The sequence below is a fragment of the Paenarthrobacter sp. NPDC092416 genome, from assembly GCF_044755025.1.
Classification (GTDB): domain Bacteria; phylum Actinomycetota; class Actinomycetes; order Actinomycetales; family Micrococcaceae; genus Arthrobacter.
Genome location: NZ_JBIVQG010000013.1, coordinates 1 through 96,035, shown reverse-complemented (window position 1 = coordinate 96,035; position 96,035 = coordinate 1). Strand labels below are relative to the sequence as shown.

The window sequence follows — 96,035 nt, the reverse complement described above, 5'->3', positions numbered from 1 at the left end:
GGTCTTCGGGATCCGATGGAAGGCATCGGCAAGCAGCTGGCCAGCAGCCTGACGATGAGCGGGATCGTCAACTACAAGAGCCCGCTGCTGGACATGAAGGTACCCAGCGCCCTGGCTGGTTTCAGCGGGCAGCTGTCGAAGGGTCTTCGGGATCCGATGGAAGGCATCGGCAAGCAGCTGGCCAGCAGCCTGACGATGAGCGGGATCGTCAACTACAAGAGCCCGCTGCTGGACATGAACGTGACAGGAAAATTCTCCGGCCTCAGCAGGTCATGGCTAGACGAATTTGAGAAGGATGGCACGGAGGGTTTCGTGGCTTCCCTGCGAGAAGACCTTGCTGTTGACCCAGCGCTTGCCTTAGAAATAGATGAAATTTTTGAACGCCTGGGGGCGCCTGAAGATTTACTCGATGAGACGGCAGAATTTCTCAACCTCACGATGCCTTTTGGGCACGATTCGGCTGTTCGAACAGGACTTCAGATCGTGGCGGTAACCAGTCTCTTTGCGATACTGTTGATGATTTTTCTCAGTAACCCTTTCCTCGGTGCTGTTCTCTCCGCTGTTGGAACACCGAACGTAGCGGTCTCTTGGAAAGCTACGGGCAAGGCCTACGACCGGCTGTACGGCCTCGAGGCCAAGCCAAAGCCCGGGGCAAAAAGCAGCAAGGGAGGAAAACCTGGTCTCCTCGCCAACGGGCGCGGGCGCAAACGCTCCGGCCGCTGGTAAGGGGCTCGATGCACCCTTTCGGCTGCCAAGATCAGGATTCCGACTTCATTTTTGTTCGCTCTTGTGCTGACTTCCGTAGCCGTCCGTCTGGCTCTGCAGTTGCCCACATACGCACAAATCGCAGGTAAGACGCTGGTGTCGGTGGCTTCGGAAGACTGGGGCCCCCAATGGTGGAAACGCGCCGAAGCAATCAGCCGCCTCGAAGCGCTTTGGAGCACCTCGGACACCTCCGCCTGGATGGCGCCACCGGCATGAGCTCTGGTGGCGCGACCACGCAGACCACCACATGAACTTCCTGCTCAGCTGATGGGCCGTTCAGGGGGTGCAGCCTCCAGGCCCACCGGGTGGATGGTCGGTTTCGGATAGTTACTGCTTCCGTCCCAGTGCATTTGAAAAGGTGAACCGTCCGCAGAGGAAAGCGTTGATATTACGCGCCGGCCGTCCGTTACCTGGTCCACGTCCACTCCGAAGTGATGAGCCAAAGAAGGCGCCAACCCAACCAATTCCGGGTCAAAATTTGGCGAGGTTGAGCCGTTTGGCATCAATATCGCAGTTGTCTGTTTTTCCCCCTGGACGAGTACGAAGCGTCTGGTATGGAAAAAGGCCATGGAGAGGTAGCCAGCAACAACAGCTGCCTCTTTGAACTGCAGGGGATGAAGTTCAAGCTGTTGTGCTGCGACAAGATGCTGTACCTCGAGGTCGGTTTCTAAATGTCCCCAATCCTGGAGACTGGCGATCACGGCGATATCCCCGGACCTTATGGCGAGAAAGGGGATCTCATTGGAATCAACGTAATCGAAGTTCAGATGCGGTTCCGCCTCGGAGACTTGGCACTTCAGAACGAAGATGGACCATGGGTTTTCCCCTGCACTTCCGACCCACGCAGCAGTCCCACGGACGTTCTGCATCAGGAAGTGATGCATGGCGAAGCGACCCAGATCTTCATCACGGACGATTGTGGGTCCGTCGGCGTCCTTTCGGTCCAAGAGACTCGATCGTTCCTTAACCAACAAGCCATAGAAGATCTTGGCCAGCCAAAGGAAGAGCACGCGGCGGTCCATGGCTTTAACTCCATCGAAGCCGAGTTCAAATGCCGCCCTTACCGTGCTTTCCATCTGCGAAAGATGGGTTCCGTTACACTCAAGGCAGCTCGGGATCGTCAACTGACGATACGGAATGTACGTGCCGTTCTGGAGTGTCACGGTCTCGTTGATCAGGCCATGTCTCTTAAGCAGCCACTTCGGAAAGACATGTTCTTTGGTGCGGTTCGAGTCATTCAACGCACTCAAACACAGAAAGCAAGCGTCCTCCGAGTAACTCCAATCGGAGCTTTCTGTTCCTAGAAATCCCGCTTCCGTCTCCATGCCTTACTCCTAGCCTTTGAAGTTTTGAGTGACCTTATCAACAGAGACCCGACGCGCACCCAAGGCCTCCCGTTCAGACTCCAACAACGGGGCCACCGACCCTCGGTAGGCTGTCTCCCTTGATACTCATCCCAGGTGGGAACGCCTATCGAATGCAGGCGGTGGTCCACATGAAATGCCGTCCGCCCCGTCACTGCTCGCGGTCAGGTTCCTGAGCGTCCCAGCGCTTCCGGGCTCCTTGCCGGGTGACTCCGTATGCTCTGCCGATTTTGTCCCAAGAAAGGCCTTCAGCCCTCGCGGCGGCCACGGCCTCATCAAGCTGGGCTTCGACCGTCTTTATTTGCTCACCCAGGGTCTGGATGGTGTGGAGATGGAGGTCCGGGGCGATGTGGGAATGCCATTGAGCCAGGAAAAGCGGTTCAAGGTCGTCGCGGTCGCTGACGTAGCTGGGGTCATCGCTGGAGGGGGCCCCAGCATAGATGAGATAGCGGGTGAGGTCTTCCTCGACGGGGTCCCAGACGCGGGTCCACAGCGGGTCCAGAACGACGTGCTTCTTGAACGGTTCGCAGCTGCAGGCAACTCTCCAACCGACCACCTGGGATGGCGGCCGCCAGGCCTGGCTGTCCGGGTCGTCGTTTTCCCCAATAACCTTGCCATCCGGTGACATCAGGCTGATTTCCATGTGCTTGCCGCCGGCCCCGAACATGCCGTCGGCGAACACGCAGACAACATAGCCCTCGTGTCCGCTGCCCTCGGTGAACCAGCCCATCGTTGCTTCCCTCCATCGGCCTCCGGTTGCTACAGTCATCAGTATGCCTGATAGCAACCATGGTTGCCAAGGTATTCAACATAGGCAACTTTACTTGTCATAATCACGGTTATCGGCTTCAAACTAACGGGAGTAGAGGAAGCTGCAAGAACTCCCGGCTCATAACAAATCCGACGATTCCGCTGATCAATTCGCCTTTGGAGCCGCGAATCTTCGCTTAGGTTGAGTCTGGGTGGCTTACGGTCTCCGCTGCCCGGATATTCCGGTTGAGCCTAGACAGCAACAACCCAGATCGCTTCCGATGCCGCGGCCCCGAGGTCGATGTTCTGTTCCTTGCCGCTGAGTCGGATCGTAGTGAGGTCCGCGAATCGTCGATGCTCCTGAATGGACAACTGTGTATCCGGCGTAAGGCCCAGTTCGGTGAAGTAGCGCAGCAGTTCAGGGTCAGCATCGGAAATACGAGTCACCGTAACGGTGCTGCCTGCCGCCGCGGCTGAGAGTTGGGTTCCGACTGGCTGGCACTGCTGCCCCTCAGGAGAGGGTATCGGGTCGCCGTGCGGATCACGGGTGGGATGGCCCAGGCGTTGGTCAATGCGCTCGATGAGCTTGTCCGATACGGCATGTTCCAGGATTTCGGCCTCCTCGTGGACCTCGTCCCACCCGTAGCCGAGAGATTGCACGAGGAAGGTCTCCAGGAGACGATGCCGCCGGACCATGGAGACGGCGTGTTTACGACCCTCAGCGGTTAGTTCGATGCTGCCGTACGGTGCGTGGGTGACCAGGTTCTGCGCGGCCAGTTTCTTGATTCCGTCCGAAACCGTGGGGGGCCGAACCCCCAGACGCCCGGCTATGGAGCTGACGGTAATGGGTGTTGCGGACCATTCCGTGGCGGTCCAGATCAGTTTCAAATAGTCCTGGGCTGAGGTGGACAGATCGGTTACGAGCATTGCTTCATACTACTTTGCCCGCCTCAGAAATGTTAGGCTTAACGAACAATTTTGTTTTCAATGTTGAATTCCAAGGAGTCGGCGTGCCGAAATTTAGTCTCGAGAAGCTGCTTAGCCGGCGGGCGATGATCTACGGCGCCGCAGCCCTCGCCGCAGTGCCGGTACTAGCGCCAGTTGAGGCGCAGGCCAACGGCACGGGACCGCACTCCGGTCACGGCACACCTGCCCAGGACACGCCCCCACGAGCATCCACCGGCAGTCCTGCCGCGACCACGACGCCCTCAGCTGACGCCAGCTCCATGAGCCATGCCGGACACGCTGGCTTCGCTGGCGGATCCGTCCCGGTCGACCGGGCCGGGATCGACCCCACGGCGATCCTGCGGGACTTCGACAGGGGAAAGACCAGCACGCTGCCGGACGGGCGGACGCTGCGGGAGTGGGACATCGTAGCCGTTGACAAGGACTTCGAAATTGCCCCCGGAGTGACCTTTCCGGGATGGAGCTACAACGGACGGATCCCCGGACCCACGCTCTGGGCGCGGGAAGGAGACCTGCTGCGCATCCACTTCACCAACGCCGGCGCGCACCCGCACACCATGCACTTCCACGGCGTCCACCGCGCAGAAATGGACGGCACGCCCGGCATCGGCGCCGGCTCCATCGCGCCCGGCCAGTCTTTTACCTACGAATTCGACGCCACACCGTTCGGAACCCACCTCTACCACTGCCACCAGTCACCGCTGGCACCACACATCGCCAAAGGGCTCTACGGCGGATTCATCATCGAACCCAAAGAGGGCCGGCCGGCGGCCGATGACGAGATGGTCATGGTCATGAACGGCTACAACACCGATGGGGGGGACGACAACGAGTTCTACTCCGTCAACGGTCTGCCCTTCCATTTCATGGACTACCCCGTGCAGGTCAAGCAAAACGCGCTGGTGCGAATCCACCTGATCAACGTTCTTGAATACGACCCCATCAATTCCTTCCACGTGCACGGCAACTTCTTCCACTACTACCCCACCGGGACAATGCTCACCCCGAGCGAATTCACCGACACCATTTCCCAGGTGCAGGGCCAACGCGGCATCGTGGAAATGCGGTTCCCCTACCCCGGCAAATTCATGTTCCACGCCCACAAGACCGAGTTCGCCGAACTCGGCTGGATGGGCTTCTTCGAGGTGACCCCGGCATGAGCATTGAAGAAAAGACCCCGACGACAACGCCACCCACCCTGGCCGGGGGCAGACGCCCGTCGGCACCCGCCTGGTTGCTCGGACTCGGACCGTTGGTCCTGATCGCCGTCCTGATGGCCGTGTTCGCCGTCCTGAACGGACCAGGTTTGGCGAAGCTGTCAGAAGGCATCCCGCCCAAGGAAGAGATCGCCGTCGAAGACGTCCGTTTCCTGCCCGGCCAGATCCAGATCACAGCCCGCAACGAAGGCCCGGACCCGGTCACCATCGCCCAAGTGAACGTCTCGGACTATTACGCGGCCTTCACCCAGACCCGCGAAACCATGGCCCCGCTCGAAACCACGACGCTGAACATCAGCTACCACTGGGTGGATGGGGACCCTTACGAGATAGCTCTCGTTACGTCCATCGGCGGCAAAATCCCCATCACCGTCGACGCAGCAGCCCTCAGCCCTGAACGCGGCACGTCGTTCTTCGGACTGATGACCCTGCTTGGTGTTTACGTCGGCGTCATTCCCGTTGCCCTGGGCATGCTGTGGATGCCGTTTATCCGCCGCTCATCAGCCTCCTGGATCAAGCTCCTGCTCGGTATCACGGTAGGGCTCCTCGCATTCCTGGCCATCGACGCCACCCTTGAAGGCATGGAACTCGTCGCCACAAGCGGCGCCTTCGGCGGACCCCTCGTGGTGTTCCTCGGCGCCCTCGTCGCATATCTGGTCCTTGAAGGCACCGACGCCTGGATGCGCCGACACCAGGACCTCAGCAGCACCGGACAACCGACCGCCCTGCCACCACATCGGCTGGCCCTGCTCATCGCCATCGGCATCGGTCTGCACAACCTCGGCGAAGGATTGGCCATCGGCTCCGCGTATGCCGTAGGATCCCTGGCACTCGGAGCCACGCTGATTGTCGGCTTCGCCATCCACAACACCACCGAAGGCCTCGCCATCGTCACACCGCTGGCCAAGGAACCCGCACGCCTGGGCCGCCTCGCGGTTCTGGGCCTGGTCGCCGGAGCACCCGCCATAGCCGGCGCCCTCATCGGAGCCACCGTCAACCAGCCCGCCCTCTCGGCCTTCCTCCTGGGGCTTGGAGCAGGCGCCGTCGCCCAAGTCGCCCTCAAGATCCTGCCAATGATGAAGGACCACACAGGCAAGGTACTCACTCCGCTGGCCAGCGCCGGCATCATACTCGGCCTCGGCATCATGTTCACCACGGGGCTGCTCGTCCAGGCCTAACGGCAACCGCTAGGCTTCTCGAGCAAAAGTACATAGTTGCGTGGATACATCGACGAATGTAATCATGAAGCATGGAAACCCTCACGCATGCCCCGGTGCTCGCGCGGTTTGGCTACGCGGTATCGGATCCCACCAGGGCCAGGATCCTCCTGGCACTCTCCGAAGCCCCGGGCTACCCGTCAGACCTCGCCGACTCGCTGTCTGTATCGCGGCAGAGCATGTCCAACCACCTGACCTGCCTTCGCGGTTGCGGCCTGGTGGTAGCAGTCCCGGACGGACGTCGGATGCGCTACGAGCTTGCCGATGCCAGGCTGGGCCATGCCATTACTGACCTTCTGGGCGTCGTCTTGGCTGTGGACCCTACCTGCTGCGCTCCAGGCGGAGGAGTGCCCGGCCCGCCCCTTTCCGGCACGCTCGAAACCGACCCTGGCCGGCCGGCCGTGGCTTCGCACTGGAGGAACGGCTAGGTCATGACCGACTATGAACTACGCGTCATTGAGGGCTGCCCGAACACTGTCCCGGCGCTGACTCTGTTTCGACGCGTCCTGGAAGCTGCGGGGCTACCAGTGAAACGTCTACGTGTCCGTGTCGTCACCTCCGAACGCGATGCGCAGGAACTGGGCTTTCAGGGCTCCCCATCGTTCCTTGCCGCCGGAGATGACTTGTTTCCGGCGGTCGCAGTTCCCGCTGTGAGCTGCCGCGTATACCCTTCCGCTGGGAAAATGGCAGGACTGCCGGCTTTTGGGTCTTTGCTGGCAGCTGTGCGCGGGACAGGTCAGGAGGCATGAGAGCCCAGGAAACCAAGGTGCTGCTCCCGACGCGTGCCGCGATGGCACTGGCGGTCGCTTCTCTGGCGTTGGGCGACTTGTTGGTCAAGTCCATCGTTGTGATCACCATGGCCGATGGCCGAGTCCTGGACTACGGGGTTATGAATCTCCGGCTCGCCTATAACACCGGTGTCGCGTTCGGCCTCGGTGCAGCCTTGTCCCCATGGATTGTCGTGGCCGCGACGGCCGTGATCGTGACTGCGCTGGCTGTTTACCTGTACCGGGCGACTCCCGGGTTCAGCCGTATGTCCCGGGCCGGAGCGGTCCTCCTGCTCGGCGGTGCCGTCGGCAACCTGGTGGACCGGATGGACGGGGCAGGGGTCGTTGACTACCTGCACACCGGATGGTTCCCGACCTTCAACCTTGCCGACATCTTCGTCACTGGTGGAGTCGGCCTGCTGGTGCTCGGATCCATGCGCGCCCCTGCCCGGGCTTCGGAAGAAGGTTCCTGACCGGTGGACATAGGTGAGTACTTTGCTTCGACGGTGACCTCCGGCGCGCTGGTCCTGGCACTGCCCTTGGCGGCCGTGGCAGGCTTGGTGTCCTTCCTCTCGCCCTGCATTCTTCCGTTGGTTCCCGGCTACCTGGGCTTCGTTTCCGGGCTGACGGACCCGACCCAACCGCGGAACAGGCGCCGCGTCCTGGCCGGCGTTGCACTGTTTATTTTAGGCTTCGGTGCCGTATTCACCCTGTACGGGGCGGCTTTCGGAGCCATCGGGTCATGGCTGATCCGTTGGCAGGACCCCCTCATGAGGGGGCTGGGGATCGTGGTCATCCTCATGGGGCTGGTGCTGCTCGGACGGTTTTCCTGGCTCCAACAAACCCGGAAATTCCAGCTCCCCGGCCGCAACGGGCTTACCGGTGCCCCGCTGCTCGGAATCGTCTTCGGCCTGGGCTGGACACCCTGCATGGGGCCGACGCTCAGCGCCGTCCTCAGCCTGAGCGTCACCGCCGGAAGCGCCTGGCGCGGGGCCCTGCTGGCTTTTGTCTATTGTCTTGGCCTGGGCATCCCTTTCGTCCTCGTGGCCCTTGGCCTGAACTGGGTCTCAAAGGTCCTGAGCGTGGTGCGCAGGCACATCAGAGCTGTGAACATCGGCGGCGCCGTCATGCTCATCATCCTCGGCGTCCTGATGGTGTCCGGCCTGTGGGTGCAATGGATCTACCAACTGCAAAACCTCGCCGGAACGTTCCTGATGCCCGTCTAGGCACGTCCGCCCCGGAATTCTGATACGAACAGCAAGGACAACGCAATGAGCAGTCAACCACAAGCGCGCCGGGGACCCCGCCGCCGCACCATCCTGGGCCTGGGCGGGGCCCTCTTGGCCCTCGCCGGCTGCGCGAGCCAGGACGATCTGGCCGAGCAAGCCAAAGCCGGAGACGACAAGAACTACATCGCCGGGGACGGGTCCGTGAACGAATACCCACCCGAGTCACGTGGTGCTCGGGTCTCCCTGGAAGGCCAACTCTTCAACGGCGATAAAATCTCTGCCCAGGACTGGGCCGGCAAGGTCGTGGTCCTCAACTTCTGGTATGCAGCCTGCGCACCCTGCCGGGTCGAGGCGCCGGATCTGGCCGCCCTCCACACCGAATTCAAAGACAAGGGCGTGCTGTTCTACGGGGTCAACGTCCGCGACGACGCCGCCACCTCAGAAGCCTTCGAACGGACCTTCAACGTGCAGTACCCCAGCTTGGATGACAGCGATGGCGGCATCCTTCTCGCCATGACCGAGTACGTCCCGCCACGCGCGGTCCCCACCACCCTCGTGCTCGACACCGAAGGCCGCGTCAGTGCCCGAGTCCTCGGGGTCTCCCAAAAAGGAACGCTGAAGGCACTGATCACCTCCGCCGCGGCCGGATCCTGAACTAAGCCCCGCCGTGAATCCAACCCCAAGGAATCCCTCCCCATGACCAGCACCACACCACCCGCAGGGACCACGAAACCTGCCGCCTCCACCGCACAGCCGCAGTCCCCCCGTTTGACCCGTGACAAGCCTCTTGGCTGGCTCCTGCTCATCACCGGGGTTATCGGCTGGCTGGCCTCCGGCGCCTTGGTACTGGAGAAACTCGAAGTACTCAAAGACCCCGGCTACCAAACCGTCTGCGACATCAATCCGTGGATTTCCTGCGGGCAGGTCATGCAGACCTGGCAGAGCTCGGTCTTCGGCTTTCCCAACATGTTCATCGGGATCGTGGCGTTCGCTGTCATCATCACCACCGGCATGGCGCTGCTCTCCGGAGCCACCTTCGCGCCCTGGTACTGGGCAGGGCTCCAGGCCGGGGTCACCCTTGGTTTTGCCTTTGTCGTGTGGCTGTGGTCCCAGGCCCTGTACTCGATCCACATCCTCTGCCCCTTCTGCATGATCGTCTGGGCCGCAATGATTCCCCTGTTCGTCTGGGTCACGGCCAGGAACCTCAGCCACGGAATCATCAAGATACCCGCTCGGGCCGCTCGCATCGTGGCCGAGTCCGGCTGGATCATCACTGCCTTGCTGTACGTGGCCGTGACCGCGACCATCTTCTTCGCCTTCCTTCACGTGTTCATTGGCACCTCCGGTTTCTAGAAAGGGCCCCCGGAGCGCGGCCTAAGTCCGGCAGCCGCAAGGATGGCTCGCTCCGCGGGCGGCCCGATGTGCAGGGCGGGGAACCTCTGACGTGCACCAGAACCGCCTTAACGGGCCCCGCCCCAAACCTTCATCGCCCCGCCAATCGAGGAATGCCCATGGCCCAGAACCAGCCAAAGCCCAGGACCGCCAACCGGACCGTGAGGGAGCGGGAATCCTGACCGGGCTGCGCGACCTCATCGACAACATCGCCAACACTTCCCCGGCCCGGTTGGCCTTCAGTGCTTTCGTGTTGGTGATTCTGCTCTTTACCGGCCTGCTATCCCTGCCTGCGTCCTCTGCCACCGGTGAGCAAACACCCCTCCATCAGGCCATGTTCACGGCCGTTTCCAGCGTCTGCGTCACCGGCCTGACTGTGGTGTCCACCGCCACTCACTGGTCCTTCTTCGGGCAGATCGTCATCCTGGTGGGCATCTTCGTCGGGGGTTTGGGCACGCTGACGCTCGCGTCCCTGTTGGCACTGATGGTCAGCAAGCGGCTGGGAGTGCGTGGCAAGCTCATCGCCCAGGAAGCCATGAACAACGCGGGCAGGTTCGGTGAGGTTGGTGCGCTGCTGCGGATCGTGATCGTGACATCAGTTGTGATCGAAGCGGCGCTGGCCCTCGCCCTGATCCCCCGATTCCTGGTCCTGGGCGAGCCGTTCTGGCAAGCCGTGTGGCACGGCGTCTTCTATTCCATCTCAGCGTTCAACAACGCAGGGTTCACGCCGCACTCCGATGGCATCGTCCCGTACGAGACCGACCTGTGGATCCTGGTTCCGCTGATGCTGGGTGTGTTCCTGGGCAGCCTGGGCTTTCCCGTGGTGATGGTGCTCCAGCAGAACGGGCTGAACTGGAAGAAGTGGAACCTCCATACCAAGCTCACCATCCAGGTCTCCTTCATCCTGCTCGCGGCAGGCACGGTCCTCTGGGGGCTGATGGAGTGGGACAACGTGCGGACCATCGGCAACTTGGGTGCTGGCGAGAAAGTCGTCCATTCGATCTTCGCCTCCGTCATGACCCGCTCCGGCGGGTTCAACCTGGTGGACCAGAACCAGATGGAATCCACCACGATGCTCCTGACGGACGCGCTGATGTTCGCGGGCGGGGGCTCGGCGTCCACGGCAGGCGGCATCAAGGTGACCACCATTGCCGTGATGTTCCTGGCCATCGTGGCCGAAGCCCGCGGCGATGCCGACGTGAAGGTCTATGGCCGCACCATCCCCCAGGGCACCATGCGGGTGGCCATCTCGGTGATCGTCGCTGGCGCCACGCTCGTGTCCGTCGCCGCCTTCCTGCTCCTGCAGATCAGCGGGGCCTCCCTGGACCGGGTATTGTTCGAAACCATCTCGGCCTTCGCCACCGTGGGACTGAGCACCAACCTCAGTGCCGAACTGCCGCCATCCGGGGTGTATGTGCTATCGGCGCTGATGTTTGCCGGCCGTGTCGGCACCGTGACCCTGGCCGCTGCGCTGGCCCTGCGCCAGCGCAGCCAGCTGTACCACTATCCCGAAGAGCGACCGATCATCGGTTAGCCGCGCGCCCTTCGATCGACAAGATGCGCCTCTTCGAGGTGAGGTGTGGCGCCTCCGTGATCACATCCAGCCTTGCGGGTTCACGGTCTGACCGTTCAGGAGCACCTCGAAGTGCAGGTGGCAGCCGGTGGAGGCTCCGGTGGTCCCGGCCGCGGCAAGCCGCTGGCCGGCGGCCACGGTCGCCCCGACAGAGGTTTCGATGGACGCCAAATGGTTATAGGTACTCTTCAAGCCGTTGCCGTGGTCCACGACAATCCTGTTTCCTCCGCCATAGGCCGACCAGCCGGCCTCCACGACCTTTCCAGCGCCGGCGGAGAACACCGCTGTCTGGCACGCTGCCACGAGGTCAAGACCGGTATGCAGTTCCCCGGAGCCGCTGATCGGGCTGGAGCGGATACCGAACGGCGAAGTGACCGACATGCTGGCCAGCGGTGCGCCGAGCCGGGCGGAGGAAGCAGCGGGTGCAGCAGCGGCCGGTGCGGCAGCGACAGCCTTCGGAGCTGCCGCGGCGGCAACCTGGGTCTTGGCCGGCACGGGCAACGGTGCCTGCTCGGTGGTGACAGCCGGCCGTTCATAGCTGATGGATGCTCCGGCAGAGGCCTGAACCGGTGCAATGGAAGCTTTTGTCGCTGCGGCTTGCACGGCCGGACCGGTGCCGGTGGGGGCCGGTCCGGCATGGGCTGCGGTGAGTGCGGCGGTCAACATCGCGGCGACGCTCAGCGTGGCGGCTGCCGTGACCTGTTTGCGCCGACTCCCGCCCGACCCGGCAGCTGGCACACCCCGGTGCTGCGGCTTAGCCCGGGAAGTTGTCGGGGCGGACGTGCGGGGGAAGGGGCCGGAGGTTGGTTTTCGGCGCCGGCCATGGGGGGATGAGGAAGTCAAAGGGGGATCCTTTCGGTCGCCTGCGAAGTTAGCTGTCGGGTTCGGGCCAAGGAAAATGCCCGGCCGCGCCCCCGGCGGCCATCTGACCACCGACATTGCGGCTTCACCCCAAGGCAGACTGGCTGCCGATTCTGGGTCCTCCACCCCCGCCGTGAAAAGTGATAGTCGTTTGATGCCGCCGGCGGGGCTGAGCGTGCGGCATCAAGGGTTTTAGTACAGAAAAACCTGAACCAATAGTAGCCGCAAAGCGTGATCGTTACAATTTCGTGACACGGCGCGCGCGGCCTCGGGCGCTGGTTCCCTGCCCGGGGGTGCTTTCCTCAGCCCAGCCCTACAACATATGGGCGTGTCTTCAGATAAGCAGCTAATGGCATCAACGCACTCCACCTCCGGATGGTTCCGGCCCCGGGGCCGTGCCGCCCCCGGATCCCTTATGTCGCGGCCGGGCTCAGCTTCAGCATCGTGGTGTTTCCTCGCCAACACGCGCTTCTTTCTGCGCTACCGGATGGACCCGGACACCCAACCGTGCACACTCGGTGACCCCATCGCCGCGATGCCAGTGTCGTCCTGCCATGACCGGGGTGTCAGAGTCCCATGGAGTCCAGAAGAGCGTCTTCTTCTTCGGACCCGGAGCGTTTACGCCGGGATGGCGCCCGGGCCTCCTGAACGGCTTCAGCCGGGTCCGCCATGTCGTCCGGCATGTTGCGTTCCTCGCGCCCGATCCGGGCCTGTTGCCGTGCCATGTATCCGAAGCCGACGAATGCCAGGATCCCGAAGGTGATCCACTGCAGGGCGTAGGAGAGGTTCGACCCTTCCTTCACGGCCGGTGCGGCGAGCTGCTGGGGGGTAATGACCGGCTGTGGGGACTCCGAGGACATCACCCCGTAGCTGCCCGTCATGAGCGGGTAGTCCAGTTGCTTGCCGTAGTTGGACAGGTCGATGCTGGCCAGCTGGCCCTCTGGCGCGTCACGGCCAAGATCGGGCTCGGACGGTTTGATCCTGATGACCGCCGTAACCTCCCCGGTTGGCGGGGCGGGCACGGCGTCGGGGTATCCGGGCCGGTCGTTGCCGATCGGCAGCCATCCCCTGTTAATCGCGATCGTCTCACCGGAGCTCAACCGGAACGGGACCAGCACTTCGTATCCGGCGGCGGAATTGTTGGGCCGGTTCCTGACGATTCTCTGGTCCTGCGCTAGGTAGCGGCCCGTCACGGATACGGTAGTCCACTTCGCATCAGGGTCGGCGACAGCGAAGTAGGGCCGGGCGTCATTGAACGGCACGGGGGATTTGTCGTAGTTCTCCTGGACCCTGCGGATCTCGGTCACGGCCTGATTCCGGCGATCCATCTGCCAGTTCCCCAGTCCAATGCACGCGGCGGCGAACACTGCCGCCGCCATCAGGAAACCGGCCCAACGCCAGGACAGCAGGAACCTATACGCCACGGGAGTCCTCCTGGAGCTGCCACTGCCCTACCAGCAGTGCGCGGACAGCCGTCGCCTCGGCGGACAGACGGTGATCCTCGCCGCGGGCCAGAAGACCGTATTCGACCATCGTCCGCCCGTCGTTGTGGGTTCCGGCACGAACCCAGACCCTGCGGCGATTCACGTAAAGCGAGGCAAGCAGGCCCGCGACGGCCATCAACGAGAAGACCAGGACGCCGGTCTGTCCAGGGGTGCTGCGGATGTCCACGCCGATGTAGCGTTTGAGGCCATCGAAGCTGATGCTTCCCTTGCCCTCGGGCAGCGTGTACGTGCCACCGGGAGCCAGGGTGATGCCCTTGGCCGGAAGTTCCCTCCCGTTGAGCTGGGTCAATCCCTTCACATCCAGGTTGTAGACATTCTGCGGCACGCCGGTGTCCAGGCCCAGATCGCCGTAGTAGGAGTTCAGGTTCAGTTGGGGGTTCAGCGGGTCCGGGTCGAAGCTGTAGGCGACCCCTTCATCATTTTTGATGGCGGAGGGCAGAAAGAATCCCACGAAACCCAGTTGCGCCGGGCGTGCATCCGGGACCTTGATGACAACCGTTGAGGTGTAGACCCCGTCGTTCGGGATGGACACGACCGGGCCACTGAATGCCGTGTCGCCGTTGCCGTCCCGCACAGTGATGACCGGGGCGTAGCCGTTGCCGACCAAGAAGACGCCCACCTCGCCGAAGTAGACAGGGTCATTGACCTTCAGCGTGCGGGGTTCCTGGGCTGCGTCGGGTGCATCCCGGGTTCTCAGCTGGGCGGTGAAATCGATGGGTTGGCCGAACTGTCTGGTGGACTCCCTGTCGAACCGGACTGCGAACGTGTCCAAGGTGATCGTGAACGGCTCCAGCCAGGAGGACTGGAAGTTGGTTCCCGGTGCGAAGTTGTCGTAGCCGACGAGCGTGTTGACGAAGGTATCGCCTTCTATCAGGATCTTCTGACCCCGGAACCCGAACAGCCCGCCGATGGCCAAACAGATCAGCACGCCGATCAGCGAGGTGTGGAACACCAGGTTCCCGGCCTCCTTCAGGAAGCCGCGCTCAGCACCCAGGGACGGCAAAGCTTCTTCCTGGTCCCTGACCTGGACACGGTAGCCGCGCTTCTTCAGCGCAGCGGCCGCATCCGCGATGGCGGCCGCTGCGGGGACCCCGGCGTCCGCAGGCAGCTCCAGGGTTCCGTACTCCGGGAGCCGGGAGAGCCGCTTCGGGGTACGCGGGGGGTGCGATCGCATGGCTCTGTAATGGGCTCGGGCCCTCGGAACGACGCAGCCGATCAGGGAGATGAACAGCAGGATGTAGATGGCTGAGAACCAGGCCGAGGAGTAGACGTCGAAAAGCTGCAGTGCATCCAGGAGTGGTCCATAGTCGGGGCGGTTCTTGATGTACTGAGTGACGAGCGAGGGGTTGGCCGGACGTTGTGGGAAGAGTGATCCCGGCACCGCGGCGATGGCCAACAACAGCAGCAGGAACAGAGCCGTGCGCATGCTGGTCAACTGGGTCCAGGCCCAGCGCAGCATGCCAAAGGCTCCCAGCGGCGGCGGGGTGGGGTGGGTTTTCTTTTCGGTGCGGGCAGGCGCCGCGGAGCCATCGGTGGTCATCGGCGGCGCACCGGACGGTTGGCCAGCTGGCGCAGGTATTCGTTGTAGGCGTCCAGATCCGGGTCGCCCGCCACGGCCGCGTTCTTGTCCGCCTTGACCCATCCGCGGGCCTCGTCCCGTTGCCACCGCACGAGGATGAACATCAGCAGCAGCACCCCTGGCAGTTCCCCGTAAGACCAGGCAAGGCCGCCGGCCAGGCCCTGGTCCTGCATCGGGTCCACCTTCCAGCTTTCCGGCGGTGCGGCGAAGAACTTGACCATGGGGGCTGTGGCCATCATGATCACAACCCCAAAAAAGGCGTGCAAGGGCATCTCAGCGAAGATGTCCAGCATCCGGCCGAAATGTGTTTGCCTGGTCGGCAGCGGGTCCGCGGAAATCAGTGGCACCGTGAACAGGATCCCGGCTGCAAGGAACAACAGTTCCAGGCCGACGTGCCCGTACCAGGTGGGCAGCAGCAGGTCCGCGAGCCCGGAGAAGTAGACGCCGTAGAAGCTGAGCAGGAACAGCGGCACCATGAAGGCCGGGTGGATGGCCAGCCGGCCCCAGCGGGAGCGCAGACCCCAGAGGGCAAACTTCAGAACCGGCCGGCCGACCCGGCCGTGCGGGATTGCCCGCAGCAGCAAGGTCCCAGGGGATCCGATGACCAGTAGCGGCGGGACGGCCATCATCAAGGTCAGTTGCTGGAACATGAAGATGGAGAACATCCGCAGTCCGTACCCTTCGATGCCGGCTCCCATGACGACGATGATCGCCAGGCAACCGAACAAAAAGGATGCAGTGCGGACCGGGGACCAGTGCCGGCCCTGCCGCCAGAGGCGGATGGCACCGGCCAGGTAGAAAAGAGCTGCCAGCAGCGTCAAGGCCGGGATCAGCGGAACAGGCTGCAGGTTCGGGGCGAGGTACTCACCCAGCGACGGCGGCAGCGAGGGAAGCCAGACCGGGCCCTCGACTCCTGGGTCGCCCATGTCAGTACCGCCGTCCGGACGAGACGGTGACGCCAAGGGCTTGCGCTAGTTGTTGCTGACCATTGCCAGCCGGTCCTGTCCGGCGTGTCCGACGTGTGTGAGACCCAGATCCAGCAGCATGCGCACGTGGGAGTCGGCCAGTGAGTAATAGGCCATCCTGCCGGCGCGACGGACCTGCACCACGCGGGGGCCGCGCAGCAGCCGCAGCGCATGGGAGACGCCGGATTCGCTCAACCCCGTGGTTGCGGCCAGATCGCACACGCACATCTCCCCTTCGAGCAGGGCGATGAGGATCCTTACCCGTCCCGGGTCCGAGAGCAGCCCGAAGATCACCGCGAGATCCGTCACGTCCGACTCGGCGGGCATCCGGGACCTGACCGCTTCTACCTTCTCGGCGTCGACCAAACGGATGGCGCATTCGCTGCCCGGCTGGCCGGGCGGTGTCGGCAGTGCCTGTGCTGTTCCGGTCATTCATCAAGACTACCTTTACTTGCTAATGCGTCGCATTTGCCTTGTGGCGTGCCGGGTGGGGCCGCGGGAGAGCCCGTCGTGGCTCGGATGGCATCCACCGATTAACGTCTGAACAACTCTACAGATAATCTTGAATGGCGCTGGAATGCACCGGCGCTGCCTGCTCCGAAACCTTGGAGGAGCCAGGTCCGGACCTGCGTTAAGGAACCATTGTGGCTTTGAAAGCCCCCGCTGCCGGCGGCAGCACGGCAGTATCGCCGAAACTGCGCTGGTTCGCCGTGGCCGGCGTGATCGCCGTGGTTGTCGTGCTGGTGGCGACGGCGTATGGGAGAGGAACCCTGCCCGCCGAGACCCGCGATCCCGGCGCTTTGGTCCGGTGGGGCTATGGTGTCGCCCAGACCCTGCAGAACATAGCGGCCGCAGCCACCATCGGTGCGCTGGTTTTTGCGGCGTTCATCGTGCCGCCGGTCCTGAAGGGCCGCAAGAATGCGGGCCGGGCCGGGTACGGGGTGACGGCGGCGCAAATCGCTGCCGCCGACGAGCATCCGGCGTTCAGCCGGATCATGGTGCTGGCCTCGGTGGCGAGCCTGACGTGGACCCTTTCGGCCCTGGCAGTATTGGTGTTCAGCTTCTCCGACATCGCCGGCGTGCCCGTCTCGGGCAGCCCCGAATTCGCGGCGCAATTGACCTCCTATATCACGGAGCTTCCCAACGGGGCGGCCTGGCTGTGGGTCGTTATCATTTCCTCGGTCGTTGCCACCCTGACCTTCGGTGTCCGATCCAGCGCGGGCCTGGGTGCCACCGCGTTGCTGGCCTTGTCAGGACTGGTGCCGGTGATGCTGATCGGCCATGCGGCCGGTGGCAGCGACCACGAACAGGCCATCAACTCCCTGGGCCTGCACCTGGTTGGGGTGTGCCTGTGGTTCGGCGGTCTCATTGCTTTGGGCGTTGCCGGGACAGCCCTGGGCAAAGACACCGCGGCGGTCCTCGGGAGGTTCTCCACTCTGGCCGGTTTCGCTTTTGTCCTCGTGGTGGCCTCGGGCATCATCAATGCCACGATCCGCATCGAGTTTCCCGCGGGGCTGGCCTCTCCCTATGGCGTCCTGCTGATGGCAAAAACCGTGGCCGCCATTGCCTTGGGAGCGATCGGATTCCTGCACCGGAAGCGACTGATTCCGGCGTTGAGCGCGAAATCCGGGAACGGGCAGGCCACCGGGCTGCTGTGGCGGTTCATCGTGGTCGAGCTGCTGATCATGGGCGCCGTCAGCGGCCTCGCCGCAGCGCTGAGCCGCACCCCGACACCAACCGGGGAGGACATCCGTCCCGCCCTGACCCCCGCCGAGGTCCTCACCGGCTACCTCCTGCCACCGGAACTAACCCCCGAACGCTGGTTCACGGTGTGGCGCCCGGACTGGCTCTGGATCGCCCTCGCCCTCTTCGCCGCCTACCTGTACCTGCGGGCGGCGCAGACGCTGCGCCGCCGCGGTGACAGCTGGCCGTGGATACGCAGTGTGGCATGGCTTGTTGGGTTGGCGGCGCTGGTGTTTTTCACCTCAGGCGGACCGGCGGTGTACGGGCGGATACTTTTCAGTGCACACATGCTGGATCACATGGCGTTGACCATGGTCGTACCGGTGTTTCTCGTTCTCGGAGCCCCGGTAACGCTGGCGCTCAGGGCGCTCAAGCCGCGGACCGACGGTTCCCGCGGACCACGCGAGTGGATCATGGTCCTGGTTCATTCGCGGGTGGCCGCGATCGTGACGCATCCCCTCTTCGTTGCCGCCAATTTCGCCGGTTCCATCGTCTTGTTCTACTACTCCGATGCGTTCGGCTTTGCCCTCAGGGAGCACGCCGGGCACGAACTCATGACGGTCCATTTCGTGATCACCGGTTACCTGTTCGTCCTGTCAATGATCGGTACCGACCCCATCCCGCGCCGGGCACCCTATCCGCTGCGGCTGCTGCTGCTTCTAGCCACTATGGCCTTCCACGCCTTCTTTGGTGTCACCCTGATGGGCTCGACCACCCTGATCCAGCCCGAGTGGTTCACCGAACTGGGCCGTGAGTGGGGTGCACCGCCGTTGGAGGACCAGCAAATGGCCGGCGCCATCACCTGGGGTATCGGCGAGGTCCCGACCTTGCTGATCGCCATCGGCGTGGCCGTCATGTGGTCACGCTCCGACGCCCGCGAAATGCGACGCAGCGACAGGGCGGCCGCGCGCACCAACGACGCGGACCTGGACGCCTACAACGCCATGCTCGCCCGCCTTGAGGAACGCGACACAAGGGGCCGCGGTGGCCAGGCCTAGACCGGACAGTCCCGCACCCTCATCAAGTTCAGCATATTCTGAATCCACACATTTCTGTATCATTACTGGTATGCGCATACTTTCCACGATTGACGTCCTGGCCAGGTTCGGTAAAGCCCTCGCAGACCCCACCCGGGCCGCGATCCTGCTGCAGCTCAAAGACGGCCCGGCGTTCCCGTCGGATCTGGCCGACAGCATTGGCGTCAGCCGGCAGATCCTCTCCAACCACCTGGCATGCCTGCGCGACTGCGGGCTGGTCGCCGCGGAGCCGGTCGGACGGCGTGTCCGCTACGAACTCTCCGACGCCAAATTGGCGCACGCACTGGAGGATCTGCTCGGCACCATCCTGACAGTCGATACAATCTGCGGCTGCGCCGAACCCGAATGCGTCCAGGACGATACTGCAGGCCTCCTGGTCTCTCCCGACACGCTGGACGTCCGGTCATGAGTGGTCACGAGCACGACCACGCCGCCGCGGCAACGGCCCGCCGCGGCAAACTCATCACCGTCTTTGCCATCACCTTCACGGTCATGATTGCAGAGATCATCGGCTCCGTATTGACCGGCAGTCTGGCGCTGCTGGCAGATGCCGGCCACATGTTCACCGACTCGGCAGGCCTGCTGATTGCGCTCATCGCCGCATCATTGGCGTTGAAGCCAGCCACGCTGACGCGCACCTGGGGTTACAAGCGTGCCGAAATCATCGCCGCCGCCGGACAAGCGGCCCTGCTGCTCGCGGTCGGCGGCTTCGTCATCGTTGAAGGCATCCGCCGGTTCTTCGAGCCCCCGGAAATTGGGGAGTCCACGATGCTTTGGTTCGGCATCATCGGGCTGGCCGGCAACGCGATCGGCCTCCTGATCCTCGCTTCCGGACGGAACCACAACTTCAACATGAAGGCGGCCTTCCTGGAGGTGCTCAACGACGCCCTCGGGTCCGTGGCCGTCATCGCGGCAGCCATCATTATCGCCCTGACCGGCTGGCTTCAGGCAGATGCCCTCGTGTCGTTGCTCATCGGCGTCCTGATCATCCCGCGCACACTTAAACTGCTCCGTGACACCGTGAACGTGCTCATGGAATCCACCCCCAAGGGATTGGACCTGGCCAAGGTGCGCGAGCACATCCTGGCGCTGCCCCACGTCATCGACGTCCACGACCTCCACGCCACCCTGGTGGCCTCCGGAACGCCGGTCCTCTCCGCTCACGTCACCGTGGAGGACAACTGCATGACCGACGGGCATGCCGCCACGATCCTGGCAGATCTGCAGGGCTGCGTGGCCCAGCACTTCGACATCAGCGTCGAACACTCCACCTTCCAAATAGAGCCAGCCGCCCACCGCGACCAGGAAAGCATCCACCACTGATGAGCAAAACCAAAACCTCTCCCCCACCCGTGGACACCGCGAAGAAGGCCCGGGTCTTCATTTGGGTCCTGCTGGCCGTCCTCGTCGCCGTTGGCGTGATCTGGTACACGGTCTTTACGCTGAACAAGCCAGCCCCCGCGGCCCCGACGCCGGTCGCGGAAGCCCAACTGGTCCGCGAAGACAGCCACCGCGTCACCTCCCCGGCCACCGAAAAAGCCCAGCTCGTTGAATTCCTGGACTTCGAATGCGAAGCATGCCTTGCCGCTCAACCCGTGGTCGAGGAACTGAAGAAGGAATTCGGGGACCGGATCACCTTCGTCAACCGCTACTTCCCGTTGCCTGCGCACCGTAATTCAGCCACCGCCGCTCTTGCCGTCGAAGCCGCAGCCCAGCAGGGCAAATACGAACAAATGTATGCCAAAATGTTCGAAACCCAGCCGCAATGGGGCGAGAAGACCGAATCTCAGGCGCCACTGTTCCGCACGTTCGCTGAAGAACTCGGTCTGGACCTGACCGCGTACGACGCGGCAGTGGCCGATGACAAGACCAAGGAACGGATCAAGAAGGACATCGCAGATGGCACCGCCCTGGGCGTCAAGGGCACGCCGACGTTCTTCCTGAACGGGAAAATGCTCACCCTTGAGACCAAGGAGCAATTCCGTCAACTGCTCGCGGACGCCGCCAAATAACAGGCTGTCCCGGGACAGATACTTCGCCGTGGGCGTTGCCCGCCCCCATCCTTCTACGTAACGTAAAAGGAACCCCTCTCTTGAAAGGAACGGTGTGCGATGAGTGCTGTGCGTGCACCGTTCCGCATTCCGCGGGCCGCGGCTGTTGCGGCCGCCGTCCTGGCCCTGGCCGCAACGGCACACTTGCTGGCCGGAGGTGAACTGCCTGCTTTCCCGGTCATGACAGCGCTGACAGCCGTTGTCGGCCTTTCGGCGATCATGCTGGCCGGCAGAAAGATGACGGCCCCCCTTCTGGCCGTATATCTGGGAGCATCCCAGGCTGCACTGCACCTGGCGTTCTCAGCCTTGGCAGGCGCGGGAACGCCCAACCCCGGTTTGGCCCACCACCCTGGGATGGCAGCCGGCCCGGGCGCCGGTGTCGGGGTTGTCCCTCATGAGCATCTCAGCGCGGACAGCAGCCCCGGAATGCTCGGAATGCATGTGGTCGCAATCCTCGCCACCGCTCTTCTGATGGCGCGGGGCGAGTCGGCTTTGTGGGCCTTGGCCGCCTGGCTGCGGCCCCTGTTGGGCCTGCTCAAACCAACCGAACTCCGGGCATATCCCTGCATGCCGGTCACTGCCATGGAGACCATCCATCTGCGAAGGAACGGGCTTGCACGGCCACCGGCCCGGGGGCCGCCCCGGAACGTTTCCGCCGCCACGACACTCCAGGCATTGGCTTAGGGTGCCACCGGCGCGCACCGAGCACATTGAACCTTTCTCAACGAGCAGAATCGCAGAATTCACCATGAATCCCCTCAACAACAAGCGGCGCGTCCGCATCCGCCTGGCGCTTGCCGCGGCCATCCTCATCCCGGCCTTCGCGGCGGGGCCGGCAATGGCCCACGACGCCCTGGAATCCACGGTCCCGGCCAAGGACGCCACCGTCACCACAGCCCCGGGTGCCGTTTCCCTGACGCTCTCGGAACCGCCCATGGATGCCACGCAGCTCAATCTCAGCGTCATCACCGTGACCGATGAGACGGGCAAGACACTCAGTGACGGCAAGGTTACCGTGGACGGCCCGACCATCTCCACGGCCATAGCCGGTGGGAGCAACGGGGTGTACAAGGTCCTCTGGCGGACGGTTTCCTCCGATGGGCATCCCATCGAAGGCAACTATGCCTTCACCGTCCAGGACCCCGCCCAAGCCGTCACTGCTACGCCATCTGCGACGCCAACCCCGGCCGCGAGCACTGCTTCCAGCGCTGCCGCACCGGCTGCACAAACGGCGCCGGAGCAAATTAAACCCAACGATGACAACGCACCCATCGCCGTCGGAATCGCGGCCGCGATCCTGGCTGTCGCAGCCGCTGTCTTCTTCCTTGCACGCAAGCGCAGAGACAAGACCTCGGGAGCGTAGCAGAACCGGCAAACCAGCGAGCATTCCGCCTCGCCCGTCGGCTCCGGGGTAGCGTGCCCGGAGCCGACGGGCCCGGATGCGCTACCGTGCCGCGGCAACGGAGCGTCGATCGGACAGCAAACGTGAGGTCCAACCCGCGATGGTGCCGAAAACCATGACGGCCAAGGCCGCCATACCAAGATAGAACAGCACCGTCGGAAGGCTGGACGGTGACGACGAACCGTCCACAGCAGCCATGATGCTCAGCCAGTAGGCCACGGTTGCGATTACCCACAGCGCACCGGCCGCCGTTGTCAGCCAGGACCAGCGCGAAAACCAGGACTGGCCCCGCCGGTAAGAGAGGGCAATGGCGACAGCCACGACACCGGCCGCAGCAATCAGCTGAAGGCCAAAGAGGTATGGGCCAGCAACCAGCCCCACCGGAATGCAAAGGCCGCCGATGAGCACGAGACGACGGGCGCCCAGCGGCATCTTGGCGGCATCCGCGGGATTCACCGATTGGCTTGTGTCGGGGTTTGAAAGCATTGGTTCGGGGGCTCCTTGAAGAGTGGGTACTGCGGGATCATTTCGTAATAGCGGCGGGACCGGCCGTGCACAGAAAGCCGTGCACCAAGACAGGGGCAGGCCGGGCGCCCCGCCTTGATGTTCCGCAGTACCTGGATCATCATCAATGACGGCTGAGGCGACAGTCGGCAGCACCATCAGACGACCACCACGGGGCTCTTGGTGCGCGCTATCACATTCGGGCCAAGACCATTGGTACGAAGAAGCCTCACAACTGCCGTGGGAATATCAGAGACTGATTCTAGCAACAGCTTATGAACATATGTTCATACGCGCGGGATTGCCGGCCACCCGGCTCCGCACTGATAGCACTGCCTATGGGTTGGTCTTGGCGTTTGCCGAACGATATGGAATCGGGCCCGGCCGGATCACCATCGCCCAGCCCCGGAGGAAGTGGCCAGAGCGCCTAGTCCTCCGGTCGTGGCCTCGGGGAAAGGACGGTCCCGAGGATCATGACTGCTACGCCGGTGGTGACGAATACATCGGCGAGGTTGAAGGTGGGGAACCAACCGCTGTGCAGGTAGTCCACCACCCCCTGCCCGTCCAGCCGGTCGATGAAGTTTCCGGTGGCTCCTCCAAGCAACAGGGCCGCACCTGTCCGGGAGAGCAGGGACATGCCGGGCGCTGCGGCGAGCAGGAACCAGAGCAGGGCGGCCAGGATCACCCCCGTGCCGGCGATGACGGCCCAGGCTGGCAGGCCCGCGCCCATGCTGAAAGCGACACCGCGGTTGTAGACCAGCCGGATGTTAATCGGCCCGACGTCATTGGTTGCACCCGCAGAGAGAACGGCCTCGGCCACGGCCTTGACGATAAGATCCGCGGCCGCCAGGGCGGCCGCAACAACAACCAGCAGGACCCGGATCCGCCGCGAGGTCCGGTTCGCGGGGCCCGGCGTGGCCTTGGCTGTTGATGTGGGTTCGACACTCATGATGCTGGTTCCAAAGCCGGGACCGGCTGGGCAGTCTTGAGCACGGTTCTGCGGCTGATCCGTCCCGCCCTGACGCCGTTGGCGATCACGACGATTTCGGCCAGTTCATGGATCAGGACCACCGCGGCCAGACCGAGCGCACCGACCAGCGCCAGCGGGATGAGCACAGTGATCAGCAGCAGGGACAGCCCGACGTTTTGGAGCATGATGGACCGGGTGCGGCGGGCGTGACCGAGGACCTGGGGCAGGTGGTTCAGGTCCTCACCCATCAGGGCGATATCGGCGGTCTCGATCGCGACGTCGGTGCCCATGGCACCCATGGCAATGCCGGTGTCGGCGGTCGCCAGCGCGGGTGCGTCGTTGACACCGTCGCCGACCATCGCGGTCGGGGCACGGCCTTGGAGGGTACGGATGATGTCCGCCTTGTCTTCGGGGCGCAGGTCGGCGTGGACCTCGGTGATGCCTGCTTCCTTGCCCAAGGCGTTGGCGGTGATCGTGTTATCACCGGTGAGCATGGCGGTGGTGTAACCGGAGGCAGTGAGGCGGGCGATGACCTCCCGGGCCTCGGGGCGCAGCTCGTCGCGGACCGCGATGGCGCCGATGACCTGTCCGTCGTCTTCGATCAGAACGGCGGTTGCGCCGGCCTGTTGCATTCGCCGCACTTCGTCGGCCAAGGGTTCGGCGTCGATCCAGCCCGGCCTGCCGAGACGCACCGTCCTGCCTTCAAACAGGCCTGTCAGGCCTGCGCCGGGGACGGCGTCGACATCGGTGACCGGTGCCCGGTCCACGGCCGCGGCGAGGATGGCTCGGGCGAGCGGGTGTTCACTGCGGGCCTCCAGACCGGCCGCGAGAGAAAGAACCTGCTCTTTGGTGGACGTTCCGGTGGTGGCAACGTCGATCACGGCTGGCTTGTTGCGGGTCAGGGTTCCGGTCTTGTCCAATGCGATGGTGCGGATCTTGCCGAGGGTTTCCAATGCTCCGCCGCCCTTGATGAGTACGCCCATGCGGCTGGCCGCTCCGACGGATGCGACAACGGTGACGGGCACGGAGATGGCCAGGGCGCAGGGTGAGGCGGCAACAAGCACAACCAGGGCGCGTTCGAACCACAGCAGCGGTTCCCCGACGATGAAGCCGAAACCGATGATCAGGGCAGCGGCGATCAGAATACCTGGAACGAGTTTGCTGGCGATGGAGTCAGCCAGTCGCTGGCCCGGGCCCTTGCGGGACTGCTCGGCTTCGACGATGTGCACGATCCTGGCGAGTGAGTTGTTCTCGGCGGTGCTGGTCACTTCGACCTCAAGCGGGCCGGTACCGTTGATCGACCCGGCCCAGACCTCGCTGCCCGGGCCAACCTCAACGGGCACGGACTCGCCGGTCAGCGCTGAAGTGTCTACGGAAGTGCGCCCGGTCAGGATCCTGCCGTCGGTGGCCAGGCGTTCCCCGGGCCGGACGACCATTCGGTCCCCAAGGACCAGAGCCGCAGGATCGACCGTGACCTCTTCGCCGTTGTGTATGACGGTCGCTTCGGCGGGTACCAGGTCCAGCAGTGCCCGCAGGCCGCGGCGGGTTTTCGCCAGCGAGTATTCCTCCAGGCCTTCGGAGATGGCATAGAGGAAGGCCAACATGGCCGCTTCCTCGTACTGGCCCAGCGCGACCGCACCGGCCGCGGCAATCGTCATCAAAGTGCCGACGCCGATTTTGCCCTTAAGCAGGCGGCGGAGGGTGGACGGAACGAACGTCCATGCGGCAACCAGCAGTGCGGCGATCTCCAGAGGAAGTGTCAGCCACTGCGGTGCGCCGGCCAGGGACGCGATCCACGCCGCAAGGAGCAGGGCACCGGAAACGGCGGCCGCGCGGACCTCCCGGACCTGCCAGAATCCTACGGCCTCCTCGGTTTCCTCGGTCTCGCCTGTCCCGGGCTTTTCGTCGCTGCAACCGCAGGCGTCACTCATCGGGCCACCTCCGTCGTCTGCACTGTGCCGGTGCTGCCAATGCCATAGTTCGGGCAGAGACTGACCGCGTTGCCGGTAGCTGCCAGCAGGACCTCCGCCTGGGCGAGCATGTCCATCAGCTCCGGACGCGAGAGCGAGTAATAGACGCTGCGGCCCTGCATACGACCCTCCACCAGACCACAGTCACGCAAGCACGCCACATGGGCAGAGACCGTGGATTGGGCCAGGCCCAGCTCCCCGGTCAGGTCACCCACCCTCACCTCTCCCCCGGCCATCCGCTTCACGATGCTCAAGCGGGTCGGATCACTGAGAGAATGGAACAGGGCCGCCGCGGGGTCCAGCGGGGCGCATGGATCAGGCGAGAATGCATCATCAATCGTCATACAACGATGATAGCGTCAACTTTGGATGTCATCGACCTTGGGTGTTCGAACGAGCCTTGCTCCGGAAGCCAGTCCAAGTGCCTTTGCCCTGATGCAATAGCGGCGAAGTGCTGGCTGTCGTTGGCCTGGAGCCGGGGACCCGTGAGGCTGACGGAGCGGGGAACTCCAGCCCTGGTAGGCGGGAAGCCTTGCCGTGTGCACGCCGGCCCCCTACACTCCTGCCAAGGGTTACTTGATGATGTGCTTCGACCTCTTGGTCTACAAGGTCGATAGTGGATCCGGTCTGGTTCTTCTTCATGACCACCCAAAGGACAAGGACCCGGGAGTTTCTAACTGAAGATTCTTGGTTTGACCCTGGCTGGGGAGCGGCAAGCAGGGACCGTGCGGCAAGCACGGATCCATACTCGCAACAGGCGTACCACTCCCAGGAGTTCCGATGCCCGGTCATTCAGCCACCCGGCCGCAGTCACCCTTGAAGGGATTCATCACGCCCTTGGTGATTGCCGTGATGGCAGCCCTGCTGCCCCTTACCGCCCCGACAGCCCTCGCTGCGGGACCCTGCGAGCCCGTAGTGAACCCTGTTGTCTGTGAAAACTCCAAGCCCGGAAGTCCGCCATCGGAGTGGGACATTTCCGGCCCCGGTGACGACAGCATCCAAGGTTTCTCCACCGAGATCAGCGTCAATGCGGGCCAGCCCATTCGCTTTAAGATCGATACCAGCGCGTCCAGCTACACCATCGCGATCTACCGGACCGGCTGGTATGGCGGTAACGGTGCCCGGAAGATCGCTGACGTGACGCCGTCCGCGTTCCGGCAGAACCAGCCGCAGTGCCTCAATGACCTCACCACGGGGTTGTATGACTGCGGCACGTGGGCGGTGTCCGCAACGTGGCAGGTTCCCGCCTCCGCGGTCTCAGGTATCTACATCGCCCTGCTGACCCGGCCCGATACCGGCGGGCAAAGCCACATCACCTTCATCGTCCGCTCCGACGGCAGCCGTTCCGACGTTGTTTTCCAAACCTCCGATCCCTCCTGGCAGGCCTACAACTCCTACGGTGGCTCGGACTTCTACCAAGGGCCCAACGGACGCGCCTACAAGGTCAGCTACAACCGCCCGGTAGCAACCCGCGGCGGTCCCGGCGGCCGGGACTTCTACTTCTCCAACGAGTACCCGATGGTGCGTTTCCTGGAACAAAACGGCTACGATGTCAGCTATATCAGCGGGCTCGATACCGACGGCAACGGTGCTCAACTGTTGAACCACAAGGTCTTCCTTTCCGTCGGGCACGACGAGTACTGGTCCGGCCCCCAACGGGCCAACATCACCGCCGCCCGTGACGCGGGCGTGAACCTGCAGTTCCTCTCCGGCAACGAGGGGTATTGGCGCACCCGCTTCGAACCCTCCCCGGTGGATGGTGGTGTGGGACGGACGCTGACCTCCTACAAGGAAACCTGGGCCAACGAAAAAATCGACCCCAGTCCCCAATGGACCGGAACCTGGCGGGACCCGCGGTTCGCGGCCCAGACCAATGGCGGCGGATTGCCCGAAAACGCGCTGACCGGAACCATTTACATGTCCAACTACTCCGACCTGCCGGTGACCGTCAATTCGGAGGAAGGCAAAACCAGGCTCTGGCGGAACACCTCCCTGTCCTCGTTGTCGCCCGGATCCTCCGCGGCGTTGGCGCCCCACACGGTGGGATACGAGTCCGACGAGGACCTTGACAACGGATTCCGCCCACCGGGTTTGGTGCGCCTGTCCACCACCGTCGGGGACGTGCCCCAGTATCTTCAGGATTTCGGAAACACCGTCCTGCCCGGCACGACAACCCACCACTTGACCCTTTACCGTGCCCCCAGCGGTGCCTTGGTGTTCTCCGCCGGCAGCGTCCAGTGGACCTGGGGCCTGGACGAAGTGCATGACGGCGACGGCGCACCGGCCGATCCGCGGATGCGGCAGGCCCAGGTCAACCTCTTGGCCGATATGGGGGCCCAGCCCGCCACCCGCGCTGCCGGGCTGATCGCTGCCGTCCCAAGCACCGACCGGGCCGCGCCCATCGCGGCCATTACTGCCCCGGCCAACGGCGCCACTGTGCCGCATGGCACCAGCGTCATCGTGACCGGAACCGCCGCCGACACCGGCGGGGTGGTGGCCGGTGTCGAGGTTTCCACCGACGGCGGCAGCACATGGCACCCGGCCGTGGGCAAGCAAAACTGGACCTACACCTATATCCAGAAGGGCTTCGAGACCGCCACCATCCAAGCCAGGGCCATTGATGACAGCGCCAACATCGGCGCAGCCGCCAGCAGGAACCTGCTCCTGAGCGGACCCTACAGCGTCTTCGGCCAAACCGTTCCGACAGTGCAGGATTCCGGTGACGGCGGCAGCTACGAAATGGGCGTGCGCTTCACCCCCACCGTGGACGGTTTTATCACCGGGGTGCGCTTCTACAAGAGCGCCGCCAACACCGGTACGCACACCGGGTCCCTGTGGAGCTCCACCGGAGAGCGTCTTGCCACGGCGACGTTCACCAACGAGACCACCTCCGGATGGCAGTCCGTGCTGTTCAGCCAAGCCGTCCCGGTGGCGGCAGGCCAGAAGTACACGGTGTCCTACTGGGCGCCCAACGGCCGATACTCCATCCAGAATTTCCAATGGGCTAGCTTTGGGTCCTCCGACGCGCCGTTGAAGGTGGCCGGGGGTTTCGGGGCCGAGCCTGCCGGTGTCTATGCCACCTCCTCCGCGTTCCCGACCTCGAGCTATAACGGCGGCAACTACTTCGCCGATGCCCTGTTCAGCACGGTGGACAGCAGCCCCATGACGGTAACCGGGCACACACCGTTCCCGTCCTCGTCCAGCGTCTCCGTGGACACCAAGGTCAGTGCCGTGTTCTCCAAGCCCGTCACTGCCTCCAGCGTCCAGCTGACGCTTCAGTCCCCCGACGGCCCGGTGGCCGGTACGACGGCGTACGACCCCGCCACGCGGCGGGCGACCTTTACACCAACAAGCGCACTGGCGTTCAGCACCCAGTACACGGCCACCCTCGCCGGGGCGGACACCTTGGGCGGTCCGGTCACAGCCGGTGGAACCTGGTCGTTCGCGACCGCGGCGACACTGCCGGTTCCCGGGTCCTGCCCGTGCAGCCTCTTTGACGACTCCGTCACCCCGGGCATTGCTGAGATTCGGGACGGCGTCCCATTGACGCTGGGCGTCCGGTTCTCCAGCGTTTCAGCCGGGGAAGTCGTGGGCATGCGTTTCTACAAGTCGACCGGCAACACGGGCACCCACAACGGCGCCCTGTACACGGCCGCCGGACAGCAGCTGGCAACTGTCGCGTTCACCAATGAGAGCGCCTCCGGATGGCAGACGGCGATGTTTAGCCAACCAATCCAGATGGCCGCAAACACGGACTACATCGTGGCCTACAAGTCACTGACCGGCACCTACTCAGCCACTACCAACGGGTTCGGATCCGGCATGAGCGTCGGACCACTGCGAACAACTTCGGACGCCGGCGCGTACACGTACAGCGGAGACTTCCCGGGGTCACGTTCGAACGCCAGCTACCTCGTGGACGTCATCGTCAGGGTTCCACCGCCGGCTTTCACTCCAACAGGGCAGTCCCCGCTTCCCGGGGCGTCCAGCGTTGCACTGGACAGCCAGATCAGTGCCGTACTGTCCGAACCGGCCGAAGCCTCCAGCGTGAACCTGACGGTAAAAGACGCAGGCGGAACCATCGCGGCCGGATCCACCAGCTACGATACCCAAACCCGGAAGGTCACGTTCACTCCCACCGGGCCGCTTGCGGCCGGGACGTCCTACACGGCCACCGTCACGGCAACCGCGGTATCCCGGCAACCACTGAGCGACGCTACTTGGACCTTCAGCACCGTCCCTGTCCCCAGGACACCGGGGACATGCCCGTGCACCCTGTACCAGGACACCGTGGCGCCGGGCACGCCCGACGCCAACGACGGCGTGCCGCTGTCCCTGGGCGTCCGGTTCGCCAGCGACACTGCAGGGGAGATCACCGGCGTTCGGTTCTACAAGGCCGCCGGCAACACCGGGACACATACCGGCTCGGTGTATACGGCCGGCGGGCAGCTCCTGGCCTCCGTCACCTTCACCAATGAGTCCAGTTCCGGCTGGCAAACAGCAACGTTCAACCAGCCGGTGAACATCAACGCCAACACCGAGTATGTGGTGGCCTACAAGTCCCCGGGCGGCCACTACTCCTACACGGCTGGCGGATTCGGAAACGGGTTCACCAGCGGGCCGCTGCGGACAGCACCCGATTCCGGGGCGTTCGCCTACAACAATGACTTCCCCAACTCACCCTCCACGGCAAGTTACCTTGTGGACCTGGTGTTCATGGCTGCGGTGCCGCCGCTGACGATAACTGACCGGTCCCCTGCGCCCGACGCCACGGGCGTGCCCGTCAACGTCAAACCAACGCTCACACTCTCGTCCGCCATCAAGCCAGGTGCCTCGTTCGCGCTGGCGGCGAACGAGGCACCCCTTGCCGGCAGCACTGCCTTGTCCACCGACGGCCGCGCCCTAACCTTCACCCCGGGAGCTCCTCTGCCGGGCAACACAGCGATCTCCGTCAGCGTCAGCAACATCGAATCCCAGCAGGGCCAGAGGCTGCCGACCACCACCTGGCAGTTCGCCACTACCGACCCTGATGCCCAGCAATCATCCATCTTCGGTGAGCTTCAACCGCAGACAGCATCCTCCGATGACGCGTCATCTGTTGAGCTGGGAACGGCGTTCACGGTCTCCGAGGCCGGCCATGTCACTGGCATCCGGTTCTACAAGGGAACCGGAAATACCGGAACCCATGTGGGTTCCTTCTGGAACGCTGCTGGTACGCGGCTGGCTCAGGTGACGTTCTCGAACGAAACAGCAACTGGCTGGCAAACCGCGATGCTGTCCTCCCCTGTAGCCGTAGCTCCGGGGGAAACGTACGTCGTGTCCTATCTGGCGCCCAACGGCCGCTACGCCTACACTCCTGCGTTCTTCGCCCAAACCTGGGTCAGTGGGGTGTTCACCGCCGCCGGCCCTGACAACGGCCGCTATCTGTACGGTACCGGCGGTGCGGCGCCAACGAACTCATGGAACTCCACGAACTACTTCGTCGATGTCCTCTACTCGGCCACCACCACGCCAGCGCAGGCGGCGCCCGCACCGACGCCCACGCCTACACCGACCGCAACGCCGGCCCCATCCGGAACAGCGACAGCGAGCCCCTCACCAAGTCCTGCCCCCAGTCCGTCACCCAGCCCCTCGCCGAGTCCGACAGGGTCCGGCCGGCTGCTATGCGGATTACTGGGAACCTGCTGACGTGTGGGGCGCTCTTTAAGGCTGCTGACGTCCGTCCGCTCCCCGGGTTCTTGGGCCGGACGTCAGCGGACCACGCTGGGCGACCACGCGTGTTCGATGAAGAGGCTCGGCTGGGACGCGGGATCGGTCGGCAGTTTCCAAATGTTGCTGTCACCTTCGGTGTCCTCGTCAGCCAGGCCGTAGAGCAGGTTTTGATTATCCAACCATTCGATCTGGTCATCGACGCTGCGCTTTTCCGGGAGCACCGTGTCCGCGCCGGTCGCCAGGTCAAGAAGGGCGACGTTCCAGTGAGCGGTCAGCGGACCGCCAACATTCTTCTTGTACGCGATCCGGGTGCCGTCGGGCGATATGGAGGGGCACTCGACGTTGTCCCGAACGGCTGTCAGGGTCTTATCTGTCAGGCTTCCCCGGACGAGCCAGATACGCCCAGACGAGGCTGCGGTGGCATAGAAGATATCGCTCTGGTCTGGTGCGAAAGTGACGCCCCAGATGTTCCGGTCGCTGGCCAGCAGGCGTTCTCCGTTCACGATGAGGGCGAAGTCTTCGAGGTTTCCCGTGCCGCCGCCGGGCACAGTGATTTCGGTTGCTGTGGAAAACCCGGCTTGCGTGTATGAGTGCCCCGAGACGAACACCGTGGTGGCGATCATGGGACCGTCCGGACTGATGCGTGTCCTGCTCGGAATGCCAGGGACAGGCCACGCCCGCTCCTGCTGCCAGTCACGGTTCAGGACTGACGCTTCGTACGTAGTCACCAACCCACGGTTGGACTTTAGACAGACCACCATGGCGGAGGTGCCATAGACACGTTCGCACGCCTGATCACTGACAGCACGTGTGCCACCCGGAGCCGACAGCGGTACCGTGGCTGCATTGCCATACCCCTGCCCGGCGGCTGTGTTCCTGAACAGGACGAAAGGAACCTCGGGGAGAGATCGGCCTGCGGTGACCCCCACGGATGAGGCGGCCGTGCGGCTCTCCTCAAAGCGCTGGTACGCTCCCACCGCGTAGATCGAGGCTCCGGCAAGAACCAGCACAGTTACGGTCAGGAGAATTCCCCACCGCAACCTCCCGCCTGCAGTGGTGCCGGTTCCTGCGTTCGTGCTATTCATGGAGGCGTTTGACGTAATCAGCCATTCCTGGCACGGTGAACGCCACAACACCCAGGGCGGGTGCGTAGATGATCCCCTTGTCGATCAACGATGCGCGGGTCATGGTCATGGAGCTTTGCTTCTTTTTCGCCCGGTCAGCGAGGTCAGCTGTGCTGGATCCGTCATCACCGTCGATGGCCATCAGGCGCAGGAAGTCTTTCTCAGCTTTCGAGGCGCGTTTCCAGCGTGAGGGGAAGAACCCTTGGTCCAGCTGTGCGCGGCCGATTTCCACCGCGATTTTGGCGTCGTCGAAGGTTACGGTTTTCTCCGGGGCTGTTTCCCATGCGGCGTATCCGTATTCCTGCAGGAAGTATGGGTACGCCCCCGATGCGCTCAGGAGGAGGTCTTTGGCTTCGGGTACGAATGACGCCCCATAGCGTTGGGCCGGGGCGACCAGGGCCGCCTCGGCGGCCTCCCTCGACAACGCTCCGATGCTGCGGTAATTGAAGATCCTCTCTGCGTAGGAGCGCGCTTCACTCAGTACCGAGGGCAAGTTGGGCAGTCCCGCCCCGGCAATGTAGAAAGGCCATTCGCGTTGGCCGGCCAGATGCTGGGCACTGAGGAGGGCAGCGATGAGTCCGTCGTCCAGATCCTGCATTTCATCGATGACGAAAATCAGGCCCGATCGCTTCTCCGCCAGTGCCAAGCAGAGGTCCTCAATCAGTTCTTCCAGGTCCACTTCAATCGATCCGGAGTCAGCGCGACCGTGATTGAGGTTCACACCGATATCGATCCCGGTCACGCCCAATTTCGCTGAAAAGGATGCGATGCTGCCAAGCGCCGCCAAGAGTCGTTCCCCTGCGCCGCGGCGGTTCAGCTTCCGCCCGGCCTGCAGCAGGTTCCGGGCGAGCTTGGCCCGTACAGCCTCGGGACCTCCCTCGGCATCCCTGCCTTCGAGGAAGACGACCATGAACTCCGCATGTTCGGCCTGACGCCGAAACTCGTTCAACAGAACCGTTTTGCCCACCCCACGCAGCCCGTGCAGAACGATCCCCCGGTCAGGCCTTCGCTGACGGGTCTTGGCCAACAGCAGGTCGAAGGCATCGATCTCGCTCTGGCGCCCGACCAGCTCGAAAGGCCGTCGGCCCGAACCGGGCGAGTAAGGATTCAAAGCGCTTTCCATATCAAGAACTATAAAGGGGTATCCAATATTTTGGATACCCCTTTATAGTCACGGATACTTTGAGATGAGCGTCATTGGTTATATTCGAAGAGCCTAGCCAGTCCGACGTTCAGGTGCTGTTCTTTCAATTGCCAGGAACCTAGCCCGTGGCCAGACCGCCAATAGCCTGCACTTTGCCGTCGCGAAGACGGTGGGTTTGATGCAGATTTGCCAGCTGCTTCGGGTCGCTGAGCAAGTCATCGGGTACGTCCACAATCTGACTGGTTTGTCCTTCAAGGGGCAGCAGCTCGTGCCAGAGCGCTGGTCCCTCTCCGTCAGAGGACTCCACCGGGCCCGGCGCCGGACCAATGGCGATAATCACGCCGCGCTCGTCGCTGATGACCGTACATTCCATGGTGGCCCCTTAGCGCAATGCTGTAATGAGGAGGCGATAGCTGCTGCCATACGAGGCTTCTGCCCGCAGATCAGCAAAGTAGGTGAGCCGATCGCGACTTTGGCTGAATCCGTTACTGAGGGTCGTCACCCCGCCGGTCGAGACCACGATTGAAGGTGGCATCGCGACAGCCAGGATGGCAGGACCAAACGCGCGATCTTCCCACCAGAACGAGTGGCGGACGGTCTGCCCCGGAGCAATGTAATTGCTCAGAATCCCGCCCGGTGGAAGAAACCATTGATTCATAGCGCAACCCCCTGGACTGAGCCCTGTCATGTGGAACGGGAGGAACAATAGTTAGACCTTGGCACTGTGCGCTGCAGCTGGCAAGACCCAGACGCTCATCCCCCGGCCATGTACGGACTACTTCGTGCCGGTCTCCATGTTCTGGCGTCCGTTCTTGGCGATGCCAAGGACGGCATCGAAGGCCACGAAAATGAGCAGGCTGATGCCCAGCAAGGGAAGAATGAAAACCCTGCCCGGTCGGTCCCGGGCAGGGTTTCCCTTTGTCTTCAGGCGCTGGTGGCGTCCTGTACTTCGCCGACGAGTTCTTCGATGATGTCTTCAAGGAACAGCACGCCCGTGGTGTTGCCCTCCGCATCGAAGACCCGGGCGACGTGGGAGCCACTGCGGCGCATCGCGGCCAGGGCGTCTTCAAGGTCGCTGCCGCTGAATGCTGAGGCGAGGCGGCGGATCCTCTTGGTCGGAACGGACGTGGTGAACTTATCCCCGGATGTCAGATCCATGACGTCCTTGAGGTGCAGATACCCGGAAGGGGCGCCGTCGTCATCGGTGAGGATGTAGCGGGAGTAGCCGTGTTCTGCCACCGCGCGCTGGATGTCAGCCGGTGTCGCGGACGCGGGCAGCAGCACCATCTCGTCGATGGGCACCTCCACGTCGGCAACCTTTTTGGCGGTGAACTCGAATGCCGCGGTGAGAGTGCCGGTGGTGTCGCTGAGCATGCCGTCACGTGTTGATTGCTCCACGATATTGGCTACTTCATCCAGGGTGTATGCGCTGGTTGCTTCGTCCTTCGGCGTCACCTTGCAGAGGCGGAGGATGGAGTTGGCGATCCCGTTCAGCGTCCAGATCACTGGCCTGACCATTTTGGAGACCAGCACCAGAGGCGGTGCAAGGATCAGGGCAGCACGGGTTGGAACGGAGAACGAGATGTTCTTCGGGACCATTTCGCCGAGAACCACGTGCAGGAACGTCACCAGCAGCAACGCCATCACGAAGGCAATGATGCCGACTGCCTCGCCGGAGAGCGAAGTCAGGCCCAGCGGGATCTCAAGCAGGTGGTGGATGGCTGGTTCGGAGACGTTGAGAATCACCAGGGAACATACGGTGATGCCCAGCTGGCTGGTCGCCAGCATAAGTGTTGCGTGTTCCATAGCCCACAGTGTGGTCTTCGCAGCCTTGCTGCCGGCCTCGGCCTTGGGTTCAATCTGTGACCGGCGGGCGGAGATGACGGCAAACTCGGCGCCGACGAAGAAGGCGTTGACGACCAGCAGCACGATGAGCCAGATGATGCCGGGAAGGTATTCACTCATGGGTTAGCTCCTGCGTGAGGTTGTCGACGATGCGATCGTGGGCGCTCTTGGGAGCTTCCCCGGTCTCATCCGGTGTGAAGCGCAACCGCTCCACGTGGGTGCCGACGACGCGTTCAACGCGCAAGCTTCCCCCGCTAACAGCCACCTCGTCCCCAAGTTCAGGGATGCGGTCCAGTTGGTCGGTGACAAAGCCGGCAAGGGTGTCGTATTCCTCGCCGTCCGGAACAATGACGCCGGTCCGGTCCAGCAGTTCGTCCGGCCGTAGGGAAGCATCGAAGGTGATGGACCGTCCGGTTCTGACCACGCCTACGCGTGCCCGGTCGTGTTCGTCCTCGAGCTCGCCGACGATTTCTTCCACCAGGTCCTCGAGGGTGACGATTCCGGCCGTTCCTCCGTGTTCGTCCGAGACGATGGCCACTTGCAGGCCCTGTTTGCGCAGCAGCGGGAGCAGGGTGTCAACGCCCACGGACTCTGGAACACGCAGCGGTTTGGACATGAGGACGGAAGCCGTGATGGCGTTGCGGTCTGCCAGAGCAACAGCGAAGGCCTGCTTCACGTGCAGCACACCCAGAACGTCGTCGCGGTCTTCACCGATGACCGGGAAGCGGGAGTAGCCAGTGGCCGTTGCAAGGCTCAGTATGTCGTCTGCCGTCTCACCGCCGTGCACTGCGGCCATCCTGACCCGCGGCGTCATGACATCGGCCGCTGAGTGTTCCGCGAAGCGCAGCGTGCGGTGGAGCAGGACCGCATGGTCAAGATCCAGCGAACCTTCCAAAGCTGAGCGGCGGACCAGAGAGCTGAGCTCCTCAGCACTGCGTGCCCCGGAGAGCTCTTCCTTGGGCTCAATGCCAAAAGAGCGAATGATTTGGTTCGCAGTGTTGTTGAACAGCAGGATCACCGGCTTGAACACGGCAGTGAACATCGTCTGGAACGGGACCACGACCTTGGCAGTTGCCAACGGCAACGCCAGTGCAAAGTTCTTGGGTACGAGCTCGCCGATAACCATCGAGAATACCGTCGCCAGGAAAATGCCTGCCACCGCCCCGATACCCGGCACGATGGCTTCCGGTAGGCCTATGGAGAGAAGCGGGCCCCTGAGCATACTGCTGATGGCAGGTTCAAACGTGTAACCGGTCAACAGCGTGGTTAGTGTAATGCCGAGCTGGGCACCTGAGAGGTGCGTTGACGTTATTTTCAGCGCCTTGATGGTGGGTGCGAGGCGTTTCTCACCACGGCTTTGCCGGGCCTCAAGGTCGCTGCGGTCAAGATTAACCAGAGCGAACTCTGAAGCTACGAAGAATCCGGTACCGACCGTCAGGACAAGGCCGACACCCAACATGATCCATTCATACATTCGGGCGCCCCTCTCCCTTGGTGACCGGAGAACCGGTCAAAAGATCGAGGGGCCTGGGCATATGTGAAGGAGGGTCATCCATAGTGCAATCAATTCTACCGGGTGCCTAATGACGACTTATCCGGTAGGTTGCGGCTTTGCAGCGAGCCTTATCGCAGCTCGTATCGCCATCGATGCATCACCGATAACGTTCCGCTGCTTTGGGGATTCAGAGGGCTGGGTGAAAATCTCAGGCTGACGATCGTGGGCGCAACGCAACCCATAGGGCACATCTGCGGCATATATAGGCAGGTTCTGCGCCGAGGGCGTGGAGCTTCTCCCGTTTCAGAGAGCGGCCACAGCAGGAGCACCGAAGTTCCAAATCAGATGCCATGAAGACTCCTTACCTCAAATAATTGGTCGGGATTCCGGAGAGCCATCGGGGTGCGGTAGCTCCTGCACGCCAGATCACCGTTAGGACTCCCCGCCCGGGGCAGATCCCAGTTCCGTCGGCTGCAGACTTGGCAACGGGCATGATCCCATCGTGTCATCTCGGCTTGGTCAGTCGCGAGAAGCGGACCGCGCCGATCCGGGGCGCGGATGTATCTTTCCAGCCACGGGATCAAGCGTTTGTACTCGAACGGCGTTCGAGCAGAAGGGTTGCATTCCATGGGCAGCCGGCAGAGCCGGCGTCGGCATGTTGATCGCTTATGGATTAGAGGCCCGGCTCAGAACTCCATTCAGCTTTCGGCCAGCAGCATGCCCGGGAGGACGTCGCAGAGCCAGACCATGATCTGGTCGTGGCTCCAACCGCGCTCGTCTGCGAGTTGGTGGTATGTGCTGTCACCATACACAGTCATGAACGCATCGGTGAGCTGATCGATGGGCCAGTTGGCCCGGAGCGGGCCCTTGCCTGACAGTATCTCCAGGACCTGCCTGAACCCTTCCCGGCGAAGGTTCTCATGATCATCGTGCGTTTGGCGCACTTCGTCGTCGGTCAAGGCAGCCGCGCGAAGAACCTCCGAAATGGCCGACGCGCGCGCAAAGAGGGGGCCGGCGCCCCGAATGAAAATCCGCAAAGCCTCAGCAGCGTCCTCCTCCTCCTCCATCGCTGTCCACCACGGTTGGGACTGCGGCGGGCGGGGATCCTCCTCGCCCAGGACCGCAGCGTCAATGACGGCGCTGATGAGTTCGGCCTTGGTATGGAAGACGAAGTACACGGTCTGCGGAGCCACTCCCGCGCGGGCGGCGATGCCGGCCATGGTCGCCCCAGCGAATCCTCGGGTAATGAATTCCTGGTGCGCTGCCACAACGAGCTTGCGTCTCGTGGCATCCGCCCTCTTCCTGCGGATGCTCTTGACGCGTACTGTGTCCGGGTCCATATTTAGAGTATCTCACTAGAGCATGACCCTAGCGAGAGTCACCACAAGGACCGTGTCATGACTACGCAGAACCGCAACCACCACCTCACCAACCGAACCGCAGGCTTGGGCTGTTTTTCTGCCGGACTTCTGGGGGCAGCCTTAAGCGTCTACAAGGTCTTCGTAAATCCGTCGGTCCCTGAAACTCAGTGGAGCTATCCGTTTGATCGTGCCTCGTTCACAGTCGTCCAGGTGTGGTTTGCCCTTCAGCATGCAGCCCTTTTGCCAGGCCTGAGAGCACTTCATGCGACGGGAGCGCCAGGTAACGGCGGCCCGGCACGCATTGGACATCCTGTCGCCGTCATCTCCATGGCAGGATTCGCAGTGACGGAACTTGCCGCCATCGCCGCAGCTGCCGAACCCACGGACTCGCCGATCGCGCTTCTCCTCGGCGCAGCTTATGGCGTCTTCAGCCTCCTTCTCGGTGCCGCCCTTATGGTGACGGGCGTTGCCGTTATTCGGGAAAAATTCTGGCAGGGCTGGAAGCGCTGGATTCCACTCTCGCTGGGTATCTGGCTCTATGTGCTCGTGCTTCCCGCGTTGGCTTGGTCATTCGTCGGCGCTGGATTCGCAATAGCCAGCTGGATGCTGCTCTTCGCGGCTCTTGGTTGGGTGCTGATGAGGGATGACGGGGAACCCCTGCCGAGGAGAACAAACTTTCAACGCGGCAGGCGGCCATTCCCCATGGCGCGCGCCCTCCGCCACAAGAGCCAGTAAGGATCCATGAACATGCATTTCTTTGGCAAACCAGCGGTAACTCTTGTTGCACTGGGCACGACGGGCGGGATCGCCTGGGCCGCAGGTTTCCGTGGCTACATGGTAGAGCTCGCCGGTCCGGCGTCCACTGTTGATTGGTGGGGGACATTCGGCGGACTCATCCTCCCCGGCGCGGCTGCGGGCGGACTCCTGGGCTGGGCGGAAGCCCTCCGACGAACCGGCGGACGGCAACATTGGCGCTGGCTCGCAGTGGCGCCATTAGCGTTAGCCGTGGCTCCGATGCTTCTGCCTGGAGCAGTTCCCGCCCTTCTTACCCAAGGTCTGGGCGGAGGAGCTATCGCCGTGGCGCTGATAGCAATGGGTGGAGGCTACGCTGTATCGCGCCGCGGCCCCCTATGGGGCAGGCTGGCCTGTGGCCTCGCCAGCGCAGTCGCCCTGGCGGCCCTCGCGCTGGCAGGGCCTGCAATCACCGGCCCGGTGCTGGCTCTGACAGAGCCTCGCGGCGCTTGGGTGGCCATTTTAGTAGTGTCGTTCGTGACTGTACTGGCATTCGCCTCGTCGATCCCGCACCGGCCGGTGGTGACAGCCACGGGCCCGCTCGTGCCGTTCCAATCGCCGGAACGTGCAAGCCATGGAGTGCGAACGCCCCTGAGAAAGGCAGCCTCATGAAACGACTCCAACTGGAAACGTGGACCGAACTGCAGGCGCCGGCCGCAAAGGTTTTCAACTTCGTTTCAGACCAAACAAATGCGCCCCGATGGCAAAGCGGAATCGATGAGATACGGCGCATCACCCCGGGCCCTGTCGGAGTTGGAACAGAACATGAGTTGGTGCGGCGATTCGCAGGAATGAGGGTCGTCGCCCGTAACCGGTTCATCGAATATGACGCTGGCCGCTTCGTCGCATTCGAAATTCCATCGGGCAAAATGACCGGGGTCGCCAGCTATCTTGTGAAACCAATAGGTCCCGACACCTGTCGACTCGTCAGCACCGTGGACTTCAAGGTGGCCGGCCTGGCCCGGTACGCCGTACCGCTTCTGACAGGCATCTTCAAACGGGCCGACAAAAAGGCACTGGCCACCCTCAAGGCACTGATGGAACACTCCTGAGCCGTTGAGCGGCCCGCCTCAGCCGTCAGCCCCTCGACGAGTTGCCTGCCACCATATACTCCGATCATGACAATCACACGCCCTGACCGAGGCAGGCACGCCCAGCCGTCCGTCCTTGAGCAGCGCGGGGTCGTGCTGTGAGCGGCGGTCTCGTTGCCCTGTTGGACGACGTCGCAGCCCTGGCCCGCATAGCGGCTGCCTCCGTGGATGACATCGCAGCAGGAGCCGCCAAGGCCGGAGCCAAAGCTGCCGGCGTGGTAATCGACGACGCCGCTGTCACTCCGCAGTACGTCTCCGGGGCAGACCCGTCCCGCGAACTGCCGATGATCAAGCGGATCTTCTGGGGCTCGCTCCGAAACAAACTCGTGATCATCCTCCCCGCGCTGCTTCTCGTCAGCGCCTTCATCCCGGGGTTCATTCCGTTCATCCTCATGCTGGGCGGTACGTACCTCTGCTATGAGGGCGCCGAAAAGGTTTGGCACAAGCTCCGCGGCCATTCCGCGACCGAGAAGGCGCCGGCCGTCCAACGTGGACCCGAAGCGGAGGCCAAGGTGACCAAGGGCGCTATCACCACCGACTTCATCCTGTCCTGCGAGATTATGGTCATCGCCATGAACGAGGTAGCCGATGAGTCTTTATGGGTCCGGGCGCTCATCTTGGTTGTTGTAGCGTTTGCAATCACGATCATCGTGTACGGTGCCGTTGCACTCATCGTCAAGATGGACGACATCGGCCTGCACCTGACCACTAAAGACTCCGCGGGCTCCCAGCGTTTCGGCCAGCTGCTTGTGAAGGGGATGCCCGCCGTGCTGGCCGCGATCACCCTCATCGGGACGATCGCTATGCTGTGGGTCGGTGGTCACATCATGCTCCAGGGCGCATACGACCTCGGCTGGCACGCGCCGTATGACTTAGTCCATGTCCTCGAGACACCCTTCGCCGGGATCCCAGTCGTGGGCGGCTTCCTTGCCTGGCTTGTAAACACGCTATCCTCTGCCATTCTCGGAGCCGCTTGGGGGCTGTTCATCATGGTCATCGTGCATCCGCTGCTAAAGGTGCTGCCATTTGCCAATAAGAAAGACGGGCACGACGAAGGGGACGTGCGCGCCGCAATCGCCGGCCACCGGCCGACGAAACGAAACGACGATCCCGCCACTTAGGCGGCCGGAGCAGCAGGCGTTGCGATGTGGATGGCTCCGTGGCTGGGGCAGGGCATCAGGACTGTGCCGTTCACCGGCCACAGGTTCAATGGCGCTTAGCTGGACAGTTGATCCACGGTGACCATCACCGTTTGCCAGCCCGAGGCTGTCCGTGGGTCATTCTGGCGATGCGGCTTCTGTGTCTGATGATCCGGAAGTCGGCGGTTTCGTGGATCCTGAGGTTGGAGTGGCCTCGGGAAAGATGCTGGATTGAATGGTGCAGATCTCGGCGCGTTCGGTGGAGTCGATGAGGCTTTCACGAGTGCTTTGCCCAGACCGAGTCCACGGGCCTCTGCAGCGACGTACACGGAGTGCTCCACGACGCCGGCGTAGACCGGCCTTGGCCGGATACGGCCGAAACGGCAGCCCACCTAACAACCCCGTGCTCGGCCGCTTCGGCAACAAGCCGGTGCAACTCGAGCCGGGATGCGTCGAAGGATTTTCCCAGTCGGGGGTACTGCGCCTGGTCCAGGACGACATCAAGACCCGCGTCCGACAGCTTTACGCGGAACTCACAACAAACTAACCCTCTTAGGGGCTTCACCCCCGGCTCTCCCTGAACCAACCCTCACAGACAGAAAGTGGCGCCTGCACCCCTTCCCGTCAACTCGGAAGGGGCCACAGCCATCGTATCGGGACCAGATAAAACCATCTGCCCGGGGCCAAAATACTTGACACAACTAGTCCCAAAAGGCTTGACACAATCAGGCTGACACATGGGTGCTTATCGGCGTTTGGCTTTCTCGCCGGCACACGCATGTCACGAACGAGTACCGTCCTTGGGCCTTATCCGGCCGGTTAGTCGTCGAGCTCCCTACGGAGGCTTTTGAAGACTGCGTCCCGTTCCTGCTCGGACATCTGCATCAGAGGAACATCCTGCAGCGCCTCAACAGCAACCTCGCTGTCATCTTGCTGCTGGTCTTCGAGCAGGTCGAAGATCGCCTCGTCGGCCAGGACCATGAAGTCACCGTTGAGTCGGCGGAATCCCAGTTCACCCCAATATTTGGCGAGGGCCCGGGATTCCCTGCGGTGCTCGAGAGATCCCTCCTCCATTCCGTCCCGCAAGCCTGGTGCCGCACGCAGAGCCACGACTCCCGTGCTACGACCCACTGCCCGGAGTATGGCTTTGAGGACTTGCTGTCCGACCCGATGCCCACGGAAGGGTGGCTGAACAGCCAACCACGACAAGATCAACAAATCCCCGTCGATGACCGGTTCCCCATCGATGCTGAGGTCCTCGTGATCGGAGCCGGCTGCGATGAACGCCTCGGCGAACTGGCATAGTTCGGCACTGTGGGCGTCCATGGTGTCGAAGAAATTGACGTCCCCGACGTTGGGAATCACGTAGACGCTGGCTTCGGCCACGGCGATCTCGCCTTGGGCGTCCGCGTGAACGGTGCCGCCGTCCAGTTCCAAAATCTGGTCGCTAACGTAGGCGCGCGCGGTCCATAGTTGTGGGTAGTCCTCGGGCCGGTCCCAGGAGTCCGCTTTGGCTGCGTAGTCCAATGCGTAAGTTATCCTCATCCACTCCAGGGCGTCGGTGACCGCTTCCTGGGGCAGCCCCGCGTCTTCGGGTGCTTTGCCGCGGGCGTGCTCAGTGCCGGCCATGATGTTCCTTGCTCGCCCGTTGCGGGCGCTTCGCGTGCTCTTGGATATGCCGCTTTTAACGTACCGGACGCTGCTGTGGGGACGAGACGTCCGGCCTTATTCGGCTTCGGGAGTCATACGTTGCACGGGCGCGCGAGTTGGGCTTCTGGCGGCAGTGAGGATTATTCCTCGTTGCCTTGGTCTTCGCCGGGTTCGGCCCAGTCGAGGGCTGCGACAAGGTGTCCTTCGTTGGGCAGGGCATGTTTTTCGGCGGCTGGGAGTTTGTCGTAGGTGTAGGCGGCCACTGCCATGGGTGAGGTGGAGCGGCCGAGGCTGTATCGGACGCTGCGGTCGTTTTTGGTGCCGCAGATCAGGATGCCGACGGTTTCGTTGTGAAAGTCGCGCCGGAGGACGTCATCGACCAGGGCGACGTAAAAATTGAGCTGGCCGGCCCAAGCCGGCCGGAAGCGGCCGGTCTTCAGTTCGATGACCACGTACCGGAGCTGTTCGATGTGGAAGAAGAGCAGGTCGATGTAGTAGTCATCTCCATCGACGTCGAAGTGGACTTGCCGACCGACGAAAGAGAATCCAGGCCCGAGTTCCTGCAAGGTTTCGGTGATCCGGTTGGTCAGTGCGTTTTCGAGATCCCGTTCGGCGACTTCACCGGAGAGGCCGAGGAATTCGAAGTTGTAGGGGTCTTTGGCCATCTGCTGTGCCAGCTCCGAGTCAGGGGACGCGAGCTGGCGGGTGAAGTTCGAAGGTGCTGTGCCGGTGCGCTCCATCGAGCGGTTCATCATCATGTTCAGCAGGACGTTCCGCGACCATCCGTACTCTACAGCCGCGGCGGCGTACCAGTTGCGTTCGTCGGCGGTGGTGGCTTTGTCGAGGATGGTGCGGATGTGACCCCACGGCAAATGTGCCACAGCTTGTGGCACATTTGCTCCGCCGTCCCAGGCACGCACCATCGCGGTCATGTACTGCAGGTTCCGGGCAGAGAGCCCCTTCATATCGGGAAAGGCCGTTCGGAGGTCGGAGGCAAGCCGGTTCAGGACGCCACTGCCCCAGCCCTGTGTTTCCTGCCGGGCGAGGATGTCACTGCCCAGAGACCAGTAGAGCTCGATCAGTAAGGTGTTAACGGTCCGCTGCGCCTGCGTCCTGGCGCCGTGGACCCGGTTCTTCAGGGACTCCAGCAGCTGGTCGTAGCCCGTCGGGAGGTCAATTTCTGAAGACATCATGGCTCCACCCTATCGATCGGCAAATGTGCCACAGCCTGTGGCACTATTGGGAGTTTCCTCTCATTTGAGGTGCCTGGATCTTTGTCGGCAGTCTGGCTCTGATGCGGACCGGGTTCACGGCTGGAAGGCTCGGACATCGGGGACCCAGCCTGATGGTGCTTTCTTGGGCTCCAGGTGTTCGGGGTCGCGGTGTTTTTGCATGTCGCATTTGCAGAACGGACCCCGCTGGTCCAGCAGAACGCTCATGTGGTGATCGGTATGGTCTTTCCCCAAGACACTGATTCCGGTGGCGCTATCGAGTCTGAGGTGTTAGGTGCCAGGGATCTTGATAGAGGCGATCCCCGGAAGGTGCGCGATCCATTCGTACAGCTGCCAGACTTGCCCGCAATCAAGTCAACCTACAGGCGCGGACCGCGGGGACCCTGTTCCGGCCCCCTGCCCGGACCTGGCTGGTCCCGGCGACGGCGTTCTTCGGCGGCTTTGGCTTCGGCTTGTTCTTGCCGGAGTTTCTCAACAGCGGACGGGGCGGAGGTTCTGGGCTGTGCCGCGCGTCGTGCCGCCAGCTTCTTAGCGAAGTCCTTCTCTGTCGTCCTCGGTTGCTTCTTTTCCTGTTCTCGCCGTGCTTTGAGCTGGTCCAGGGCTTCCTGGACGGCTTCCGGGCTGCGGGCCTCGGAGTCGCCGCCGTGGCGTTCTGCCCGGTTTTGGCGGATCTTGCGGGCGAGTTCGGCCAGCCGTTCGGCGCGTTCCTGTGCCGGGCTCAGCTGCGCTTGCTCACCGCGTGCCTGCTGCAGGTGGTCCACGACTTCCTCGGCCGGTGTCGGGGTCTCCTTCACGACGGCTTCGACGTGCGCGGCTTCGGCCATGAGTGAAGCGTCGGCGGCGGACAGTGGCTCCTTGTGCGTTTGCGCCGTGTGCTTGTGCATGGCGGTGACGCGTGCGGTCAGTTCCAACCCGAGACCCTTTTCTTGGTGGTCCTTGGGTACGGGGGATGTTTCGCTGGCCGGGATCCTGTACATGTCACGGTAGGAGGAGATTTCCACGGCGAGGGTCCGCCATTGCTCCTGCCGTGCGGTGTCGGACGGCACCGGGCCGAGGGCAGCTGCCCAGCTCGGAGGCTCAGCCGCGAGCTGCGCACCAAGGCGACTGACTTCGGTGGCCATGATTTCCCGGCGCTCGAGGAGTTCCTTCCGCCACAAGGCCGGGGTGTCGTCGTGGGTTGCGACGTCGGCCGGTGCCATCCATGCCGGCAACCGGTCAGCCGCTGGTGGCGTTCCGACGGATGCGGGCAGTTGCCGGCGCAGTTCGATTTCGGCACGGATCCTGCGGTGGACCTGTGCGGCTGCTTCGATCTTGGGGGCGTTTTCGTCCCGGCGGTAGTTGCTTACCGGGCCGCGTTCGTAGGCTTCATCGGCCCGGGCTTCGGGGTGTATCTGTTCGCGGAGCGATTGTTCCTTGTGCAGTGATGATGTCAGCCACTGGTTTTTACGCGTCGCCGCGGGATCGTTGACCGTCGTGTCCGTACGTCCCTGCTGCTGCGCTGCGTGGATCCGCGCTGCCAGGTCGTCGTCGCTGAGGTGGCCGTGCAGGCGTCGCTGCCACGGCGTTTCTTTCCGTTCGGCGGTCCAGTTGCGGGCAAGGTTCTTCCGGTCCGGGGTCTTCACATCTGGTGTGCGGGCTGCTTCGGCTTTGGCGCGCATCAGCTCACCGGTGGCCCTGCGGTCCAGCCGTTCAAGTGCCTCATCGGTCATTGATTCCAGCGGCCGGCGGCCGGGATCGGCTGCGCGTGAGCGCCACCGGTCAAGGCGGTCCTCAACCCGCCACGCCAGAACAGCCGCGGGATCCGCGGATGCGCCGAAGTCTTCCTCGTTAAGGCTGTCCCTAAGGAGGTGGACGAGGTTGAATCCTTCGTTCTCGGCCGCGCGCAGGTGCGTGGCGACTGCTCCCCAGGCGGTGGATTTCGTGAAAGTCCCTGCGACGCCTTCGCCGAGTTCACGGCGGGCGATGTTTGCCATGCGCAGCTCGTTGGCTTGGGCATCGATGTCCCGGTACTGCTCGGACATTTGCGGCAGAGAGCGCGCCTGGGCGCGGGCGGCGTCCATCTGTTCGTGCGCGGTGAGGTTGCCGTCATGGTTGGCGGCCACTGCCGTCAGGACGTCCTCCATGGTTTCTCCCTCGCCCACGATGCCGTAGAGCTTGTTGGAGTAGCGGCCGCGGGACGCGGCGACGTAGGCCAGGGCGCGGGACAGTCCCGAGCTGATCAGGGCGTGGACGGTGTCGCACGTGACGCCCTGGGTGCGGTGGATGGTTGCCGCGTATCCGAGCATCGTGTTGCCGCGCACGTACTCAGCGGGAAGAGTGATGGTTCCTTGGTGTCCGTGGTGCCGGACGGTCAAGGATCCATCCTCGTGGGCACTGAGAACATTCCAGACGTCGTTGTTCTTGACGAAGTCCTTGCCCCTGTTGGTGGAGAGCCTGCGGTTGTTCTCACGGGTGACGATGATGTCCCCTGCGCGGGCGGTCAGGCCGTCCCGGAGCATGGCTGCAGGGGTGGTGGAGTCCAGTTCTCCGGTGGCGATCCGGTAGGCCTGGGCGCGGGCGTTCAGTTCGGTGACGGTGGCATTGTCGAAGGCCATCATGATGGCGTGGTGGCCGGCGTTGGTGTCTTTCTGCCATGCCTCGAAGACCTGGGAGGTCATGGTTTCGGCGTCGCCGCCGACGACGCGGCGGTTCTCCCGGTAGAAGGTCCACGGGTCATCAACGCCGTTAAGGGATGGTTCGCGCAGGGCTAGGGTGGCTTCCGCTTCTGCCTCGTTCGGGGTGCCGTCCGCGTTCCGGAACCGGTGCAGGTCTTCCAGGTGAACAGCACCGACGGTGTTCTTCAAAAGCCGCAGCGCGCCACCGGAGCCTACGGCGGAGAGCTGCTGGTCATCCCCGAGTGCGCGCACGACCGCGCCGTGCTGTTCGGCGATGGTCACGGCTGAGGCGAACAGTTCAGTGCCGACCATCCCGGCCTCATCGATGATGATGACGTCCCCCGGTCGCGGGGTGGTTTTCTCGTCCGCCGCCCCTGTTTTGTGGGCGAGGACGAAGGAGTCAATGGTGGTCGCTGTGGCTCCCAGTTCAGTGCCCATCACAGCCGCGGCCACGGCAGTAGGCGCGAGTCCGAACACCCGACCGCCGGCTTCCCGGATGGTGTCAGCTGCAAGTTTCAAGGCTGTTGTTTTGCCTGCACCGGCCGGCCCTACACCGACCAGCAGCAGGCGGTCGCTGCACGCGAACTCCTGGGCCATGCGCAGCTGCCCGGCGTCGAATGTCTTCTCTTGCAGGGCCAACGCCGCATCGAATGAATCGACCGTCGCTGCCGGGATGACAACGCTTTGCGCGGCTGTCAGGAGCCGGTCTTCGCTGTGGAGGATCCCGGCTGAGGTGTAGAGGGTGGAGTGTGGTTTGCCGTACTTGGATCCGCCGTTGGACAGGCGCAAGGCCTCAATGTCAGGGGCGGGTGTTTCGGGGGTGATGCGGAGGGAGAACTGATCTGTCGCACGCGCGGTGACCTGTTCAAGAAGCGCCTGCGGGATGGGCATTTCCCCGAGCCTGGAACCCAGTCGCCTGGTTGCTTCGGCCCTGATGTGGTGCTCTCCCCAGACCCCACGGCTGCGTTCGAGCCGTTCAATGACACCTTGTGCTTCGACGGCCGGGTCGAGCTCATCGGCGTGGGCGACCATCCATGAGGGCCGGTCCTTTTCGGACTGTTCGCGTGCATCATGGCGATGCTTGCGTGCTTGTTCGACAGCGGCCGGGCCGGTGGCAACGCCGGGCAGAGCGCCTAGTTCGGTCGTCCACTCTTCCACCAGTGCGGAGAGCTGTCTGGCTTCCTTCTTGGCCGGTCGGGTGTCCAGTGTTGCCTGTTGGGCCAGGGAAATCAGCTGCTTCTTGTTGGGTGCGTAGCCGTGCTTCTCAGTGAACTCTTTTGTCAGTTCATCAATGACAGGTTTGATGCCTTCCCGTCGTGAGGAGGCAGCTTCGATGGCGGCTACATCGACGCCGGCGATCTCGGTGACGGGGCGGTCGCCGTTGACTTTGCGTTCGGTCAGGCCGACGCCCAGGCGTGCACAGATCTTCTCCATGACCACCCTGTTGTACATCTCCGAGGCGGCCACATTGAATTGGTACAGCAGCCGCCCGTCGAGGCTGGACCATTTGCCATCGGCACCGAGGACCTTGTTGGACACCACGATGTGATCGTGCAGTTGCGGATCCCCGGTGCGGGAGTCGTAGTGGCGGAACTTGGTGTAAATCAGGCCGCCATCGACGTCCTCTTGGCGGACGCCGTTGCGGCCGCGTCGAGTAAACGTTGCTTCCTTTTCGAGGTACTCCATGGTCTCTTCGATGGCCTCGTTATGTGCGGCCTCGATCTGTTTGCGGGCGTCGGCACCGCCGATGGCCCACAGAACAGAGGCTGATTTCGCGGGGGCGAAAACAAGGTCGTATCCGGCAACTGTCTGTGCTGCGGGTTTGGTCTGGGCGGTGATGAACTTACCCAGCTCTTCCTTGTCAGCAGGGTTTCGGCCGTTGAGTTCACGGAAGTACTGGGCGCCCTCTTTCGTGCGGATCCGGCGACGGTTATCCGCGTCCGGCTCGCGATGGTTCAGGCGCTGGTAGTCACCGGTGGCACGGTTGATGCGCGCCTGCAGTTCGTTGTCTTTCTGATTCGCTTGTCGGTACTTCTGACCCAAAGCGACATCTGATGTGGGGTCATCGGCAAGCATTTTCTCCGCGTTGGGATGTAATCCCAGTCCGAACAAGGCCGCCATTTGTGTCTCGGTGACGTCACCTGAAACACCCAAATGCTGCACGCCGGACCCGCCCCACTGGCCGGGAGGGTTGCCGTCCACCGTGTAGTAATCACCCAGCTCACGGCCCTTGACACGCAGCTCATCACCGCTGGCGACCTCACGTGTGTAGTACGTGTATCCGTCGCCGGCACTGAGCTTGTGCACGGTCATCACGACACCCAGCATACCCGCGAAACGGCCCCACCTATCGATGATGCATGAGGTGTGACAGATATTGGTCGTTTTTGATTTTTGGAATCGGCTGATGGGAGCTTGCGAGCGGGGATCGATGGAAGAGATCGAAAACGGGTAAGATCGGGCCATCAAGGTTTTGATGCGGTTCTGCACATGAGAATGGGCGGTGGGTAACACGCTTTTCCGTTATCCACGGTTCGTTCGATTGTGTTGAACCGCGGCCAGGCTTATCCCCTGGTGGTCAGCGGAGAGACTGCCCTTATCTCGGAGCTGTCCACGTGTGGACAAGCCTGGCATGGCCAGCCCGAGCGTCAGCGAGGACCGTTATGGCGCGCGGCGCGTGCCTGGCCACCCGTACCGGTGCTAGCCGTTAGGTTTGTGTGAAGGACTACCTGGGGGAGGGACCCACATCATGGCAACACCACGCAAGTCAGCGCAGCAGCAGGCTGCCCGCGAGAAGGCACTGGCCAAGGCCAAGGAACTGACAGAACGGCACGAGAAGTTGATTGAGCTGGCAGCGGATTTCTTCCAGCGTCAGGAACAAGCCGAGCTCGTCCGTGCCGATGCCAGGAAGAAGGCCGATGTTCTCCTGGCGAAAGCCGAAGAGGACGCGCAGGATGCAGTCCGCGGTGCCGCGATGACAGTTCGTGCCATGCTCGATTCGGGCGAACCGAAGTCCGGCGTGTCGGCGCGTCTGGGACTCAGCGCCGCTGAGTTGAAGCGGCTGCTGGACCTCCTCAGTGAGGACGAAAAGAAGGCATCCACGGAGAGCAACAGTCCAGCAGCACCGGAAGCGGCTGACCGTGAGAGCCATGACGCCGCTGCCTGAGGGCGGATAGCTGATGATAGGGTGATGCCCCCGGCCGGCAGGCCGGGGGCATCACCGGTTTTAGAAGAGCGTTGGGGCGTCAGGATCGACGCCGGCCAGCAGTGCCCGCACCCGGTCCTCCCTATCCCAGCCATGTTCGCGGACTTCGTCCCGCAGTGTCTTGGACCGTTCTGCGAACTGTCGGCGGGCCAGCCCGCGCCATCGGAATCCTGAACCGTTCGTGTCACGTCCCTTGGCTTGACGATCGAGCATGTTGACTCTGGCATCGCCCACACTCAGATGCGTATCTGCCGTCGTGGTCGCGCGGACGCACAGCGGGATATCGCAGTGGTGCATCAGCGGCCCGAATCCGTCCAGGTCGACGCCGTATGCCAGATGAAAGGCGAAGCGATGCGGACGGACGGCCTGCGTTCGTCCGTTGCTGTTGAGAGTGAACCGGCCGTACCCGTCATCGGCAACAGCTCGAACCCAAAGCCAGCAGTCGTTCTCCCGCGGTCCTTTAATGACTTTGGACCAGAAACGGTCCTGGTCGCGAGTCATGGGCGTGCCTGGTTCACCAGCGGCGCCAGCGGCGTTCGAGCCGGTTAGCGGCGACGAAGAAGGCAACCATGAACACCGCCGGCGGCACTGCCTGGAGCAGACTCTGACCGAGCCAGGCCACCACGGCCGTGATCAACGCAATGACCCCGGCTGCCTTGCAGAGGAAGATCAGGATCCCTTGGCCGGCGGCCACCGGGTGCGTGAGTGCGTAGATGATCCAGCCGCCCAGGGCGACAACTGCGAATGTTGCGACGAAGATCAGAACGACGGCCATGATGTTTCCCTAACAAGTCGCTGGCGTGTTTCCGGTGATCTCAGCAGGCCCATCTGCCCACCCCATTCTTTCTGGCCTCGTCGGCAGCCGTAGTGAAGTCCTTGCTGTACGCGAAGGACTTCCCGTATCCGGTCGCCTCGGCGTGGCCTTGCTCCACGATGGACCTGTTGACCAGGGCACCGTCCGTCGTCCAGACGTAGGCAAGAAGCCGGTCGTACTGATCGCGGACCCCTTGGCCGGGGTCCGCTGCCAGGAACACTTGGTTCCCGTCCAGGAGTGCGTGCAGGAATGCCGACGCTTCGGGCCCGCCGCATTCGACCGGTGCGTTCTCTTTGACGCTCTCCGGGGCGTTGATCCCCACGAGCCTGACGCGGGTGCTGGTGCCGTTGCAGCTGATCCGGATGGTGTCCCCATCGACAACTTTCTCCACCTGGTACGGTCCGCTGGTCCCGGCCGGAAGTGCCGGCGGCCGCGCCGCCGTACCCGTAGCGTCGCAGGGGACTTCCTGCAGCGGTGCCGGGCCGCCGGCAGGAACAACCTGTGGTCCGCCCTGGGCCGTGCACCCAGTCAGGGAAAGAACGGTCACGACGGCCCGGAACAGTAGCCGGCACTTGGAGCGGGGGTCGTTCATGGGTGGTCCTCCTTCGCTGCCGTTTCGGCTCTGGTGCGTCGTCCTGGGCGGAGCTTACCGGCTTCCACTCCGGGCCATTTTTGTCCGTTGTTGTACTTGCGCTGCAGCCGACGCAGTTCCCGGTGGGCGGCTGCTTCAACGAAGTCCGTGATGGACGCATAGCCTTCGAGCTTCCCGACGGTTTGGACGGCTGCGCGGATCTGTTGCAGGTCCTCTTCGGTGAAGTAGGGGCCCTTCTTCTCGCTGGACTTCTTCATGTGCTCTGCAATGCTCCTGGCGCGTTTCAGAGGACGTGTCGGGCCCCGGTTGAGGCCCAGACAAACTGATGGTTAGAACGGGGGTTCGGAGTCCGGGCCGTTGCCCCAGGACCCTGCGTTGGTCTGGGAGTTCGCGGCCCATGGATCGTCCTGCTGGGCGGGTTGGCTGGTGTTGTTCTGGTTGCCGAACCCTCCGGCGTTTCCTTCGCCCTGGTTGTTGCTGCGCTGGGTGCGGTTGACCTTGGCATTGGCGTATCGCAGGGACGGGCCGATTTCGTCTACTTCGAGTTCGATCACGGTGCGCTTTTCGCCTTCTTTGGTCTCATAGGACCGGGACTTGAGCCGGCCGGAGACGATGACGCGGGTGCCTTTGGTCAGGGACTCGGCGACGTTCTCTGCTGCTTCCCGCCAGACGCTGGCGCGGAGGAAAAGCGTCTCTCCGTCCTTCCATTCGTTGGACTGGCGGTCGAAGGTCCTGGGCGTGGAGGCGATGGTGAAATTCGCGACTGCGGATCCGGAGGGGGTGAAGCGCAGCTCGGGGTCGTTGGTGAGGTTTCCGATGACTGTGATGGTGGTTTCGCCGGCCATGATGGTTCCTTTTCCTCGCGTGCTGTTCGTGTTCTCGGTGTGTGTTGTGGTTTCGTTCTGAGGCGCTGTTTCGTCGGGTTGTTCGGTTTGGTACTGGCCTGCGATGTCGGGATCCTCTGCGTAGGGATCCCAGATGGTCCCGATCGGCCACGGCGGCAGGTCGGCGGTGATCATCGAATAGTTCACGGCTGCGGGCTCGTAGGGGTCCGGGGCGGGGACGTTGATGACGCCGGAGGGGTTGCCGATACGGCCGAATTCCTCGAGGTCCACGTATTTCCGGGGACTGATGGTGAATCCGTCGACGGGGTGCGGCTGCCTCATCGGAGGTTCACCGCATCGTCGGCGTCGCTGTGCGCGAGTTCGCCGATACGGATGCTGGCCCGGTAGGAGAGTTGTTCTGCCATCAGGTCCCGGTTGTTGACTTCGTACCGTGCAGGAAACCCTTCATCGAGGTCCTCTTCGCTGTAGAAGGAGGTCGTGGCGTTGTAGAAGCGTGCCTCCGCCGGGGTGGCCGGGGCGTTCAGAAAGGCGAAGCCGTAGGCAATAGCCTGCAGTTGCGGATCGGTGTGCAGTTCGACGGGAACACGGAGCTGGTCCAGGATCGCGGTGATGGTCTCGGCGGTGATGGGTGCCTCGTTCATGATGCCTCCTGGGCGGGTGCGTGGTTCATAGCGGCGTGGACGAGTTTGTCGCGGCGCAGGCCGGACCAGTGGTCCTGGTCATCGGAGTTGTTCACGACAACGGGTGCCTGGGAGTAGCCAAGCTCAGCGGTGATGTACTCCAGCGCGGCCGGCACTTCGGTGATGTCCACGGGAGTGTAGGTGATGCCTTTGGAGTCGAAGTACTCCATGGTGCGGTCGCAGTTCGGGCAACCTGGCTTGGTGTAAACCGTGTAATCGGTGATTGAAGTAGTCATTTTCAGTCCTGCGTTTCGTATCAGTTTTAGTTAGGTTCGTCTGGCTGACTTGCTACTTCAATTCTAGCAATTATCCACTCGGATTTAAAGGCTTTTAACCCGTAATCTAGGGGTTTTTATCCCATTTTTGTTGCGGAAAAAGTGAGTGCTTCGGGAGGCGGGATTGGTCTTTCCGGCAGTAGTCCAGCGTGACTCCCCCGGCTTCTTTTAACAGCTTCCCTGGACATGGGGTTCTGGTCCCTGCGTCAGGTGTTTCTACGTGCCCCAGTGTGTCGTCCCGGCTGAAAGGAACTGATCCCCAGCGTGTGGTGGTCCGGGAGCGGTGGTCTTGGCCCATGGGGCACATGGCCGGTCGTTCTGCTCTGGGTAGCGAACTGATCCTGGTTGGGTCGCCGGAGCTGGTGGAGCACTGGGCCCGCATTGGTGGATTCATCAGCTGGTGTTTCCGGGTTAAAGGGTGAAGGGCCGGCACTGAGTGCCGGCCCTTCGTTTTCCCTCTGCAAAAGGAAATCTGTGGTTCAGTCTAGCGGATCCTCACCATGGGTGCCGGGCTGGTTTCACTTGGTGTGCCGCGCGCAGTGCCCCAGAGGACCAGGCCGATGACCAGCGCGAAACCTCCAATGATTAGCCCCCATCCGAGCCCGCTGCGGCCCAAGACAAGGAGTCCGGCGAGGGGCATCGCGATGGCAAGGCCGAATGCCAGGTCCATCGACTGAGGAGCCCTCGATGCTGACGAGTGTCTTCCCCGGAAGAACATGGCCGACCTGACGTATAAAGCCACCAGCGCGGTATTGGTCAGCATCATTGCCAACAGTGACCAGTCGAACGTGTCGGCGAAGGCGCTGTTCACGAAGTCGGTGATGAGATTGTCGGGTATTGGTGGCTTGGTCATAGTGGCTCCTGTCGTGGCGCCTTGGGATGAACCTATCGGTGGCCTCTGACAAACTTCCCGGTGGTGAGTCGATGGAGTAGCCCGGTAGCCGGCTAGGCGCGGCTGTTGGTGGGTGTGTGCTTGGTGGCGTTGAACGGCGGTCCGCCGCTGGTGATGGGCTGCTGTGGTTCGCCCTGGGCGGCGGACCGCCCGACGTGTGGGAGGTTCCCGGCCCTGTCCGTGGTGAGTGGCCGGGGGCCTTGCCGGGCGGTGGGGGTTCCACCCGGCAAGGGGGTTTAGGCGGCTTCTGGTTCGTCCGCGCTTTCCGTGGTCTCCTCGGTTTCTGTTTCGGGGTCGGTGAGGATGATCTTTTCGACGTCGCTGGCCTCGTATCCCCAGGCCGTGAGCTGGGTGAGGTAGTAGCGGGTGTCGCTGTGGCGGGTCCGCCAGCTCGTGCGGTCGATGTTTGCCTCGTAGGCGGTGATCATGGTGGCGAGGGTGACTGTTTCGGGTTTGGTGGTGGGCTTGTCGACGTAGGCGGTGAACTCGCCGTACCCGGTACCGGTGCCCAGCAGCTCGGCCGTGAGTCCGGTCTTATTCAAGGCCTTGGTCAGGATGTAGGCCGAATGGGCGATCGTGTGGGCGATAAACTTCTGGGCGTTCTTTGGCAGGGCCTTGCGGGCCAGCAAGGTTTTGACGAAGTCCCTCCGTACGACTTCGGCCGAATCCATGGCTTTGTTGTTTTCAATGACCTCCCGTCGTGCGGCCTTTTCCTCCTCGGTCATGCCTCCTGCCGGGGCTTTGCCGTCCTTCCGCAGTCCACGTCCCTTCCAGTCAGCGACGGCGAACCGCGTCACCAGACCGCTGTATCCGATGCCGATGTGAACCGCGTCGGCGTCCGCCTCGCTGAGGCGTTCGCCCTCGGCGGTGGTCAGTGTGGAGATCAGCGCGGCGGCTCCTTTGTAGTCGTAGTAGCCGGGGTCTTCTTCCAGCACGGTGAGACCTTTGGCGGCAGCCTCGGCGCAGGCTTCGGCGAGCAGGGCGTTGTTCTTGCGTTCGTCGCGGAGCCGCTGCGCCCGGTGGGCGAAGTTGCCGGGGTTCTCGGTGGCGAGGCGTTCGAGGATGGCCACGGTGTTGGCATCGTCTGCGAATTCCTCGATCACGGCGGACTGTTCCAGCGTCAGGCCTTGGTCCAGTGCCTGTGAGGCGGTGGCGTTCGCTTTGACCTTCAGCGCGGTTTCCACCAGTGCTTTCTTGGCTCCCATCTTCCGGGCGATGACGCTGGCGTTCACTCCCAGCAGTGCCATTTGGTGGAACGCTTCGGCACGGTCGCCGTCGGTGAGTGCGCTGCGGTGGTCGTTCTCCACTACCTGCGTGGCGAGTCGTTCCGCTTCCTCGGGAGTGGCACCGACGAGTACGGGAATGGGCGTGACTCCTGCTTCGATGGCTCCGAGGGTGCGGCGCTGTCCCATCAGGACGTGCACGGTTCCGTCCTCGGTCCGGTGGGCGACGACGGGCACAAGCACGCCGTGTTCTTTGATGCTGGCTACGAACTCCTTGGTGAGTCCGGCTTCTTTGCGGACGTTGGTGTCCACGGTCAGGGTGGTGGGGTCGAGCATTTCGAGCGTGGGTGTTGCGTTCATGGTTGTGTGTCCTTTGCAGAGGATTGGTGAAGGGGGCGGTGTGACCCGGCCAGCTGCTTGGGTTCCTCCCCCGTTGTTTTTTGGCTGCTGGCGAAGCTTGCGGAGCTGTGGCCGACGGAAGCCTGTCTACCCACAGGGCAAGGGGTGGGAAATTCCCTCAAGGAAATAAGCGACGCAGGAGCGCCGGAGGGACATTTCCTGCACCGCAGGCCCCGACGAAGGAGGGGCTAGACGGGGTGGAGCGGACACATAGAATCCGAAGGACAGCAGCCAAAAAACGGTAATACTGGAAAAGTCCTTGAGCCGGCGTGGCCCACCCAAAAACTGACGTGCCTGCCGGCACTGTCTTTCCGACGATCTGTCAGCCGGCTCAAGGTCCGTCAAAGGGTGTCGAGCCAGGCGGACATGACTTTATAGGAGCCTGATTCGACCAGTCCCATTACCGTTTTGTCTGCCCACCTGGCCCGCGCCCGATCAATCAGCATTCGACGCGACTGAGGGGCAATTTCCATCTTGGCAAACGAACCAATCAAAGTCATCGCGGGTATCGACACCCACGCCGACACACACCACGTAGCCGTCATAAACGAACACGGCAAACCCCTCGCGGACAAGGAATTCCTGGCCGTGGGATCCGGATACCGGAAAATCCTCGACTTCATCACCAGCCATGGAACGGTCACCGCCGTCGGGATCGAAGGAACCGGCTCCTACGGCGCCGAGCTCGCCCGGACCCTCCGGGCCGCCGGGCTGACGGTGCTGGAAGTGAACCGACCGAACCGGGCCGCGCGGCGGCTACGGGGCAAGTCCGATCCGCTGGATGCCTACCAGGCTGCAAAGTCGGTACTCGAGGGACGGGCGACGTCGGTCCCGAAAGCCAAGGACGGCCCCGTTGAATGCCTGCGGGTCCTGCGCGCTGGGCGCGCCTCCGCGCTCAAGGCACGTACCGCAGCCATCAACCAGATCAAGGGACTCCTCGTTTCAGCCCCGGACAGACTCCGGGCGAAGTACCGGGCAATGGCCACTTCCGCCCTGATCACTGCCCTGCAGCGCACGAGACCATCGGGACACATGGCTGACCCGGAGTACGTGACCCTTCTGACGCTAAAAGCCCTCGCCACGCGCTGCCAGTCCCTGGCCACAGAGATCGCTGAGGCGGATGCCGCACTCCAGGAAATCATCGAAGCCTACGCCCCGATGCTCTGCGACCTGCCAGGCGTCGGCACCGACGTGGCCAGCCAGCTGCTGGTCACCGTCGGAGACAACCCGGACCGGTTGGGAAACGAAGCCCAGTTCGCCTCCCTCGTCGGGGTCGCCCCCGTACCGGCATCGTCAGGCAAAACAACCCGCCACCGGCTCAGCCGAGGCGGGGACCGCAACGCCAATCACGCCCTCTATCAAGTGGTCCTGGTCCGGATGGCATCGTGCCAAAGGACGAAGGAGTACGTGGCCAAACGCACCGCGGAAGGCAAGAGCAAACGGGAAATCATGCGCTGCCTCAAACGCTACGCCGCCCGGGAAATCTACCGCCAGATCACCAACCCCCAGCCAGCACCGGACAACAGCGATCTCCGGCAGACGCGCACCACACTCGGTTGCACCATCACAACCGCAGCCCGCGAACTCGGCCAATGGCCCTCGAAAATTTCCCTCCTGGAACGAGGACTCCTCCGCAACGACACCCTTGCGACCACCTACCGGCAATGGCTAGGGGATCAATCCGCAGCGGCGGCCGTCTGAACAAAAGACGAACGGCCGTAGCCGAGCAGCTCGCCGAAAGAGCCTCAACACTGGTAAGTATGCTGATCATTTACTAGGGTTAAAGTGGCTTTAGACCGGCAAGACCGGAGGGGATGACCTATCTCAGCATCAGTAATTGACGCTACGCAACCCAGCAGGCGAATGCTGTGCGGGGTGCTGACCGTGTCGCTGTTGCTGGTCTTCTCATTCAGCCTGTGCGCGGCGCTTTGCCTGCTGATGAAGCACCCGAACGCCATGGGAATCAGTTCCCATCAGATGGTCACCGCCGAGGTCCATGAACTCACTGCTTCAGCAGCAACGGCCGTCACCGCAGCGTCTGACCTGCCGGAGTCTCAGCGCGCCTGCTGCAGCGATCAGCACGGGACCCAAATGATGGTCGCCCAAACCCTCCGGCTTCTGCCCGAGAAAGTGGCTGCGGCCTCCACACTGATCGAGACGGGGGAATACCGGCCGGATTACGTCCCGCCTGGTTGGTTTGACCCCGCTTTGGAACGACTCGATCACCTCAGACCGTCTTTGACGGTCCTATCGATCAGCAGGACATAAATCTCCGTACAGCGATGACCCGACCGTAACCGGATCAGCGGCTATTAGCCGGCTGAGGAAACCCGGGGCTGCACAGAGCAGACCCAATAAATCGCTTCACAGCAGTAGTAACGGACTGCTGTATTTAAACAGGGAGATAAGACAATGACGCATCACGTAACCCCCATGCTCGCAACCTACCCCAAGGACCTGGGCGGAGTGGATCAGGAAAAACTCGCCGAGTGCATCCAGGCATGCTTCGAATGCGCACAGACCTGCACGGCCTGCGCCGATGCCTGCCTGAGCGAGGACATGGTGGCCGAGCTGACCAAGTGCATTCGCACCAATATGGACTGCGCCGACATCTGCGCAACGACAGGCAACGTCCTGTCCCGGCACACCGGGTACGACGCCAACATCACCCGGGCAGTCCTCGAAGCATGCCGCACCGCCTGCAAGGCATGCGCAGATGAATGTGAACGCCACGCCCAAATGCATGAGCACTGCAAGATCTGCGCCGAAGCCTGCCGCCGCTGTGAAACAGCGTGCCACGAGCTCCTCTCCTCGCTGGGCTAGTCGCCCCGCCTACGCCTTGGCGCCCCTTCCCGCCCCGGATTTGTGTAGGGAAGGGGCCACGCACATGAAGGAAACTCACATGAGTACCCCGCAAAACCAGCCAGACTCCCCTCGCGTTAGCGCCGCCGGGCACGAGCAGCAGCAACCCAGCCACCAGCACCGAGAATCAGAAACCCACAGCAGCGGCCCACGCGCCCGAGACGACAAAACCGGCCACCACTCATCCAGGATGTATCTCAAATTCGCCCTGATACTGCTGATCAGCCTGGCGTTGATGTGGGTCCTGTCGATGTCAATGATCCGCTCGATCGACCACTTCTACTTCAACCTGAGCAATTTTTGGATGGCGTTGCTGATGGTGTCCGCGATGGCCGTCGTCATGATCATCGGCATGTGGTCCATGTTCAAGAACAGAAAAGCCAACATCGCCATGCTGATCGGCTTCGCCGTACTCTTCGTCGCCGTGTTCGCACTGGGCCGCACAGAAACCTTCGTCGGCAACGAACAGTTCCTCAAATCCATGATCCCCCATCATTCCCGGGCATTACTCGTCTGCGAGGAATCGAATATCACCGACCCGGAAATCATCACCCTGTGCGACTCCATCGTGAAATCCCAACAGGAAGAAATCACCCAGATGAAGGCGATCCTCGAAAGGTACAAGTCAGACTGACGCCGACCACTACGCCAATTTTGACGACTATAGGAGCATCGTCGTAGACACACCAGGTCCGGGCACGGCGGAGCTCTGCGACGTCGGGACCGGGCCCAACAGCCGGCCACGGAGCGAAGCGGAGAGGACGCCCAACAGCCGGCCACGGAGCGAAGCGGAGAGGACGCCCAACAACTGGATGGAGCGCAGCGAGTGACTGCGTCAACCTGTTTGGAGCCCACCAGGACGGCATGAGCGGCACCCACGGACGGGTTTGCTGGATGCTGCAGGTGACAGGTCTTATCATCACAACCAATACAAAATCGAGAAACACCCCGACCCGTCTGGTTACTTGTTAGGAGCCCCAATGCCCAGGAGACCGTACAACTGGCAACCGGGCTTTGTGGCTGGCAGGGGCTCTATTCTTCTGAACGGAGCCGGCTGCAGCCTGGGCTTCGCTGAGGTTTACCCCTTTGGTTTATGGGTTCAGATAAGCGTCAGATTTAAGGGCCCGTTGACACTCGAGCAGCAGCGGGACATCGATCGCCAGGTCGGCGCCTATCTGCGGAATTCTCCAGCCGAGGGCCCTCTACTGGCTGTTGATCAAGATGGCTCCGGGCGTTCCACAGCTGAAATTGTCACGCATGAGGGGCACAACAACTTCTGGACCACCTCATTTTGGGTTGATCACAAAGTCGCCGCAGGAGCGTTGTCGGTGGTTTTCACCTGGACGGACCAGGATATTGAAACGACCTTCTCCGTCAGGGGCGAAGACGTTGATTCCGCTCTGAGGACAGCGACAGAGCTCTGGAAGACATCATCCGTGGAGTACACCACCTTCTGACCAGGGGTATTCCAGCCGCTCCACCTTGCTTTCAACAAAGACCGCGTCGGAGCTGGTTCACCAGCTCCGACCGGCGCAGCCAGGGCATCCCTGGACCGAAGAGATCACCGAAACGTCGCTGAACAGGTTCAGCAAAGACAAGGGGACGGTGCGGCCGACGTTGGTCGAACCGTTCGTGGTGGAGATCGCGTCCGACCTCGCATGGACAGGCAAGTCCTACCGCCACCCGATCACGCTGCTCCGCACCAGACCCGAACTCGATCCCGCCGACGTCGAACTGCCACCGCATCTCCAAAACCGGTAACCCCTGCGATTCGCGGTGGACGGGTTGTGCCCACTGGGGGCCAGGTGGAGCCCTCCGCACAGCTCAAAGCTGTCCCCATTGGCCGTGCAAGCCGTCCACACCGCCCCCGGCGTGCTGGCGGACCACCATGTGGGTTTTCGGCGAGTAGGCCTGGTTTTCCTAGTTGGCGCCTGATGACGTCGATGCGTCCAGTGCGGAACGACGTTCAAGCATCAGGGTGTCGCGCCATTGGCCGGCGGCGGGGCCGTGGGTCATTCTGGCGATCCGGCTCCGGTGTCCGATGATCCGGAAGCCGGCGGTTTCGTGGATCCGGAGGCTGGAGTGGTTCTCGGGGAAGATGCTGGATTGGATGGTCCAGATGCCGGCGCGTTCGGTGGAGTCGATGAGGGCTTGCAGGAGGGCTTTTCCGAGCCCGAGTCCGCGGGCATCAGCGGCCACGTAGACGGAGTGTTCGACGACGCCGGCGTAGACGGGCCGGGCCGAGACGGCCGAAACTGCCGCCCAACCCAGAACACCCTGATCTGTGGTTTCGGCAACCAGTCGGTGTGCCTGGAGCCGGGATGCGTCGAAGGATTCCCAGTCAGGGGTAGTCGATTCGAACGTCGAGTGCCCGGTGTCGATGCCCTCCTGGAAGATCCGCTGGACCGCGGGCCAGTCGGCCGGGTCCATGTGACGAACGGTGAAGCCGTGGCTCATAGTGCGGCCAGGATCCCGGCGACGTCGTCCAGGGCGCCCGGGACGAGGGAGTAGTAGGCCCAGGTGCCACGCTTTTCGCGGTGCAGCAGTCCGGCCTCAACCAGGATCTTCAGGTGGTGGGACACGGTGGGCTGGCCCAGGTCCAGGGGCTCGGTGAGGTCACAGACGCAGGATTCCCCGGAGGCCTCGGCCTTGACGATGGAGAGCAGCCGCAGCCGGTTCGGGTCTGCCAGGGCCTTGAAGACCAGCGCTTTCTGCTTGGCTTCTTCAGCGCCCAGCGCAGGCGCCGAGGCCGGGGCGCAGCAGGATTCATCCGTGGCTGGTTCGAGGACGGGCAGTGCGTTCATTTATCCATTATGCCCGAATATTGACCATCATCAATGTAGTCGGGCAAGTGGCCCGCCGCTTCCGTCAGCGGATGACTAGGCCCCGGTTTTCTCCAGCGAGTGCGGAATGACGATGTCGTCCGCGGCGCGAGATGCTGTCGGGAACAGCAGCGCCAGGACGCCGATGCCCAACGCAGCGCCGATCAGCTGCGCCACCACGAACCCTGGAACGGATCCGGGCGCGATACCGGCGAAGGTATCGCTGAAGATGCGCCCGACAGTCACTGCCGGGTTGGCGAAAGACGTCGAGGAGGTGAACCAGTAGGCCGCGCCGATGTAAGCGCCCACCGCAGGGGCCGCGAGAGCGCCGCGGTTGGTGGCCGCCAGCGCGAAAATCAACACGATCAATCCAGCAGTGGCGACGACTTCGCCAAGCAGATGCCCGCTGGTGGCGCGGTCCTTGACCGAGATGGAGGTGCCGACCTCGAACATGGCGTTGGCGAGCACACTGCCGCCGATCGCACCGATGACCTGCGCGATCACGTAGGTTCCAACTTCGGCCAGCGACAGGCCGGTTCGGGTACTCCTGCCCAGGAACCAGTCGACCAGGGACACAACGGGGTTGAAGTGCGCTCCACTGACCGGCCCGAACACGAGGATCAGAACGGTCAACCCGAGCACGGTCGCTGTGCTGTTCTGCAGCAACTGCAAGCCCACATCATTGGGTGAAAGCTGGGCTGCGGCGATCCCCGAGCCCACGACGATGGAGACAAGCAAAGCGGTGCCGAGCAGTTCGGCGACGGCGCGGCGCCACAACGGCGGCTGGTGTGAAGTCATGGCAACCAGCTTGACCGAAGAAAGTATCTCAGTCAAAATTGAGTCAATGGATACTGAGCAGATGAACATCTTTCGGGCGCGGGTTGCAAAGCATGCCGCCCTCGCCGATCCTGCCCGCCTTCGCATCGTGGACCTGTTGACCCTAGGGGACTTGTCGCCGACGGAGCTGCAGGCCGAACTGGGGATGCCCTCGAACCTGCTCTCGCACCACCTGCGCAGCCTTGAGGAAGCCGGGCTCGCTACCCGCCACCGCTCGGAAGCGGACAAGCGGCGCAGCTACTTCCGGCTCGCAGCCGGGGCCCTTGACGGACTGGCGCCCGGGCGTGAGCACGCAGCACGACGCGTGCTGTTCATCTGCACCCGCAACAGCGCCCGTTCCCAGCTGGCGACCGCGCTCTGGCGCCAGGTCAGCGACATCCCCTCCATCTCGGCCGGAACCCATCCGGCCGAGCGCATTGCCGAGGGCGCTGTAGCCGTGGCCCGCCGCCACGGCGTCGATCTTGACCAACTGACCCCGCGCCAACTGGATCAGGTGGCGGCCGCCGATGATTTCATCGTGACCGTCTGCGACAACGCCCATGAGGAACTGGCCGGCCTCGGTGGAATCCACTGGTCCGTGCCCGACCCCCTGCGGCTGAACAATGAAGACGCCTTCGAGACCGCCTTCACGGACTTGTCTGCCCGTATCAACGACCTCGCTCCCCGCCTGCACGCCGCCTGAACCAAGGGCGACCGGGCGCCTACGGGAAGCCTTCCAAGCTAAATATTGACAATCATCAATCTACTGTCCGATACTCCATATATCGACAAGCATCAATATCAGGGCCGGTGCTGCTTCAACGGAGCGGACAGAGATTCAGAGAGTTCCCTACCCCCTCACCCAACTGATCCCAGGAGAAACCCGTGAGCGCCGAAACCATCAAGAAGCCTTCCGTCTTGTTCGTCTGTGTCCATAACGCCGGCCGGTCCCAGATGGCCGCCGCGTTTCTGACCACCCTGTCCGACGGGGCCATCGAGGTCCGCTCCGCCGGCTCGCAGCCCGCGGACAAGGTCAACCCGGCCGCCGTTGAGGCAATGGCCGAGCTAGGCATCGACATGTCCGCCGAGATCCCGAAGGTCCTCACCACCGAGGCCGTGAAGGAATCCGACGTCGTGATCACCATGGGCTGCGGCGATGAATGCCCGTACTTCCCCGGCAAGCGCTACGAGGACTGGGTCCTTGAAGACCCCGCCGGCCAGGGCGTGGCCGCTGTCCGTCCGATCCGCGACGAGATCAAGACCCGCATCGAGGCCCTGATCGCCTCGCTGGTCCCGGCCGCCAAGTAACCCATCTTTTTTCGAGCACCAGGAGAGACTTCCGTGAGCACCGACGCCAGTACCGACGTCCAGACAGAACAGCTGATCATCATCGGCTCCGGCCCCGCCGGTTACACGGCCGCGATTTATGCCGCCCGGGCCGGGTTGACCCCGTTGGTCCTGGCCGGTTCGGTCACCGCCGGTGGCGCGTTGATGAACACCACCGAGGTGGAGAACTTCCCCGGCTTCCCGGGCGGTGTTCAGGGCCCGGAGCTGATGGATGGGCTCCAGGAACAGGCCGAGAAGTTCGGCGCCCGGATCGTGTTCGACGACGTCACCGAGGTCGATCTGACCGGTCACCTCAAGCGCGTGGTCATCGGCGCCGGTAACACGCACGAGGCACCGGCGGTTATCCTCGCCACCGGGTCGGCCTACAAAGAGCTTGGCCTGCCGGAAGAGAAGAAGCTCAGCGGCCACGGGGTGTCCTGGTGTGCCACCTGCGACGGGTTCTTCTTCCGCGAGCAGGACATCATCGTCGTCGGCGGCGGTGACTCCGCCATGGAGGAAGCGACCTTCCTGACCCGCTTCGCCAGGACAGTCACCGTCGTCGTCCGCAAAGACGAGCTCCGCGCTTCCCGGATCATGGCCCAGCGCGCCAAGGACAACCCCAAGATCAGCTTCGCCTGGAATTCCGCGATCACCAAGATCCACGGCGATACCAAGGTCACCGGTGTCACCCTGACGGACACCCGCAGCGGGGAAACCCGCGAACAGGACGCCACCGGCATCTTTGTCGCCATCGGACATGTGCCCCGCACCGAACTGGTCACCGGGCAGGTCGATCTGGACGCTGAGGGCTACATCAAGGTCGACTCACCCACCACGGTCACCAACCTCTCGGGTGTCTTCGCCTGCGGTGACGCGGTGGATCACCGCTACCGGCAGGCCATTACCGCCGCGGGCACCGGATGCGCCGCCGCGTTGGACGCCGAACGGTTCCTGGCCGCGCTGGAAGATGCCGAAAGCATCGCCACCGCCTTGGTTGAAGAACCAACCCACGCCTAACCAGCCAATACGGGAGGGGGTGAACTGGATGGACACCGGATGCTGCACCGACACGGGCTGCTGCGACGAGGACGATCTGGACTGCTGCTGAACAGCACCACCCCCGGCCTGCCGGACCCACAAGGACCGGCAGGCACCCAACCCGAAACCACCGCACCAACGGAAAAGAACAGAGGACAGCATGGATTCAGTGAAGAACCTTCCCGTCGCCGTGATCGGCGCAGGACCCATCGGTTTGGCCACCGCCGCACACCTGCTCGAACGCGGCCTCGAACCGGTCATCTTCGAAGCCGGACCCACCGCCGGTGCCGCCATTGAACAATGGCGCCACATCCGGCTGTTCTCCCCGTGGCGGTTCAACCTCGACGACGCCGCCGTGCGCCTGCTCGAACCCACCGGCTGGGAGTCCCCCCGCCCCACAGCACTGCCCTACGGCGGCGAACTCATCGACCACTACCTCACCCCGCTGGCCGCCACCCCGGCAATCGGCCCCCGGCTCCAGACCGGCGCCCGCGTCATCGCCGTCACCCGGCAGGGCATGGACAAAACCCATGTCCGGGACCGCGACACCACCCCGTTCGTCGTCCGCGTCGAGCACGACGGCGGCGAAGTTCGCGACCATGTCGTCGCCGCCGTCATCGACGCCTCCGGGACCTGGTCCACCCGCAACCCCCTCGGAACCTCCGGCCTGCCCGCCATCGGCGAGACCACCGCAGCTGACCGGATCTCCTCACCCCTGCCCGACGTTATTGGGCGGGACCGTGCCGCGTTCGCCGGCCGCCGCGTCCTCGTCGTCGGCGCCGGCCACTCCGCTGCGAACACCCTAATCAACCTCGCCGACCTGGCCAAGGAAGAACCCGGCACTACGATCATTTGGGCCGTCCGTGGCGCGTCAGCGGAAAAGGTCTACGGAGGCGGGGACGCCGACGGCCTGCCCGCCCGCGGCCAGCTCGGCTCCCGGCTCCGCCGCCTCGTCGAAGCCGGAACCATCGAACTCCACACCAGCTTCGGCATCGCCGCCCTGAAAACCCTCGACACGCACGTCACGGTCGAAGCCGTGGACGGGCGCACCGTCGAGACTGACGTCATCGTGCCCTGCACCGGGTTCCGACCCGATCTGGAGGTCCTGCGGGAACTGCGCCTGAACCTGGACCCGGCAGTGGAAGCACCGATCGAGCTCGGCCCGCTGATCGACCCTGAGTTCCACTCCTGCGGCACCGTCCCAGCGCACGGCGCCAAGGTTCTGGCCCACCCGGAGAAGGACTTCTACATTGTCGGGATGAAGTCCTACGGAAGGGCACCGACGTTCCTGCTGGCCACCGGCTACGAACAGGTCCGCTCCGTGGCTGCCGCCCTCGCCGGCGACCAGGCCGCAGCAGACACCGTCCACCTCGAACTGCCCGAAACCGGGGTCTGCTCCGCGGACGCCGGCACGAGCTGCGACGTCCCCGCCGCAGCAACCACCCCTAAGACATCGCAGGAGCCTGAGTCGCAGGGAGGGTGCTGCGCCGCACCGGAACCAGCGTTCGTCGGGTTCCCGACCGGCCTTGCCCACGGCCGCTCCTCCGACAACTGACCCACCTAACTCACAGCGCCAGTCATCATCGAGCCGGACCCACCCCTAGGGAGTACTGCCATGACCGATCACCAGGAAACAACGCTGGGACTGCAGGACAACACCGAAGTCCTGCACCGGATCAGCAACCGCCTCGCCGACCGCTACGCCGGAACGTTCGCGGCCGAAACCGTCGAACGCTACGTCTTCGAGTCCTACACCGCCCTGGCCAGGACCGCGAAGATCAGCGCCTACCTGCCCGCGACCACCGAACACTTCGCCAACGACAGGCTCCACGCCCTGGCCAAATCCAAGGGCGCCATCGTCTCCGACGTGCCCGAAGTGTTGTTCGTCTGCGTCCAGAACGCCGGCCGGTCCCAAATGGCCGCCGCTCTGCTGAACGTCGAAGCCAAGGGCAGGATCCGGGTCCGCTCCGCCGGCTCCCTCCCGGCCTCCGAACTGGATGCGACCGTCGTGACCGTGATGAACGAGATGGGCCTGGACCTGGGCAAGGAATACCCCAAACCCCTCACCGATGACGTGGTGCGGGCTTCCGACGTCGTCATCACCATGGGCTGCGGGGACTCATGCCCGATCTACCCCGGCAAACGCTACGAAGACTGGGACCTCACAGACCCCGCAGGCCAATCCCTGGAAACCGTCCGGGACATCCGCGACCAGATCCACGACCGGGTCAAAACCCTGGTCGCCTCCCTCACGAAAGAAGCAGCACTCTAATGACAACCGAACACCCCGCGGTCCTCTTCGTCTGCAGCAAGAACGGCGGCAAATCCCAACTCGCCGCAGGTCTCATGCGCGACCTCGCCGGGGACAACATCACCGTCTACTCCGCAGGCACCAAACCAGCCGCATCCCTGAACGGCCAAGCCGTGGACTCGCTAACGGAGCTGGGCATCGACGTCACCGGCGAATACCCCAAACCCGTCACCGACGAGGTCCTGAACCTCGTGGACGCCGTCATCGTCCTCGGCACCGAAGCCAAACTCGACGCACCTGCCGGGAAACGCTTCGAGATCTGGGAAACCGACGAACCCTCCACCCGAGGCATCGAAGGCATGGAACGCATGCGCCTGGTCCGGGACGACATCAAAACCCGCGTCCACCAGCTCTACACCGATCTGGCAGGCAATTAGTGTCATTGTGACTGCCCAGCGGCTCCTGCCCCGACGTTCCAGATCGCGCAGCTGATAATTTTCACTTATGAACAGCACCGCCCTGCCGACGTTGACTCCGGGAACGGCACGACAACACAACTTGCCTCTGGTTTTTCTCACCGGTGCCATCATCGGTGTGTTGGGAGGCATGATCGGTTTGGGCGGCGCCGAGTTCCGGTTGCCCTTGCTGATCGGCGTGTTTGGCTTCGCGGCGCTGCAGGCCATCATCATGAACAAGGCCATGAGCCTGATCGTGGTCGTCACCGCATTGCCGGCACGACTTTTCGCGATCCCGTTCGGGGACCTGTCCCCGTACTGGTTTATCGTCTTGAATCTTCTGGCCGGAAGCCTGGTGGGGGCCTGGGCAGGCGCTCACTGGGCCACGAAGCTGAGATCCAAGACCCTCTACCGTGTCATCGCGGTGCTGCTGGTGCTCATCGCGGCTCTACTGTTCTACACGCATTTCTTCGCCGTTGATCCGCTCGCACTGCCGGAGGCCCCGCGGACCATTGCCGGCATCGGAGCGGGGATCATCATCGGCGTCGTCGCCGCGCTCATGGGCGTTGCTGGCGGGGAACTGCTGATCCCCACGATCGTGTTGCTCTATGGCACCGACATCAAAATCGCCGGCAGCCTCTCCCTGGCCGTTTCACTCCCCACAATGCTCGTCGCATTCGCCCGATTCAGCAGGGATAAAAGCTTCTCCGTGCTCGGCCAAAACAAGCCGTTCTTGGTCACCATGACCCTGGGCTCCATCACCGGAACCATCATCGGCGGGCTCATGCTCGGCGTCATCCCCTCGCTGGTACTCATCCCGCTGCTGGTCCTGCTCCTACTGCTGTCCTCCATCAAGGTCTGGAACCACGACTGACCATCAAACTGACAGGATGAGGCCATGACCATCGCCAAATCCGTCCTGTTATTTGTCCTCGCCGCTATCGCTGAAATAGGCGGCGCCTGGCTCGTTTGGCAATCAGTCAGGGAAGGCAAAGCCTGGTGGTGGGCCGGTCTCGGTGTGATCGCCCTGGGGATCTACGGCTTCGCCGCCACACTCCAGCCCGACGCGCACTTCGGCAGAATCCTTGCCGCCTACGGCGGCGTCTTCGTAGCCGGCTCGTTGGCCTGGGGCATGATCATCGATCGGTTCCGGCCCGACCGCTGGGACATCACTGGATCAGTGATCTGCCTTATCGGCGTCGCCGTAATCATGTTCGCGCCCCGCAACACCTGAACTCATACAAACCCCTCATTTGCGGCCAGATTTACCCGTCATCCCGGGGCCAAGAACAGTTGACATACTCACCATCTCGAGCGTCGGCGCTAGTGGCTTCCGTGCTGGGCGCCGTGGCCGTGTTCCTCACCTCCAGGGATCCCCGCAGCTGAGGCAAGGTAGCCCCAACCGGCGTCGCTGAGTGCGTGGTAGGCGATGTGGAGTTCTTTCGCCGGTTCTGCAACTCCGGCGGTATCGCGGCGTTCCAGGACAGGGGTCAGCTGTTCGACCGAGGCCACGAATCGCTCCGCGGCTGGTCGGAGCTCATCAGGCCACGCCGTCACGGCTACGGCGATGCGTGCGTTACGGATCAGAGGTGCCCAGTTGCGGTCGATTTTGGGTTCTGACCCGGTCAGCGCGGTGGCGATGCCGTGGAAGCCCACCGTGTCGATATGGGTCAGGACGGCGAGCAGTGCTGTCGTGATTCCCGCCGGTTCTGCGGCGGGAAGGATGTGTTCCATCGCGGTCTCCTCGGTTCCGGTTTCTTCAAGAATGGCCTCCCCTGCCGGATGCCTCAAGACCTTACTGTCACGCACCCGGCTAAGCTCTTGCCAACCATACCCCCCGGGGGTATAGTTGCCGTGTTGTCAGTGAGTGGTCTGTCGCGGAGGCCCTGAGGGTCCCTCTTTACAACCGTTCAACCACAACACCCATCGCATCTTCTGCAATGAATGGAACTGACATGCAAACACCATCACGTACCGAACTGCCTCTGACATCCTCCGGATCGGGCTGCGGTTGCTGCTCCACGAATTCCCGTGAGACTCCCGCCGAAAAGACCGCCGGCGTTGAGTACGCCGTTGAAGGCCTGACCTGTGGCGGCTGCGTTGCCACCGTCGAAAAGGCCGTCACTGCCATTGACGGGGTTGACACAGCGACCGTTGAACTCGTCCCCGGCGGTCTCTCCCGGCTGATCGTTTCCGGCCCCGCAGGGACCTCGGAGATCCGGGACGCCGTCATCTCGGCTGGATACAGCCTGACTAAGTAGCTCGAACCCACTCGGCCTGCAGCGCTATGTGCGATACCGCGGCCGTATTTGGAGGAGTACACCATGGCAGAGCACGACCATCATCACCATCATCCGTCACCGGTCGGTGAAGCGGACCGGGACGACTCGGCGGTCCCCTCACGCAAGGTGGAGGGGACAGGGCCAGCCGCCCATCAGCATCACGGCCATGTGCAGGGCCGCGAGGACCGCGACGATCATGCCGTGCACAGCCACGGCCAGCACGCCGGGCACAGCACGGCCATGTTCAAAGATAGGTTCTGGCTGACCCTGGCACTGTCGGTCCCGGTCGTCTATTTCAGCCCCATGTTCGGACACCTCCTCGGGTACATGCCGCCGGAATTCCCGGGCTCGGCCTGGATACCACCCGTCCTTGGAACGGTGATCTTCCTCTACGGAGGCATGCCCTTCCTCAAGGGCGGGCTGAATGAACTCAAGTCCCGGCAACCGGGCATGATGCTGCTGATAAGCATGGCCATCTCAGTCGCCTTCGCGGCTTCCTGGGCGACCAGCCTGCGGATCGGGAACTTCGATCTGGACTTCTGGTGGGAACTGGCACTGCTGGTAGCCATCATGCTGCTGGGTCACTGGATCGAAATGCGGGCCCTCGGCTCAGCCCAAGGCGCGTTGGACGCCCTGGCCGCGTTGTTGCCGGACGAAGCAGAACGCATCACCGACACCGGAGTGGAAACCGTCTCAGTCTCCGATCTCCGGACCGGGGATAAGGTCCTGGTCCGGTCCGGGGCGCGGATGCCCGCTGACGGGACCATCGCGGAGGGGCAGGCCGAGTTTGATGAATCCATGATCACCGGCGAATCCAAGACGGTGACCAGAAGCGTCGGGGATCCTGTCGTGGCAGGAACTGTGGCCACTGACAACACCGTCCGGGTAACCGTGACAGCGGTCGGGGATGACACCGCCCTGGCGGGAATTCAACGTCTGGTGGCCGAAGCCCAGGCCTCGTCCTCGAAGGCCCAGGCCCTCGCGGACCGGGCCGCTGCGTTCCTTTTCTACTTCGCCACCATCGCCGGTGTCATCACCTTCATCGCATGGACCTTGCTGGGTAGCCTGCCCGAAGCCGTGACCCGCATGGTCACGGTCTTGGTCATCGCCTGCCCTCACGCGCTGGGCCTGGCCATTCCGCTGGTGATAGCGATCTCCACTGAGCAAGCCGCCCGGGCCGGAGTGCTGATCAAGGACCGGATCGCACTGGAACGGATGCGCACCATCGACGTCGTGCTCTTCGACAAGACCGGCACCTTGACCAAAGGAGAACCTGAAGTCAGCAGCACGGCCACCTCCGACGGTGACGGCACCGATGACCTGCTGGCCCTGGCCGCAGCCGTCGAATCCGACAGCGAACACCCCGTGGCCCGGGCCATCGTCCGCGCAGCCCACCACAAGGGCCTGCAGCTGCCGAACGCCACCGGTTTCACCTCCATGACAGGGCGGGGAGTGCGCGCCACGATCGACGGCCGCACCGTCCAGGTCGGCGGTCCGGCACTGCTGCGCGAACTCAGGCTCACCGAACCCGAATCCCTGGCCGCCGCAACCCGGGAGTGGATGGGACGCGGCGCCGCCGTGCTCCATGTCATCGACGGTGACCGCATCCTGGGCGCCGTCAGCCTCGAAGACGCCATCCGACCCGAGTCCCGCCAGGCTGTGGCGGCCTTGCAAAGCAGGGGCGTTATGGTCGCCATGATCACCGGAGACGCCACCCAGGTAGCCACCGCGGTGGGAGCGGAGCTGAACATCGATGAGGTCTTCGCTGAAGTCCTTCCAGCGGACAAGGACAAGAAAGTCGCCGAACTGCAGGCCCGGGGCCTGAAGGTTGCCATGGTCGGTGACGGGGTCAACGACTCCCCCGCCCTGGCACGCGCCGAGGTCGGCATCGCCATCGGAGCCGGCACCGACGTGGCCATGGAATCGGCTGGGGTGATCCTGGCCGGCAACGACCCGCGGGCGGTGCTGTCCATGGTAGACCTGTCCAGGGCAAGCTACGCGAAAATGTGGCAGAACCTGGTGTGGGCCACCGGATACAACGTCATCGCCGTCCCGCTGGCTGCGGGCGTACTGGCCTTCGCCGGGATCGTGCTCTCCCCGGCTGCGGGCGCGGTGCTGATGTCAGTCTCTACAATCGTCGTCGCCCTGAACGCCCAACTGCTCCGGCGGGTGAAACTGAACCCGTCCCAGGTCCGTTGACCCAACAAGCACCGGCACCGCCGCTCTCAAACCATCCCGGTACAGCGGCGGTGCCGGCATGCTGAAACAATGAAAACCGTGCCCTGGTTCATGCCGTTGCGGGGAGCCGGAACGGCGACCGCTCTGCATCGCCTTGGCTGCCGCAAACCCCGAATTTTAGGGCTGATCTCGCCGGTTTCTTTGAGAGAGGAAGAATCCAACAGCGGCCATGGCCAGGATAACGGCCACGATCCCTGCGACGAGCGGAGCATTGGCATCATTTGGACCGATGCTCTCCGGTGCGGACGGCTGTGTTGAGTTGCTTGGCTGAGAAGAGGGTGTAGCCGCTGTTTGGGGTGGGGTTTCCTCGCCGAAGACCTCCTGCCGCCGGTCATCCGATGGCGTGAGCCCGAAGTTCAAGCTGACTTTGTCGTTGAGTGACCGCCGACCCTGAAGAACCGTGTCCTTCGGAGCTGCAGGTCCGGCAGTTGTCTGCTGTACCGTCGCGGTGACCTGCGGAGGATCGGCGCGGGCCGGGACCGCGGCCACAGTCGAGAAGCTCGCCGCAGCGGCGAGGACGAGACCCGGGAGACCCCATAGGGCTATGACGGACCTCTTGCGGGATGTGTTGTGCACATTTGCTCCAATAGTGGTGATGGTGTGGCGGCTGCCCGCCTGGCTGGGCGGGTCTAGTTCGCGGCGGCCGCTACGAGCCCGCGGAATTGTTCCTCTGTGTTGAAGGGGATCATTTGCCCGTTGAGGAAAAAGGTTGGAGTGTCGGTGACGCCAAAGGAGGTACCGTCTGCGATGTCTTCCTTGATCCGTTCCTTGGTCTTGTCAGCTGTCACGGAGTCGTCATAGGTTCTCAGGTCCAGGCCCAGGTCCTGGGCGAACGAACGGAACAGCTGGGCTTGTGAGTCTTGTTTGTTGCCCCATTGAGTCCCGGTTTCGAACAGTTTGATAGTCATCTGCTGATATTTCCCCTGCTGGGCTGCGGCTTCGGCGGCGAGAGCCGCCGCGGCTGAGTTACGATGCGCGGGAACCGGGAAGTATCGCTGCACGAAGGTGATTCGGTCCCCGTATTCATTCTTCAGTTCCTCGATAAGCGGCTGAGCGGCGCGGCAGGGGTCGCATTCAAAGTCCACGAACTCGACCAGTTGGGCTTTCTCTGTGGTCGGTAAGGTGGTGCGGTGGCTATCTTCCCGAACCAGTTGGGCGACGGCGGTGGGTTGGGCCGACGTCGTCGCTGGCTTATTGAGCGTGAAGACGCTGTACCAGACCAGACCAAGGCCGATGAGGACGGACAGCAAGACCCAGACGAAGACCCTTGTCTTCCTGGCAGTGTCTGCAAGCGGATGCGGGGTCCGCTGCGGCTGTTGTTTTCTTGTCATGGGGCGGGCTCGATCCGGTGGTGTTTTCTTAGGTTGGGGATGCGATTGTGCTCGGCGAGACGCTATGTCTCGGCCACCGCCGCGGCGACAAGGGATCTGAGGATGCTTTGGTCCGCCAGTCCCAGGATGCGTGCCGCGACTCGTCCTTTCTTGTCGATCACGAGAGTGGAAGGAACTGCCTGCGGGGGGACGTATTGGGTCATGGCCAGGAGGATGCCCCCGTCTTTGTCCTGCATGCTGGGGTAGGTGACACCAAAGGTTCGTTCAAAGGCGGCCGCTGCCGGTTCTTCATCGCGGACGTTGACACCATAGAACTGGACACCTTGGCCTTTGAACTGTTCCGCGATGGCTTCGAGCCTCGGGGCTTCGAGCCGGCAGGGGGCGCAGGCGGCATACCAGAAGTTCAGCACGATGATTTTGCCCTGCCAATCACTGGAGGTGATTGCCGTGCCGTCGTAGAGCTTGCCTTTCAGGACCACGGGGGCCTTCCGCTCGGCATCCACATATTCGGTGACAGACCCGTCCCCTGCGATGTAGTTTTTGTTGTCGCCCGCCTTGGCCTGTTCAGAAAGGGTGTCCCTGGCTCCACATCCTGTGAGAACCAGCGCTCCCAGCCCGGTCAAAGACGATGCGGTGATGAAACGCCGACGCGTGATACCCGGCTTCTGTGTACCGGCGCCGCCGGCTGAAAGTAGTCGTCCTACGAACTTAGACATTGCGATCCTTAGATAACGAAATTGTAACTTCTTGGTGTTTTGGTTAGGCTGGGTTTCGTCCATACCCGTCCGGGGTATGGGTTGGCCGTCTCGCCAAACCCCGTCGGCGGCCCAATGAGCATCCAGTTCCAGACGGGGGCGGAGGACCCAACAACGGTGCATGAGCACCTTGGGGTGAAGCCGGCCCTGCAGCTACCCATCCGGGAGCGGGGCTGGCCGGACAGTCCACTCGTCCGAATCCGACAGCTAACTTCGTCGGCGCCGAGAGGACCCCCACCTTGCCTTCCCAGCCCCAGCACGGCCGTCGCCGCGCCACGCCCAGTTCAGCACCCGTCAAGCGCCGTCGTGAAACGGCGTTTCTTCCCTCCCCTCTGCAGGACCGCGGCCATCGGTTCGGTGCTGCCGCCGCTGTCACCGGCCTGATTGCCATGAGTGTCCTATCAGCCGCCCAGGCTGATCCCGGGCGCGTCGGAACCGACCAGGCCCTTTCACCCGCAGTACCAGCTACCGTGTCCGCGCAGCCGGTGATCAATGCCGAAGCCGGCGCTTCCCTCACCTTTGACCGGCCGGTGGTGGGATCAAAGGCCGCACCGCCAGCCACTGTTGCGCCGCCTGTGGCAGCTGTCGCGCCCCAGAAGGCCAAGGCAGCAGTACAGGTCCCTTCCGCTCCGGCGGAGGCATCGACAGCGTTGAAGGCACCCATGGCTTCAATCAACGTCAGTTCACCGTTCGGCCTCAGAGTCAACCCCCTCACCGGGTCGACCGGGGAATGGCATACGGGGATTGACCTGACGGGGGCCTGCAGCACGCCGGTGTTCGCAGCTGGCGCCGGAACCGTCGTGGAAGCCGGTTGGAGCCAGTACGGAGGCGGGAACAGAATTGTCATCGACCACGGCAATGGTTTGAAAACCACGTACAACCATTTGGCCAGCATCGGTGTTGCCATGGGACAGGCCGTTGCATCGGGCGCCCAGATCGCGGGTGTGGGAACGACGGGTAACTCAACCGGCTGCCACCTGCACTTTGAGGTCATGGTCAATGACAAGACCGTGGATCCTGCCAGCTTCATCTGAGACGGACCTCTGCCGCGCAGGTGCTCACGCATCGTGGGTTCCCGGGCCGCGGGGGCCTTGCAGATGCTTCCGGTTCAGCACGTCGAGCTCGTCGTCGCTGAGCTCATCAAAGGAGCGGGCCTCCCTGCGGTCGCTGCGGGAGAACCTGACAAACATGAGGATGATCAGTGGCAGGTCCACGATCTCGGCGAGGAACCACAGCAGGTCCCCGGCGAGTTGTTGGTCCCGGAACGGGTCCGGGAGCCAGGATGGGTGGCCGGTAAGGGGCAATGTCGCGCCGTCCAGGATCTGAGGGCTGATGCGCATCAGCACCCCCGGCACGGCGTCGGCGACCAGTTCGATGAAGACGTAGATGAATTCCACCACGATCAGGGATGTGACGTCTTTCGTCGAGCCATCTTCAATGATCGGTACGGCCATCAGTAACCCCGCTGCGGGGACGAGGACCGTCAGTGCTGCATCCCACCACGGGTCCGTTCTCATCGCGTAGAACAGTGGGGTCAACAAGAGGGTGAACAGGGCAAGGCCCAGCAGGGCCGCGACGACCGTGTTGCTCAGTGCCTTGGTCACCCGGCTGCTCAGAACGCGGGCGAGCCGTTCCTGACCCTGTTTTCCCGAGGCTGCCCTGGCCAGCGTCAGGGGCTGGCCGGCTGCGATCAGCAGCGGGACGATGAACAGGTACGAGGTGATTCTCAGGGTGAAGGCCCAGCGAAGATCGTGGCTGTACACGCCCGTGAACCCGAAGCTGAGCACGGCGAAGCTGCCCAGGCCCAGGCCATAGAAGGTCGCTGCCCGCCACCATGGCCAGTGCACGCCCCGGCGCGCGGCTGCACGGATGCCCTGGCCGTAAAGGACGGCTGCTGTGGCGATGATGGCCGCTGCCGGCACATTCAACGTCCAGGATGACACGACGGCGTCCCAAGGAGGCATCGTCAGCGCTTTGCTTCTGTCCGCCCGGCCAGGAGCGCCCCGGCCAGGAACAGCAGACCCGCTGTGGGGTAACCGGCGTAGAGGTCCAGGGCCACGCTCGGTCCCTGCCCGGCCGGCGCCAGGTGCAGGATCCAATGCCAGATCGCGACCGCCGCCCCGGCGGCCATGATTACCTGTCCGATGCGCACCAGCCGGCGGTGCCTGCGGTGCCGTGTTTCGGGGTCGTCATTGTTGTTGGGTTTGGTGTTCATGGGGATTGCCCTTCAGTGGTTTCAGCCGTTGCTTCCGCCGGTGCACGCGGCTCCGGGTTCGGGGGCCTTCGGGGATTGGGCGTAGGCGCTGATGAACGTCGGGATCCGGGGATCGGCTGCTTCGGTCACACCCAGTTGAGCACCCCAGGCTGTCGCGGTGACCGGTTCGCTTTGGTTCGCGTCGGGGCTGAGCAGAACGTAGGGGTTTGCCTTGGCCAGGGCGGCCAGTTTGGTGATCTCATCCTCAGGCAGACCGGGCTTGTAGCTCAGCCATACGGCGCCGTGTTCCAGGGAGTGAACGGCCCGTTCTTTGGTGACAGGTTCGGTGTAGATGCCGCAGTTGACCCAGACGGGTGCGTGGTCGCCTCCGACACCAGGTTCCTGGGGGTAGGAGACAGGTGTTTGGACGTGGTTGCGGGAGAGTCCCGAGTAGGTCTGGGCACCGTCGATGGGTTTCTTGGCGGCCTCCATGGCCGCGTTCTTTTCCTGGACGGCGCCGGTGACTACCAACGCGACGGCGGTGATGATGACGGTCAGGAGAAGACCGAACCCGCCGTAGACCAGAATGTTCCATTTGCGTTGCTTGGCTTTTTGCTGTGCCCGGATTCCGGCGAGTAAGGCTTCGTGGTCGGCGCGGCGTTTGCTGGCGTTGCTCATGAGGGTTCTCCTGTATGTGGGAGGGGGCGTGAGGGGGGTCGGGCCTGGCCGGCGGCCAGCACGAAGGATCGTGGTCCAGGGCGCAGGATCAGGAACAAGAGGATCCCAGCGACAAGAAGCAGCCCGGAAACCCAGGTGTTCACGCGCAGGCCCAGGATGGTGTTGGCGGGGTCGGCGCGCATCAGTTCGAACACGAACCGGCCGCTGGTGTACAGGACGATGTAGGCGGCGAAGACCGCTCCGGCGCCGAGATGGTATTTGCGGTCCAGGAACATCAGCAGTGACGCGGCGGCAAGGCACCACAGCGATTCATAGAGGAATGTGGGCTGGAAGTAACCCAGGACTTCGGGGGTGCCCTCGGCTGTGGTCACGGCCTGGCCGGTGGCTTGGTTCATGGCGTGGACCTGCAGTTTCCACGGCAGGTCCGTGGGCCCGCCGTAGAGTTCGTTGTTGAACCAGTTGCCCCACCGGCCCAACCCTTGGGCGATCAGCAGGCCAGGGGCTGCCGCGTCAGCGAAGACCGCCAGGGTGATCCCGGTCCGCCGGGCACCGATAAGGGCACCGACCAGGCCGAGAGCGACCGCCCCCCAGATGCCCAGGCCGCCTTCCCAGATGCGCAGCGCACCCCACGGGTCCTTGCCGGGGGCGAAGTACAACTGGTTGTCCGTGATCACGTGGTACAGCCGGCCTCCGATGATCCCGAACGGGACGGCCCACATCACCACGTCCAGGGCCTGGGCTGTTGTGCCTCCCCGGGCGCGTAGTCGTCGAGCGGTCAGCCAGACGCCGACGATGATCCCGGCCAGGATGCACACGGCATAGAACCGGATGGTCAGCGGCCCGAGTTGAAAAGCGCTGACGGTGGGTGAAGGGATGAAGAAATCAGTGGTGGCGAGGGTTCTCACGGCGCCGCTCATTTCACGTAGGAGAAGAGGGCCATCATGCCCTGCTCGGCGTGGAAGGCGTTGTGGCAGTGGACCAGCCACTGGCCAGGGTTGTCGGCGTCGAAGAACACCGTCACGGTCTGTTTCGGGCGGACGATCACCGTGTCTTTACGGGCCCCGTCGGCCCCGACCTGAAACGTGTGCCCGTGCAGGTGCATCGGGTGCCACATGTCGGTGTCGTTGACGAAAGCCACCTGGACCCGTTCCCCGGCCTTGACGTCGAAGGCATGCTCGAACGGTTTGCTCATGTCGAAACGGTTCCCGTTGATCCCCCAGTCGTATTTGTCCATCCCTCCGGTGAGTTTGACCTCGTGGGCGCGGTCCGGGGTTTTTGCTTCCAGGGCGACGGCGGGATCGGCTTTGAGTTGTCCACCGTCCAGGACGGTTCCGTCCAGGCTGTCCGGTAGGACTGCCGGTAGGGGCTTTTTGCCTGTGCCGGTACCGATGAATCCGAGGGCTTTACCGGTTTTGCCTTCGGGCAGGGCAAGGATGGGGGTGAATCCTTCCCCGACGGTGATCAGGGCATCGATGCGTTCGCCCATGCCCAGCACGACGGCGTCCACGTCCTGATGCTGGACCGGGAACCCGTCGGTGTGGGTGAGGGTGATTTTTTGTTCTGGGACGCCGACCCGGTAAGCGGTGTCCCCGGCGGCGTTGATGATCCGTAACCGGACCACTTCCCCGGCTGCGGCTGTAAAGACTTCTGCGTCGTCGGGGGCCTTGGCGTTGAACAGGTGGAACGGGTAGCTGACATCACCTGCGTCGCCTCCCAGAAAATCGCTGCGTGAGCCCATGAGCATGTGTTTCATCCCCATGCCCATGGAGCTACCTGAGGGTCCCGGAGAGGAACCCATCGAGCTGTGGTCCATGCCGCCCATGGACATGCCCTGGGACAGTTCGGCCAATACGTCTTCGGGAGTGCCGGTGATGCCATCCATCCAGTCATCAAGGATCACCACCCAGTCCTTGTCGTAGATGAGCGGTTCGTCCGGGTCGTCCACGATCAAGGCCCCGTACAGGGCCCGTTCGCGCTGGAGTTCCACATGGGAGTGGTACCAGTAAGTGCCGGGGTGGGAGAGCCGGAAGTCGTAACTGAAGCTGCTCCCGGCGGCCACTGGGGATTGGGTGATGTGTTGGACTCCGTCCTGGTCGTTGCGCAGGGCCAGGCCGTGCCAGTGGATGGAGGTCTCCTCGGGCAGGTCGTTGGCCAGGTCCACGCTCAAGCGGTCCCCGGCCCGGGCACGGATGAGCGGACCCGCCAAGGCAGCGTTGAAGCCCCACGTCGTGAGTGTTTTGCCGGCCACCGCTGCGGTGAGTGAAGCGGCGGCCAGGTCCTGGTTCACGGTGCTGCCCGTGGCCGGGCGTCGGGATTCAGTGTCGGCGACCGCGGGGTCGGTGGGCGTGATGCGTTCCGGTCCCGTTGCTGCGGAGTCGGGTGGGGTGCAGGCGGCCAGCGCGGCGGCCGCGGCACCGGCGACCGACAGGGCCAGGAAGTGGCGTCTGTTCAGTTGGTTGTTCATGGAAAGTCCTTTGGTCCGCGGAGCAAAGCTCCGCAGCTATCAGATGGGGGTGAGGAAAGTTCCGGAGAGGTTTTGCAGCTGGTAGATCCACTGCACCCAGACGCCGGTGACCATGAGTACGCCAAGAACGATGAGCATGGATGCTCCGGCGATGTTCACGACCCGGATGTGCCGGCGTATCAGGGCCAGGGCGGAACTGACCCAGCCCAGGCCAAGGGCGGCCAACGCGAAGGGAATGCCAAGCCCGAGGCAGTAAGCGAAGGCCAGGAGCGCACCGCGTCCGGCGCTGCCGGTCGTGACGCTCAAGGACAGCACCGCGCTCAGGGTCGGCCCCATACAGGGAGTCCATCCGAGTCCGAACACGATGCCCAGCAGGGGTGCGCCGCCCAATCCGGTCCGGCGTGCGAGGTTGATTTTGCGGGTTTGCTGGAGCCACGGCACCAGCCCGAGCAAAGCCGCACCCATGATGATCACGACAACACCGAGTCCGCGCATCAGTTGGTCCTGCCAGCGCAGCAACCATGAACCGATCGCCCCGAACGCCGCCCCGTAGAGAGTGAACACCGCAGCGAAGCCCAGCACGAACAGCCCGACCCCGGCCAGGACCCTGCGCCGGTTACGTGGCTGGCCGGGGTCGGTGAGCCCGGATACATACCCGAGGTATCCCGGGACCAGGGGCAGGATGCACGGGGAGAGGAACGAGACCAGCCCGGCGGCCATCGCCATCGGAATGGCGATGAGCAGGGCACCGGAGGTCACGGTGGAGGCGAAGAAGCCACCAACGTCCATGGCTTTAGTCCGCGTCGGCGGGGCGGAAGGTGGTTCCGCCGTCAGTGGACACGGTCAGCCCGGTGGTGGTCGCCGCCCAGATCCAGGGGCTGCCCTCGGCACCCTCTGAAGCGGCGATGGCCTGGACCTCTCCGTCGATCTTCCCGGTCTTTTTCCACGTAGCGCCCGCGTCCGCGGAAATGTACACGGTCCCGTCCGGTGTGACGCCTACGGCTTCGGTGGTCCCTGCGAAGGCGGCGAACTGGATGATCGGCGCGGCGGGGTCCACAGCCCAGGTGTTCCCGGCGTCGGTCGAGCGTTGAAGGCCCTGCGGGGTGGTTGCCAGCACAGTATCGCTGTAGGGGTTACCGGCCAGGGCGGCCGGGGCGAAACCGGCAGTGGCTGTCTTCCAGCTCTTGCCGTCAGTGCTGGTTTGCAGTGTTCCGTCATAGGCGACGATTCCGGATTTGGTTGTTGCCAGGGCATGGAAGTCAGACTCTCCCTGCCGGGAGAGCTTCTCCCACGACTTGCCGCCGTCCGTGGACCGGATAAGCCCAAGGGGATTGGGTAACTCCGATCCCGGGCCAGGGTGACCGGACGCGTAGAACACGCCCTCATCCATGGCCGCGGTGAAACCCATAAGGTCGTTGGTGGGCCCGATCTTGACGGATTGGTTCTTGGAGACGTCAAACAGGCCATCGTGTGTTGCCAGCAGCACTTGACCGGTTTCGGAGTTGACGCTGAGGCCGTGGACGTGGGCGCTGGGCAGCCCCGTTCCTGGTCCTGTAGACAGGGAAACTGTCGGGGACGGCCCCGAAGAAGAGGCGTTTGATGAGCATGCCGAGATGCCCAGAGTGAGGACGATCGCGGCCGTGGTGATGGTCAGGGCCCGGGATTGGATGAAGGTCAGAGTAGGCATGGGGACTCCAGGAGAAGAGGTAAGGGAAAGAAAAGAAAGGGGGTGTCCGGCGCTGCTGTGAACGCGAGTGGCGCCGACGAGCCGTTAGAGACCGGCCAGCAGGTCTTTCATTTCCTGGATTTCCGTTTCCTGGGAGGTCACGATGCTCTGGGCCAGGGCGACGGCATCGGGGTTCTTGCCTGCGGCTGCTTCGGTTTTGGACATCGCCACCGCGCCTTGGTGGTGGGCGATCATCTGCGTCAGAAACAACTTCGCGGCTTCAACACCCTGGGCCTGTTCAAGCTTGGCCATGTCCTCGGCGCCCATCATGCCGCTCATCGTATGTCCCGCGGCCATGGTCGCGGACTCGTTCCAGTTCTGAAGCCAGGTCGTCATCTTTTCGATCTCCGGGGCCTGGGCTGCCTTGATCTTCTCCGCCAGGGCCGTCACGGAGGCGGGGATGTTCTGCTTGGCGAGAATCATGTCACTCATCTCCACCGCCTGGGTGTGGTGAACGATCATGGACTGGGCAAACATGGTGTCATCGCCGCTGTGGTCACCGACCAGGGCAGCGGAACTCGAGGACATGCCGGAGCTGCCGTGGTTCATGCCGGGCATGCTCCCGCCGCCAGCGGAACAGCCGGCAAGAACCAGGGCTGCGGCGATGGTGGCTGCGGAAATGGTCACAAACTTTTTCATGGGAATCAGGGTCCTTCAATAGACATAGGAGTGCACGGGGCACCGTAAGAAAGGGCACCGCCGCAGTGGCCCGCATAGGGCCGCAACGATGCATTCATTTAAGGGCTGGCGCGGTGATGGCCGCACGACAGTCCTTCCTATGTCCGGCTGATTCCCAGGTCTCCCGGTGAAGGGCTCGAAGAACGATACAACTGCCCCGCCGTCTGGTCCGGGGCGGTTTCCGTCCGGTACGCCAGGGTCACCGAACCGGGCACCGGTGCGTCGAAGGACGTGTTGCCGGGGGCAGGGACGCACTCCTGGTCCATGGCCGCCATGATCGGACACGGGGCCGGGTCCAGGCAGGACGAGGCTCCCGGCACGGGGGACGTTGATTCTTCCCCGACCGTTTGTCCGTCCACAGGTCCGCTCATCACATGAGCGCCGTGCAGTGTCCCGGCCTGGGATCCGCCGGCAGCCATGGGCATGTCATGGGAACCGGAGAGGATATGCATGCCAAAAATTCCGGCGATGATCGCCAGCATCCCGGCAACCATGCCGACCCTGCGCAGGAACGCCGTGGTGTTGCGAGTCAGAGCTGTGACCATGGTGTTCCTCCTTCCGTCAGGGTTGGCGTCATCTCGGGTTCTTTGTGTCTGCTTAAGGGTACCGGCTGTGTCCGGCAGGACGGTCCGCAGCCTGTTTAACGAAGCGGCGCCGGATTCAGTTGCACCAGCCCGGGTTGGTGATCAGCGGGTGCCGTGCCGGCCACCTCTGCCGCTCACGTGCGAGGGTTCTTTTGATTCACATGGGGTTCCTTCGATGGCCCGTTTGGGCGGGGGCGCCAAGCACGAAAACGGCGCCGAACGAAATCAGTGCGGCGAGGATCGGCACCCCTGTCACCAGTTCCGCTGACCACTGGACACCTTTGACAGCGTTCGTTGCCAGAAGCTGACCTGGCCAGACCAGCAATGGCAGCGCCGAGGCGACGACGAGCTCCTGCCCGCGCATCGGAAGGTGGAAACGACGCAGGACGAGAAGCAACACATCGACCGCTGCCGCCGCTGCCACCGCCGCGTAAACGGTGCCCAGGGTGCGGAAATCGACCAGAATCGTGGCCATCAGGGCCAGGAAGCCAACAACACCTGTCACCGTCCCCGGCACCGCCGCCCGGGAGCGAACAAGGAACACCAAAGGGACAACCATGACGAGCGAGGTAAGCAAATAACTTGCCACTCCAGCCGAGGCCAGGGCTTCTGCAACATTGTGCTCGTCCGTGCCTTCAGGCGCGTGACCGACGCCAATGGTGGCGTAGTCGGTAATGAACCCCGAAAGGAAGCTCAGGGCGAACGCGGCGATCCCGGCGATGCCCACAACGCCCAATGTCGGCGCCAGGAGGTTCGCGGGCGACCGTCGGTCAACCCGAAGCCCGAACGAACGGACGGGCCCTGAAAGCAGAAGGGAAGCCCCGGCAAACATCAAAAGATGAGTAGGACTCAGCAGCGCGTCGATTCCCGATTCCACACCAAATATCTGGTGCCAAACCATGTCCCCGACGCCGCCTGCCAGAAACAGGCCCGCCCCCACAACGGCAGGCCCATAGCCGGCTGGTATCCTCCCGGCACGCTCAACCCGATGGCGTCTGGCCGTGGTGCGGCTGATAACGGCCAACCATGCCACGAGCAGCAGAAGTCCGCCATAAAGGAAGCCGTGCCAGGGAGTAAAGAAGGAGTCCGGCAGGCCCAAAATGTGGGCGCGGCCATCGAAATACACGGCCGTGACGATGACAAGGCCGAGGACCGCCGCCACCAGGTCTTCGGCAGCGGTGCTGGCCAGGGCGCCGCGTTGGATGCCGTTACCGGTCCCATAGCCCGGTTGCTGCGCATTTTTTCCGTTGTTCAACGTCATGCCCGGCCCCCTTGGCTTAGCGGCAAGGCCTGCCCGGGGTTCGTTGCGACCTGGACTGAGCGCCAGGACAACGGTTCTGCGCCCGGAAGGCGCGGCCTTTGCGGCGGGTAGGTCATGGGTTTAAGGCCGGCTACGACACCCTCGGGCAAGGTGTGGTTCCAGCACCTTGGGTGGCGGCAGATCGATTGCTTCACGGCATGCGCTTTGTTTGAGGGGGTGGTGTGGCTCTTCGTGAAGTCCACAACCTTTGGGTAACCAGGTATCCAGTCCGTCCCCGAGCGTTCGGTTCCTAATTGAAGCGGCATCTAAGTCCTTTCCTCGTAGCTGTCCTGTTGCTGCACGAGGCCCTTTTCAAGCAGTTGGGTGAGGGCGTTACGGTATGCCTCGGCCTGCAAGTCAGCGAGGCCGTCCCAGTTGTAGCCGGCGGCAAATGCCCGGCCGTGGTCAGAAGCCTCTGCTAGTCCTGCCTGTAGGTATCTGCGTGAGATCTCCTCGGCGAGGGCCGCGACGTCGAACGCGTCAACGAGCCAGCCGGCACCGTCCGGGATGATTTCTCGGAGGCAAGGGATATTGAAGGCAATCACCGGCGTGCCAGCGGCGAGTGCTTCGATTGCTACCAAGCCGAAAGTCTCATGCCGGGATGGCATGACCACCAGCCGGGCATGGCTGAGGGCTTGGAACTTCTTGTCTCCGGACAGCCATCCGAGCAGACGTACCCGATTCGAAAGACCTGCGTCGTGGATGGCTGCGCGCAGTCTGGCCTCATCCGGACCCGTGCCCGCGATGAGAAGGTTGCCGTCGATGCGGTCACAGCATTGCACCCAAGCTTCCAGGAGGAGGTCCAGACCTTTGTGGCCGTATTCCAGACGTCCTATGAAAAGGACGTCCTGCCCGAGCCGGGGTTCCGGCGTCCACGCCCCGGGATCGACACCGTTTCCGATCACGTCCACATGGAGGCCCGGGTTCAGTGCCTCCAAGCGGTCGGCGATTCCTGCAGAAACGGCGATCAGGCGGCGATGCTTCCGTACACCCAGGCGCTCTATCCACTGCAATGGCACCTTGTACTGCCGCGCCTTTTCTGCGGCGTGAAGCCATTGGACAATCCCGATGGTGGGCCTTTGAGTCCAGAGCGGTGCGGCCATGGTTGAAAATGGGGCAAAGAAGTCCTCCACCACCAAGTCAGTCGTTGTCCGGCGGTTTCGTGCTTCGATGGGCACGCGCACGACGTATCCCAGCAGTCGGGTCAGCCGGTTCCTGCCCATACCAAAGCCGATGGGCACGTAAAGCACACCGTCTTGGATCCGTTCCCGCCAACCAGGATACCGGGTAGTCAGCACCGTCACTTGGAAGCCAGCACTCACGAGCCGGCGGTTGATTTCATGGGTCCTGACGGATCCTCCACCTGCACCGGGCATTACTGGATCCTCAAAGCCCAGATGCAGGACTCTCATTGCAACCACGCTGTTCCCGCAGTCCTTGGAGGCGCTCCTACGTTGGTAGCAGCCGCTCCTGGAGGATCGGCGGCATCAGCGAAGCACGTGGTGGTCTCCCTGCTGGTGGAGCCACCGGGGGTCCATAGCCGACGTTTCGGGGCGGAGAGCCCGGAAGAATAACGCCTGTTCAGCTCGATGTGCATGCGCGGTCCTTTGGACGGCGGGTCGGGTTCCCGCGGAGGTCAATATTCGGGGCGAGTTAAGTTCCGGAAAGGTTCAGGAGCTGATGAGCCCACGGCGCCCTCACATCGGCGGCCACGCGGACGCCGAGGAGGACGCGCATGGACGCTCCCGCGATGCATGACCATCCTGTGACAGGAACCGACACCGCCGAGGGTTTACCCCGGAGGCGGAATAGCCACCAAGGTCCATGGGTCAGTCCCCTTGACGAGCTGGTCCCCACACCGCCTCAACAAGGTCGCTAGTTCCTTGCTGCTTCGCTCTGGGACTCATCGCCGACCATTTCAAATCCGAAGGAAGGCAGGCCTCGGAGCAAATCCATCCGTGCCTGGGGTGTCATGGCAGCGGTCGGGTTACTGGTGCCAGCGTCGAAGGCAGCGCTATTGTGCTGCGTGCCAGGCTGCTGTGTTTCTTCCGGCAAATGTTGATCTCGGGTCATGGTTTGTCCTGCGGCTGTGGCAACCGTGGAAACGTTTAGAGGCTTTTTCATGGAATCGGGGTCCTTCAAGACATGGGGGCGCATTCGCGCAGGTGGCGACGACATCGCTGTTAGGCACGAGTGGGCCTGTGCGGTGCATCGAGGTAAGAGCAGGTTGGTGCGGAAATGAAGTCGGCGCGTCAGTGCTGCCTATGTCCTGCTGATGCCCAAGGTGCCCGGCGATGGGCTTAGCGTTGAAGGTGAGTGGCAGAACCGGATCCCGCCAATGGTGTCCATGCGGGAGGCCAGCAATGCTGCCCCGGGGCCAGGGGCCTCGAAGGATGCGCTAACTGGCGCCGGGATACACTCTTGCGCTGTCGCGGACATGGTCGGGCAAGTGACCGGGTCCAAGCAGGGAGACAGGACGTTGGAGAAAAAAGCTGTCGGCTCAGCCGCTGCCGCGGGCAGTTGCCCGAGGGTCCCTTCCACCACTCCGCCCACGTGCCCGTCCAGCTGCGCCGCCGCTACCGGTGAAGGGGCGGTCGCGTGCATGCCGTGTGCTCCGGAGAGGATGTGCATGCCGAGGATCCCGGCGATGAGGGCCATCATGCAGGTAAGGACCCCCGCCAGCCGCAGGAACACCAGCAGACGCCGGCCAATCTCAGCAGCCACGGTGTTCCTCCTTCCGGTGGGCTATGCCTCAACGAGGGTGATTCTTGGTTTAAGGGTACCGGGCTGTGTGCAGTACTCCAGCTCCGCAGCTTTCCCAACGAAGCAGAGGGGCCCGACGTTCCCTGAACGAAGCAACACAGCCTGCAAGGGTTCCTTGGTGAAGTCACTCCGGTGATCCACCTTTGGTAGCGGCGTGCTGCACGGCAAGAGTTGGATCCGGCTCCGTTGTTCCGACGGACAACCGAAAGACGGATGGGTGGACCTTACGTCCCTCGATAACTGAAGACCGGATTGGCCTGGCTTTGGGGTTCCTTGACAGTGCCCCGCGCAACTTCATGCGGTCCCCTTCGACTTAGCCCGTTCGAGGTTTAGTGTGGGCTCACGGCCGGGCGGCCCGGCCGCTTCGTGATCCAACGTCAGGAGAAGACCCCATGACACACCACATCAGCGCGATGATGGATTCCCACCCAAGAACGTCAGAGACTGTGGACAAAGAGAAACTGGCCGAATGTATTGCCGCCTGTTCCGAATGCGCCCAGATATGTACGGCCTGCGCTGACGCGTGCCTGGGTGAGGACATGGTCGGCGATCTGGTCGCCTGCATCCGCACGGACCTCGATTGCGCCGACATCTGCGCCGTGACCGGCACCATCCTCAGTCGTCAAACCGCCACCAACACCGACATTGTCAGGGCAATACTTGAAGCCTGCCGGACCGCGTGCGGCCTCTGCGCCAGGGACTGTGAACAGCACGCTGAGATGCACGAACATTGCAGGATCTGCGCCGAAGCATGCCGTCGTTGCGAAGCCGCCTGCGCCGCTCTCCTTACAACCCTCGCATAACCAAAAGGCGCATCCCGGACGAGGAAATATCCAGGAAGCTTTCTGCAACAAGGATTAGTGGGCGGACCGCTGTGTTTCCGGTCGTAGTCCGGTCATGATGATCCCGACGAGCCGCAGCGCGGCGCCGGAGGTGAGGCCGGCGGCCGCGCCCAAGGCATGAAGACAATAGCCAGCCAGCTCGTCGGAGGCAATATCGCCGCGGACAACGCCTGCGGAAGCGCCCTCGGCCAGCAGCTCGGCCAAGAAAGCGTTCAAGTGCTCTTCGGCATGTCCAACGTAACTGCGGTAATGCAGCCGAGCTGCATCCTTTCCGCTAGGCCTGGACTGCGCCATGAGTGCATATCCTTGCAGAACCTCCTCCAGTGTCCGCAACGGATCCCCGGCCGTGTCGTCCCTGATCTGCGACAGATGAGCCAGATGATAGCCGATCTGGCGTTCGTGCCACGCGTCCAGAACTGCCTCAACATCAGGAAAGTACTTATACAGCGTTGCCCGTCCGATACCGGCGTCCTGGGCTATCTGGGACATCGTCACCGAAAGCAACCCGCGATGGACCACCAGATCAGCGACGGCATCTAGAATGGCTGTCCGCACCGCACCGCGATGCTCCTCGATTGTCTCGTTCCACAACTTCGGCATGACCCCGATCATACGCTCCGTCATCTCTTAGACAGAATGGCACATACAAGACATACTGTCTCGTAAAGAGATGGCAGGATGGCCAACTGACAGGAGCGCCATGAGTGAAAGCACCGGACAGACCGGAGAAGCCAAGCACCAGGACGGGGATACGTTCACCGGCCCGCCCCGATGGGTCAAGATCTCGGCTATCGCTGCCGGCGTCCTGGTCTTGATAGTCGTTGCCGTGATGCTCCTCAGCGGTGGAGAGCACGGGCCGGGACGGCACGGAGTCGGAATAGGAAGCCCGGAGACCAGCACCAACATGACGGCAACCGGTTCAGCGGCCGGGCACACTCCGGCCGTCAGCTCACGGATAGATCACTGATGGTTCTTAGCTCCGCGGCCAGGAAGTTTCTATTGACCCTGCACGTCACGTGCTCTCTGGGATGGGTTGGGGCAGTCGCGGTTTTCGTTGTCCTCGACATTGCGAGCCTCACCGGGGCCAACCCCGAGCTGGGGCGCCTGTTGTGGGTGGGCCTGCAAGCTACCGTCTGGTCGTTGCTCATCCCGTTGGCCTTGGCGTCCCTGCTGACCGGAACGGTCCTGGCTCTTGGCACCCGGTGGGGACTCTTCCGCCACTACTGGGTTCTCCTGAAGCTTGTACTAACCCTCGTCGCAACGGTCGTCCTGGTTTTGTACACCGAAACCATCGAGCCGCTGGCGGAAATCGCGCAAGACCCCGTTATGGCCGGTACGCAAATGCCTTCCCCGCTGCTGCACACAGGCGGAGCACTCGTGGTGCTTTTGCTGGCGACCATCCTGGCCATCTATAAACCCAGAGGCATGACCCGGTACGGGCAAAAACAGCGCCGGTCAAGGCTCCAACAGGTGCCCTGACCGGCGTTGAAGGCATTAAGGATGCGGCCAGGACAGCAATCGCCCCCGCCCGGGGGCAATGGTCCATAGCGCAGGCATGCTGATAGCCGGTGACTTACTGCCTCCAAGGCGTTGAGTCACCGGCCTTCGGTGGTTTATTTTCCTGCGCGTACGAAGGTGACCGCGCCCTTGGCCGTCATCCACGTCAGGGGGTGGACAGCCGTTTCGTTCTTACCGTTCAGGCCTGAGCTGAGGACCTGACCGTTCCCGACATAAATTCCCACGTGGCCGGGTTGCATCACCATGTCACCGGGCTGGGGGTCGGTGACTACGGTGCCGTAATTCATGAACTGCATCGGGCCAAGGTCCCCGACGGGGATTCCGGCGGCGTTCAGGGCGTTTTCCACCAGTCGCGTACAGTCCTGGATCATGCCGATTTGGGCGTAGGCGGAGGAAACCATCGTGGCGTTGACTCCGCCTGCTGCCGGGGCAGCAGCAGGAGCAGGGGTGACGGTGATCTGGGCCTTGGCCGGTGCAGCCGCCTTCGCGGGGGCCGGCGCCGTCGGAGCAGTCGCCTTTGGGACCTTGGCAGCGACAGGCTTCGGTGTTTCCAAGACGGGGGCCGGCGTCGTCACAACGACAGGGCGCTCGAAAGCGACCTGGACAGTGGCATCTGCGCTCAGCGGCGCCTGTACCTGACTGGCGATCTCCAGCCTGGAAGTCGGCGTTGCCTCGCGTTGTTCCGGAGCGTCTGCGGCCTGGGCGGCAATCCCGCTGGTCAAGACGAGGCCGGACGCAGCTGCGAGGACAGCCGCCTGGCGACCTACACCGCTGGCGTTGCCGACGGCGGATCTGGACAAGACCGCGAGGGCATTGGTCTTTGCGGTAACCGCGCGGCGGCGGCCGTGAGCTTTGCGAACGGGCATGGAAGGGCCTCTCCCACTGCCTGCGAGGTTAGCTGTCGGATTCGGATGGGAGACACCCGGCCGTGCTGATGCACGGCTTCACCCCAAGGCTTGCTGAAGGCAGGCCGTCGTTGGTTTCCCCGTCTCTGCCGGACGAAGTTGCGAACGGATCCCTGGCAGCGGCAGAGTTAGGCAATCTGCTCCGGGAGTGCCGCATTCGGAGAAACCGGCACATCGATGACCTTACGTCACACCACCCGGAACTGTCACATTTACATAACGGCCCGTCGTGAGTGTGTCACGGGGGCATCTTCATATGCCGATCTACGCCTCACAACAGGGAATGATCGACGTTCCCAAAGAGCCGACGGGGTCCCGTCACGCCGGAGGGTCTTGCCGTGTGGCGGCAAGGAGGCCTACACTCCGTCCCAAGGGTTACCAAGGTGAAGTCAGTCAGGTGATCCACCCTTTGGTCGGAGCGTCGCGCGGTCTCGGGTTGGATCCGGTCCCGTTGTTCCGGAATGACTGCCCCTGGATGTGGGGCGCCCGTTGCGTTGATCGATAGTTGAAGATCTTGTTTTGGCCTGGCTGGGGAGCGGCAAACCGGGACCGGGCGTCAAGCGCGGAACCGCATTCGCTATTGGCGCGCCACCCCAGGAGTATCCGATGCCCGGTCTTCGAGTCGAACGACGGCAGCCATTCGCCGGCAGGTTGTTGATGCCTTTGGTGATCGTCATGGTGGCCGCGTTGCTGCCGTTCATGGCCCCTGCAGCGCACGCGGCAGGACCGTGTGACCCGGTCGTGAACCCCGTGGTCTGCGAGAATTCCAAACCCGGCAGCCCTCCGTCGGAGTGGGACATCAGCGGCCCCGGGGATGACAGCATCCAGGGCTTTTCGACGGACATCAGCGTCAACGCCGGGCAGCCCATCCGCTTCAAGATCGACACCAACGCCCCCAGTTACACCATCGCCATCTACCGGACGGGCTGGTATGGAGGCAACGGTGCCCGCAAGATCGCCGATGTGGTTCCGTCTGCCTTTCGCCAGAACCAGCCAAGCTGCCTCAACGACGTGGCGACAGGACTTTATGACTGCGCCACGTGGGCGGTATCGGCCACGTGGCAGGTCCCGGCAACTGCCGTGTCGGGTGTCTACATCGCCCTGTTGACCCGCCCGGATACCGGCGCGCAAAGCCATATCACCTTCATTGTCCGCAAGGACGGCAACACCTCCGCGGTGCTGTTCCAAACGTCCGACCAGACCTGGCAGGCTTACAACTCCTACGGCGGATCCGATCTGTACCAGGGCGTGAACGGGCGGGCGTATAAAGTCAGCTACAACCGGCCCATGGCCACCAGGGGCGGCCCCGGCGGCAGGGACTTCTATTTCTCCAACGAATACCCCATGGTCCGTTTCCTGGAGCAGAACGGCTACGACGTCAGCTACATCAGCGGCCTGGACGCCGACCGCAGCGGTGCACAGCTGCTGAGCCACAAAGTGTTCCTCTCCGTGGGCCACGACGAATACTGGTCAGGCCCGCAACGGACCAATGTCACCGCCGCCCGGGATGCAGGAGTGAACCTGCAATTCCTCTCCGGCAACGAGATGTACTGGCGTACCCGCTTCGAAGCATCCACCGTCGACGGCACGGCCGGCAGGACCATGACCTGCTACAAAGAAACCTGGGCGAACGAAAAAATCGACCCCACCACCCAATGGACCGGCACTTGGCGGGACCCCCGCTTCGCGTCCCAGGCCAACGGCGGCGGACTCCCCGAAAACGCCCTCACCGGTACCTTGTACCAGTCCAACTTCTCCGACCTTCCTGTCACCGTTTCCGCCGAGGAAGGCAAGACGCGCCTGTGGCGCAACACGACCCTTGCGTCATTGGCTGCCGGGTCCTCAGCAGCGTTGGCGCCGCACACCGTGGGGTATGAATCGAACGAGGACCTGGACAATGGCTTCCGGCCTGCCGGCCTGATCCGGCTCTCCACGTCCACCGGGGCCGTCCCGCAATACCTCCAGGACTACGGCAACACCGTGGCCCCGGGAACGACCACCCACCACGTAACCCTGTACCGGGCCGCCAGCGGGGCTCTGGTCTTTTCCGCCGGCAGCGTCCAATGGACCTGGGGCCTGGACGCCGTCCACGACGGCGAGGGCGCCCCGGCTGACACGCGCATGCGCCAGGCCCAAATCAATCTCCTCGCCGATATGGGAGCCCAACCCGCAACGCTGGCCGCCGGGCTGGCCGCGGCCACCCCCAGCAGCGACCGCACCGGCCCCACCGCGGCCATCACCTCCCCAGCCAACGGCACCACCGTGGCCCACGGCACGTCCGTGACCGTCACCGGCACCGCAGCTGACACCGGCGGCGTCGTGGCCGGCGTCGAAGTTTCCACCGACGGCGGAACCACGTGGCACCCGGCCCAAGGGAAACAGAACTGGACCTACACCTACATCCAGAAAGGGCTGGCCACCGCCACCATCCAGGTCCGGGCGATTGACGACAGCGCCAACATCGGCGCCGTCACCACCCGCAACCTGACCCTGAGCGGCCCCTACAGCGTCTTTGGCCAAAGCGTTCCCTCCGTACCGGACTCCGGGGACAGCGGCGCCTACGAAATGGGGCTGCGCTTCACCCCCTCCGTGGACGGGTTCGTCACCGGTGTCCGCTTCTACAAGAGCACCGCAAACTCCGGCACCCACACCGGCTCGTTGTGGAGCTCCACCGGGGAACGTCTGGCGACAGCCACCTTCACCAATGAGACCGCGTCCGGCTGGCAGACCGTCCTGTTCAGCCAGGCGGTACCGGTGACAGCAGGCCAGAAGTACACCGTGTCGTACTGGGCTCCCAACGGCCGGTACTCAATCCAGAACTTCCAGTGGGCAAGCTTCGGTTCCAACGATGCACCACTGAAAATCGCCGGCGGGTTCGGGGCCGAACCCGCCGGTGTCTACAGCACCTCCCAGGGATTCCCAACAGCCAGCTACAACGGTGGCAACTACTTTGCCGACGCGCTGTTCAGCACCGTGGACACTTCGCCCCTGACCGTCTCCGGGCAATCACCTTTCCCGTCGTCCTCGAGCATTTCAGTCAATACCAAGGTCAGCGCGGTCTTCTCCAAACCCGTCACAGCCTCCACCGTCAAAGTCACCCTGCAGTCCGCGTCGGGTCCGGTAGCAGGGACCACGGCGTACGACGCCGCCACACGGCGGGCGACATTCACGCCGTCGAACGCCCTGGCGTTCAGCACCCAATACACCGCCACCCTCGCCGGAACCGATGCGATCGGCGGGCAGGTAAGCGCCGGCGGCACATGGTCCTTCACGACAGGGGCGACCGTGCCGGTTCCCGGGGCCTGCCCTTGCAGTCTCTTCGACGACTCAATGACACCGGGAATAGCCGAAATCCGGGACGGCGTGCCGCTGACCCTGGGGGTCCGGTTCACGAGTGTCTCCGCCGGTCAGGTGACAGGCATGCGCTTCTACAAGTCAGCGGGGAACACCGGTACCCACACCGGGTCCCTCTACACCGCCGCGGGACAGCAACTGGCCACCCTGACCTTCACCAACGAATCCACCTCCGGGTGGCAGACGGCGATGTTCAGCCAGCCGGTCCAGATGGCAGCGAACACCGAATACATCGTCTCCTACAAGTCCCCCACCGGCGCCTATTCCGCGACGGCGAATGGTTTTGGTTCGGGGCTCAGCGTAGGTCCGCTGCGGGCAGGATCGGATGCCGGGGCCTACGCCTACAGCGGCGACTTCCCCGGCTCACGCTCCACCGCCAGCTACCTCGTCGACGTCATCGTCACCATCCCGGCGCAAGCGTTCACGCTCAGCTCCCAGACTCCGCTGCCAGGTGCGTCCAGTGTCCCGTTGGGCACCGCCGTCAGCGCGGTCCTGTCCGAAGCAGCCAACAGCGTGAACCTGGTCCTGAAAAACTCCGCGGGGACCGTCATCGCTGGCTCGTCCAGCTATGACTCGCAAACCCGCAAAGTCACGTTCACCCCAACCACTGCCCTGGCTGCGGGCACCTCCTACACGGCCACGGTGAGCGCCACCGCCGTCTCGGGCCAACCACTCACCGGCCCCGCTTGGTCCTTCACCACGGTCCCTGCACCAAGAACGCCCGGTGTGTGCCCGTGCACCCTGTACCAGGACACGGTGACACCCACGACGCCCGACGCCAATGACGGGGTCTCCTTGTCCCTCGGTGTCCGGTTTGCCAGTGACACGGCAGGCCAGGTCACCGGTGTTCGCTTCTATAAGGCGGCCGGGAACACGGGAACCCACACCGGTTCGCTCTACACCGCCGCAGGACAGCTGTTGGCCACGGTCACCTTCACCAATGAATCCAGCTCAGGCTGGCAGACCGCAACGTTCAGCCAGCCAGTGAGCATCCAGGCCGACACGGAGTATGTAGCGGCGTACAAGGCTCCAACCGGCAAGTACTCCTACACCGCCGGCGGATTCGGTCCGGGCTTCACCAACGGCCCCTTGCGCACTGTCACCGATTCTGGAGCCTTCGCCTACAACAGCGACTTCCCCAATTCCTCGTCCACGGCCAGCTATCTGGTGGATCTGGTCTTCGCTACGGTTACCCCGCCACTGACGGTCTCCGAACAAGTACCGGCACCCGGTGCCACGGGCATTCCGACGGATGTGAAACCCTCCATCACGTTCTCCTCCGGCATCAATCCTGGTTCGTCCTTCACCCTGACTGCGAACGGGGCATCCGTCGCCGGCACGGCCGCCCTCTCAGCGGACAGCAGGACCGTGACGTTCACCCCGGCCGCGGCACTGCCCAACAGCACGGCAATATCGGCCAGCGTGTCCAACGTCGTCTCCCAACAAGGTCAGGCGTTCCCCACCACCAACTGGCAATTCACCACCGCTGCCGCCAGTGTCCAGGTATCCACGATCTTCGGGTCCCTGACGCCGCAAACGGCCTCAGCATCCGACACCCTCTCCGTGGAGCTGGGAACTGCCTTCACCGTTTCCCAAGCCGGGAACGTCACAGGCATCCGCTTCTACAAAGGGGCCGGGAACACCGGAACCCATGTGGGATCACTCTGGAACTCGGCAGGCACACGCCTGGCCCAAGTGACCTTCACCAACGAAACGGCCACGGGCTGGCAAACCGCTACCTTGTCCGCTCCGGTGGCCCTGGTAACAGGCCAAACCTACATGGTGTCCTACAGGGCACCGAACGGCCGCTACTCCTCCACCCCCGGCTTCTTCAACCAGACCTACACGAGCGGAGTATTCACAGCCTCCGGACCAAACAACGGGCGGTACCGGTACGGCACCGGCGGGGTCATGCCAGCCAACTCATGGAACGCCACGAACTACTTCGTGGACGTCGTGTACTCCACGACCGCCGCGTCCCAACAACAGGCTGCACCGGCACCCTCTCCGACAGCTACACCTACACCGACGGCCTCGGCGACGGCAACCGCGACGCCATCGCCCAGCCCGTCACCGAGCCCTTCACCGTCCGGCAGCGGGATCTGCCAGCTCCTGGGACTCTGCTGACGTCCGGCCCTCGGGACGGGCCGGACGTCAGCAGACCATACCGGGTGCCCAAAGCGTGCTCGATGAACACAGATTTGGCGCTGCTCACAGACGCCCCGTTTCGGTCTCAACTGGGACGATGGAGGCCTCGGGTGCCAGCGGGACACATGCCAGCGATGTCCAGCGCTATTCATGGAGTCGTTTGACGTAATCAGCCATTCCCGGCACGGTGAACGCCACAACACCCAGCGCAGGGGCATAGATGATGCCCTTGTCGATCAACGCTGCGCGCGTCATAGTCATGGAGCTTTGCTTCTTCTGCGCCCGTTGGGCAAGAGCCGCCGTGGCGGATCCGTCATCGCCATCGATAGCCATCAGGCGCAGGAAGTCCTTCTCTGCCTTCGATGCGCGTTTCCAGCGTGAGGGGAAGAATCCCTGGTCCAGCTGCGCGCGGCCGATTTCCACCGCGATTTTGGCATCTTCGAAAGTTACTGTCTTCTCAGGGGCTGTTTCCCAGGCCGCGTATCCGTATTCCTGCAGAAAGTATGGGTACGCCCCCGATGCGCTCAGGAGGAGGTCTCTGGCCTCGGGTACGAATGACGCCCCATAGCGTTGAGCCGGGGCGACCAAGGCCGCCTCGGCGGCCTCCCTCGACAGTGCCCCGATGCTGCGGTAATTGAAGATCCTCTCTGCGTAGGAGCGCGCTTCACTCAGTACCGAGGGCAAGTTGGGCAGTCCCGCCCCGGCAATGTAGAA

At 63.3% G+C, this 96,035-nt stretch carries 96 protein-coding genes, 2 pseudogenes and 3 riboswitches; of the genes and pseudogenes, 43 read left to right on the top strand and 55 right to left on the bottom strand.

Annotated elements, in window-relative coordinates; genetic code table 11:
- Both ACIQC5_RS20110 and ACIQC5_RS20105 read left to right on the top strand, forming a co-directional pair.
- Window positions 1–726: hypothetical protein (locus ACIQC5_RS20110; RefSeq protein WP_400286481.1), on the top strand; the 726-nt coding region annotated here is incomplete at its 5' end.
- A gap of 63 nt (window positions 727–789) precedes the next feature.
- The gene (locus ACIQC5_RS20105) at window positions 790–981 is read left to right on the top strand and encodes a DUF4913 domain-containing protein (RefSeq protein WP_400286479.1); all 192 of its coding nucleotides are present in this window, start codon (window positions 790–792) and stop codon (window positions 979–981) included.
- Between the two features lie 44 nt (window positions 982–1,025).
- Here ACIQC5_RS20105 and ACIQC5_RS20100 read toward each other — a convergent pair whose 3' ends face one another.
- The 3 genes from ACIQC5_RS20100 to ACIQC5_RS20090 form a co-directional block, all read right to left on the bottom strand.
- Window positions 1,026–2,090: a hypothetical protein gene (locus tag ACIQC5_RS20100; protein WP_400286476.1), complete on the bottom strand. Its 1,065-nt coding sequence runs from the start codon at window positions 2,088–2,090 to the stop codon at window positions 1,026–1,028.
- A gap of 190 nt (window positions 2,091–2,280) precedes the next feature.
- Window positions 2,281–2,898 (bottom strand): hypothetical protein, encoded by a 618-nt coding sequence (locus ACIQC5_RS20095; RefSeq protein WP_400286473.1) that lies wholly within the window; start codon window positions 2,896–2,898, stop codon window positions 2,281–2,283.
- Between the two features lie 233 nt (window positions 2,899–3,131).
- On the bottom strand, window positions 3,132–3,806 hold the full coding sequence (locus tag ACIQC5_RS20090) for a metal-dependent transcriptional regulator (protein ID WP_400286470.1): 675 nt from the start codon (window positions 3,804–3,806) through the stop codon (window positions 3,132–3,134).
- An 83-nt stretch (window positions 3,807–3,889) separates the two neighbouring features.
- Between ACIQC5_RS20090 and ACIQC5_RS20085 the strand changes: the two genes are divergently transcribed.
- The 8 genes from ACIQC5_RS20085 to ACIQC5_RS20050 all read left to right on the top strand — a co-directional run bounded on the left by ACIQC5_RS20085 (window position 3,890) and on the right by ACIQC5_RS20050 (window position 11,201).
- A complete protein-coding gene (locus ACIQC5_RS20085) occupies window positions 3,890–5,005 on the top strand; it encodes a multicopper oxidase domain-containing protein (protein ID WP_400286467.1) in 1,116 nt (371 codons plus the stop codon).
- Window positions 5,002–6,240: a ZIP family metal transporter gene (locus ACIQC5_RS20080; RefSeq protein ID WP_400286464.1), complete on the top strand. Its 1,239-nt coding sequence runs from the start codon at window positions 5,002–5,004 to the stop codon at window positions 6,238–6,240. The genes ACIQC5_RS20085 and ACIQC5_RS20080 overlap by 4 nt, the downstream gene beginning before the upstream one ends.
- A 71-nt stretch (window positions 6,241–6,311) precedes the next feature.
- Window positions 6,312–6,707, top strand: a complete 396-nt coding sequence (locus ACIQC5_RS20075) for an ArsR/SmtB family transcription factor (RefSeq protein WP_400286461.1) — start codon at window positions 6,312–6,314, stop codon at window positions 6,705–6,707.
- A 317-nt stretch (window positions 6,708–7,024) separates the two neighbouring features.
- Window positions 7,025–7,519: a signal peptidase II gene (gene lspA, locus ACIQC5_RS20070; RefSeq protein ID WP_400286458.1), complete on the top strand. Its 495-nt coding sequence runs from the start codon at window positions 7,025–7,027 to the stop codon at window positions 7,517–7,519.
- A 3-nt stretch (window positions 7,520–7,522) separates the two neighbouring features.
- Window positions 7,523–8,272: a cytochrome c biogenesis CcdA family protein gene (locus ACIQC5_RS20065; protein ID WP_400286456.1), complete on the top strand. Its 750-nt coding sequence runs from the start codon at window positions 7,523–7,525 to the stop codon at window positions 8,270–8,272.
- A gap of 45 nt (window positions 8,273–8,317) precedes the next feature.
- The gene (locus ACIQC5_RS20060) at window positions 8,318–8,929 is read left to right on the top strand and encodes a TlpA family protein disulfide reductase (protein ID WP_400286453.1); all 612 of its coding nucleotides are present in this window, start codon (window positions 8,318–8,320) and stop codon (window positions 8,927–8,929) included.
- Window positions 8,930–8,971: 42 nt separating this feature from the next.
- Window positions 8,972–9,628, top strand: coding sequence for a vitamin K epoxide reductase family protein (locus ACIQC5_RS20055; RefSeq protein ID WP_400286450.1), 657 nt, complete (start codon window positions 8,972–8,974; stop codon window positions 9,626–9,628).
- 214 nt (window positions 9,629–9,842) lie between these two features.
- On the top strand, window positions 9,843–11,201 hold the full coding sequence (locus tag ACIQC5_RS20050; protein WP_400286551.1) for a TrkH family potassium uptake protein: 1,359 nt from the start codon (window positions 9,843–9,845) through the stop codon (window positions 11,199–11,201).
- Window positions 11,202–11,261: 60 nt separating this feature from the next.
- Here ACIQC5_RS20050 and ACIQC5_RS20045 read toward each other — a convergent pair whose 3' ends face one another.
- From ACIQC5_RS20045 to ACIQC5_RS20025, 5 genes are all read right to left on the bottom strand, one after another.
- Entirely contained in the window at window positions 11,262–11,906 is a 645-nt protein-coding gene (locus ACIQC5_RS20045) for a M23 family metallopeptidase (RefSeq protein WP_400286448.1), read from the bottom strand.
- Between the two features lie 181 nt (window positions 11,907–12,087).
- A riboswitch (cyclic di-AMP (ydaO/yuaA leader) is annotated at window positions 12,088–12,261 on the bottom strand.
- A gap of 406 nt (window positions 12,262–12,667) precedes the next feature.
- A complete protein-coding gene (locus tag ACIQC5_RS20040; RefSeq protein WP_400286446.1) occupies window positions 12,668–13,525 on the bottom strand; it encodes an SURF1 family protein in 858 nt (285 codons plus the stop codon).
- Entirely contained in the window at window positions 13,515–15,146 is a 1,632-nt protein-coding gene (locus ACIQC5_RS20035; RefSeq protein ID WP_400286443.1) for a cytochrome c biogenesis protein ResB, read from the bottom strand. The genes ACIQC5_RS20040 and ACIQC5_RS20035 overlap by 11 nt, the downstream gene beginning before the upstream one ends.
- The gene (locus ACIQC5_RS20030) at window positions 15,143–16,111 is read right to left on the bottom strand and encodes a cytochrome c oxidase assembly protein (RefSeq protein WP_400286549.1); all 969 of its coding nucleotides are present in this window, start codon (window positions 16,109–16,111) and stop codon (window positions 15,143–15,145) included. Before ACIQC5_RS20030 ends, ACIQC5_RS20035 begins: the two co-directional genes overlap by 4 nt.
- A gap of 45 nt (window positions 16,112–16,156) precedes the next feature.
- Window positions 16,157–16,582 carry an ArsR/SmtB family transcription factor gene (locus tag ACIQC5_RS20025; protein WP_400286440.1) on the bottom strand — a complete coding sequence of 142 codons (426 nt, stop codon included), beginning with the start codon at window positions 16,580–16,582 and terminating at the stop codon, window positions 16,157–16,159.
- A 212-nt stretch (window positions 16,583–16,794) separates the two neighbouring features.
- Between ACIQC5_RS20025 and ACIQC5_RS20020 the strand changes: the two genes are divergently transcribed.
- The 6 genes from ACIQC5_RS20020 (at window position 16,795) to ACIQC5_RS19995 (ending at window position 22,344) form a co-directional block, all read left to right on the top strand.
- Window positions 16,795–18,891 (top strand): cytochrome c oxidase assembly protein, encoded by a 2,097-nt coding sequence (locus ACIQC5_RS20020; protein ID WP_400286437.1) that lies wholly within the window; start codon window positions 16,795–16,797, stop codon window positions 18,889–18,891.
- A gap of 70 nt (window positions 18,892–18,961) precedes the next feature.
- A complete protein-coding gene (locus ACIQC5_RS20015) occupies window positions 18,962–19,339 on the top strand; it encodes an ArsR/SmtB family transcription factor (protein ID WP_400286434.1) in 378 nt (125 codons plus the stop codon).
- A complete protein-coding gene (locus ACIQC5_RS20010; RefSeq protein WP_400286432.1) occupies window positions 19,336–20,253 on the top strand; it encodes a cation diffusion facilitator family transporter in 918 nt (305 codons plus the stop codon). The genes ACIQC5_RS20015 and ACIQC5_RS20010 overlap by 4 nt, the downstream gene beginning before the upstream one ends.
- A complete protein-coding gene (locus ACIQC5_RS20005) occupies window positions 20,253–20,942 on the top strand; it encodes a DsbA family protein (protein ID WP_400286429.1) in 690 nt (229 codons plus the stop codon). The genes ACIQC5_RS20010 and ACIQC5_RS20005 overlap by 1 nt, the downstream gene beginning before the upstream one ends.
- 99 nt (window positions 20,943–21,041) lie before the next feature.
- A complete protein-coding gene (locus ACIQC5_RS20000) occupies window positions 21,042–21,665 on the top strand; it encodes a hypothetical protein (protein ID WP_400286426.1) in 624 nt (207 codons plus the stop codon).
- A gap of 64 nt (window positions 21,666–21,729) precedes the next feature.
- Window positions 21,730–22,344 carry a copper resistance protein CopC gene (locus tag ACIQC5_RS19995; protein WP_400286424.1) on the top strand — a complete coding sequence of 205 codons (615 nt, stop codon included), beginning with the start codon at window positions 21,730–21,732 and terminating at the stop codon, window positions 22,342–22,344.
- An 81-nt stretch (window positions 22,345–22,425) separates the two neighbouring features.
- Here the strand turns inward: ACIQC5_RS19995 and ACIQC5_RS19990 are convergent, their stop codons facing one another.
- The 4 genes from ACIQC5_RS19990 to ACIQC5_RS19975 all read right to left on the bottom strand — a co-directional run bounded on the left by ACIQC5_RS19990 (window position 22,426) and on the right by ACIQC5_RS19975 (window position 26,171).
- Window positions 22,426–22,869, bottom strand: a complete 444-nt coding sequence (locus ACIQC5_RS19990) for a hypothetical protein (protein WP_400286421.1) — start codon at window positions 22,867–22,869, stop codon at window positions 22,426–22,428.
- A gap of 445 nt (window positions 22,870–23,314) precedes the next feature.
- Complete coding sequence (gene lspA / locus ACIQC5_RS19985) at window positions 23,315–23,836, bottom strand: signal peptidase II (protein ID WP_400286419.1); 522 nt, start codon at window positions 23,834–23,836, stop codon at window positions 23,315–23,317.
- Complete coding sequence (locus ACIQC5_RS19980) at window positions 23,833–25,788, bottom strand: heavy metal translocating P-type ATPase (RefSeq protein ID WP_400286416.1); 1,956 nt, start codon at window positions 25,786–25,788, stop codon at window positions 23,833–23,835. The genes lspA (ACIQC5_RS19985) and ACIQC5_RS19980 overlap by 4 nt, the downstream gene beginning before the upstream one ends.
- Window positions 25,785–26,171 (bottom strand): ArsR/SmtB family transcription factor, encoded by a 387-nt coding sequence (locus ACIQC5_RS19975; protein ID WP_400286414.1) that lies wholly within the window; start codon window positions 26,169–26,171, stop codon window positions 25,785–25,787. Before ACIQC5_RS19975 ends, ACIQC5_RS19980 begins: the two co-directional genes overlap by 4 nt.
- 436 nt (window positions 26,172–26,607) lie before the next feature.
- On the opposite strand from ACIQC5_RS19975, the gene ACIQC5_RS19970 reads away from it, so the two are divergent.
- Window positions 26,608–31,515 (top strand): DUF4082 domain-containing protein, encoded by a 4,908-nt coding sequence (locus ACIQC5_RS19970; protein WP_400286412.1) that lies wholly within the window; start codon window positions 26,608–26,610, stop codon window positions 31,513–31,515.
- A 62-nt stretch (window positions 31,516–31,577) separates the two neighbouring features.
- Here the strand turns inward: ACIQC5_RS19970 and ACIQC5_RS19965 are convergent, their stop codons facing one another.
- From ACIQC5_RS19965 to ACIQC5_RS19935, 7 genes are all read right to left on the bottom strand, one after another.
- Window positions 31,578–32,624 (bottom strand): TolB family protein, encoded by a 1,047-nt coding sequence (locus tag ACIQC5_RS19965; protein WP_400286410.1) that lies wholly within the window; start codon window positions 32,622–32,624, stop codon window positions 31,578–31,580.
- A complete protein-coding gene (locus tag ACIQC5_RS19960) occupies window positions 32,617–33,786 on the bottom strand; it encodes an ATP-binding protein (RefSeq protein ID WP_400286407.1) in 1,170 nt (389 codons plus the stop codon). Before ACIQC5_RS19960 ends, ACIQC5_RS19965 begins: the two co-directional genes overlap by 8 nt.
- A gap of 139 nt (window positions 33,787–33,925) precedes the next feature.
- Window positions 33,926–34,180, bottom strand: a complete 255-nt coding sequence (locus ACIQC5_RS19955) for a hypothetical protein (RefSeq protein ID WP_400286404.1) — start codon at window positions 34,178–34,180, stop codon at window positions 33,926–33,928.
- A gap of 9 nt (window positions 34,181–34,189) precedes the next feature.
- The gene (locus ACIQC5_RS19950) at window positions 34,190–34,465 is read right to left on the bottom strand and encodes a hypothetical protein (RefSeq protein ID WP_400286401.1); all 276 of its coding nucleotides are present in this window, start codon (window positions 34,463–34,465) and stop codon (window positions 34,190–34,192) included.
- Window positions 34,466–34,731: 266 nt separating this feature from the next.
- The gene (locus tag ACIQC5_RS19945) at window positions 34,732–35,772 is read right to left on the bottom strand and encodes a hemolysin family protein (protein WP_400286398.1); all 1,041 of its coding nucleotides are present in this window, start codon (window positions 35,770–35,772) and stop codon (window positions 34,732–34,734) included.
- The gene (locus ACIQC5_RS19940) at window positions 35,765–37,126 is read right to left on the bottom strand and encodes a hemolysin family protein (RefSeq protein WP_400286395.1); all 1,362 of its coding nucleotides are present in this window, start codon (window positions 37,124–37,126) and stop codon (window positions 35,765–35,767) included. Before ACIQC5_RS19940 ends, ACIQC5_RS19945 begins: the two co-directional genes overlap by 8 nt.
- Window positions 37,127–37,845: 719 nt before the next feature.
- Window positions 37,846–38,487, bottom strand: a complete 642-nt coding sequence (locus ACIQC5_RS19935) for a TetR/AcrR family transcriptional regulator (RefSeq protein WP_400286393.1) — start codon at window positions 38,485–38,487, stop codon at window positions 37,846–37,848.
- 57 nt (window positions 38,488–38,544) lie between these two features.
- Between ACIQC5_RS19935 and ACIQC5_RS19930 the strand changes: the two genes are divergently transcribed.
- From ACIQC5_RS19930 to ACIQC5_RS19915, 4 genes are all read left to right on the top strand, one after another.
- A complete protein-coding gene (locus ACIQC5_RS19930; RefSeq protein ID WP_400286391.1) occupies window positions 38,545–39,243 on the top strand; it encodes a hypothetical protein in 699 nt (232 codons plus the stop codon).
- 6 nt (window positions 39,244–39,249) lie between these two features.
- The gene (locus ACIQC5_RS19925; protein WP_400286388.1) at window positions 39,250–39,912 is read left to right on the top strand and encodes a hypothetical protein; all 663 of its coding nucleotides are present in this window, start codon (window positions 39,250–39,252) and stop codon (window positions 39,910–39,912) included.
- Window positions 39,909–40,352, top strand: a complete 444-nt coding sequence (locus tag ACIQC5_RS19920) for an SRPBCC family protein (protein WP_400286386.1) — start codon at window positions 39,909–39,911, stop codon at window positions 40,350–40,352. Before ACIQC5_RS19925 ends, ACIQC5_RS19920 begins: the two co-directional genes overlap by 4 nt.
- A 137-nt stretch (window positions 40,353–40,489) precedes the next feature.
- Window positions 40,490–41,512, top strand: a complete 1,023-nt coding sequence (locus ACIQC5_RS19915; protein WP_400286384.1) for a DUF808 domain-containing protein — start codon at window positions 40,490–40,492, stop codon at window positions 41,510–41,512.
- 837 nt (window positions 41,513–42,349) lie between these two features.
- Here the strand turns inward: ACIQC5_RS19915 and ACIQC5_RS19910 are convergent.
- The 4 genes and pseudogenes from ACIQC5_RS19910 to mobF all read right to left on the bottom strand — a co-directional run bounded on the left by ACIQC5_RS19910 (window position 42,350) and on the right by mobF (window position 49,379).
- Window positions 42,350–43,159 (bottom strand): hypothetical protein, encoded by an 810-nt coding sequence (locus ACIQC5_RS19910; RefSeq protein WP_400286381.1) that lies wholly within the window; start codon window positions 43,157–43,159, stop codon window positions 42,350–42,352.
- A gap of 161 nt (window positions 43,160–43,320) precedes the next feature.
- Window positions 43,321–44,370, bottom strand: a complete 1,050-nt coding sequence (locus ACIQC5_RS19905; protein WP_400286546.1) for a YhcG family protein — start codon at window positions 44,368–44,370, stop codon at window positions 43,321–43,323.
- Window positions 44,371–44,487: 117 nt separating this feature from the next.
- Window positions 44,488–44,670 (bottom strand): annotated as a pseudogene (locus tag ACIQC5_RS19900) (DUF4913 domain-containing protein); the annotation flags it as partial.
- Window positions 44,671–44,771: 101 nt separating this feature from the next.
- Window positions 44,772–49,379 (bottom strand): MobF family relaxase, encoded by a 4,608-nt coding sequence (mobF, locus tag ACIQC5_RS19895; protein ID WP_400286544.1) that lies wholly within the window; start codon window positions 49,377–49,379, stop codon window positions 44,772–44,774.
- 436 nt (window positions 49,380–49,815) lie between these two features.
- Here mobF and ACIQC5_RS19890 point away from each other — a divergent pair, with 436 nt between their 5' ends.
- Complete coding sequence (locus ACIQC5_RS19890; protein ID WP_400286379.1) at window positions 49,816–50,232, top strand: hypothetical protein; 417 nt, start codon at window positions 49,816–49,818, stop codon at window positions 50,230–50,232.
- A 60-nt stretch (window positions 50,233–50,292) separates the two neighbouring features.
- Here ACIQC5_RS19890 and ACIQC5_RS19885 read toward each other — a convergent pair whose 3' ends face one another.
- The 9 genes from ACIQC5_RS19885 to ACIQC5_RS19845 all read right to left on the bottom strand — a co-directional run bounded on the left by ACIQC5_RS19885 (window position 50,293) and on the right by ACIQC5_RS19845 (window position 55,952).
- The gene (locus ACIQC5_RS19885; RefSeq protein WP_400286376.1) at window positions 50,293–50,772 is read right to left on the bottom strand and encodes a hypothetical protein; all 480 of its coding nucleotides are present in this window, start codon (window positions 50,770–50,772) and stop codon (window positions 50,293–50,295) included.
- A gap of 13 nt (window positions 50,773–50,785) precedes the next feature.
- A complete protein-coding gene (locus ACIQC5_RS19880; protein ID WP_400286373.1) occupies window positions 50,786–51,046 on the bottom strand; it encodes a chemotaxis protein in 261 nt (86 codons plus the stop codon).
- Between the two features lie 40 nt (window positions 51,047–51,086).
- Window positions 51,087–51,677, bottom strand: a complete 591-nt coding sequence (locus tag ACIQC5_RS19875) for a thermonuclease family protein (protein WP_400286370.1) — start codon at window positions 51,675–51,677, stop codon at window positions 51,087–51,089.
- Window positions 51,674–51,934: a hypothetical protein gene (locus ACIQC5_RS19870; protein WP_400286367.1), complete on the bottom strand. Its 261-nt coding sequence runs from the start codon at window positions 51,932–51,934 to the stop codon at window positions 51,674–51,676. Before ACIQC5_RS19870 ends, ACIQC5_RS19875 begins: the two co-directional genes overlap by 4 nt.
- A 72-nt stretch (window positions 51,935–52,006) precedes the next feature.
- Window positions 52,007–52,843, bottom strand: coding sequence for a single-stranded DNA-binding protein (locus ACIQC5_RS19865; protein ID WP_400286364.1), 837 nt, complete (start codon window positions 52,841–52,843; stop codon window positions 52,007–52,009).
- Entirely contained in the window at window positions 52,840–53,163 is a 324-nt protein-coding gene (locus tag ACIQC5_RS19860) for a hypothetical protein (RefSeq protein WP_400286361.1), read from the bottom strand. The genes ACIQC5_RS19865 and ACIQC5_RS19860 overlap by 4 nt, the downstream gene beginning before the upstream one ends.
- A complete protein-coding gene (locus ACIQC5_RS19855) occupies window positions 53,160–53,438 on the bottom strand; it encodes a glutaredoxin family protein (RefSeq protein WP_400286358.1) in 279 nt (92 codons plus the stop codon). The genes ACIQC5_RS19860 and ACIQC5_RS19855 overlap by 4 nt, the downstream gene beginning before the upstream one ends.
- A 523-nt stretch (window positions 53,439–53,961) precedes the next feature.
- Window positions 53,962–54,330, bottom strand: coding sequence for a hypothetical protein (locus ACIQC5_RS19850; protein WP_400286356.1), 369 nt, complete (start codon window positions 54,328–54,330; stop codon window positions 53,962–53,964).
- A 275-nt stretch (window positions 54,331–54,605) separates the two neighbouring features.
- Complete coding sequence (locus ACIQC5_RS19845) at window positions 54,606–55,952, bottom strand: ParB/RepB/Spo0J family partition protein (RefSeq protein ID WP_400286353.1); 1,347 nt, start codon at window positions 55,950–55,952, stop codon at window positions 54,606–54,608.
- Between the two features lie 513 nt (window positions 55,953–56,465).
- Between ACIQC5_RS19845 and ACIQC5_RS19840 the strand changes: the two genes are divergently transcribed.
- The 6 genes from ACIQC5_RS19840 (at window position 56,466) to ACIQC5_RS19815 (ending at window position 60,614) form a co-directional block, all read left to right on the top strand.
- Complete coding sequence (locus ACIQC5_RS19840; RefSeq protein ID WP_069695276.1) at window positions 56,466–57,692, top strand: IS110 family transposase; 1,227 nt, start codon at window positions 56,466–56,468, stop codon at window positions 57,690–57,692.
- Window positions 57,693–57,866: 174 nt separating this feature from the next.
- Window positions 57,867–58,259 carry a hypothetical protein gene (locus tag ACIQC5_RS19835; RefSeq protein ID WP_139126785.1) on the top strand — a complete coding sequence of 131 codons (393 nt, stop codon included), beginning with the start codon at window positions 57,867–57,869 and terminating at the stop codon, window positions 58,257–58,259.
- 144 nt (window positions 58,260–58,403) lie between these two features.
- A complete protein-coding gene (locus ACIQC5_RS19830; RefSeq protein ID WP_069695278.1) occupies window positions 58,404–58,814 on the top strand; it encodes a four-helix bundle copper-binding protein in 411 nt (136 codons plus the stop codon).
- Window positions 58,815–58,893: 79 nt separating this feature from the next.
- Window positions 58,894–59,487 carry a DUF305 domain-containing protein gene (locus ACIQC5_RS19825; RefSeq protein WP_228145621.1) on the top strand — a complete coding sequence of 198 codons (594 nt, stop codon included), beginning with the start codon at window positions 58,894–58,896 and terminating at the stop codon, window positions 59,485–59,487.
- Window positions 59,488–59,980: 493 nt separating this feature from the next.
- Window positions 59,981–60,310 (top strand): hypothetical protein, encoded by a 330-nt coding sequence (locus ACIQC5_RS19820; RefSeq protein WP_400286349.1) that lies wholly within the window; start codon window positions 59,981–59,983, stop codon window positions 60,308–60,310.
- A gap of 25 nt (window positions 60,311–60,335) precedes the next feature.
- Window positions 60,336–60,614: a hypothetical protein gene (locus ACIQC5_RS19815; protein WP_400286346.1), complete on the top strand. Its 279-nt coding sequence runs from the start codon at window positions 60,336–60,338 to the stop codon at window positions 60,612–60,614.
- Between the two features lie 159 nt (window positions 60,615–60,773).
- Here ACIQC5_RS19815 and ACIQC5_RS19810 read toward each other — a convergent pair whose 3' ends face one another.
- The 3 genes from ACIQC5_RS19810 to ACIQC5_RS19800 form a co-directional block, all read right to left on the bottom strand.
- Window positions 60,774–61,283, bottom strand: a complete 510-nt coding sequence (locus tag ACIQC5_RS19810; protein ID WP_400286344.1) for a GNAT family N-acetyltransferase — start codon at window positions 61,281–61,283, stop codon at window positions 60,774–60,776.
- A gap of 23 nt (window positions 61,284–61,306) precedes the next feature.
- Complete coding sequence (locus tag ACIQC5_RS19805) at window positions 61,307–61,657, bottom strand: ArsR/SmtB family transcription factor (RefSeq protein WP_400286341.1); 351 nt, start codon at window positions 61,655–61,657, stop codon at window positions 61,307–61,309.
- 75 nt (window positions 61,658–61,732) lie between these two features.
- Window positions 61,733–62,473, bottom strand: coding sequence for an aquaporin (locus tag ACIQC5_RS19800; RefSeq protein WP_400286338.1), 741 nt, complete (start codon window positions 62,471–62,473; stop codon window positions 61,733–61,735).
- Window positions 62,474–62,519: 46 nt separating this feature from the next.
- Here ACIQC5_RS19800 and ACIQC5_RS19795 point away from each other — a divergent pair, with 46 nt between their 5' ends.
- From ACIQC5_RS19795 to ACIQC5_RS19760, 8 genes are all read left to right on the top strand, one after another.
- Window positions 62,520–63,194 (top strand): metalloregulator ArsR/SmtB family transcription factor, encoded by a 675-nt coding sequence (locus ACIQC5_RS19795; RefSeq protein ID WP_400286335.1) that lies wholly within the window; start codon window positions 62,520–62,522, stop codon window positions 63,192–63,194.
- Between the two features lie 182 nt (window positions 63,195–63,376).
- The gene (locus tag ACIQC5_RS19790; protein WP_400286333.1) at window positions 63,377–63,799 is read left to right on the top strand and encodes an arsenate reductase ArsC; all 423 of its coding nucleotides are present in this window, start codon (window positions 63,377–63,379) and stop codon (window positions 63,797–63,799) included.
- Window positions 63,800–63,832: 33 nt separating this feature from the next.
- The gene (gene trxB, locus ACIQC5_RS19785; protein ID WP_400286331.1) at window positions 63,833–64,834 is read left to right on the top strand and encodes a thioredoxin-disulfide reductase; all 1,002 of its coding nucleotides are present in this window, start codon (window positions 63,833–63,835) and stop codon (window positions 64,832–64,834) included.
- Between the two features lie 181 nt (window positions 64,835–65,015).
- Entirely contained in the window at window positions 65,016–66,410 is a 1,395-nt protein-coding gene (locus ACIQC5_RS19780) for an FAD-dependent oxidoreductase (RefSeq protein ID WP_400286328.1), read from the top strand.
- 60 nt (window positions 66,411–66,470) lie between these two features.
- Window positions 66,471–67,127, top strand: a complete 657-nt coding sequence (locus ACIQC5_RS19775) for an arsenate reductase ArsC (RefSeq protein WP_400286325.1) — start codon at window positions 66,471–66,473, stop codon at window positions 67,125–67,127.
- Entirely contained in the window at window positions 67,127–67,543 is a 417-nt protein-coding gene (locus tag ACIQC5_RS19770; RefSeq protein WP_400286322.1) for a low molecular weight phosphatase family protein, read from the top strand. Before ACIQC5_RS19775 ends, ACIQC5_RS19770 begins: the two co-directional genes overlap by 1 nt.
- Window positions 67,544–67,610: 67 nt before the next feature.
- A complete protein-coding gene (locus tag ACIQC5_RS19765) occupies window positions 67,611–68,435 on the top strand; it encodes a sulfite exporter TauE/SafE family protein (protein WP_400286319.1) in 825 nt (274 codons plus the stop codon).
- Window positions 68,436–68,459: 24 nt separating this feature from the next.
- On the top strand, window positions 68,460–68,795 hold the full coding sequence (locus ACIQC5_RS19760) for a YnfA family protein (protein WP_400286316.1): 336 nt from the start codon (window positions 68,460–68,462) through the stop codon (window positions 68,793–68,795).
- A gap of 89 nt (window positions 68,796–68,884) precedes the next feature.
- Here the strand turns inward: ACIQC5_RS19760 and ACIQC5_RS19755 are convergent, their stop codons facing one another.
- Window positions 68,885–69,370, bottom strand: coding sequence for a hypothetical protein (locus tag ACIQC5_RS19755; protein ID WP_400286314.1), 486 nt, complete (start codon window positions 69,368–69,370; stop codon window positions 68,885–68,887).
- A gap of 146 nt (window positions 69,371–69,516) precedes the next feature.
- On the opposite strand from ACIQC5_RS19755, the gene ACIQC5_RS19750 reads away from it, so the two are divergent.
- Entirely contained in the window at window positions 69,517–69,822 is a 306-nt protein-coding gene (locus tag ACIQC5_RS19750; RefSeq protein WP_400286312.1) for a heavy-metal-associated domain-containing protein, read from the top strand.
- Window positions 69,823–69,885: 63 nt separating this feature from the next.
- The gene (locus ACIQC5_RS19745) at window positions 69,886–72,042 is read left to right on the top strand and encodes a copper-translocating P-type ATPase (protein WP_400286309.1); all 2,157 of its coding nucleotides are present in this window, start codon (window positions 69,886–69,888) and stop codon (window positions 72,040–72,042) included.
- Between the two features lie 156 nt (window positions 72,043–72,198).
- Here ACIQC5_RS19745 and ACIQC5_RS19740 read toward each other — a convergent pair whose 3' ends face one another.
- The 3 genes from ACIQC5_RS19740 to ACIQC5_RS19730 form a co-directional block, all read right to left on the bottom strand.
- Window positions 72,199–72,657 (bottom strand): hypothetical protein, encoded by a 459-nt coding sequence (locus ACIQC5_RS19740; RefSeq protein ID WP_400286306.1) that lies wholly within the window; start codon window positions 72,655–72,657, stop codon window positions 72,199–72,201.
- A gap of 53 nt (window positions 72,658–72,710) precedes the next feature.
- Window positions 72,711–73,412, bottom strand: coding sequence for a DsbA family protein (locus ACIQC5_RS19735; protein WP_400286303.1), 702 nt, complete (start codon window positions 73,410–73,412; stop codon window positions 72,711–72,713).
- A 62-nt stretch (window positions 73,413–73,474) separates the two neighbouring features.
- Window positions 73,475–74,128 (bottom strand): TlpA family protein disulfide reductase, encoded by a 654-nt coding sequence (locus ACIQC5_RS19730; RefSeq protein WP_400286301.1) that lies wholly within the window; start codon window positions 74,126–74,128, stop codon window positions 73,475–73,477.
- A 109-nt stretch (window positions 74,129–74,237) separates the two neighbouring features.
- A riboswitch (cyclic di-AMP (ydaO/yuaA leader) is annotated at window positions 74,238–74,401 on the top strand.
- Window positions 74,402–74,406: 5 nt separating this feature from the next.
- On the opposite strand from ACIQC5_RS19730, the gene ACIQC5_RS19725 reads away from it, so the two are divergent.
- Window positions 74,407–75,201: a M23 family metallopeptidase gene (locus tag ACIQC5_RS19725; RefSeq protein ID WP_400286298.1), complete on the top strand. Its 795-nt coding sequence runs from the start codon at window positions 74,407–74,409 to the stop codon at window positions 75,199–75,201.
- Between the two features lie 24 nt (window positions 75,202–75,225).
- On the opposite strand, the gene ACIQC5_RS19720 is transcribed toward ACIQC5_RS19725, so the two are convergent.
- The 13 genes from ACIQC5_RS19720 to ACIQC5_RS19660 all read right to left on the bottom strand — a co-directional run bounded on the left by ACIQC5_RS19720 (window position 75,226) and on the right by ACIQC5_RS19660 (window position 86,515).
- A complete protein-coding gene (locus ACIQC5_RS19720) occupies window positions 75,226–76,110 on the bottom strand; it encodes a cytochrome c oxidase assembly protein (protein WP_400286296.1) in 885 nt (294 codons plus the stop codon).
- Between the two features lie 23 nt (window positions 76,111–76,133).
- Window positions 76,134–76,382: a hypothetical protein gene (locus ACIQC5_RS19715; RefSeq protein ID WP_400286294.1), complete on the bottom strand. Its 249-nt coding sequence runs from the start codon at window positions 76,380–76,382 to the stop codon at window positions 76,134–76,136.
- A gap of 21 nt (window positions 76,383–76,403) precedes the next feature.
- A complete protein-coding gene (locus ACIQC5_RS19710; RefSeq protein ID WP_400286291.1) occupies window positions 76,404–77,039 on the bottom strand; it encodes a DUF3105 domain-containing protein in 636 nt (211 codons plus the stop codon).
- Window positions 77,036–77,944: a prolipoprotein diacylglyceryl transferase gene (gene lgt / locus ACIQC5_RS19705; RefSeq protein ID WP_400286288.1), complete on the bottom strand. Its 909-nt coding sequence runs from the start codon at window positions 77,942–77,944 to the stop codon at window positions 77,036–77,038. The genes ACIQC5_RS19710 and lgt overlap by 4 nt, the downstream gene beginning before the upstream one ends.
- A gap of 8 nt (window positions 77,945–77,952) precedes the next feature.
- On the bottom strand, window positions 77,953–79,503 hold the full coding sequence (locus tag ACIQC5_RS19700) for a multicopper oxidase family protein (protein ID WP_400286286.1): 1,551 nt from the start codon (window positions 79,501–79,503) through the stop codon (window positions 77,953–77,955).
- Window positions 79,504–79,542: 39 nt separating this feature from the next.
- Window positions 79,543–80,292: a cytochrome c biogenesis CcdA family protein gene (locus ACIQC5_RS19695; protein ID WP_400286283.1), complete on the bottom strand. Its 750-nt coding sequence runs from the start codon at window positions 80,290–80,292 to the stop codon at window positions 79,543–79,545.
- A gap of 4 nt (window positions 80,293–80,296) precedes the next feature.
- Complete coding sequence (locus ACIQC5_RS19690) at window positions 80,297–81,190, bottom strand: F510_1955 family glycosylhydrolase (protein ID WP_400286281.1); 894 nt, start codon at window positions 81,188–81,190, stop codon at window positions 80,297–80,299.
- A gap of 84 nt (window positions 81,191–81,274) precedes the next feature.
- On the bottom strand, window positions 81,275–81,868 hold the full coding sequence (locus ACIQC5_RS19685) for a DUF305 domain-containing protein (protein WP_400286278.1): 594 nt from the start codon (window positions 81,866–81,868) through the stop codon (window positions 81,275–81,277).
- A 137-nt stretch (window positions 81,869–82,005) separates the two neighbouring features.
- Window positions 82,006–82,452 carry a hypothetical protein gene (locus tag ACIQC5_RS19680; RefSeq protein WP_400286276.1) on the bottom strand — a complete coding sequence of 149 codons (447 nt, stop codon included), beginning with the start codon at window positions 82,450–82,452 and terminating at the stop codon, window positions 82,006–82,008.
- Window positions 82,453–82,648: 196 nt separating this feature from the next.
- Entirely contained in the window at window positions 82,649–83,752 is a 1,104-nt protein-coding gene (locus ACIQC5_RS19675; RefSeq protein WP_400286273.1) for a hypothetical protein, read from the bottom strand.
- A 305-nt stretch (window positions 83,753–84,057) separates the two neighbouring features.
- Complete coding sequence (locus ACIQC5_RS19670) at window positions 84,058–85,203, bottom strand: glycosyltransferase family 4 protein (protein WP_400286270.1); 1,146 nt, start codon at window positions 85,201–85,203, stop codon at window positions 84,058–84,060.
- A gap of 463 nt (window positions 85,204–85,666) precedes the next feature.
- Window positions 85,667–85,915 carry a hypothetical protein gene (locus ACIQC5_RS19665; protein ID WP_400286267.1) on the bottom strand — a complete coding sequence of 83 codons (249 nt, stop codon included), beginning with the start codon at window positions 85,913–85,915 and terminating at the stop codon, window positions 85,667–85,669.
- 138 nt (window positions 85,916–86,053) lie between these two features.
- On the bottom strand, window positions 86,054–86,515 hold the full coding sequence (locus ACIQC5_RS19660; protein ID WP_400286264.1) for a hypothetical protein: 462 nt from the start codon (window positions 86,513–86,515) through the stop codon (window positions 86,054–86,056).
- 431 nt (window positions 86,516–86,946) lie between these two features.
- Here ACIQC5_RS19660 and ACIQC5_RS19655 point away from each other — a divergent pair, with 431 nt between their 5' ends.
- Window positions 86,947–87,357: a four-helix bundle copper-binding protein gene (locus tag ACIQC5_RS19655; protein ID WP_400286262.1), complete on the top strand. Its 411-nt coding sequence runs from the start codon at window positions 86,947–86,949 to the stop codon at window positions 87,355–87,357.
- A gap of 54 nt (window positions 87,358–87,411) precedes the next feature.
- On the opposite strand, the gene ACIQC5_RS19650 is transcribed toward ACIQC5_RS19655, so the two are convergent.
- Window positions 87,412–87,996, bottom strand: a complete 585-nt coding sequence (locus tag ACIQC5_RS19650; protein WP_400286259.1) for a TetR/AcrR family transcriptional regulator — start codon at window positions 87,994–87,996, stop codon at window positions 87,412–87,414.
- Window positions 87,997–88,096: 100 nt separating this feature from the next.
- On the opposite strand from ACIQC5_RS19650, the gene ACIQC5_RS19645 reads away from it, so the two are divergent.
- Both ACIQC5_RS19645 and ACIQC5_RS19640 read left to right on the top strand, forming a co-directional pair.
- Window positions 88,097–88,363, top strand: coding sequence for a hypothetical protein (locus ACIQC5_RS19645; RefSeq protein ID WP_400286257.1), 267 nt, complete (start codon window positions 88,097–88,099; stop codon window positions 88,361–88,363).
- A gap of 32 nt (window positions 88,364–88,395) precedes the next feature.
- Window positions 88,396–88,875 carry a DUF2269 domain-containing protein gene (locus ACIQC5_RS19640; RefSeq protein ID WP_400286254.1) on the top strand — a complete coding sequence of 160 codons (480 nt, stop codon included), beginning with the start codon at window positions 88,396–88,398 and terminating at the stop codon, window positions 88,873–88,875.
- 134 nt (window positions 88,876–89,009) lie between these two features.
- Here ACIQC5_RS19640 and ACIQC5_RS19635 read toward each other — a convergent pair whose 3' ends face one another.
- Window positions 89,010–89,780: an NlpC/P60 family protein gene (locus tag ACIQC5_RS19635; RefSeq protein ID WP_400286252.1), complete on the bottom strand. Its 771-nt coding sequence runs from the start codon at window positions 89,778–89,780 to the stop codon at window positions 89,010–89,012.
- Between the two features lie 3 nt (window positions 89,781–89,783).
- Window positions 89,784–89,964, bottom strand: a riboswitch (cyclic di-AMP (ydaO/yuaA leader).
- Between the two features lie 461 nt (window positions 89,965–90,425).
- Here ACIQC5_RS19635 and ACIQC5_RS19630 point away from each other — a divergent pair.
- Complete coding sequence (locus ACIQC5_RS19630; protein WP_400286249.1) at window positions 90,426–95,300, top strand: DUF4082 domain-containing protein; 4,875 nt, start codon at window positions 90,426–90,428, stop codon at window positions 95,298–95,300.
- Window positions 95,301–95,465: 165 nt separating this feature from the next.
- On the opposite strand, the pseudogene ACIQC5_RS19625 reads toward ACIQC5_RS19630, so the two are convergent.
- A pseudogene (locus tag ACIQC5_RS19625) lies at window positions 95,466–96,035 on the bottom strand (ATP-binding protein); the annotation flags it as partial.

Bases quoted from the DNA above. Each gene is read 5' to 3' on its own strand.
- ACIQC5_RS19940 (WP_400286395.1), bottom strand. From the start codon at position 37,126: ATGTATGAATGGATCATGTTGGGTGTCGGCCTTGTCCTGACGGTCGGT.
- ACIQC5_RS19800 (WP_400286338.1), bottom strand. From the start codon at position 62,473: ATGACTTCACACCAGCCGCCGTTGTGGCGCCGCGCCGTCGCCGAACTG.
- ACIQC5_RS20090 (WP_400286470.1), bottom strand. From the start codon at position 3,806: ATGCTCGTAACCGATCTGTCCACCTCAGCCCAGGACTATTTGAAACTG.
- ACIQC5_RS19680 (WP_400286276.1), bottom strand. From the start codon at position 82,452: ATGGTCACAGCTCTGACTCGCAACACCACGGCGTTCCTGCGCAGGGTC.
- ACIQC5_RS19935 (WP_400286393.1), bottom strand. From the start codon at position 38,487: ATGGACCCGGACACAGTACGCGTCAAGAGCATCCGCAGGAAGAGGGCG.
- ACIQC5_RS20045 (WP_400286448.1), bottom strand. From the start codon at position 11,906: ATGTTGACCGCCGCACTCACCGCAGCCCATGCCGGACCGGCCCCCACC.
- ACIQC5_RS19805 (WP_400286341.1), bottom strand. From the start codon at position 61,657: ATGAACGCACTGCCCGTCCTCGAACCAGCCACGGATGAATCCTGCTGC.
- ACIQC5_RS19695 (WP_400286283.1), bottom strand. From the start codon at position 80,292: ATGGACGTTGGTGGCTTCTTCGCCTCCACCGTGACCTCCGGTGCCCTG.
- ACIQC5_RS20000 (WP_400286426.1), top strand. From the start codon at position 21,042: ATGAGTGCTGTGCGTGCACCGTTCCGCATTCCGCGGGCCGCGGCTGTT.
- ACIQC5_RS20100 (WP_400286476.1), bottom strand. From the start codon at position 2,090: ATGGAGACGGAAGCGGGATTTCTAGGAACAGAAAGCTCCGATTGGAGT.
- ACIQC5_RS19745 (WP_400286309.1), top strand. From the start codon at position 69,886: ATGGCAGAGCACGACCATCATCACCATCATCCGTCACCGGTCGGTGAA.
- ACIQC5_RS19975 (WP_400286414.1), bottom strand. From the start codon at position 26,171: ATGACGATTGATGATGCATTCTCGCCTGATCCATGCGCCCCGCTGGAC.
- ACIQC5_RS19865 (WP_400286364.1), bottom strand. From the start codon at position 52,843: ATGAGGCAGCCGCACCCCGTCGACGGATTCACCATCAGTCCCCGGAAA.
- ACIQC5_RS19850 (WP_400286356.1), bottom strand. From the start codon at position 54,330: ATGACCAAGCCACCAATACCCGACAATCTCATCACCGACTTCGTGAAC.
- ACIQC5_RS19825 (WP_228145621.1), top strand. From the start codon at position 58,894: ATGAGTACCCCGCAAAACCAGCCAGACTCCCCTCGCGTTAGCGCCGCC.
- ACIQC5_RS19880 (WP_400286373.1), bottom strand. From the start codon at position 51,046: ATGGCCGTCGTTCTGATCTTCGTCGCAACATTCGCAGTTGTCGCCCTG.
- lspA (WP_400286419.1), bottom strand. From the start codon at position 23,836: ATGAGTGTCGAACCCACATCAACAGCCAAGGCCACGCCGGGCCCCGCG.
- ACIQC5_RS19990 (WP_400286421.1), bottom strand. From the start codon at position 22,869: ATGCTTTCAAACCCCGACACAAGCCAATCGGTGAATCCCGCGGATGCC.
- ACIQC5_RS19905 (WP_400286546.1), bottom strand. From the start codon at position 44,370: ATGTCTTCAGAAATTGACCTCCCGACGGGCTACGACCAGCTGCTGGAG.
- ACIQC5_RS19955 (WP_400286404.1), bottom strand. From the start codon at position 34,180: ATGGAATGTACGGTCATCAGCGACGAGCGCGGCGTGATTATCGCCATT.
- ACIQC5_RS19945 (WP_400286398.1), bottom strand. From the start codon at position 35,772: ATGAGTGAATACCTTCCCGGCATCATCTGGCTCATCGTGCTGCTGGTC.
- ACIQC5_RS19845 (WP_400286353.1), bottom strand. From the start codon at position 55,952: ATGAACGCAACACCCACGCTCGAAATGCTCGACCCCACCACCCTGACC.
- ACIQC5_RS19735 (WP_400286303.1), bottom strand. From the start codon at position 73,412: ATGACAAGAAAACAACAGCCGCAGCGGACCCCGCATCCGCTTGCAGAC.
- ACIQC5_RS20025 (WP_400286440.1), bottom strand. From the start codon at position 16,582: ATGACCGGAACAGCACAGGCACTGCCGACACCGCCCGGCCAGCCGGGC.
- ACIQC5_RS19960 (WP_400286407.1), bottom strand. From the start codon at position 33,786: ATGGAAAGCGCTTTGAATCCTTACTCGCCCGGTTCGGGCCGACGGCCT.
- ACIQC5_RS19855 (WP_400286358.1), bottom strand. From the start codon at position 53,438: ATGACTACTTCAATCACCGATTACACGGTTTACACCAAGCCAGGTTGC.
- ACIQC5_RS19670 (WP_400286270.1), bottom strand. From the start codon at position 85,203: ATGAGAGTCCTGCATCTGGGCTTTGAGGATCCAGTAATGCCCGGTGCA.
- ACIQC5_RS19690 (WP_400286281.1), bottom strand. From the start codon at position 81,190: ATGCCTACTCTGACCTTCATCCAATCCCGGGCCCTGACCATCACCACG.
- ACIQC5_RS19910 (WP_400286381.1), bottom strand. From the start codon at position 43,159: ATGGCCGGCACTGAGCACGCCCGCGGCAAAGCACCCGAAGACGCGGGG.
- ACIQC5_RS19970 (WP_400286412.1), top strand. From the start codon at position 26,608: ATGCCCGGTCATTCAGCCACCCGGCCGCAGTCACCCTTGAAGGGATTC.
- ACIQC5_RS19980 (WP_400286416.1), bottom strand. From the start codon at position 25,788: ATGAGTGACGCCTGCGGTTGCAGCGACGAAAAGCCCGGGACAGGCGAG.
- ACIQC5_RS19780 (WP_400286328.1), top strand. From the start codon at position 65,016: ATGGATTCAGTGAAGAACCTTCCCGTCGCCGTGATCGGCGCAGGACCC.
- ACIQC5_RS19950 (WP_400286401.1), bottom strand. From the start codon at position 34,465: ATGAATCAATGGTTTCTTCCACCGGGCGGGATTCTGAGCAATTACATT.
- ACIQC5_RS19995 (WP_400286424.1), top strand. From the start codon at position 21,730: ATGAATCCCCTCAACAACAAGCGGCGCGTCCGCATCCGCCTGGCGCTT.
- ACIQC5_RS19810 (WP_400286344.1), bottom strand. From the start codon at position 61,283: ATGGACCCGGCCGACTGGCCCGCGGTCCAGCGGATCTTCCAGGAGGGC.
- ACIQC5_RS19860 (WP_400286361.1), bottom strand. From the start codon at position 53,163: ATGAACGAGGCACCCATCACCGCCGAGACCATCACCGCGATCCTGGAC.
- ACIQC5_RS20005 (WP_400286429.1), top strand. From the start codon at position 20,253: ATGAGCAAAACCAAAACCTCTCCCCCACCCGTGGACACCGCGAAGAAG.
- ACIQC5_RS20010 (WP_400286432.1), top strand. From the start codon at position 19,336: ATGAGTGGTCACGAGCACGACCACGCCGCCGCGGCAACGGCCCGCCGC.
- ACIQC5_RS20055 (WP_400286450.1), top strand. From the start codon at position 8,972: ATGACCAGCACCACACCACCCGCAGGGACCACGAAACCTGCCGCCTCC.
- ACIQC5_RS19920 (WP_400286386.1), top strand. From the start codon at position 39,909: ATGAAACGACTCCAACTGGAAACGTGGACCGAACTGCAGGCGCCGGCC.
- ACIQC5_RS19730 (WP_400286301.1), bottom strand. From the start codon at position 74,128: ATGTCTAAGTTCGTAGGACGACTACTTTCAGCCGGCGGCGCCGGTACA.
- ACIQC5_RS19750 (WP_400286312.1), top strand. From the start codon at position 69,517: ATGCAAACACCATCACGTACCGAACTGCCTCTGACATCCTCCGGATCG.
- ACIQC5_RS19770 (WP_400286322.1), top strand. From the start codon at position 67,127: ATGACAACCGAACACCCCGCGGTCCTCTTCGTCTGCAGCAAGAACGGC.
- ACIQC5_RS19645 (WP_400286257.1), top strand. From the start codon at position 88,097: ATGAGTGAAAGCACCGGACAGACCGGAGAAGCCAAGCACCAGGACGGG.
- ACIQC5_RS19870 (WP_400286367.1), bottom strand. From the start codon at position 51,934: ATGAAGAAGTCCAGCGAGAAGAAGGGCCCCTACTTCACCGAAGAGGAC.
- ACIQC5_RS19685 (WP_400286278.1), bottom strand. From the start codon at position 81,868: ATGAAAAAGTTTGTGACCATTTCCGCAGCCACCATCGCCGCAGCCCTG.
- ACIQC5_RS19765 (WP_400286319.1), top strand. From the start codon at position 67,611: ATGAACAGCACCGCCCTGCCGACGTTGACTCCGGGAACGGCACGACAA.
- ACIQC5_RS19635 (WP_400286252.1), bottom strand. From the start codon at position 89,780: ATGCCCGTTCGCAAAGCTCACGGCCGCCGCCGCGCGGTTACCGCAAAG.
- ACIQC5_RS20030 (WP_400286549.1), bottom strand. From the start codon at position 16,111: ATGGGCGACCCAGGAGTCGAGGGCCCGGTCTGGCTTCCCTCGCTGCCG.
- ACIQC5_RS19710 (WP_400286291.1), bottom strand. From the start codon at position 77,039: ATGAGCAACGCCAGCAAACGCCGCGCCGACCACGAAGCCTTACTCGCC.
- ACIQC5_RS19775 (WP_400286325.1), top strand. From the start codon at position 66,471: ATGACCGATCACCAGGAAACAACGCTGGGACTGCAGGACAACACCGAA.
- ACIQC5_RS19665 (WP_400286267.1), bottom strand. From the start codon at position 85,915: ATGAAAAAGCCTCTAAACGTTTCCACGGTTGCCACAGCCGCAGGACAA.
- ACIQC5_RS19890 (WP_400286379.1), top strand. From the start codon at position 49,816: ATGGCAACACCACGCAAGTCAGCGCAGCAGCAGGCTGCCCGCGAGAAG.
- ACIQC5_RS19965 (WP_400286410.1), bottom strand. From the start codon at position 32,624: ATGAATAGCACGAACGCAGGAACCGGCACCACTGCAGGCGGGAGGTTG.
- ACIQC5_RS19830 (WP_069695278.1), top strand. From the start codon at position 58,404: ATGACGCATCACGTAACCCCCATGCTCGCAACCTACCCCAAGGACCTG.
- ACIQC5_RS19760 (WP_400286316.1), top strand. From the start codon at position 68,460: ATGACCATCGCCAAATCCGTCCTGTTATTTGTCCTCGCCGCTATCGCT.
- ACIQC5_RS19930 (WP_400286391.1), top strand. From the start codon at position 38,545: ATGACTACGCAGAACCGCAACCACCACCTCACCAACCGAACCGCAGGC.
- ACIQC5_RS19650 (WP_400286259.1), bottom strand. From the start codon at position 87,996: ATGCCGAAGTTGTGGAACGAGACAATCGAGGAGCATCGCGGTGCGGTG.
- ACIQC5_RS19795 (WP_400286335.1), top strand. From the start codon at position 62,520: ATGGATACTGAGCAGATGAACATCTTTCGGGCGCGGGTTGCAAAGCAT.
- ACIQC5_RS20075 (WP_400286461.1), top strand. From the start codon at position 6,312: ATGGAAACCCTCACGCATGCCCCGGTGCTCGCGCGGTTTGGCTACGCG.
- ACIQC5_RS19885 (WP_400286376.1), bottom strand. From the start codon at position 50,772: ATGACTCGCGACCAGGACCGTTTCTGGTCCAAAGTCATTAAAGGACCG.
- ACIQC5_RS19875 (WP_400286370.1), bottom strand. From the start codon at position 51,677: ATGAACGACCCCCGCTCCAAGTGCCGGCTACTGTTCCGGGCCGTCGTG.
- ACIQC5_RS20095 (WP_400286473.1), bottom strand. From the start codon at position 2,898: ATGACTGTAGCAACCGGAGGCCGATGGAGGGAAGCAACGATGGGCTGG.
- ACIQC5_RS19675 (WP_400286273.1), bottom strand. From the start codon at position 83,752: ATGACGTTGAACAACGGAAAAAATGCGCAGCAACCGGGCTATGGGACC.
- ACIQC5_RS19925 (WP_400286388.1), top strand. From the start codon at position 39,250: ATGAACATGCATTTCTTTGGCAAACCAGCGGTAACTCTTGTTGCACTG.
- ACIQC5_RS19630 (WP_400286249.1), top strand. From the start codon at position 90,426: ATGCCCGGTCTTCGAGTCGAACGACGGCAGCCATTCGCCGGCAGGTTG.
- ACIQC5_RS20035 (WP_400286443.1), bottom strand. From the start codon at position 15,146: ATGACCACCGATGGCTCCGCGGCGCCTGCCCGCACCGAAAAGAAAACC.
- ACIQC5_RS19700 (WP_400286286.1), bottom strand. From the start codon at position 79,503: ATGAACAACCAACTGAACAGACGCCACTTCCTGGCCCTGTCGGTCGCC.
- ACIQC5_RS19715 (WP_400286294.1), bottom strand. From the start codon at position 76,382: ATGAACACCAAACCCAACAACAATGACGACCCCGAAACACGGCACCGC.
- lspA (WP_400286458.1), top strand. From the start codon at position 7,025: ATGAGAGCCCAGGAAACCAAGGTGCTGCTCCCGACGCGTGCCGCGATG.
- ACIQC5_RS20060 (WP_400286453.1), top strand. From the start codon at position 8,318: ATGAGCAGTCAACCACAAGCGCGCCGGGGACCCCGCCGCCGCACCATC.
- ACIQC5_RS19655 (WP_400286262.1), top strand. From the start codon at position 86,947: ATGACACACCACATCAGCGCGATGATGGATTCCCACCCAAGAACGTCA.
- mobF (WP_400286544.1), bottom strand. From the start codon at position 49,379: ATGACCGTGCACAAGCTCAGTGCCGGCGACGGATACACGTACTACACA.
- ACIQC5_RS20015 (WP_400286434.1), top strand. From the start codon at position 18,962: ATGCGCATACTTTCCACGATTGACGTCCTGGCCAGGTTCGGTAAAGCC.
- ACIQC5_RS20080 (WP_400286464.1), top strand. From the start codon at position 5,002: ATGAGCATTGAAGAAAAGACCCCGACGACAACGCCACCCACCCTGGCC.